General features: G+C 72.5%; 103 protein-coding genes, 1 tRNA gene and 1 pseudogene (2 of these 105 cut by a window edge). 40 read left to right on the top strand and 65 right to left on the bottom strand.

Going from position 1 to position 111,403, the window contains the following annotated elements:
* The 3 genes in view from thrC to lysA are tightly spaced (at most 9 nt apart) and all read right to left on the bottom strand, a layout consistent with a single transcriptional unit that may run on beyond the window.
* A protein-coding gene (gene thrC / locus BQ6202_RS03295; protein WP_072313023.1) for a threonine synthase crosses the window boundary here: on the bottom strand, positions 1-153 show its beginning. The gene continues 924 nt to the left of window position 1, outside the view; the window shows 153 of its 1,077 coding nt (coding positions 1-153); its start codon is at positions 151-153; its stop codon lies off the left edge, out of view.
* Between the two features lie 9 nt (positions 154-162).
* Positions 163-1,467, bottom strand: coding sequence for a homoserine dehydrogenase (locus tag BQ6202_RS03290; RefSeq protein ID WP_072313022.1), 1,305 nt, complete (start codon positions 1,465-1,467; stop codon positions 163-165).
* Positions 1,464-2,909: a diaminopimelate decarboxylase gene (lysA, locus tag BQ6202_RS03285; protein ID WP_072313021.1), complete on the bottom strand. Its 1,446-nt coding sequence runs from the start codon at positions 2,907-2,909 to the stop codon at positions 1,464-1,466. The genes BQ6202_RS03290 and lysA overlap by 4 nt, the downstream gene beginning before the upstream one ends.
* A 102-nt stretch (positions 2,910-3,011) precedes the next feature.
* Here lysA and BQ6202_RS03280 point away from each other — a divergent pair, with 102 nt between their 5' ends.
* The gene (locus tag BQ6202_RS03280; protein WP_072313020.1) at positions 3,012-3,704 is read left to right on the top strand and encodes a DNA-3-methyladenine glycosylase; all 693 of its coding nucleotides are present in this window, start codon (positions 3,012-3,014) and stop codon (positions 3,702-3,704) included.
* A gap of 50 nt (positions 3,705-3,754) precedes the next feature.
* Here BQ6202_RS03280 and argS read toward each other — a convergent pair whose 3' ends face one another.
* Positions 3,755-5,413: an arginine--tRNA ligase gene (gene argS, locus BQ6202_RS03275; protein WP_072313019.1), complete on the bottom strand. Its 1,659-nt coding sequence runs from the start codon at positions 5,411-5,413 to the stop codon at positions 3,755-3,757.
* Positions 5,414-5,472: 59 nt separating this feature from the next.
* Here argS and BQ6202_RS03270 point away from each other — a divergent pair, with 59 nt between their 5' ends.
* Positions 5,473-6,054: a hypothetical protein gene (locus tag BQ6202_RS03270; RefSeq protein WP_072313018.1), complete on the top strand. Its 582-nt coding sequence runs from the start codon at positions 5,473-5,475 to the stop codon at positions 6,052-6,054.
* A 14-nt stretch (positions 6,055-6,068) separates the two neighbouring features.
* On the opposite strand, the gene BQ6202_RS03265 is transcribed toward BQ6202_RS03270, so the two are convergent.
* Positions 6,069-6,860 carry a transglutaminase-like domain-containing protein gene (locus tag BQ6202_RS03265; protein ID WP_072313017.1) on the bottom strand — a complete coding sequence of 264 codons (792 nt, stop codon included), beginning with the start codon at positions 6,858-6,860 and terminating at the stop codon, positions 6,069-6,071.
* A 156-nt stretch (positions 6,861-7,016) separates the two neighbouring features.
* On the opposite strand from BQ6202_RS03265, the gene BQ6202_RS03260 reads away from it, so the two are divergent.
* The 6 genes from BQ6202_RS03260 (at position 7,017) to BQ6202_RS03235 (ending at position 11,624) form a co-directional block, all read left to right on the top strand.
* Positions 7,017-7,649, top strand: coding sequence for a TetR/AcrR family transcriptional regulator (locus BQ6202_RS03260; protein ID WP_072313016.1), 633 nt, complete (start codon positions 7,017-7,019; stop codon positions 7,647-7,649).
* 63 nt (positions 7,650-7,712) lie between these two features.
* A tRNA-Arg gene (locus tag BQ6202_RS03255) sits at positions 7,713-7,788 on the top strand.
* Positions 7,789-7,953: 165 nt separating this feature from the next.
* Positions 7,954-8,547: a TetR/AcrR family transcriptional regulator gene (locus BQ6202_RS03250; protein WP_072313015.1), complete on the top strand. Its 594-nt coding sequence runs from the start codon at positions 7,954-7,956 to the stop codon at positions 8,545-8,547.
* Between the two features lie 41 nt (positions 8,548-8,588).
* The gene (locus BQ6202_RS03245; protein ID WP_072313014.1) at positions 8,589-8,903 is read left to right on the top strand and encodes a metal-sensitive transcriptional regulator; all 315 of its coding nucleotides are present in this window, start codon (positions 8,589-8,591) and stop codon (positions 8,901-8,903) included.
* Positions 8,904-8,947: 44 nt separating this feature from the next.
* Complete coding sequence (locus BQ6202_RS03240) at positions 8,948-9,283, top strand: heavy-metal-associated domain-containing protein (protein WP_072313013.1); 336 nt, start codon at positions 8,948-8,950, stop codon at positions 9,281-9,283.
* A gap of 112 nt (positions 9,284-9,395) precedes the next feature.
* A complete protein-coding gene (locus BQ6202_RS03235) occupies positions 9,396-11,624 on the top strand; it encodes a heavy metal translocating P-type ATPase (protein ID WP_072313194.1) in 2,229 nt (742 codons plus the stop codon).
* A 21-nt stretch (positions 11,625-11,645) separates the two neighbouring features.
* Here the strand turns inward: BQ6202_RS03235 and BQ6202_RS03230 are convergent, their stop codons facing one another.
* Together BQ6202_RS03230 and BQ6202_RS03225 are read right to left on the bottom strand one after the other, a co-directional pair.
* Positions 11,646-12,314 (bottom strand): arsenate-mycothiol transferase ArsC, encoded by a 669-nt coding sequence (locus BQ6202_RS03230; protein WP_072313012.1) that lies wholly within the window; start codon positions 12,312-12,314, stop codon positions 11,646-11,648.
* Between the two features lie 122 nt (positions 12,315-12,436).
* On the bottom strand, positions 12,437-13,870 hold the full coding sequence (locus BQ6202_RS03225; RefSeq protein WP_072313011.1) for a helix-turn-helix domain-containing protein: 1,434 nt from the start codon (positions 13,868-13,870) through the stop codon (positions 12,437-12,439).
* 170 nt (positions 13,871-14,040) lie between these two features.
* On the opposite strand from BQ6202_RS03225, the gene BQ6202_RS03220 reads away from it, so the two are divergent.
* Positions 14,041-15,912, top strand: a complete 1,872-nt coding sequence (locus tag BQ6202_RS03220) for a phosphoenolpyruvate carboxykinase (GTP) (protein ID WP_072313010.1) — start codon at positions 14,041-14,043, stop codon at positions 15,910-15,912.
* 111 nt (positions 15,913-16,023) lie between these two features.
* Here BQ6202_RS03220 and BQ6202_RS03215 read toward each other — a convergent pair whose 3' ends face one another.
* Positions 16,024-16,956, bottom strand: coding sequence for an endonuclease domain-containing protein (locus BQ6202_RS03215; protein WP_143143619.1), 933 nt, complete (start codon positions 16,954-16,956; stop codon positions 16,024-16,026).
* Positions 16,957-17,285: 329 nt separating this feature from the next.
* Here BQ6202_RS03215 and BQ6202_RS03210 point away from each other — a divergent pair, with 329 nt between their 5' ends.
* From BQ6202_RS03210 to BQ6202_RS03195, 4 genes are all read left to right on the top strand, one after another.
* The gene (locus tag BQ6202_RS03210; RefSeq protein WP_234946092.1) at positions 17,286-17,873 is read left to right on the top strand and encodes a sigma-70 family RNA polymerase sigma factor; all 588 of its coding nucleotides are present in this window, start codon (positions 17,286-17,288) and stop codon (positions 17,871-17,873) included.
* The gene (locus BQ6202_RS03205) at positions 17,870-18,691 is read left to right on the top strand and encodes a hypothetical protein (RefSeq protein WP_072313008.1); all 822 of its coding nucleotides are present in this window, start codon (positions 17,870-17,872) and stop codon (positions 18,689-18,691) included. The genes BQ6202_RS03210 and BQ6202_RS03205 overlap by 4 nt, the downstream gene beginning before the upstream one ends.
* Before the next feature lie 132 nt (positions 18,692-18,823).
* Positions 18,824-20,929 (top strand): TPM domain-containing protein, encoded by a 2,106-nt coding sequence (locus BQ6202_RS14990; RefSeq protein ID WP_072313007.1) that lies wholly within the window; start codon positions 18,824-18,826, stop codon positions 20,927-20,929.
* A 136-nt stretch (positions 20,930-21,065) separates the two neighbouring features.
* On the top strand, positions 21,066-21,869 hold the full coding sequence (locus BQ6202_RS03195; RefSeq protein ID WP_072313006.1) for a PspA/IM30 family protein: 804 nt from the start codon (positions 21,066-21,068) through the stop codon (positions 21,867-21,869).
* Positions 21,870-21,982: 113 nt separating this feature from the next.
* Here BQ6202_RS03195 and BQ6202_RS03190 read toward each other — a convergent pair whose 3' ends face one another.
* On the bottom strand, positions 21,983-23,242 hold the full coding sequence (locus BQ6202_RS03190; protein ID WP_072313005.1) for a glycosyltransferase: 1,260 nt from the start codon (positions 23,240-23,242) through the stop codon (positions 21,983-21,985).
* A gap of 32 nt (positions 23,243-23,274) precedes the next feature.
* Between BQ6202_RS03190 and BQ6202_RS03185 the strand changes: the two genes are divergently transcribed.
* Positions 23,275-23,775, top strand: a complete 501-nt coding sequence (locus tag BQ6202_RS03185; protein ID WP_234946091.1) for a hypothetical protein — start codon at positions 23,275-23,277, stop codon at positions 23,773-23,775.
* 59 nt (positions 23,776-23,834) lie between these two features.
* Here the strand turns inward: BQ6202_RS03185 and BQ6202_RS03180 are convergent, their stop codons facing one another.
* From BQ6202_RS03180 to BQ6202_RS03145, 8 genes are all read right to left on the bottom strand, one after another.
* Positions 23,835-25,319 carry an amidase gene (locus tag BQ6202_RS03180; RefSeq protein WP_072313004.1) on the bottom strand — a complete coding sequence of 495 codons (1,485 nt, stop codon included), beginning with the start codon at positions 25,317-25,319 and terminating at the stop codon, positions 23,835-23,837.
* On the bottom strand, positions 25,316-25,711 hold the full coding sequence (locus BQ6202_RS03175; RefSeq protein ID WP_072313003.1) for a hypothetical protein: 396 nt from the start codon (positions 25,709-25,711) through the stop codon (positions 25,316-25,318). Before BQ6202_RS03175 ends, BQ6202_RS03180 begins: the two co-directional genes overlap by 4 nt.
* A complete protein-coding gene (locus BQ6202_RS03170) occupies positions 25,708-26,442 on the bottom strand; it encodes a uracil-DNA glycosylase (protein ID WP_072313002.1) in 735 nt (244 codons plus the stop codon). Before BQ6202_RS03170 ends, BQ6202_RS03175 begins: the two co-directional genes overlap by 4 nt.
* Positions 26,439-27,149, bottom strand: coding sequence for a Type 1 glutamine amidotransferase-like domain-containing protein (locus tag BQ6202_RS03165; protein ID WP_072313001.1), 711 nt, complete (start codon positions 27,147-27,149; stop codon positions 26,439-26,441). The genes BQ6202_RS03170 and BQ6202_RS03165 overlap by 4 nt, the downstream gene beginning before the upstream one ends.
* 206 nt (positions 27,150-27,355) lie before the next feature.
* The gene (locus BQ6202_RS03160; RefSeq protein WP_072313000.1) at positions 27,356-28,666 is read right to left on the bottom strand and encodes an aspartate aminotransferase family protein; all 1,311 of its coding nucleotides are present in this window, start codon (positions 28,664-28,666) and stop codon (positions 27,356-27,358) included.
* Between the two features lie 21 nt (positions 28,667-28,687).
* The gene (locus BQ6202_RS03155) at positions 28,688-29,722 is read right to left on the bottom strand and encodes a TIGR03842 family LLM class F420-dependent oxidoreductase (RefSeq protein ID WP_072312999.1); all 1,035 of its coding nucleotides are present in this window, start codon (positions 29,720-29,722) and stop codon (positions 28,688-28,690) included.
* Between the two features lie 14 nt (positions 29,723-29,736).
* Positions 29,737-31,173 (bottom strand): dihydropyrimidinase, encoded by a 1,437-nt coding sequence (gene hydA / locus BQ6202_RS03150; RefSeq protein WP_072312998.1) that lies wholly within the window; start codon positions 31,171-31,173, stop codon positions 29,737-29,739.
* Positions 31,174-31,182: 9 nt separating this feature from the next.
* Positions 31,183-32,031, bottom strand: coding sequence for a nitrilase-related carbon-nitrogen hydrolase (locus tag BQ6202_RS03145; protein WP_072312997.1), 849 nt, complete (start codon positions 32,029-32,031; stop codon positions 31,183-31,185).
* A gap of 178 nt (positions 32,032-32,209) precedes the next feature.
* Between BQ6202_RS03145 and BQ6202_RS03140 the strand changes: the two genes are divergently transcribed.
* Genes BQ6202_RS03140 through cofD form a run of 4 tightly spaced genes read left to right on the top strand, consistent with a single transcriptional unit; the run spans position 32,210 to position 35,686 of the window.
* Entirely contained in the window at positions 32,210-32,812 is a 603-nt protein-coding gene (locus BQ6202_RS03140) for an ABC transporter substrate-binding protein (RefSeq protein WP_072312996.1), read from the top strand.
* Positions 32,809-33,882, top strand: coding sequence for an iron chelate uptake ABC transporter family permease subunit (locus BQ6202_RS03135; RefSeq protein ID WP_083586884.1), 1,074 nt, complete (start codon positions 32,809-32,811; stop codon positions 33,880-33,882). Before BQ6202_RS03140 ends, BQ6202_RS03135 begins: the two co-directional genes overlap by 4 nt.
* On the top strand, positions 33,879-34,712 hold the full coding sequence (locus BQ6202_RS03130; protein WP_083586881.1) for an ABC transporter ATP-binding protein: 834 nt from the start codon (positions 33,879-33,881) through the stop codon (positions 34,710-34,712). Before BQ6202_RS03135 ends, BQ6202_RS03130 begins: the two co-directional genes overlap by 4 nt.
* The gene (gene cofD / locus BQ6202_RS03125; RefSeq protein WP_072312995.1) at positions 34,709-35,686 is read left to right on the top strand and encodes a 2-phospho-L-lactate transferase; all 978 of its coding nucleotides are present in this window, start codon (positions 34,709-34,711) and stop codon (positions 35,684-35,686) included. Before BQ6202_RS03130 ends, cofD begins: the two co-directional genes overlap by 4 nt.
* A 30-nt stretch (positions 35,687-35,716) precedes the next feature.
* Here cofD and cofC read toward each other — a convergent pair whose 3' ends face one another.
* The 7 genes from cofC to BQ6202_RS03090 all read right to left on the bottom strand — a co-directional run bounded on the left by cofC (position 35,717) and on the right by BQ6202_RS03090 (position 44,435).
* The gene (gene cofC, locus BQ6202_RS03120; protein ID WP_072312994.1) at positions 35,717-36,322 is read right to left on the bottom strand and encodes a 2-phospho-L-lactate guanylyltransferase; all 606 of its coding nucleotides are present in this window, start codon (positions 36,320-36,322) and stop codon (positions 35,717-35,719) included.
* Between the two features lie 88 nt (positions 36,323-36,410).
* Positions 36,411-38,657: a transglutaminase-like domain-containing protein gene (locus BQ6202_RS03115; protein WP_072312993.1), complete on the bottom strand. Its 2,247-nt coding sequence runs from the start codon at positions 38,655-38,657 to the stop codon at positions 36,411-36,413.
* Positions 38,654-39,829, bottom strand: a complete 1,176-nt coding sequence (locus tag BQ6202_RS03110; protein WP_072312992.1) for a DUF58 domain-containing protein — start codon at positions 39,827-39,829, stop codon at positions 38,654-38,656. The genes BQ6202_RS03115 and BQ6202_RS03110 overlap by 4 nt, the downstream gene beginning before the upstream one ends.
* Complete coding sequence (locus BQ6202_RS03105) at positions 39,829-40,827, bottom strand: AAA family ATPase (RefSeq protein WP_083586878.1); 999 nt, start codon at positions 40,825-40,827, stop codon at positions 39,829-39,831. Before BQ6202_RS03105 ends, BQ6202_RS03110 begins: the two co-directional genes overlap by 1 nt.
* On the bottom strand, positions 40,824-41,636 hold the full coding sequence (gene cofE / locus BQ6202_RS03100) for a coenzyme F420-0:L-glutamate ligase (RefSeq protein ID WP_072312991.1): 813 nt from the start codon (positions 41,634-41,636) through the stop codon (positions 40,824-40,826). The genes BQ6202_RS03105 and cofE overlap by 4 nt, the downstream gene beginning before the upstream one ends.
* Positions 41,633-42,115, bottom strand: coding sequence for a pantetheine-phosphate adenylyltransferase (coaD, locus tag BQ6202_RS03095; RefSeq protein WP_072312990.1), 483 nt, complete (start codon positions 42,113-42,115; stop codon positions 41,633-41,635). Before coaD ends, cofE begins: the two co-directional genes overlap by 4 nt.
* Positions 42,116-42,176: 61 nt before the next feature.
* Positions 42,177-44,435: an ATP-dependent DNA helicase RecG gene (locus BQ6202_RS03090; RefSeq protein ID WP_234946090.1), complete on the bottom strand. Its 2,259-nt coding sequence runs from the start codon at positions 44,433-44,435 to the stop codon at positions 42,177-42,179.
* Positions 44,436-44,535: 100 nt separating this feature from the next.
* Between BQ6202_RS03090 and rsmD the strand changes: the two genes are divergently transcribed.
* The gene (rsmD, locus tag BQ6202_RS03085; RefSeq protein WP_072312989.1) at positions 44,536-45,135 is read left to right on the top strand and encodes a 16S rRNA (guanine(966)-N(2))-methyltransferase RsmD; all 600 of its coding nucleotides are present in this window, start codon (positions 44,536-44,538) and stop codon (positions 45,133-45,135) included.
* Positions 45,132-45,644 (top strand): GNAT family N-acetyltransferase, encoded by a 513-nt coding sequence (locus tag BQ6202_RS03080; protein WP_083586875.1) that lies wholly within the window; start codon positions 45,132-45,134, stop codon positions 45,642-45,644. Before rsmD ends, BQ6202_RS03080 begins: the two co-directional genes overlap by 4 nt.
* Position 45,645: 1 nt before the next feature.
* Here the strand turns inward: BQ6202_RS03080 and thiL are convergent, their stop codons facing one another.
* Positions 45,646-46,650, bottom strand: a complete 1,005-nt coding sequence (gene thiL, locus BQ6202_RS03075; protein WP_072312988.1) for a thiamine-phosphate kinase — start codon at positions 46,648-46,650, stop codon at positions 45,646-45,648.
* 87 nt (positions 46,651-46,737) lie between these two features.
* On the opposite strand from thiL, the gene BQ6202_RS03070 reads away from it, so the two are divergent.
* Positions 46,738-47,211, top strand: coding sequence for a DUF3515 family protein (locus tag BQ6202_RS03070; protein WP_072312987.1), 474 nt, complete (start codon positions 46,738-46,740; stop codon positions 47,209-47,211).
* Between the two features lie 70 nt (positions 47,212-47,281).
* On the opposite strand, the gene BQ6202_RS03065 is transcribed toward BQ6202_RS03070, so the two are convergent.
* Complete coding sequence (locus BQ6202_RS03065; RefSeq protein WP_072312986.1) at positions 47,282-47,653, bottom strand: SseB family protein; 372 nt, start codon at positions 47,651-47,653, stop codon at positions 47,282-47,284.
* Positions 47,654-47,723: 70 nt separating this feature from the next.
* Between BQ6202_RS03065 and BQ6202_RS03060 the strand changes: the two genes are divergently transcribed.
* The 6 genes from BQ6202_RS03060 to BQ6202_RS03035 all read left to right on the top strand — a co-directional run bounded on the left by BQ6202_RS03060 (position 47,724) and on the right by BQ6202_RS03035 (position 55,663).
* The gene (locus tag BQ6202_RS03060; protein ID WP_072312985.1) at positions 47,724-48,362 is read left to right on the top strand and encodes an exonuclease domain-containing protein; all 639 of its coding nucleotides are present in this window, start codon (positions 47,724-47,726) and stop codon (positions 48,360-48,362) included.
* A gap of 342 nt (positions 48,363-48,704) precedes the next feature.
* Positions 48,705-50,021, top strand: coding sequence for a quaternary amine ABC transporter ATP-binding protein (locus tag BQ6202_RS03055; protein WP_072312984.1), 1,317 nt, complete (start codon positions 48,705-48,707; stop codon positions 50,019-50,021).
* The gene (locus BQ6202_RS03050) at positions 50,011-50,979 is read left to right on the top strand and encodes an ABC transporter permease (RefSeq protein ID WP_072312983.1); all 969 of its coding nucleotides are present in this window, start codon (positions 50,011-50,013) and stop codon (positions 50,977-50,979) included. Before BQ6202_RS03055 ends, BQ6202_RS03050 begins: the two co-directional genes overlap by 11 nt.
* 34 nt (positions 50,980-51,013) lie before the next feature.
* Positions 51,014-51,931, top strand: coding sequence for a glycine betaine ABC transporter substrate-binding protein (locus tag BQ6202_RS03045; protein WP_083586873.1), 918 nt, complete (start codon positions 51,014-51,016; stop codon positions 51,929-51,931).
* A 206-nt stretch (positions 51,932-52,137) separates the two neighbouring features.
* Positions 52,138-53,610, top strand: a complete 1,473-nt coding sequence (locus BQ6202_RS03040) for an HNH endonuclease (protein WP_072312981.1) — start codon at positions 52,138-52,140, stop codon at positions 53,608-53,610.
* A gap of 1,384 nt (positions 53,611-54,994) precedes the next feature.
* On the top strand, positions 54,995-55,663 hold the full coding sequence (locus BQ6202_RS03035; protein WP_234946089.1) for a rolling circle replication-associated protein: 669 nt from the start codon (positions 54,995-54,997) through the stop codon (positions 55,661-55,663).
* A gap of 173 nt (positions 55,664-55,836) precedes the next feature.
* Here the strand turns inward: BQ6202_RS03035 and BQ6202_RS03030 are convergent, their stop codons facing one another.
* The 7 genes from BQ6202_RS03030 to BQ6202_RS03000 form a co-directional block, all read right to left on the bottom strand.
* Positions 55,837-57,135: a recombinase family protein gene (locus tag BQ6202_RS03030; protein ID WP_200792186.1), complete on the bottom strand. Its 1,299-nt coding sequence runs from the start codon at positions 57,133-57,135 to the stop codon at positions 55,837-55,839.
* 757 nt (positions 57,136-57,892) lie between these two features.
* Complete coding sequence (locus BQ6202_RS03025; RefSeq protein ID WP_072312980.1) at positions 57,893-58,969, bottom strand: alpha/beta hydrolase; 1,077 nt, start codon at positions 58,967-58,969, stop codon at positions 57,893-57,895.
* Positions 58,966-59,595 carry a CoA transferase subunit B gene (locus BQ6202_RS03020; RefSeq protein WP_200792184.1) on the bottom strand — a complete coding sequence of 210 codons (630 nt, stop codon included), beginning with the start codon at positions 59,593-59,595 and terminating at the stop codon, positions 58,966-58,968. The genes BQ6202_RS03025 and BQ6202_RS03020 overlap by 4 nt, the downstream gene beginning before the upstream one ends.
* Before the next feature lies 1 nt (position 59,596).
* Complete coding sequence (locus BQ6202_RS03015; protein ID WP_072312979.1) at positions 59,597-60,367, bottom strand: CoA transferase subunit A; 771 nt, start codon at positions 60,365-60,367, stop codon at positions 59,597-59,599.
* Positions 60,367-61,308 (bottom strand): alpha/beta fold hydrolase, encoded by a 942-nt coding sequence (locus tag BQ6202_RS03010; RefSeq protein ID WP_234946088.1) that lies wholly within the window; start codon positions 61,306-61,308, stop codon positions 60,367-60,369. Before BQ6202_RS03010 ends, BQ6202_RS03015 begins: the two co-directional genes overlap by 1 nt.
* The gene (locus BQ6202_RS03005) at positions 61,293-62,039 is read right to left on the bottom strand and encodes a 3-hydroxybutyrate dehydrogenase (RefSeq protein WP_072312978.1); all 747 of its coding nucleotides are present in this window, start codon (positions 62,037-62,039) and stop codon (positions 61,293-61,295) included. Before BQ6202_RS03005 ends, BQ6202_RS03010 begins: the two co-directional genes overlap by 16 nt.
* The gene (locus tag BQ6202_RS03000) at positions 62,036-62,674 is read right to left on the bottom strand and encodes a TetR/AcrR family transcriptional regulator (protein ID WP_072312977.1); all 639 of its coding nucleotides are present in this window, start codon (positions 62,672-62,674) and stop codon (positions 62,036-62,038) included. Before BQ6202_RS03000 ends, BQ6202_RS03005 begins: the two co-directional genes overlap by 4 nt.
* A 365-nt stretch (positions 62,675-63,039) precedes the next feature.
* On the opposite strand from BQ6202_RS03000, the gene BQ6202_RS02995 reads away from it, so the two are divergent.
* Both BQ6202_RS02995 and BQ6202_RS02990 read left to right on the top strand, forming a co-directional pair.
* Positions 63,040-64,161: a hypothetical protein gene (locus BQ6202_RS02995; protein ID WP_083586868.1), complete on the top strand. Its 1,122-nt coding sequence runs from the start codon at positions 63,040-63,042 to the stop codon at positions 64,159-64,161.
* On the top strand, positions 64,158-65,903 hold the full coding sequence (locus BQ6202_RS02990) for an ABC transporter ATP-binding protein (protein ID WP_072312976.1): 1,746 nt from the start codon (positions 64,158-64,160) through the stop codon (positions 65,901-65,903). Before BQ6202_RS02995 ends, BQ6202_RS02990 begins: the two co-directional genes overlap by 4 nt.
* Here the strand turns inward: BQ6202_RS02990 and BQ6202_RS02985 are convergent.
* From BQ6202_RS02985 to BQ6202_RS02925, 13 genes and pseudogenes are all read right to left on the bottom strand, one after another.
* Positions 65,873-66,349, bottom strand: a complete 477-nt coding sequence (locus BQ6202_RS02985) for an SRPBCC domain-containing protein (protein WP_072312975.1) — start codon at positions 66,347-66,349, stop codon at positions 65,873-65,875. The two genes, BQ6202_RS02990 and BQ6202_RS02985, sit on opposite strands and share 31 nt — an antisense overlap.
* A complete protein-coding gene (locus BQ6202_RS02980; protein ID WP_072312974.1) occupies positions 66,346-66,753 on the bottom strand; it encodes an ArsR/SmtB family transcription factor in 408 nt (135 codons plus the stop codon). The genes BQ6202_RS02985 and BQ6202_RS02980 overlap by 4 nt, the downstream gene beginning before the upstream one ends.
* 100 nt (positions 66,754-66,853) lie before the next feature.
* Positions 66,854-68,023 (bottom strand): heparan-alpha-glucosaminide N-acetyltransferase domain-containing protein, encoded by a 1,170-nt coding sequence (locus BQ6202_RS02975; RefSeq protein WP_072312973.1) that lies wholly within the window; start codon positions 68,021-68,023, stop codon positions 66,854-66,856.
* Between the two features lie 39 nt (positions 68,024-68,062).
* Positions 68,063-69,001: a class II fructose-bisphosphatase gene (gene glpX / locus BQ6202_RS02970; protein ID WP_072313183.1), complete on the bottom strand. Its 939-nt coding sequence runs from the start codon at positions 68,999-69,001 to the stop codon at positions 68,063-68,065.
* Positions 69,002-69,169: 168 nt separating this feature from the next.
* Complete coding sequence (locus tag BQ6202_RS02965; protein ID WP_072312972.1) at positions 69,170-69,778, bottom strand: DAK2 domain-containing protein; 609 nt, start codon at positions 69,776-69,778, stop codon at positions 69,170-69,172.
* A gap of 194 nt (positions 69,779-69,972) precedes the next feature.
* A pseudogene (locus tag BQ6202_RS02960) lies at positions 69,973-71,356 on the bottom strand (MFS transporter).
* Between the two features lie 151 nt (positions 71,357-71,507).
* Positions 71,508-72,278, bottom strand: coding sequence for an SDR family NAD(P)-dependent oxidoreductase (locus BQ6202_RS02955; protein WP_072312971.1), 771 nt, complete (start codon positions 72,276-72,278; stop codon positions 71,508-71,510).
* Positions 72,279-72,304: 26 nt separating this feature from the next.
* Positions 72,305-73,261: a 3-hydroxyacyl-CoA dehydrogenase family protein gene (locus BQ6202_RS02950; protein ID WP_072312970.1), complete on the bottom strand. Its 957-nt coding sequence runs from the start codon at positions 73,259-73,261 to the stop codon at positions 72,305-72,307.
* A 2-nt stretch (positions 73,262-73,263) separates the two neighbouring features.
* Positions 73,264-74,199: a sugar phosphate isomerase/epimerase family protein gene (locus BQ6202_RS02945; protein ID WP_072312969.1), complete on the bottom strand. Its 936-nt coding sequence runs from the start codon at positions 74,197-74,199 to the stop codon at positions 73,264-73,266.
* Positions 74,200-74,348: 149 nt separating this feature from the next.
* Complete coding sequence (locus tag BQ6202_RS02940) at positions 74,349-75,107, bottom strand: GntR family transcriptional regulator (protein ID WP_083586865.1); 759 nt, start codon at positions 75,105-75,107, stop codon at positions 74,349-74,351.
* Positions 75,104-75,862, bottom strand: a complete 759-nt coding sequence (locus BQ6202_RS02935) for a triose-phosphate isomerase family protein (protein WP_072312968.1) — start codon at positions 75,860-75,862, stop codon at positions 75,104-75,106. The genes BQ6202_RS02940 and BQ6202_RS02935 overlap by 4 nt, the downstream gene beginning before the upstream one ends.
* 3 nt (positions 75,863-75,865) lie before the next feature.
* Positions 75,866-76,321: a ribose-5-phosphate isomerase gene (locus BQ6202_RS02930; RefSeq protein WP_072312967.1), complete on the bottom strand. Its 456-nt coding sequence runs from the start codon at positions 76,319-76,321 to the stop codon at positions 75,866-75,868.
* Positions 76,322-76,323: 2 nt separating this feature from the next.
* Positions 76,324-78,051: a dihydroxyacetone kinase family protein gene (locus tag BQ6202_RS02925; protein ID WP_072312966.1), complete on the bottom strand. Its 1,728-nt coding sequence runs from the start codon at positions 78,049-78,051 to the stop codon at positions 76,324-76,326.
* Positions 78,052-78,834: 783 nt separating this feature from the next.
* Here BQ6202_RS02925 and fbaA point away from each other — a divergent pair.
* Entirely contained in the window at positions 78,835-79,860 is a 1,026-nt protein-coding gene (gene fbaA / locus BQ6202_RS02920; protein ID WP_072312965.1) for a class II fructose-bisphosphate aldolase, read from the top strand.
* A 76-nt stretch (positions 79,861-79,936) separates the two neighbouring features.
* Here the strand turns inward: fbaA and BQ6202_RS02915 are convergent, their stop codons facing one another.
* On the bottom strand, positions 79,937-80,275 hold the full coding sequence (locus BQ6202_RS02915) for a hypothetical protein (RefSeq protein WP_072312964.1): 339 nt from the start codon (positions 80,273-80,275) through the stop codon (positions 79,937-79,939).
* A 39-nt stretch (positions 80,276-80,314) separates the two neighbouring features.
* Positions 80,315-81,310: a 4-hydroxy-3-methylbut-2-enyl diphosphate reductase gene (locus BQ6202_RS02910; RefSeq protein WP_072313181.1), complete on the bottom strand. Its 996-nt coding sequence runs from the start codon at positions 81,308-81,310 to the stop codon at positions 80,315-80,317.
* Positions 81,311-81,423: 113 nt separating this feature from the next.
* Here BQ6202_RS02910 and xseA point away from each other — a divergent pair, with 113 nt between their 5' ends.
* Entirely contained in the window at positions 81,424-82,647 is a 1,224-nt protein-coding gene (gene xseA, locus BQ6202_RS02905; RefSeq protein ID WP_072312963.1) for an exodeoxyribonuclease VII large subunit, read from the top strand.
* A 43-nt stretch (positions 82,648-82,690) separates the two neighbouring features.
* Here xseA and BQ6202_RS02900 read toward each other — a convergent pair whose 3' ends face one another.
* Together BQ6202_RS02900 and argE are read right to left on the bottom strand one after the other, a co-directional pair.
* On the bottom strand, positions 82,691-83,965 hold the full coding sequence (locus tag BQ6202_RS02900; protein ID WP_072312962.1) for an MFS transporter: 1,275 nt from the start codon (positions 83,963-83,965) through the stop codon (positions 82,691-82,693).
* A 26-nt stretch (positions 83,966-83,991) separates the two neighbouring features.
* On the bottom strand, positions 83,992-85,167 hold the full coding sequence (gene argE / locus BQ6202_RS02895; RefSeq protein WP_234946087.1) for an acetylornithine deacetylase: 1,176 nt from the start codon (positions 85,165-85,167) through the stop codon (positions 83,992-83,994).
* A gap of 96 nt (positions 85,168-85,263) precedes the next feature.
* Between argE and BQ6202_RS02890 the strand changes: the two genes are divergently transcribed.
* The 7 genes from BQ6202_RS02890 (at position 85,264) to BQ6202_RS02860 (ending at position 91,698) form a co-directional block, all read left to right on the top strand.
* Positions 85,264-85,512 (top strand): exodeoxyribonuclease VII small subunit, encoded by a 249-nt coding sequence (locus tag BQ6202_RS02890; RefSeq protein ID WP_072312961.1) that lies wholly within the window; start codon positions 85,264-85,266, stop codon positions 85,510-85,512.
* A complete protein-coding gene (locus BQ6202_RS02885; protein WP_072312960.1) occupies positions 85,509-86,156 on the top strand; it encodes a DUF4245 family protein in 648 nt (215 codons plus the stop codon). The genes BQ6202_RS02890 and BQ6202_RS02885 overlap by 4 nt, the downstream gene beginning before the upstream one ends.
* Before the next feature lie 43 nt (positions 86,157-86,199).
* A complete protein-coding gene (locus BQ6202_RS02880; RefSeq protein WP_072312959.1) occupies positions 86,200-87,603 on the top strand; it encodes a class II fumarate hydratase in 1,404 nt (467 codons plus the stop codon).
* A gap of 214 nt (positions 87,604-87,817) precedes the next feature.
* On the top strand, positions 87,818-88,522 hold the full coding sequence (locus BQ6202_RS02875) for a hypothetical protein (RefSeq protein ID WP_143143618.1): 705 nt from the start codon (positions 87,818-87,820) through the stop codon (positions 88,520-88,522).
* Entirely contained in the window at positions 88,519-89,043 is a 525-nt protein-coding gene (locus BQ6202_RS02870; protein ID WP_072312957.1) for an RNA polymerase sigma factor, read from the top strand. Before BQ6202_RS02875 ends, BQ6202_RS02870 begins: the two co-directional genes overlap by 4 nt.
* A 44-nt stretch (positions 89,044-89,087) precedes the next feature.
* Complete coding sequence (locus tag BQ6202_RS02865) at positions 89,088-91,151, top strand: prolyl oligopeptidase family serine peptidase (RefSeq protein ID WP_072312956.1); 2,064 nt, start codon at positions 89,088-89,090, stop codon at positions 91,149-91,151.
* 46 nt (positions 91,152-91,197) lie between these two features.
* Positions 91,198-91,698, top strand: coding sequence for a tetratricopeptide repeat protein (locus tag BQ6202_RS02860; RefSeq protein ID WP_072312955.1), 501 nt, complete (start codon positions 91,198-91,200; stop codon positions 91,696-91,698).
* A 51-nt stretch (positions 91,699-91,749) separates the two neighbouring features.
* Here BQ6202_RS02860 and BQ6202_RS02855 read toward each other — a convergent pair whose 3' ends face one another.
* The 12 genes from BQ6202_RS02855 to uppS form a co-directional block, all read right to left on the bottom strand.
* Positions 91,750-92,085, bottom strand: a complete 336-nt coding sequence (locus BQ6202_RS02855; RefSeq protein ID WP_072312954.1) for a DUF3140 domain-containing protein — start codon at positions 92,083-92,085, stop codon at positions 91,750-91,752.
* Positions 92,086-92,131: 46 nt separating this feature from the next.
* Positions 92,132-93,229, bottom strand: a complete 1,098-nt coding sequence (locus BQ6202_RS14850; RefSeq protein WP_083586863.1) for a hypothetical protein — start codon at positions 93,227-93,229, stop codon at positions 92,132-92,134.
* 115 nt (positions 93,230-93,344) lie between these two features.
* Positions 93,345-93,578 carry a YbdD/YjiX family protein gene (locus BQ6202_RS02845; RefSeq protein WP_234946086.1) on the bottom strand — a complete coding sequence of 78 codons (234 nt, stop codon included), beginning with the start codon at positions 93,576-93,578 and terminating at the stop codon, positions 93,345-93,347.
* Complete coding sequence (locus tag BQ6202_RS02840) at positions 93,578-95,812, bottom strand: carbon starvation CstA family protein (protein ID WP_072312953.1); 2,235 nt, start codon at positions 95,810-95,812, stop codon at positions 93,578-93,580. The genes BQ6202_RS02845 and BQ6202_RS02840 overlap by 1 nt, the downstream gene beginning before the upstream one ends.
* A gap of 98 nt (positions 95,813-95,910) precedes the next feature.
* Positions 95,911-96,741 carry a nucleotidyltransferase domain-containing protein gene (locus BQ6202_RS02835; RefSeq protein WP_200792181.1) on the bottom strand — a complete coding sequence of 277 codons (831 nt, stop codon included), beginning with the start codon at positions 96,739-96,741 and terminating at the stop codon, positions 95,911-95,913.
* 45 nt (positions 96,742-96,786) lie between these two features.
* Entirely contained in the window at positions 96,787-97,446 is a 660-nt protein-coding gene (locus tag BQ6202_RS02830) for a methionine ABC transporter permease (protein ID WP_072312952.1), read from the bottom strand.
* A complete protein-coding gene (locus tag BQ6202_RS02825; protein WP_072312951.1) occupies positions 97,443-98,471 on the bottom strand; it encodes a methionine ABC transporter ATP-binding protein in 1,029 nt (342 codons plus the stop codon). The genes BQ6202_RS02830 and BQ6202_RS02825 overlap by 4 nt, the downstream gene beginning before the upstream one ends.
* Before the next feature lie 116 nt (positions 98,472-98,587).
* A complete protein-coding gene (locus BQ6202_RS02820) occupies positions 98,588-99,544 on the bottom strand; it encodes a MetQ/NlpA family ABC transporter substrate-binding protein (protein WP_072312950.1) in 957 nt (318 codons plus the stop codon).
* Between the two features lie 104 nt (positions 99,545-99,648).
* Positions 99,649-100,239: a prepilin peptidase gene (locus BQ6202_RS02815; RefSeq protein WP_083586861.1), complete on the bottom strand. Its 591-nt coding sequence runs from the start codon at positions 100,237-100,239 to the stop codon at positions 99,649-99,651.
* A gap of 65 nt (positions 100,240-100,304) precedes the next feature.
* Positions 100,305-101,390: a DNA glycosylase AlkZ-like family protein gene (locus BQ6202_RS02810; RefSeq protein ID WP_072312949.1), complete on the bottom strand. Its 1,086-nt coding sequence runs from the start codon at positions 101,388-101,390 to the stop codon at positions 100,305-100,307.
* Positions 101,391-101,458: 68 nt separating this feature from the next.
* Complete coding sequence (locus tag BQ6202_RS02805; RefSeq protein WP_200792179.1) at positions 101,459-102,796, bottom strand: PhoH family protein; 1,338 nt, start codon at positions 102,794-102,796, stop codon at positions 101,459-101,461.
* 255 nt (positions 102,797-103,051) lie between these two features.
* Positions 103,052-103,828 (bottom strand): polyprenyl diphosphate synthase, encoded by a 777-nt coding sequence (uppS, locus tag BQ6202_RS02800; protein ID WP_072312948.1) that lies wholly within the window; start codon positions 103,826-103,828, stop codon positions 103,052-103,054.
* A gap of 71 nt (positions 103,829-103,899) precedes the next feature.
* Here uppS and trhA point away from each other — a divergent pair, with 71 nt between their 5' ends.
* The gene (gene trhA / locus BQ6202_RS02795; RefSeq protein WP_083586859.1) at positions 103,900-104,670 is read left to right on the top strand and encodes a PAQR family membrane homeostasis protein TrhA; all 771 of its coding nucleotides are present in this window, start codon (positions 103,900-103,902) and stop codon (positions 104,668-104,670) included.
* A gap of 23 nt (positions 104,671-104,693) precedes the next feature.
* On the opposite strand, the gene BQ6202_RS02790 is transcribed toward trhA, so the two are convergent.
* Positions 104,694-106,628 carry a BCCT family transporter gene (locus tag BQ6202_RS02790; protein ID WP_072312947.1) on the bottom strand — a complete coding sequence of 645 codons (1,935 nt, stop codon included), beginning with the start codon at positions 106,626-106,628 and terminating at the stop codon, positions 104,694-104,696.
* 151 nt (positions 106,629-106,779) lie between these two features.
* Between BQ6202_RS02790 and BQ6202_RS02785 the strand changes: the two genes are divergently transcribed.
* Entirely contained in the window at positions 106,780-107,886 is a 1,107-nt protein-coding gene (locus tag BQ6202_RS02785) for a trypsin-like serine peptidase (RefSeq protein WP_143143617.1), read from the top strand.
* A 30-nt stretch (positions 107,887-107,916) separates the two neighbouring features.
* Here the strand turns inward: BQ6202_RS02785 and secA are convergent, their stop codons facing one another.
* Both secA and hpf read right to left on the bottom strand, forming a co-directional pair.
* Positions 107,917-110,727 (bottom strand): preprotein translocase subunit SecA, encoded by a 2,811-nt coding sequence (secA, locus tag BQ6202_RS02780; protein WP_083586858.1) that lies wholly within the window; start codon positions 110,725-110,727, stop codon positions 107,917-107,919.
* A gap of 140 nt (positions 110,728-110,867) precedes the next feature.
* Positions 110,868-111,403 carry the 3' portion of a ribosome hibernation-promoting factor, HPF/YfiA family gene (hpf, locus tag BQ6202_RS02775; RefSeq protein WP_072312944.1) on the bottom strand. It continues 151 nt past the right edge of the window, so 536 of the gene's 687 nt are visible here — the last part of the coding sequence; its start codon lies beyond the right edge, outside the window; it ends in the stop codon at positions 110,868-110,870.

Below are 111,403 nucleotides of genomic sequence, written 5' to 3'. Positions count from 1 at the left end.
GAAGACGCGCGCGTCGGTCATCTGCGACAGCGCCCTCGACTCGATGAGCGGGGTGCCGCCCTCGCCGAGCGTCACGACCGTCGACGCATCCGTCACGTCGAGCACGTCGGCCCACTCGCGCAGCACGCCCTGCCAATGATTCCGCTTCGCCATGGTTCTCTCCTAGTCGATGAGCCGGATCACGCTGTCGATCCGCTCCACGTCGGTGTGCGCCTCGAGCGCCTCGAGCACATCTGCGATGCGCGCCTCGCTCGCGGCGTGGGTGCCGAGCACGAGCGCCGCGCTGCCGTCGGTCGGATCCTGCCGCACCGACTCGACCGACACGCCCTGCTCCGAGAAGAGGCCGGCGACCGCGGCGAGCACGCCGGGCCGGTCGCTGACCGTGAGCGCCACCTCGTGCCGCGCGACGACGTCGCCGAAGGGCGCGAGGCCGAGCTTCGCGTGCGTCGAGCCGGGCATGCCGGGGCCGCCGGCGACGTGGCGCCGGGCGATCGAGACGAGGTCGCCGAGCACCGCGGAGGCGGTCTCCGGGCCGCCGGCGCCCGCGCCGTAGAACATCAGGTCGCCGGCCGACTCCGCGGTGACGAAGATCGCGTTCATCGCCTCGTGCACGGCGGCGAGCGGATGCGTCGCAGGCAGCGAGACCGGATGCACGCGTGCGGAGACGCGATCGCGGGCGTCGCCGCCAGGCTCTCCCGGCAGCCGCTCGCAGATCGCCACGAGCTTCAGCACCCGGCCGTTGCGCTCCGCCTGCTGCACCATCGCATCCGTCACACCCGTGATGCCCTCGCGGTGCACCCGGGAGGCGGGCACCTCCGTGTGGAAGGCGAGCGAGGCGAGGATCGTCGCCTTGCTCGCCGCGTCGAAGCCCTCGATGTCGGCGGTCGGGTCGGCCTCGGCGTAGCCCAGCTCGGTCGCGATGCGCAGGGCCTCCTCGAGCGACGAGCCCTCGGTGTGCATGCGGTCGAGGATGAAGTTGGTGGTGCCGTTGACGATGCCCATGACGCGCGTCACCCGGTCGCCCGCGAGGGACTGCTCGAGCGGGCGGATGATGGGGATGGCGCCGCCGACGGCCGCCTCGTAGGCGACCTGGGCGCCGACCGTCTCCGCCGCCTGGAAGAGCTCCGGCCCGTGCGCCGCGACGAGCGCCTTGTTCGCGGTGACGACGTCGGCCCCGGCCGCGATGGCGTCGAGCAGCAGGCCGCGCGCGGGCTCGATGCCGCCGAGCAGCTCGACGACGATGTCGGCGCCGGCGACGAGCGTGCCGAGGTCGGTGGTGAGCAGCTCGCGCGGCAGGTCGACGTCGCGCGGCGCGTCGACGTCGCGCACGCCGATGCCGACGAGCTCGAGCGGCGCGCCCACCCGCGCGGCGAGCTCGTCGTGCTGCTCGAGCAGCAGCCGAGCGACCTGGGAGCCGACGCTGCCCGCGCCGAGCAGCGCGATGCGGAGGGAACGGTAGGAGTTCATGCGGATGCGGCTCCGTTGCTGGGTTCGGGGTCGGCGGCAGGAGCCGGGTCGAGACCGGCGTCGCGCGAGAGCACGTCGTCGATCGACTCCCGCCGCACGAGGGTGCGCACGAGCGCACCGCCGTCGGGCAGCACCGACACCGAGAGCACCGGCGGGCGCGGCGCCGCGTTGTAGTTCGACGCGAGCGAGTGGCAGTAGGCGCCCGTCGCGGCGACCGCGAGCAGGTCGCCGGGCGCGACGTCGGCGGGCAGCCACTCGGCGTCGACGACGATGTCGCCCGACTCGCAGTGGCGGCCGGCGACGCGCACGAGCGCGGGCTCCGCATCCGACGAGCGGGAGGCGATGCGGGCGGAGTACTGCGCGCCGTAGAGCGCCGGCCGGGCGTTGTCGGCCATGCCGCCGTCGACGGAGACGTAGGTGCGGGCGCCGTCGCCCAGCTGCACGGGCTTGATCGTGCCGACGGTGTAGACGGTGATGCCGGCGGGCCCGACGATCCAGCGGCCCGGCTCGATCGCGATCCTCGGCACCGCGACGCCGAGCTCGCCCGCAGCCTGCCGCACCGCATCCGCGAGCCTCGAGGCGATCGCCTCGATGGGCTCAGGGCTGTCGGCCGCCGTGTAGGCGATGCCGAAGCCGCCGCCGAGGTTCAGCTCGGGGAGCTGCTGGCCGTCGGCGCCGAGCTCGGCGTGCAGCGCGAGCATGCGCCGGGCGGAGGCCGCGAAGCCCTCGTGGTCGAAGATCTGCGAGCCGATGTGCGTGTGCAGGCCCACGAGCTCGAGGCTCGGCAGGGCGCGGATGCGCCGGACGACCGCCGGCGCCTCGGCCACCGGGATGCCGAACTTCTGATCCTCGTGGCTCGTCGCGAGGAACTCGTGGGTCGAGGCGTGCACGCCCACCGAGATGCGCAGCCGCACGCGCTGCACCCGGCCGGCAGCCTCCGCGGCCGCCGCGATGCGCTCGACCTCGATCGGCGAGTCGATGACGAAGGTGCCGACGCCCGCCTCGACGCCCGCCTCGATCTCGGCGACCGACTTGTTGTTGCCGTGGAACCCGATGGCCGCAGGCTCGACGCCCGCGCGCAGCGCGACCGCCAGCTCGCCGCCGGTGCACACGTCGATGCGCAGGCCCTCCGCGCGCATCCATCGCGCCAGATCGGCCGTCAGCAGCGCCTTGCCCGCGTAGTAGACGTCGACGGCGGGCTCGCCGCCCGGCACGGCGAACGCGGCCTCGAAGGCGGTGCGGATGCGACGGGCGCGCTCGCGCACGACGGTCTCGTCGACGAGCAGGAACGGGGTGCCGTGCTCTGCCGCGATGTCTGCGACGGAGGCGCCCCGCACGTGCAGCACGCCGTCGACGCGCTCGGCGCCCGCGGGCCAGACGCCCTCGGCGAGCGCGTTCGCGTCGGCCGGATCGGTCAGCTGCGGGGCGAGCGGATGCGGCACGGGGGCTCCGTCCGTACGAGGGGTGGGGGCCTGCCTGGCAGGCGGCGTCTGCGCTTGTGGCGCTGACACCATCTTAGGGAACCGTCGGATACCGTGCCGTGCGTGCCGACACCTGACGCAACCTGGTTCGAGCGCGACCCGGTCGAGCTCGCGCCGCTGCTGCTCGGCGGCGTGCTGCGACGCGCGGATGCGGTCGGTGCCGTGGCCGTGCGCGTCACCGAGGTGGAGGCCTACCGCGGCAGCGACGACCCCGGTGCGCACACCTTCCGCGGGCAGACGGCTCGCAACGCGACCATGTTCGGACCGGGCGGGCACGTCTACTGCTACTTCACCTACGGCATGCACCACGCCGTGAACATCGTGGCCGGGCCGGCCGGCAGCGGATGGGGCGTGCTCGTGCGCGCCGGCGAGGTCGTCGAAGGACTGCCGCTCGCGCTCGAGCGCCGCGCTGCCCGGCGTCGCTCGCCCGTCGTGGGCGAGCCCGCGCGCGGGCCGGGCAACGTGGCGCAGGCGCTCGGGGCGACGCTCGCGGACGACGGGGCTCCGCTCGGGCCGCGGGACGAGGGCTCCCAGCCCGGCGCGGCGTCGGCTTTCGAGCCCGGTGCCGCGCTGGCCCCCGCGGCGCAGTGGTCGTTCGCGCCCGCCGCGGCGCCGATGCCCTTCCGCACGGGGCCGCGCGTGGGCGTCAGCGGTCCCGGTGGGGACGCATCCGCCTTCCCGTGGCGCTTCTGGATGCCGGGCGAGCCGAGCGTCTCGGTCTACCGCGCGGCGGCCCCCCGCACGCGCCCGCGCTGAGCGGCCGCTGCCGGGGAGCGTCGCGGGACGAGGACGTCGCGGCGCTGTCGCTACATGCGCTCCGGCGCCGAGACCCCGACGGTCGACAGGGCGCTGCGCAGCACCTGGCCGGCCGCGTCGTTGAGCCACAGGCGCGTGCGGTGCACCGTCGCGATGGGCTCGTCGCCGACCGGGGTGACCCGGCAGGCGTCGTACCAGCGGTGGTAGAGGCCCGCGAGCTCCTCGGCGAAGCGCGCGACGCGGTGCGGCTCGCGCAGCTCAGCGGCCTGGGTGAGCACGCGCGGGAAGTCGGCGAGCGCGCCGAGCAGCGCCGACTCGCTCGGGTGCTCCAGCAGCGAGGGATCGAACTCGCCGCGGTCGACGCCTGCAGCAGCCGCGTTGCGGGCGACCGCCGACATGCGGGCGTGCGCGTACTGCACGTAGTAGACCGGATTGTCGTTGGTGCGCTGCGTCAGCAGCGCGAGGTCGATGTCGAGCGGCGTGTCGGCGCTCGAGCGCACCAGTGCGTAGCGGGCGGCGTCCACGCCCACCGCGTCCACGAGGTCCTCCATCGTCACGATGGTGCCCGCGCGCTTCGACATCCGCACGGGGGCGCCGTCGCGGATGAGGTTGACCATCTGGCCGATCATGAGCTCGAGGTGCTCGTGCGGGGTGTCGCCGAACGCCGCGCACATCGCCATCATGCGGCCGACGTAGCCGTGGTGATCGGCGCCGAGCATGATGATGCTCTGCTGGAAGCCGCGCTCGCGCTTGTTCTGGTAGTAGCCGAGGTCGCCCGAGAAGTAGGCGGGCTCGCCGTTCGAGCGCACGACGACGCGATCCTTGTCGTCGCCGAACGTCGTGGTGCGCAGCCAGAGCGCGCCCTCCTGCTCGAAGATGTGCCCGCGCTCGCGGAGCGTCTCGATCGCGCGGTCGACCGAGCCGTCCGACTGCACCTGGTGCTCGTGGAAGAAGACGTCGAAGTCGACGCCGAACTCGTGCAGGTCCCGCTTGATCTCCTCGAACATCAGCTGCACGCCGTTGGCGCGGAACGCCTCCTGCAGCTCGGCGTCGCCCAGGTCGAGCAGGTCGCCGTCGTAGGCGTCGTCCACCTTGCGCGCGATCTCGGCGATGTAGGCGCCGCCGTAGCCGTCCTCGGGCGTCGGCTCGCCGCGGAACGCCGCGACGAGGCTGCGCGCGAAGCGGTCGATCTGGCCGCCGTGGTCGTTGAAGTAGTACTCGCGGGTGACGAGGCCGCCCTGGCGCTCGAGCACGCGGCCCAGGCTGTCGCCGACCGCTGCCCAGCGGGTGCCGCCCATGTGGATGGGGCCGGTCGGGTTCGCGGAGACGAACTCGAGGTTGATGCGCACGCCCTGCAGCGCGTCCCCCTGCCCGTAGGCCTCGCCCGCCTCGACGATCGTGCGCGCCAGCTCGCCCGCGGCGCCGGCGGCGAGCCGCAGGTTGATGAAGCCGGGGCCCGCGACGTCGGCGCCCGCGATGCCCTCGACCGCGCTGAGCGCTGCGGCGATCTCCTCCGCGAGCTCGCGCGGGTTGGCGCCAGCCTTCTTGGCGAAGCGCATCGCGGCGTTCGTGGCCCAGTCGCCGTGGTCGCGGTTGCGCGGGCGCTCGAGCACGATGTCGCCCTCGCCGACCTCGATCTCGGCGGCTCGTCGCCCGACCGCTGCCCGGACGGCGGCGAGCACGGCGACAGAGATCTCGGAGGGCTGCATCCCTCGATTCTAGTGCGCGGCTGCCGCTGCCCGTCGGCGGTCCGCCCTACGCTGGCAGCATGCCGAGCCTCCGCCACCGCATCCCTCGCCTCCTCCCCGTCGCGATCGTCGCGGCCGCGTCGGCGCTCGCGCTGACGGGCTGCGAGCCCGGCGCGCTGGCACCGACCGAGTCGCCGTCGCCCTCCACGAGCGCGCAGCCGACCCCCTCGCCGAGCGGCTCCGCCGAGCCGACCCCCTCGCCGAGCGAGCCCGCCGCCTCCGAGACGGCAGAGCCCACGACGCCGCCGATCGCGGGCGAGATCGCATGCTCCGAGGTCTTCACCGCCGACGACCTCTACGCGTTCAACCCGAACTTCGCACCGACGAGCGAGCGGGGCGAGCTGCCGGGCACCACGGCCGACGTCGCGGATGCGGGCGGCACCGTCTGCGCGTACCAGCACGTCACGGGCTCGGACCGGCTCGTGATCGCCGTACTGCCGCAGGCGCAGGGCACCACCGGCCCGGCCTTCGAGACCGTCGGCGAGATCGGCGTCGCGACGACGCTCGACGGCGAGGCGCTGCTGAGCGTCGCGTCCGAGTACTTCGTGACCGAGCAGGACGCCGCAGCGGTGCTCGAGCAGGTGGCGGCCAACGTCTCCTGACGCACCCGGCTGCGTCAGAGGATGCGGTAGCGCTGGCGAGGGTCGTCGACGGTGCCCTCCGGCAGCCCGTCGTCGGCCGCCTCGACCGAGAGGCTCGTGAGTCGCACCGGGTTGCCGGTCGTGGTCGCCCACGCGGTCTCGAGCGCATCCGCACCCGTGGCGATGCGGATGAGGCTGCCGCGCGGCGCGAGGCCGGTGGGATCGACGACCCACCAGTCCCCGTCGACGTGCACCTCGGCGACGGCGTGGAAGTCGGGCGGCGTCAGTCCCGGCGCGTAGACGCCGGCGTAGCGGGCCGGGATGCCGGCGGCGCGCGCGAGGGCGATCATGACGTGCGCGTAGTCGCGGCACATGCCGCCCGCCTTCTGCATCGTCGAGACCGCGGTGTCATCGATCGCCGAGAGCGCCGGTGAGTAGGTGAAGCCGCGGGCGATCCAGTTGCGCATCGCGTCGACGGCCTCGAAGCCGCTCGCGCGCCCGAAGCGCTCATCGACGAAGCCGCGCAGCGCACTGGCCTCGACGTAGCGGGAGTCCGCCAGGTAGCGCGCCGGGTCCGCGCCCTCCACGGGCCGCTGCAGGCTCTGGAGCGTCGACTCGACCTCGACGTCGAGTCGCCCGGCGGGCGCGGTGAACAGCAGCTGCCGGGTGTCGTGGGCGCCCTCGGCGATGCGCCACTCGACCGGTGCCCCGTCGACGACGACGCTGATGCGGTCGTCGGAGCCGTACGCCTCGGCAGGGAGCGCGAGCAGCACGAACTCGGTGTCGCCGACGAGCGACATCGAGAAGGCAGCACGCGCGGTTCGCATCGTCCTCGATCTTCCCACAGCGGCCAGGGATGCGGCGCGATCTGGCAGTGCGCCGACAGCAGACTTGCCAGACCCGATCGTGTCTTGACGCAAACACTGTTACGATACAGACTTGCCCTACCAGCCGACCCGCATCGGCGCTGAACCAGGAGCCTCATGTCCGCGATAGCGCAGCCCACCGATGAGCCGCAGCTCGGGCTCCGCGAGCGCAAGAAGCAGCTGACGCACCGCACCATCGCTGACGCCGCCTACTCGCTCGCCGCGGAGCACGGCCTCGACATCATCACGATCGATCAGATCGCCGAGCGAGCGTTCGTCTCGCCGCGCACGGTCTCCAACTACTTCGTCTCGAAGGAGGCGGCCGTCGTCGCCGCCCACGACAACAGCCCCGCCGAGTTCGTCGCCGGCATCGCGGAACGGCCGGCCGACGAGCCGCCGCTGCAGACCTTGCGCGCGGTGCTGAGCGAGGCGATGCGCGAGTGGTCGCCTGAGCGACTCCAGCTGCTGCGCGAGAAGGAGGAGCTCATCCGGCGATACCCGGTGCTCCTCCCCCATCGCATGTCGCAGTTCGACGAGCTCGAGGATGCCATCCGCGAGGCCATCGCCCTCCGCTCGGGCGAGGATCCGGAGAGCGCCGCGTACCCGCGACTGCTCGCTGGCGCAGCCGTCGCTGCCGTCAAGACCGCGATCCACATCTGGGACACGACCGAGGGCGACGCCGGCACGATCCCCGAGCTGATCGATGCCGCGTTCGCCGAGCTGAGCCACGGCCTGACGCACGAGGCGTGAACCGCCCGTCCTGAGCACCCGCTCTGGCGGTGCTAGATTGGTCGACGCTGCCTCGGCAGCCCGGCCCCCATAGCTCAGGGGATAGAGCGTCTGCCTCCGGAGCAGAAGGCCGCAGGTTCGAATCCTGCTGGGGGCACCACACCGGCTCGGCCGAGCCGACCAGCGCCGTCACCGGCCATCGCTTCGCACCGGGATGGCGCGCATCCTGCCACATCCCTCAGATTGCGTCGATGCATTCGTTGCGGTTCCTGCGACTTCGACCGCAATGCTGAGCAAACCCTAGAAACAGCGTAAGATTACGTGCATGGGACGACCTCGACTGCATGACGAGCACTTGCGACAGCGACTGCTCGAGGCCGCGACCGACCTGATGGCCGTCGACGGGCCCGACTTCTCGCTCCGCCCGCTCGTGGCATCCGTCGGCACCTCCACGTCGGCCGTGTACTCGCTCTTCGGCTCGCGCGGCGAGCTGCTCGAGGCGATCACCGTCCGCGCCGCGCGCTCCTTCGTCGACGCGCAGGCGGCAGCGCAGGTCGCAGACCCGGTGCAGCACATCGTCGCCCTCGTGCACGCGATGCGCTCCTGGGCCAACGAGCACGCCGCCATGTTCCAGGTCGTCTTCGGCCGCACCAACGACTCCCCCGCGATCGCCGAGGCGCGCGCGAGCACGACCGAGCCGCTGCTGGCCGCGGTGACCGAGTCGATCGAGGCCGGCATCCTGCACGGCGACCCCGAGACGACGACGCGCACGATCTTCGCCGGCGTCCACGGCTTCATCTCGCTCGAGCTGATCGGCCACTACCCCGCCGACGACGCCGAGCAGCTCTTCAGCGCGCTGCTCGCTGCCATCTGGCGCAGCTGGGCCACGCCCGAGCACGTCAGCGCCATCGCCGCCTGAGCCTTGGCGTTCATACCCCTTGGGGGTATGATGGGTGCACCATGAGCACCGACACGACCACTGTTGCCGCCGCACCGCACGGCTACGCCGCCGACAAGGCGGCGCTCCTCAAGCGCCTCAACCGTGCCGAGGGCCAGGTGCGCGGCATCGCGCGCATGGTGGGCGACGACGCCTACTGCATCGACGTGCTCACGCAGGTCTCTGCGGCCACGAAGGCACTCGAGACCGTCGCTCTCCAGCTCCTCGAAGACCACCTCGCCCACTGCGTCGCCGAGGCGGCAGAGCAGGGCGGGCCGGTCGCGCAGGAGAAGCTCGCCGAGGCGAGCGCCGCGATCGCGCGCCTCGTGCGCTCGTGACCGCGCGACCCACTGACTCCACCCCGACGACCGAGAGGCATCCCATGCTGCAGAACATCGAGATCACCAGCCGCGCGACCGACACCTCCAACGACGAGCAGGCCGGCGGCTGCTGCGGTGGCGGTTGCTGCTCGACCGACTCGGGCGCCGCGAGCGCGAGCGGCACCTCGCAGCGCTTCGAGGTCGAGGGCATGACCTGCGGCCACTGCGTCTCCTCCGTCACCGAGGAGCTCTCGGGCCTCGCCGGCGTCGAGGGCGTCGACATCCAGCTCGTGGCGGGTGGGCGCTCGAGCGTCACGGTCGCCTCCGACGCGCCGCTGCGACTCGACGACGTCCGCGCCGCGATCTCGGAGGCCGGCTACACGCTCGTCGAGCGCTGACCGCAGCCTCGCTCCGAGAGCGCCGATCCCGCACCGGGGTCGGCGCTCTTCGCATCGGCGGGGAGCGCGTGGAGCCTTGCACTCGATACCCCCCAGGGGTATATTGGTGCGCATGACGGACACCACGATCGACCTCGACATCGGCGGCATGACCTGCGCCTCCTGCGCGAACCGCATCGAGCGCAAGCTAGGCAAGCTGCCCGGCGTGACCGCCACCGTCAACTACGCCACCGAGGTCGCCCACGTCTCGCTCCCCGAGGGCATGACGGTGGCGGATGCGATCCGCACCGTCGAGCAGACCGGCTACACCGCCGCGGTGCCAGAGCCCGAGGCCGAGCCGACGACCACCGGGACGAGCCTCGTCACGCGACTGGTCGCATCCGCCGCCATGGGCCTGCCGGTGCTGCTGCTCTCGATGGCACCCGCGCTGCAGTTCGCGGGCTGGCAGTGGGTGGCGCTCGCGCTCACCCTGCCCATCGCGACGTGGGGCGCCTGGCCCTTCCACCGCGCCGCCGCCCTGAACCTCCGCCACGGCGCCGCGACGATGGACACGCTCGTCTCGCTCGGCGTCATCGCCGCGGTCGGCTGGTCGCTGTGGGCCCTGCTGGTCGGCGACGCCGGCCGCATCGGCATGCGCATGGAGATGCAGTGGTTCGGCAGCCACGGCGATGAGCTCTACCTCGAGGTCGCCGCGATCGTGACGGTCTTCCTGCTCGGCGGCCGGGTGATCGAGCACCGCGCCAAGCGATCGAGCCAGCAGGCGCTGCGCTCGCTCGCGCGCCTGGGCGCGAAGGAGGCCAGCGTGATCCGCGACGGCGTGGAGTCGCGCATCCCCGCGGCCGAGCTCGTCGTCGGCGACCGCTTCCGCGTCGTGCCGGGCGAGAAGGTCGCGGCCGACGGCGTCGTCGTCGAGGGCGCCTCGGCGATCGACGCGTCGCTGCTCACCGGAGAGTCGCTGCCCGTCGAGGTCCGCGTCGGCAGCGAGGTCGTCGGCGCCACGATCAACGGCCACGGTGTGCTGCTCGTGGAGGCGACGCGCGTCGGCGCCGACACCGAGCTCAGCCGCATCGCCTCGCTGCTCGAGCGCGCCCAGGAGGGCAAGGCCGAGGTGCAGCGGCTGGCCGACCGGGTCTCGCAGTTCTTCGTGCCGACGGTGCTCGTGCTCTCGCTGCTCGCGCTGGTCGGCTGGCTCGTGCTCACGGGCGACGTCACCGCCGCCTTCACCGCCGCTGTCGCGACGCTCATCATCGCCTGCCCGTGCGCGCTCGGCCTGGCGACGCCGACGGCGCTGCTCGCCGGCACCACCCGCGGCGCCGAGCTCGGCATCCTCATCCGCGACGCGCGCGTGCTCGAGACGAGTCGCGGCATCACCACGATGCTCGTCGACAAGACCGGCACGGTCACCGAGGGTCGGATGCGCGTGGAGTCCGTCGTCGCCGCGGACGGCGAGGAGGCGGCTGAGGCGCTGCGCATCGCGGCCGCCGTCGAGCGCGCGAGCGAGCACCCGATCGCGCGGGCGATCGTCGATGCGGCGGATGCGGCCGCGGTAGGCGGGGAAGACCGCGCGCTCCGAGCGGCTGACGTGCAGGCCGCGCCCGGCGCGGGCGTGGTCGGCGTGGTCGACGGCCGCGCCGTGCAGGTCGGCAAGCCCGCCTGGTTGGCCGCCGAGTGGGCGGTCGCGGCACCCGCGCGACTCGCCGAGGCCTTCGAGGCCGCGGAGGCCAAGGGCGCCACGGCACTCGCGATCGCCTGGGACGGCGAGATGCGAGCGATCGTCGCCGTGCGCGACACCGTCAAGGCGACCAGCAGGGCCGCCGTCGAGCGGCTCGACGCCCTCGGCATCGATGTCGTGATGCTCACCGGTGACCACGAGCGGGCCGCGCGCGCGGTCGCGGCCGAGGTCGGCATCCGTCGTGTCCTCGCCGGTGTGACCCCCGCGCAGAAGGTCGACGCGGTGCGCGAGGAGCAGGCTCGCGGCGACGGCCCGCGCCCGCGCCGCGTGGCGATGGCCGGTGACGGCGTGAACGACGCGGCGGCCCTCGCGGCGGCCGACCTGGGCCTCGCGATGGGCACCGGGACCGACGCCGCGCAGCAGGCGGCAGACATCACCCTGGTGCACGGCGACCTGGCTGGGGCAGCCGACGCGATCGCGCTGTCGCGGCGCACGCTGCGCACCATCCGCGGCAACCTCTTCTGGGCGTTCGGCTACAACGCCGCAGCGATCCCGCTCGCGATGGCAGGGCTGCTGAACCCCCTCATCGCGGGCGCCGCGATGGCGCTCTCGAGCGTGTTCGTCGTGCTGCACTCCCTCACGCTGCGCCGGTTCTCCCCGCGTCGCTAGCGCTCGCGAGAGGCTCGCCCCTCAGCGACCGAGCCCGTCGAGGAACGCCTGCACCCGCCGCCGCACGCGGTCGCGGATGCGTCGCACCTCGTCGGTGCCGAGCCCCGCGGGGTCGTCGAAGTCCCACGCCTCGACCCGCTGCCCTGCCTCGAGCTCGAAGGGATGCTCGATCAGCATCGTCACGATCACGTCGGCAGCTGCCGCGATGTCGTCGGTGATCGGCTTCGGATAGCTGTCGGCCAGCGGCACGCCATCCTCGTCCATCACGTCGGCGACGGTGCGCAGCACCTCGTCCGCGGGGTTCACCGCTGCCGAGAGCGCCTCGACGCGGCCCTCGCCGAGGGCGTTGAGATAGGCGGCCGCCATCTGCGAGATGCCGTCGTTGCGGATCGACTCGACGAGGATGCGCAGCGGCGCCCCCTCGCCCGCCTCGACCTCGCCGGCACGCTCGAGCGCGCGCAGGCGGTCGGCGGCGAAGTGCAGCGCGAGCGCCGGCAGGTGGGTGCGGATGCGCGCGCCGCGCGCGAGGGTCTCGTGCGACTCGAAGACGATGCGCTCCACGAGCGCCGCATCGAGCGAGGGGTGCAGCTCGGCGAGGTGCGCGGCGCCGCGTCGGAGCGCGTCCTCCGGCGAGCGCAGGCCATCGGTCGACGGGCCATCGGCGTGCGGGCCATCGGTGGTCTCGGTCATGTCGGCTCCCTCTGGCAGCGTGGCGAGATCAGGCTATGGCCGGGTCGACCGCCTGCCAAGGCCCGGTGGCGCTCGCGTCGTGCGCCGCGCATCCGCTCGCCCGCCAGCGCTGCGAGCGCGGCTCAGAGCGCCGGCGCGTGCCGCTCGAGGAACTCGTAGAGCTCGGCGTCGTCGACTCCGGGGAAGGTGCCGCTCGGCAGCGGAGCGAGCGTGTGCTGGTGCATGCGCGCGGAGGCCCACGACTTCTGGCGCCAGCGCCCGGCGAGGGCGTCGTCGGGGCGCGCGCAGCAGCGGTCGTCAGGGCACGAGGAGCTCTGCCGGAAGGCAGTCTGCGAGCCGCGGAAGAACTTCGCCGCGTCGAAGGGCACGCCGAAGGAGATCGAGAACTCGCCGTCGGCGCCCGAGCCGATCTGGGTCGAGCACCAGAAGGTGCCGCCGGGCGTGTCGGTGTACTGGTAGAACTCGGTCGTGCGCGAGGTGCGCTCGAAGGCGCTGCGGGCAGCGAACTTGCGACAGACCAGCTGACCCTCAGCGTGGCCCGAGGCGTCGACGGGCACCGGCAGGCCGTCGTTCTCGTACACCCGCGAGAGCGCGCCGTCCTCCTGCACGCGTAGGAAGTGCACGCGCAGGTCGAGGTCGCGGGTGGCGAGGTTCGTGAAGCGCATCGCGGCCGTCTCGTGGGTGACGCCGAACGCGTCGCGGAAGTCCTCGACCGCGAGGTTGCGCTCGCGCTTGGCGCGCGTGAGGTACTCGACGGCCTTCGTGCGAGGCATGAGGCTGGCCGCGGCGAAGTAGTTGATCTCGAGGCGCTGCTGCAGGAATTCGCGGTAGTCGCGGGGCTCGCGGTGCCCCAGCAGCCGGTGGGCGATGGCTTGCAGCGCCATCGAGCGCAGGCCGTGGCCGCCGGGGATGGAGGCGGGCGGCAGGTAGATGCGGCCTGTCTCGAGGTCGGTGACCGAGCGCGTCGAGTGGGGCAGGTCGGTGACGTAGACCAGCTCGAAGCCGAGCCTCGCGGCGATCTCGCTGACGGTGCGGTGGGTGAGGCTGCCGCCCTCGTAGCCGACCGCGCGCAGCTGCTCCTCCGCCAGCTCGTCGAGCTCAGGCAGCGCGTTGTCGCGGGCGCGCATCCCGTGGCGCAGGTCGGTGGCGTCGCGCCGCGCCTGCTCCGGCGTGGCGATCGCCTCCCGCGCGCGCCGGTCGAGCTCGCGATGCAGACCCACGAGCGCGCGCAGGACCTCGTCGCCCATGGAGCGGGTGGGGCGCACGGCGGGCAGACCGAGCCGGCGGTAGCTCGCGCCCTCCTGCAGCCGCGAGAGGTCGAGCTCGAGCCGCGAGCGCTCGCTCGGCGGCTCGGGATCGAGCAGCTGCGAGGTCGTCACACCGAGCACGTCGGCGATCGCCTGCAGGTGGCTGAGCTTGGGCTCGCGGTGGCCGTTCTCGATCAGCGACAGCTGACTGCCGGCGAGCCCGATGCGCTCGCCGAGCGCGTCGAGCGTGAGCTCGGCGGATGCGCGGAAGTGACGGATGCGGTGTCCCAGGACTGCGGCGTCGACCATGCCACAAGCATACGAAACTTCTCGCGAATCTTCGCACTGCTCGCACCGAACGGCGTGATGCATCCGTTCAGACTGCGCGTGATGCCGCAACTTTCGTCGATGTGAAGGATGCGCTGTTCCTTCTCCCCACCAGCGCCCCCTCGGCTGATGCGGCACTGGAGACTCGGAGCATGACGATCCTCCCCCCTGCACCCACGCGCTCTACAGCGAAGCCCGTGAAGCCGCATCGCGTCAGCGCTCCCGAGGGTGCCGACCCGGGCGTCGTCTCGTGGGTCGTCTCGATCGCAGAGCTCACGGAGCCCGCGAGCATCGTCTGGGCCGATGGCACGCCGGAGGAGTTCCAGCGGCTGCTCGACGTCATGCTCGAGGCCGGCACGATCGTGCCCGTGCCGAAGCGCCCCGGCAGCTACCTCGCCCGCTCCCACCCCGACGACGTCGCCCGCATGGAGAGCCGCACCTTCATCTGCGCGGAGGACCCGGACGACGCCGGCCCCACGAACAACTGGCGCGACCCGGCCTCGATGCGGCAGGTGCTCGGCGGCCTCTTCGACGGCGCCATGCGCGGCCGCACGATGTACGTCATCCCCTTCTCCATGGGGCCCGTCGGCGGCCCGATCTCGAAGCTCGGCATCGAGATCACCGACTCCCCCTACGTCGTCGCCTCCATGCACGCCATGACCCGCGTCGGCACTGCGGCGCTCGAGGCCATGCACGGCACGCGCGACTGGGTGCCGGCGGTGCACTCGATCGGCGCACCGCTCGCCGAGGGCGAGCAGGATGTAGCCTGGCCCTGCAACTCCACCCGCTACATCTCGCACTTCCCGGAGACGCGCGAGATCTGGTCGTTCGGCTCCGCCTACGGCGGCAACGCGCTGCTGGCGAAGAAGTGCTTCGCTCTGCGCATCGCCTCGGTGCAGGCGCGCGACGAGGGCTGGCTCGCCGAGCACATGCTGCTGCTGCGCATGCGCCACGAGGACGGCCGCGTCATGCACCTCGCCGGCGCCTTCCCCTCTGCGTGCGGCAAGACGAACCTCGCGATGCTGCAGCCGACGATCCCGGGCTGGAGCGTCGAGACGATCGGCGACGACATCGTCTGGATGCGGCCAGGTCCCGACGGGCGCCTCTGGGCGATCAACCCCGAGAACGGCTTCTTCGGCGTCGCGCCCGGCACCAGCGAGCAGACGAACGCCACCGCGATGGCGATGATGACCCACGACACGATCTTCACGAACGTGGCACTCACCTCGGACGGCGATGTCTGGTGGGAGGGCATGACGAAGGAGGCGCCCGAGGGGCTCACCGACTGGCAGGGCCGGCCGTACGACCGCGCCAACGGGCCGGCAGCGCATCCGAACGCCCGGTTCACCGTGCGCGCGGAGCAGGCCCCATCGATCGCACCCGACTGGGATGCGCCCGAGGGCGTGCCGCTCGACGCGATCATCTTCGGCGGACGCCGCCCCACGCAGGTGCCGCTCGTGATGCAGGCGCGCGACTGGGAGCACGGCGTCTACATCGGCTCGACGGTCTCGAGCCAGCAGACCGCCGCGGCGGAGGGCACCGTCGGCGACATCCGCCGCGACCCCTTCGCGATGCTGCCCTTCTGCGGCTACAACATGGGCGACTACTTCTCGCACTGGATCGACATGGGGCACCGGCTCGGTCGGCACGCGCCGAAGATCTTCTCGGTGAACTGGTTCCGCCGCGACGACGATGGCGGATTCCTGTGGCCCGGCTTCGGCGAGAACGCGCGGGTGCTCGAGTGGATCGCGGGGCGGGTCGCGGGCGATGCCGCCGGCGTCGACACCGCGATCGGCGTCATGCCCGCCGAGGGGGCGCTGAACCTCGGCGGTCTCGACCTCGACCCCTCGGTGGTCGACGAGCTCTTCGCCGTCGAGCCCAAGGCGTGGCTGCGCGAGCTCGTCGACGTCGAGGCGTTCTTCGGGCAGTTCGGCCACTCGCTGCCGACGGGCCTCGTGCGCCAGCTGAACCACGTGCGGTGGCGCCTCGAGCACGCGCAGCAGGCGCAGCCCGCGCTCGTCTGACCCTCCTCCTCTCCTCCACGCACGCTGAGCGTCGCACCCTGAGAGTTGCAGTGCGTGGCGCCAAGACCCACCGATCCGGCGCCACTCACTGCAACTCTCAGGGTGCGACGCTCAGCGTGCGTGGTCGCGCCGTGCGAGCGCAGCGCGGATGCGCTGCACGAAGTGATCGCCACGGCGCGCCATGTGCTCGCGCGTGACGCGAACGGTGATCCAGCCGGCGGCCTCGAAGCGGGCATAGCGCTCGATGTCGACATGCCACTGCTTCGCGTCGCGATGGCCGTCGCCCTCGTACTCGATCGCGATCAGCAGCTCCGGGTAGCCGAGGTCTGGGCTCGAGGCAACGCCGTCGATCACGACTGCGGGATGCACGACGGGCTCGGGCAGCCCTGCCTCCGCGATCAGCAGTCGCGTGATCGTCTCGAATCGCGAGTCCACGCCGACGCGCGCATCCGCGGCGGCCGCACGCAGGGATGCGACTCCCGCGAGGCCTCGACACGCCACGCCGAAGTCGACGAGTCGCTCGGGTGTCGTGAAGGGCTGACGTGGCTCGCGCGGCAGCCGCAGCCCCGGATACCACCGCGAAGGAGTGAGCAGGGCGTCGACGACCTGCACCATCCCTTCGTGAGGGTGCTCGCGGGCAAGCACCAGCGCGGCAGAGAGCGGCTCGAGCACGCGCAACCCATCGACCTCGACGACCGACAGTCGCTCGCCGTCGTACGCGATGTGCCGCGTGCCCGCGGTCATCCCTCGGGTCGCACCCTTGGGTCGAGCGACCACCAGCGGCTCATCCTTCGTCCAAGCCCTCGCGATGGGCAAGCCCCAGTAGCGCGCCGCCGTCAGGCCGCCGAACGAGTGCTGGGGTGCCATGAGCGGCGCGTAGGCCCGCATGAGTGCCTCCACGTCGCCGACCGAGGGTGCGCGCACTCCCCGGAACGGTGCTGCCAAGCCTCGGCCGCGCAGCCTGCCGCGGCCCAGCCCGGCTCGCAGCGCATCGCGCACCAGGAAGGGCCGTTCGTCGAACGGTGCCGGCAGCTCAGAACCCACGCGCGCAGGATGCCCGCCGCACGCTCATCCGCACCCCTCACCGCTCCCCATGTGTGGAGAGCGCGCAGGCAAGCGCCAGAGTTGCAGCGATCGGCTCGCGGAAGCGCCAAGCAGGGCCACTCGCTGCAACTCTGCAGCACGCGGCAGTTCGGGGGCGCGAGGGCGAGGGCGAGGAGCGGCGGAGGGGGCGAAGGGCGAGCGGGATGAGAGGAGAATCGGGCGCGCGGCGCATCGAGCGCGACGGATCGGGGAGGATGTGGGCATGCGGCTGCTGGCGACCCCAACGCTTCGCTGCGGTCGTTCGTCTTGGTGAGTAGAGGGGGCTGCGCGTGAGCGCCAGGTGGGAGCTGGTCGTCGCTGAGCTCGTCGCCGAGCGCGGCGAGGCGCTGGTGCGCTACGCGATGCTCCTCACCGGGGACGAGGAGGAGGCGCGCGACATGGTGCAGGATGCCCTGGCAGCGACGTTCGGCCGGCTGCGCAACGGCTTCGAGGTCGCGCAGGCAGAGGCCTACGTGCGCAAGGCGATCGCCAACCGCTTCCTCGATCGCGCCAGGCGCGGCCAGCGCTGGCGCCGCGTCGCGCCGCTCGTCGGCGAGCGGGAGCGACTCGACTCGGGCTCGACGCTCACCGGCGAGAAGCTCGACATGGCGGCCCGCCTCCAGCGTCTCTCGCCGCGCGAGCGCGCGTGCATCGTGCTGCGCTACGACGAGGATCGCACCGTCGAGCAGATCGCGAGCGAGCTCGGCATCTCCGCCGGCGCCGTCAAGCGCTACCTGTCGGATGCGCTCGGCAAGCTGCGCGGGATGCTCGCGCGGGAGCAGGAGCGCGAGGAGCGAACGCTCGGCGCGCAGCCGGCAGCACCGGGCTCGCTGGCGCCGGGGTCGGCAGCACCGCGATCGAAGGAGGCTGGCGCATGAGCGACGACGAGCTGCGGCGACGCCTGCGCGACATGCCCGCGCCGAGCGCTCGGCTCGACGCGGACGCGGCGATCGCAGCCGCCAAGCGCCGGCGGCGGCCGAAGACCATCGCGCTCTCGTCGGCGGCGACGATCGCCGGCGTGCTCATCGTGGCGCCGCTCGCGGTGACCGGCCTGCAGGGCTTCGGCCCCGGCGGCATCGCCTCGACCTCGAGCGACGGCGGCGCGCAGCCGGAGTCGGGTGGCGACTCGGGCGCGGAGTCGGCCGCGCCTGCCTCGGCAGCGCCGGAGGCGGCGCCGGAGGCCGGGAGCGAATCGTCGGAGGAGTCGGCGACGGATGCGGGTGCGGACGACACGGGAGCGGCCGGCGAGAGCAGCGAGGGCCCGTGGCTCGACTCGGAGGCGTGCCTCGCGCGCTCCGCGGGCGACGTCGGGCTGGCGCTCCGCTTCCTCGACGACCCCTCGGACGGCACTGCAGCGCTCGAGATCCGCAACGTGTCCAGCACGGCGATCGCCGTGCGGCTGATCGGCGCCGGCAGCGCGACCCTCGGGGACGATGGCGGCGCCCTCGACGCGGGGGTGGCGGCGGGGGCGCCGACGCTCATCGAGCTGGGCGCCGGCGGTGCCCACGTGACCGCCGTGGAGCTCGGGCCGCGCACCGCGTGCCCGCTGGACGCATCCGCCGCCCCGGGCGTCGACGCCGGCGACGGCGCCGCAGCGCCTGGCATCGCGCCCCTCGCGACGGTCGAGATCGTGCGCGAGCAGGGTGGGGACGCTGAGCGGCTCACCGTCGTCGGAGCGCCGTTCGACGTTCGCTGACAGCGGCAGGCAGGGCATCGATTCCAAGGTTGCCGGCCACCTGCCCTGGTTAGACTCGCGCCAAGCCGACACCCGATGCGTCGGCGGCTGGGAGCGCACATGCAGGTCCGGATCGTTCGCCCGTTGGCAGTCGTGGCACTCGGTGCCGCCGGGTTGCTGGGGCTCTCGGCCGGCGCGCTGGCGCCCGGAGGACTGGCGACCGAGGACCCGGTCGACCTGGGCGGCGAGGTCATCGTCGACCGCACGGGCGACACCATCAGCGACGTCGCGCGCGTGACCGAGCGGCTCGAGGAGAACAACGCGGAGGGCGACGCAGACCTGTACGCGGTGTTCGTCGACTCCTTCGACGGCGTCGACCGAGGGCAGTGGGCGGTGGACGCCGCGACCGCCTCCGGGCTGCCGAACGACGCGATGCTGCTCGCCATCGCCATGGAGGACGGCATCTACGGCATCGCCGTCACCGACAGCTACCCCTACTCGCTCGGCGAGGCCGAAGCGCTCGCGACCGACGCGCTCGAGCCCGACCTCAACGCCGGCCAGTTCGACGGCGCGATCATGTCCTACAGCGACGCGCTCGCCAGCGGTGTGGGCCTCGGCGGCGGGGGCACGGGCGGCACCGAGGTCAACGTCGACGGCTCCGCGGTCTGGCCGGTCGTCGCCCTCGTCGGCGGCGCGGCCGTCGTGGGCGGTGGCGGATTCCTCGCCTACCGCGGGGCGAAGCGCTCGAAGCAGAAGAAGGAGCAGCGCGAGCTCACGAAGCAGCAGCGACTGAGCCTCGAGGAGCTCAAGCAGCGCGCCGACATCGCGCTCGTGCAGCTCGACGACACCGTGCAGCAGAGCGAGCAGGAGCTCGCCTTCGCGGGTGCGCAGTTCGGCGAGGGAGCCGTGCGGCCCTACCGCGAGGCGCTCGACAAGGCGAAGGGCGGCCTGCAGGAGGCCTTCGGCCTGCAGCAGCAGCTCGACGACGCCTTCCCCGACACCGACCAGGAGGTGCACGACTGGTCGAGCCGCATCCTGCAGATCGCGCAGGGCGCGGGCGACGAGCTCGCCAGCCACGCCGAGTCGTTCGGCCAGCTGCGCGACCTCGAGCGCACCGCGCCGCAGGTGCTCGAGCAGCTCGCGCACTCGCGCCAGGCCTTCGACGGTCGCATCGCGAACGCGAAGCAGATCCTCGACCGGCTGGACGACGTGCACTCCGGCGCATCCATCGACCCGGTGCGCGAGAACATCGCCGGCGCCGAGCGGCAGCTGCCGAACATCGACCAGTCGATCGCGGCCGGACGTGCGGCCGTCGCCGCCTCCAACGGCTCCGAGGCGGCGCTCGCCGTGCACGCCGCGGAGGCGGCGCTCGCGCAGGCCTCCGGGCTGATCGCCGCGGTCGAGCGCGCCGAGGGCGACCTCGGCAACTCCGCACGCCAGCTCACCGAGCTCGTGCAGGACTCCATCGGCGACATCGCTGCCGCGAAGACCCTCAAGAGCACGTCGACGACGGATCTCGCCCCACTCATCCGCCACGTCGAGGAGCAGGTCGCGGTCGCGCAGCAGCGCCCCACCGACACGCTCACCGTGCTCGCGAACCTGCAGCGGGCCAACCAGCGGCTCGACGAGGCCGCCGGCCAGGTGCGCCAGGGCGGCGCCGAGGCGCAGCGCCACCGCTCCAACCTCGAGCGCTGGCTCGCCTCCGCTCGAGCGAACATCGATCGCGCGGAGGACTACATCGCCACGCGCCGCATCGCGGTCGGCTCGCACGCCCGCCAGCTGCTCGCGACCGCGCAGCAGGAGCTCGCGCAGGCGCTGCGCATCCAGCAGCAGGATCCCGCGCAGGCATCGCAGCTCGCGCAATCGGCCTCGCAGCACGCCGAGCAGGCGATGCAGGATGCGTCGGGCGACATCGGCGGCTGGGGCGGCATGTCGCCGAACCCCTACTACGGACGGCGTGGCCGAGGCCGCGGCGACGGGGGCGACGGAGGCGGGCGCGGGCAGGACATGCTCACCGGCGGCCTGCTCGGCTACATCCTCGGCGACATCATGAACGGCTCGGGCGGCGGCCACTCCGGCGGCGCCTACTCCGACCCCTTCGCCGGCGGCTCCGGCGGCGGAGGCGGCGGCGGGCTCGGCGACCTGTTCTCGGGCGGCGGCGGCTCCTTCGGCGGCGGCGGAGGCGGCTTCTTCGGCAGCGGCGGCTTCAGCGGAGGCGGCGGCGGCTTCGGAGGCGGCGGCGGGAGCTTCGGCGACTGAGCCGCGGCGACCGCAGCCGGGCGCTCCGCCCCACGAGCCCGACCCATCCATCTGTCCCCATCCACCCGTCCTCATCCACACATCAGGCACATCGACGGACCAGGCCGCCACGGCGGCACCCGCAGGAAGGAACACCATGTCCAAGCAGTCCATCCTCGGCCGCATCGCGCAGCTCGCGAAGGCCAACATCAACGCGCTCCTCGACCAGGCCGAGGACCCGCAGAAGATGCTCGACCAGATGGTTCGCGACTACACGAACTCGATCGCCGAGGCCGAGGCCGCCATCGCGCAGACGATCGGCAACCTGCGCCTGCAGGAGCAGGACTACCAGGAGGACGTGCGCGCCGCGGACGACTGGGGCCGCAAGGCGCTCGCCGCCTCGCAGCGCGCCGAGGAGCTGCGCACCTCTGGCTCGCCCGACGCCGCGAAGTTCGACAACCTCGCGAAGGTCGCCATCGGCAAGCAGATGCAGTCGGAGTCGGAGGCGCGGGCCGCTGAGCCGTCCATCCAGTCGCAGAACGAGGTCGTCAACAAGCTGAAGACCGGCCTCGACACGATGAAGGGCAAGCTCGACGAGCTGAAGTCGAAGCGCTCGGAGCTCATCGCGCGCTCGAAGGTCGCGCAGGCGCAGTCGCAGGTGCACGACGCCGTGAAGTCCATCGACATCCTCGACCCGACGAGCGAGATCGGCCGCTTCGAGGAGAAGATCCGTCGCGAGGAGGCGCGCGTCATGGGCCAGCAGGAGCTCGCCGCGTCGTCGCTCGACGCGCAGTTCGAGGCGCTCGAGGACGTCGGCCGCGAGACCGAGATCGAGGCTCGCCTGGCTGCGCTCAAGCACGGCGGTGCGCAGGGGCAGCTCGGAGCGAGCGCGACGGGTTCGCAGCAGGGCGCCGATCAGGGCTCGGGCGAGGCCGTCGACGCGGAGGTCGTCGACCGCTGATCGCGGCGCGCGAGCGGGAGGGGGCTGGCCTGCGGGCTGGCCCCCTCTGGCGTGGGGCTGGGTCTCGTGACGCGTGCGGCCGGGGGCCGCGCGCTCCTCGACCGGCGGGCGGGTCAGGCGCGGGCGCGGATGGCGGTGCGGTAGACCTGCTCGAGCTCGAGGGCGACGTCCTGCCAGTCGCGGCGGCAGGCCGCCCGCCTGCCCGCGAGGCCGAGCTCGACCTGCAGGTCGTCGTCGTCCAGGATCGCGCCGACGGCCACCGCCCAGTCCACCGGGTCGCGGCCGTCGACGAGGATGCCCGTCTCGCCGTCGATGACCGACTCGAGCAGACCGCCGACGCGCGCGGCCACCACCGGCGTGCCGGCCGCCGCGGCCTCGAGCGGCACGAGGCCGAACGACTCGGTGCGACTGGGCACCACCACCACGTCGGCGGCGTCGAGCAGCTGTGCCAGCGGCTCGCGCTCGAGGCTGCCGATGTGGCGCACGCGACGCTCCACGCCCAGCTCGCGCGCGAGGTCATGGAGCCCGTCGAGGTAGCGCTCGTCACCGGGGGTCGCGTCGCCGGCGAGCACGAGCACGGCTCCGGGCAGGTGCTGCAGCATGCGCACCGCGAGGTCCTGGCCCTTCAGCGGCTGGACGCGGCCGACGCACACGAGCAGGCCGTCCTCCGGGCGCACGCCCAGTCGAGCGCGCACATCCATGCGCGTGGCGAGCGGACCCGGCTGGAACAGCGTGGTGTCGACGGCGGGAGGGACGAGCCAGACCCTCTCGGCCGCCGCGCCGACCCGGTCGCACAGGACGTCGACCTCGGCGCGCGACACCGCTGCGATGGCGTCGACCTGGTTCGCGAGGTAGCGCTCGGTCAGCAGTCGCCGCTCCGGCTCAGGCCGATCACCGTCGCCGAGCCGCCGATTCTTCTCCTCGGCCAGCGTGTGGAAGGTCTGCACGATCGGCATGCCGAGCGAGAGCGACACCGGCAGGGCCGCCAGTCCCGACAGCCAGTAGTGGGCGTGGATGACGTCGTAGGGCTGGGGTGCCGCGAGCGCGAGCCGCTCGAACCGGTCGCCGAAGGCGTCCGCGAGGTTGGCGAGGTCGTGCTTGCGCACGATGCCCCCGCCGGTGTCGAGCGAGTGGAGCGTCACGCCCGGCGCGAGCGACTCGATGCGCTCGGCGCCCGCCGACCGGGTGAACAGGTCGACCCGGTTGCCGCGCGCCGCGAGCGCCATCGCGCTGGCGAGCACGAGCACGTTCAAGCCCCCGGCGTCGCCCTTGCCGGGCCGGTCCGCGGGCGAGGTGTGCATCGAGACCACGGCGATCCGCAGCGGCCGCGGTGCGTGCGCCTCGTCGGGAGTGCCGGACGACTCGGGGCGCATGGCTCAAGGATAACGGCGCTATCGTCGGCCGCATGGCAGATTCGCGACGCACCCACGCAGGATCCGGCGCCGCCCGGCCCACCGTCCCGGCCATCGCTCGGGCGGGCGCGATGATCGGCGCACTCGCGCGCACGGCCGGCGGCCCGGCGTTCCGCGCGATCACGGCGCCGCCCCTCGCGCGAGCCGGCGCACGCTTCGCCACTCGGGCCGCGAGGCTCTGGGGGCGCGCGCTCGGCGGGCAGGAGCGGCGCGTCGGGCAGCTGCACGTGATCACCGGGCTGCCGCAGTGGGCGTTCGGCCGCGGCGGCACGACCGTCGGCGCGACCTTCCTGACCCGCGCATCCGACTCGCCCGCGGTGCTCGAGCACGAGGACGTGCACCGCCAGCAGTGGGAGCGCTACGGCCTCTGGTTCATCCCGATGTACTACGCAGCCGGCATCGACGCGAAGCGCAACCGCTTCGAGATCGAGGCGGGGCTGGAGCAGGGCGGCTACCTGCCCAAGCGCGGCCCCGACGCGCAGCGCGACGCCTGATCCCCGCCGCTCGACCGGTCGACTGGTTGCCCGCGCCCCACCAGGTACTACCCGACCGATCAGCCGGTTGGGAATCGGGCGAGGGCCCGCGCCGTCCAGGGGATGCGGCGCTCGAGCTGGCGGCCGATGGCCAGCAGGGTCGCCTCCTCCCCCGGCCGCCCGATCAGCTGCGCGCCCATCGGCAGCCCCTCGACGGTCTCGTGCACGGGCAGCGTGATCGCCGGCAGCCCGGTGAGGTTGACGAACGAGGTGTGCGGCGTGTGCAGCACCTGCGCGTCGAAGTCGGCCTCGCCGTCGTCGCTCGGGTACCAGCCCAGCGGCCGCGGCGTGAGCGCGGTCGTCGGCGTCAGCACCGCATCCCACGGACCGAACGCCGCGAGCACGCGCCGCTCGTACTCCGTCGCCCACAGCTGCGCCCGCGCCAAGCCGCCTGCGGTGAGGGCGTCGCTCGTCTCCACGATCCAGCGAGCGAGCGGCTCGAGCCGATCCCGCTCCCCCAGCGGGATGGGGATCGTCGCCGCGCCACCCCGCCACAGGTCGGTGAAGGCGGCCGCATACCCGCCGACACCCGGCACGCCCAGGTCGCCCGAGGCCTCCGGCAGCGCCACCTCGCCCAGCTCGTGCCCGAAGGCCTCGAGAGCGCGCACGGTCGCCTCCACGGCGGCCGTCGCCTCCGGCGAGATGCGGATGTCGTGCGTCGCGTCCCAGGGCGTGCCACCGGTGAGCACGGCGATGCGGAAGCGGCCCTCGCCGCGCATCGCTGCCGCGAGCAGCGAGCCGTCGTCGCGCTCGGGCGCGCGCAGGACGAGCGGATGCCGCACGACGCCGTTCTGCCGCCCGATGAGCGCGTCGGTGAGGAGCGCCACGTCGATGACCGAGCGCGCGATCGCCCCCGCCGTCACGAGGCCGCCCACCGCCCCGACGCCGCCCTGCGCGGGGATGCGGCCGCGGGTGGGCTTCAGGCCCACGAGGCCGCAGGTCGCTGCGGGGATGCGGATGGAGCCGCCGCCGTCGGACCCGGGGGCGAAGGGCAGCAGCCCCTGGGCGACCGCGGCCGCGGCGCCGCCGGAGGAGCCGCCCGCGTGCAGGCCGGGGTGGCCGGGCAGCGTCGTGGCGCCGTGCAGCGCGGAGCGCGTGTAGCCCGCGAAGCCGAGCTCGGGGGCTGCCGTTCGGCCGAGCACGACGCCGCCGCCCTCGTCGAGCACCTGCGCCACCGGGTGCGTGGCCTCGGCGACGGCGCCCTCGAGCCAGCGACTGCCCATCGACGCGGGCTGCCCGGCGCGTGGCGTGAGATCCTTGTCGGCGAAGGGCAGGCCGTGGATGATGCCCGTGCGGTCCTCCGCCTCGTCTGCGGCGCGGGCGCGCGCGAGGGCGAGCTCGCCGTCGACGTGCACGAAGGCCGAAGCCGCGTCGAGCCGCTCGATGCGGTCGAGCTGGTGCTGGGCGACCTCGACGGCGCTCAGCTCGCGCGCGTGCAGCAGCCGCCACAGCTCGAGCGCCCCCAGCTCGTGGATCGCCGTCGCCTGCGCGAAGGGGTCGCTCATCCCAGGAACCGCCCGGCGCGGCGCTGCAGTCGCTTGCGCTCCGTGCGCTCGCGCATCTCGTCGCGGCTCACGTAGTTCGTGAGCTCGCGGAACGGGTCGCGCCCCACGTAGCGCGGCGGCTCGGCGACGATCGCGGCGACCGCCTTCGCGAGCTCCCAGTACTCCCCGATGCGCGTGCCCTGCCGCGGGTTCAGATGGCGCAGACGCGCGTCGTAGCGCACCTCCCCCCGCACCTCGACCTGGATCACGAAGCCGCGCGTCTGGCCGCTGACCGACACCATCCAGAACCCTGGCCCGAGGTCGGTGACCGTCGCCCCGATGTCGCCCGCGAGCGCCGCTGCCTGCACGTCTGCGCGCTCACGATCGTCGCGCCACCGGTCGAACTCCGTCATGGCGACATGGTGCCATCGGACACTGACACGCCTGCGGCCGTCACGCGCCAGTCGATCGGATGCGCGCCCTGCGCCACGAGCGCGTCATTGGCGCGGGAGAACGGGCGGGAGCCGAAGAAGCCGCGGCGAGCGCTCAGCGGCGAGGGGTGCGGCGAGGCGATGACGGATGCGCCCTCGAGCAGGGGCGTCAGGGACTGCGCCTGCGCGCCCCAGAGGATCGCGACGAGTGGTGCGGGCGAGCCGTCGGGACCGCGCCGGTCGACGAGGGCCCTGATGGCCGCCTCGGTCACCTGCTCCCAGCCCCAGCCGCGATGCGAGGCGGGCTGGCCTGCCCCGACCGTCAGCACGCGGTTGAGCAGCAGCACGCCCTGCTCGCTCCACGCGCTCAGGTCACCGTGCTCGGCCGGAGCGATGCCGAGGTCGTCGTGCAGCTCGCGGTAGATGTTCTGCAGCGAGCGCGGCAGCGGCCGCACGTGCTCCTCGACCGCGAACGACAGGCCGATCGGATGTCCAGGCGTGGGGTACGGGTCCTGGCCGACGATGAGCACCCGGACGTCCTCGAGCGGCTGCGTGAAGGCGCGCAGCACCCGCTCGCCCGCCGGCAGGTAGTGCCGACCAGCGGCGGTCTCGGCGCGCAGCCGCTCGCCCAGGTCGTGCACGACGTGCTCGACCGGTGCCAGCGCATCCGCCCAGCCCGCCTCGACGAGCTCGGCGAGCGGGCGCGCCGTCATGCGGCGAGCACTCCGACGCTGACGCGGTCGCCATCGCGATCCGCCGTCCAGACGCTGCCCTCGCCCGCGACGACGAGGCCGCCCGCCGCGACGATGAGCGAGGTGCACTCATCGATCGCGACGACGCGATCGGCGAGCCCCGCGTGCACGATCGCGACCGCACGAGAGAGCGTGCCGTACTGCGCCGCGTGCACGTCGACGACGAGGTCGACGAGGCCGAGGCCCGCGTCGAGCGTGACGTCGTCGAGCTGCTCGGAGCACGCCTCGGGGCACACGGGCACACCGCCGATGCGCCAGCCGCCCAGCAGCGCGACGTCGCCGGCGAGCATCGCGCCCGCCGAGAAGCCGGCGTACGGCACACCGGTGGAGACGAGGCCGCGGATCGTGTCTGCCGCGGGCATGACGGCCGCGTGGTAGCCGGGCGTGAGCCCGCCGCCGATGAAGATGCCGTCGGCGCTGCCGAGGTCGGTGGGCAGCAGGGTGCGCTCGGTGGTCAGCTGCACGATCCTGACCTCACCGGCGCCGAGCTTCGTCATGTCGGCGACGTAGTCGGCGTGCCACGAGGCGCCCTCGGCCTCATCGGCCGCCCACAACACGACCGCGATCACGGGCGGGCCGCCGGCGCGCTCCCGCGCCTCGTCGATGAAGCGGCCCGTCCAGGTCGACTCGTCGTCGGCCCAGCCGCCGCCCAGCAGGTGGATGCTCATGGCTCGAGTCTGCCATCCTTCGACACGCTCGGCGCCTCCGGCGCGGAGCGGCTCAGGAAGCTCCTTCGACACGCTCGGCGCCTCCGGCGCGGAGCGGCTCAGGAAGCTGCTTCGACACGCTCGGCGCCCCCGGCGCGGAGCGGCTCAGGAAGCTGCTTCGACACGCTCGGCGCCTCCGGCGCGGAGCGGCTCGGGAGCCGTCCGGCTCAGGAAGCGTGAGCCGAGAAGACCTCGTCGAGGATGGCGAGGCCGCGGCGAGCGTCGTCGTCGCTCATCACGAGCGGCGGCACGACGTGGATGCGGTTGTCGGCCGCGAAGGGCACGTAGCCGCGCTCCAGCAGCGCGGCCTTCAGCGAGGCGATGACGGATGCGTCCACCGGCGCGCGCGTCGCGCGGTCGGTCACGAGGTCGAGCGCCCAGAAGCAGCCGCGCCCTCGCACCTGGCCGATGATCGCGTGCCGCTCGGCGAGCTCGCGCAGGCCCGGTCCGAGGATGTCGGCCCCCAGGTGCGCTGCGTGCTCGACGATGCCCTCATCGGTCATCGCGTCGATCGCGGCGACGATCGACGCGGCGGCGAGCGGATGCCCGGAGTAGGTGAGGCCGCCGGGGATCGCGCGCTCCTGGAAGGTCGCGAGGATCTCGGGGCTGATGATCACGCCGCCGACGGGCACGTAGCCGGAGTTCACGCCCTTCGCGAAGGTCACGAGGTCCGGCCTCACGCCGTCGTGCTGATGCGCGAACCACTCGCCCGTGCGGCCGAAGCCCGCCATGACCTCGTCGAGGATGAGCACGATGCCGTAGCGATCGGCGAGCTCGCGCAGCCCCTGCAGGTAGCCGGCCGGCGGCACCAGGATGCCGGCGGTGCCGGGCACCGGCTCGACGAGGATGGCCGCGAACGTCGAGGGTCCCTCCGACTCGATGACGCGGCGGGCGTGCTGCAGCGCCCGCTCGCACTCCTGCTCTTCGCTCTCCGACCAGAACTCCGAGCGATAGGCGAAGGGCCCGAAGCAGTGCACGTGGCCGAGGGCGTACTCGTTGTCGACGCGCCTGGTGTCCCCCGTCGCGTTGATCGCCGCGCCGGTGTTGCCGTGGTACGAGCGGTAGTGCGAGAGCACCTTCGTGCGCCCCGTGTGCACGCGCGCCATGCGGATGGCGTTCTCCACCGCATCCGCCCCGCCGTTCGTGAAGAAGACGGCGGCCATCCCATCGATCTTCGAGAGGATGCGCTCCGCCGCCTCGCCGCGGCGCAGGTTCGTCGTCGCGGGTGCGATGGTGGCGAGCTCTGCCGCCTGCTGCTGGATGGCCGCGACGACCTTCGGGTGCGAGTGGCCGATGTTCGTGTTGACGAGCTGGCTCGAGAAGTCGAGGTACTCGCGGCCCTCGTGGTCCCAGAGCCGCACGCCCTCGCCGCGGGCGATCGCGAAGGGGTTGGTGCTGCCGTGCTTCGACCAGGAGTGCAGGATGTGCCGGTCGAGGTCGCGGGCGCGGTCACCGTCTGCAGCGTCGGGAGTCGTCATGATGGCGATGCTATCGGCGCCTCAGGACCTCGCCCTCGCGCTCTCGCGGAGCGCCGGGATGATGCGCTCCCCGTACTGCCGCAGCGTCTCCTCCTTGTCGTCGTGCATCACGTAGGCGGCGAACTGGTCGACGCCGAGCTCGCGCAGCCTCGTGAGCTTCTCGATGTGGTCGTCGACGGTGCCGAGCACGCAGAACCGGTCGACGATCGCATCCGGGACGAAGTCGACGTGGTCGTTGTCGGCCCTGCCGTGCGTGTTGTAGTCGTAGCCCTCGCGCTGCTCGATGTAGGCCGCCAGGTCGGCGGGGATCGCACCCGCGGCTCCGCCGTCGGCTCCCCGGCCGTAGCGGGCGACGATGTCGGCGACGTGGTTGCCGACCATGCCGCCGAACCACCGCGACTGGTCGCGCTGGTGCGCCAGGTCGTCGCCGACGTAGGCCGGGCCGGCGACGCAGATCTTGACGGACATCGGGTCGCGGCCGGCATCGTCGGCCGCGGTGCGCACGTGCTCGATCATCCACTTCGCGATCTCGGGGTCGGCGAGCTGCAGGATGTAGCCGTCGCCAACCTCGCCCGCGAGCTGCAGCGCGCGCGGGCCGTAGGCGGCGACCCACACCGGCACCTGCGAGCCCTCGGACCACGGCAGCCGCAGCGTGACGTCGCCCACCTCGACCGAGCGGCTGGAGCCGAGCTCGCGGATCACGTGCACCGCCTCGCGCAGCTTCCTGAGCGTCGTGGGCTCGCCCCCGCCGACGCGCACGGCCGAGTCGCCGCGCCCGATGCCGCAGATCGTGCGGTTGCCGTACATCTCGTTGAGGGTCGCGAAGGTCGAGGCCGTGACGCTCCAGTCGCGCGTCGCGGGATTCGTGACGAAGGTGCCGACGGTGACGCGCCGCGTCGCCGCGAGCGCGGCCGACATGATGACGTAGGGCTCCTGCCACAGCACGTGCGAGTCGAAGGTCCAGACGTGGCTGAAGCCGTGCGCCTCGGCGAGCTGCGAGAGCTGCACGAATCGGGAGGCGGGCGGATTGGTCTGGAAGACGGCGCCGATGTCCATGGTGCTCCCTCGTCCTACAGCAGGTACTGGCTCAGGCCGCGCTTGACGAAGCGTCCGTCGCCCGCGCTGCCGAGGTAGCGGTCGCCGTCGACGACGATGCGGCCGCGGCTCATGACGGTGTCCACGTGGCCGTCGATCTCGTAGCCCTCCCATGCGGCGTGGTCCATCTGCATGTGGTGGGTCTTGTCGAGCCCGATCGAGGTGTGGCCGCTCGGGTCGTAGATCACGATGTCGGCGTCGGCACCGGGCTGGATCACGCCCTTCTGGCCGTAGAGCCCGAACATGCGCGCCGGCGTGGTCGCGGTGATCTCCACCCAGCGCTCGAGGGTGATGTGGCCGTCGACGACGCCCTGGTAGAGCAGGTTCATGCGGTGCTCGATCGAGCCGATGCCGTTCGGGATCTTCGAGAAGTCACCGAGCCCGAGCTCCTTCTGATCCTTCATGCAGAAGGGGCAGTGGTCGGTGGAGACCATCTGCAGGTCGTTCGTGCGCAGCGCCGTCCACAGCTCGTCCTGGTGGTGCTCGTGCTTCGAGCGCAGCGGTGTCGAGCACACCCACTTCGAGCCCTCGAAGCTGCCCCACTCGTCGCTCGAGGCGCCCAGCTGGTCCTCGAGCGAGAGGTAGAGATATTGCGGGCAGGTCTCGCCGAAGACGTTCTGCCCGGCGTCGCGCGCGGCGGCGAGCTGCGCGACGGCCTGCTTGGCGCTCACGTGGACGATGTAGAGCGGCGCGCCCGTGAGGTTCGCGAGCATGATCGCGCGGTGGGTCGCCTCCTCCTCCATCTGCCAGGCGCGGGCGATGCCGTGGTAGTACGGATCGGTCTTGCCCTCGGCGAGCAGCTGCTGCACGAGCACGTCGATCGCCGGTCCGTTCTCGGCGTGCATCATGGTCATCAGGCCCGTGTCGGCCCCGACCTGCATGGCCCGCAGGATCTGCGCGTCGTCGGAGTAGAAGACGCCCGGATAGGCCATGAAGAGCTTGTAGCTCGTGACGCCCTCGGCTTCGAGCCCGCGCAGCGCGGCGAGCGAGGCGTCGTTCACGTCACCGACGATCTGGTGGAAGCCGTAGTCGATGGCACAGCTCCCCGCGGCCTTCTCGTGCCAGGCGGCGAGCGAGTCCTGCACGTGCTGACCGACCGTCTGCACGGCGAAGTCGACGATCGTGGTCGTGCCGCCCCACGCGGCAGCGCGCGTGCCGGTCTCGAAGGTGTCGCTCGCCTGCGTGCCCCCGAAGGGCATCTCCATGTGAGTGTGCGCGTCGATCCCGCCGGGGATCACGTACTTGCCCGTCGCATCCACCACCGCGTCGACGGATGCGGCGAGGTCGAGCCCGAGGAGCTGGCTGCCGGGCTCCAGGACGGCTCGGATGGTCTCGCCGTCGACGAGCACGTCGGCGAGCGAGCGGCCGGTGGCGGTCACGACGGTGCCGCCGCGGATGAGGGTGGTGGCCATGCGCGCCCCCTACGGCTTCGCGATCCGGGTGTAGGAGTCGGGGCGGCGATCCCGGTAGAACTGCCAGTCGTCGCGCATCTCGCGCACGAGGTCCATCTCCAGGTCGCGCACCATCAGCTCCTCGCCGCTCGACGAGCCGCGCTCGCCGACGAACTCGCCGCGCGGGTCGATCACCTGGCTGGTGCCGTAGAAGTCGACGGCCAGCTCGCCGTACTCGTTGTCCTCGCGGCCGACGCGGTTGGGCTGCAGCACGAAGTAGCCGTTCGCGACGGCGGCGGCGGGCCCCTCGACCTCCCACAGCCGGTTCGAGAGGCCGGGCTTCGTGGCATTGGGGTTGAAGACGATGTGCGCGCCGTTCAAGCCCAGCTCGCGCCACCCCTCGGGGAAGTGGCGGTCGTAGCAGATGTACAGACCGACCTTGCCGACGGCGGTGTCGAAGACCGGGTAGCCGAGGTTGCCGGGCCGGAAGTAGAACTTCTCCCAGAAGCGGTCGAGGTGGGGCAGGTGGTGCTTCCGGTAGGTGCCGAGGATCGACCCGTCGGCATCGACGACCACGGCGGAGTTGTAGTAGACGCCGGTCTGCTCCTCCTCGTAGATCGGCAGGATCGTGACCATGCCGAGCTCCTTCGCGAGCGCGGCGAAGCGCTGCACGATCGGCCCGTCCGCGGGCTCGGCGTAGTCGTAGTAGCGCTTGTCCTGCGTGATGCCGAAGTAGGGGCCGTAGAAGAGCTCCTGGAAGCAGATGACCTGCGCGCCCTGCGCGGCTGCCTCGCGCTGGAAGGCCTCGTGGCGGTCGAGCATCGATGCCTTGTCGCCCGTCCAGGTGGTCTGCGTGATGGCTGCGCGCACCGTCGTCATCGTGTCTCCAGCTTCGTCGTCGGGAGTCGGCAGTCGCCGAAGGGCCAGTCAACCCCACCGCGAGGCGAATGGGTAGGGGCGCGGGCCGCAGAGCGGGCGGCCGCTGCCGCCTCGCGTAGACTCGGTGCCGCGCCGGGCATCACCACCGCGCGCGAACCGCACCACCGTTCGCGTCAGCATGCCCAGCCGCGAGCAGCTGCAGGCCCTGGGCATCCAGACGTGGGTCTCCCCCGCCGCGTGCTGGTCGACGGAGGTGCCGGCGCTGACGTGGGATGCCCTGTTCGCAGAGCTGCGCGACGCGGGTACCGCGCTCGGCGTCCCGGAGGCCGGCGCCGCGCTCGCCGAGGAGCAGCGCGCCGCGCTCGAGGAGATCGAGCCGGTCGCGGTCGCGACGGCAGCTGGCGACGCGCCGACCGCGCTCTGGTACTCCTCCGGCGAGGATGCGCCCTACGTCGGCGCGGGCTCCGGCGCACCGCAGCTCGTGCTCGAGGCCGCGGGGCTGACGAACGTGGCCGCCGACGTCGACGAGACCTGGACGACCATGTCGTGGGAGGCGCTCGCCTCGAGCGACCCCGACGTGATCGTGCTCGTCGACGCGCCCTGGCACACCGCCGCCTCGAAGATCGAGCGGCTGCGCGCCAACCCGGCCACGGCCCAGCTCGAGGCGGTCCAGGCCGAGCGTTTCGTCACCATCCCCTTCCCGACGGCGGAGGCCGGGGTCGGCTCGGTCGGGGCGGTGCAGCTCGTGACGGATGCCGTGCGACCGATGGCGCTCGGATGACGCGCGCGGGGCACACCGCGCTCGCGGTGCCGCAGCGCCAGCAGCAGCGAGCGCGCGGGCAACGACCGCGTCGCGGGCGGCGCTGGGCGCTGCCACTGCTGGGCGCTGGCATGCTCGCGCTCGCGCTCGCCGCGGTGTGCTTCGGCGCCGCGGGCATCGCTCCGGCCGACGCGCTCGCAGCGCTCGCCGCCCGCGCGGGCATCGGCGCCACTCCGCTCGACCGGGTCGACGACGCGATCGTCGTCGACCTGCGCCTCCCCCGCGTGCTCGCCGCCTGCGCGGTCGGCGCCGGCCTCGCCATCGTCGGCGTCGTGATGCAGGCGCTCGTGCGCAACCCGCTCGCCGATCCCTACCTGCTCGGCGTCTCCTCCGGCGCATCCGTCGGCGCGGTGCTCGTGCTGATCGCCGGGCTCGGCGCGCTGCTGCCGGTCGCGGCCTTCGCGGGCGCGCTGCTCGCGCTGCTCGCCACGCTCGGGCTCGCGGGTGCCGCTGGCGGCGCCACGCCCACCCGCACCGTGCTCGCGGGCGTGGTCGTCGCATCCGCCGCCAGCGCCCTCGTCTCGCTCGTCATCTTCTGGAGCGCCGCCGGCGACGCCTTCCGCGAGATCCTCGCGTGGCTGCTCGGCTCGCTCGCCTCGATCACCTGGCCGAGCGCCACGATCGCGCTCGTCGGCGTCGCCCTCGCGCTGCCGCTGCTCGCGAGCGGGCGCGTGCTCGACGCGCTCGCCCTCGGCGACAGCGCTGCCGGCGCGCTCGGCGTCGACGCGCGGCGCACCCGCTGGCTGCTGCTCGTCGCCTGCGCCCTCGTGACCGGCGTGCTCGTCTCGGTCTCCGGGGCGATCGGCTTCATCGGCCTCGTCGTGCCCCACGCGGTGCGGCTCGTGGTCGGCGGCGCGCACGCGCTGCTGCTGCCGGCCTCGGGCCTCGCGGGCGCGATCGTGCTGCTCGTCGCCGACACCGCGGCGCGTGCCGCCTTCGATCCGCGCGAGCTGCCGGTCGGCATCGTCACCGCGCTGCTCGGCGCGCCCGTCTTCGCGGCGCTCATGCTGACGGGTCGGGTGCGCACGTGAGCGGCCACCTGCCCGCCGAGGGCCCGGCAGCGTCGACGACCGCCCTGCAGGTGCGCGACCTCAGCATCGCCGTGCGCGGCCGCACGCTGGTCGAGCACGCGAGCTGGAGCGCCGCGGCCGGCAGCATCACCGCCCTCGTCGGGCCGAACGGCGCGGGCAAGTCGACGATGCTCCGCGCCATCGCCGGCGTCGTGCCAGAGCGCGCGACCCGCTCCGGCAGCGTGCACCTGGGCGGCGAGCGGCTCGACACCATGCCGGCCCGTGCCCGCGCCCGCCGCGTCGCGCTCGTCGAGCAGCTCGCCGACGCCGCTCCGCAGCTCACCGCGCGCGAGACCGTGCGCCTCGGCCGCACCCCGCACCACCGCATGCTCGGCTTCTCGCTCGGCGACGAGCACGTCGTCGAGGCGGCGCTCGCCGACGCCGGCGCCGCGCCGCTCGCCGAGCGGCCCCTCGGCGAGCTCTCCGGCGGCGAGCTGCAGCGCGTGCACATCGCCCGGGCGCTCGCGCAGCAGTCCGGCGCGGTGGCCGGCAGCGCGCTGCTGCTCGACGAGCCGACGAACCACCTCGACGTCGCCTGGCAGCTCGACCTGCTCGACCTCATCCGCCGCCTCGCCGCCGACCGCCCGGTCGTGCTGACCGTGCACGACCTCGCCCTCGCGGCCACGCACGCCGACCGCATCGTGCTGGTCGACGGCGGCCGGGTCGTCGCCGAGGGCACGGCGGATGCGGTGCTGACGGCCGAGCGCATCCGCTCGGTCTACGGCGTGGAGGCGTCGATCGACGCCGACGAGGCGGGCGTCGCGATCCGCTACCGAAGGGTGCAGCCATGAGGATCACCGTGCTCGCCGGAGGCGTCGGCGGGGCGCGCTTCGCGCTCGGCCTGCGCGAGGCCGCGCAGGAGCGCTTCGGCGACGCGGCCGACATCACGATCGTCGCGAACGTCGGCGACGACCTGTGGCTCGCGGGCGTCAAGGTCTGCCCCGATCTCGACTCGCTCATGTACGCGCTCGCGGGCGTCAACGACACCGAGCGCGGCTGGGGCCGCGAGGGCGAGAGCGAGCGCGTCGCCGCCGAGCTCGCGGCCTTCGGCGTGGGCTGGCCGTGGTTCACGCTCGGCGACCTCGACCTCGGCACGCACCTGGCGCGCACCGCGCTGCTGCGCGACGGGGCGACGCTCACGGCGGCGACCGCCAGGCTCACCGCTCGCTGGCCGCTCGGCGTCACGCTGCTGCCGGTGACCGACGACGAGGTGCCCACCCACGTCGAGACCGACGAGGGCGTGCTGCACTTCGAGGAGTGGTGGGTGCGCACGCGGGCGACGGTGCGCGCGCGGCGCTTCGTGCAGCACGGCGTCGAGCGCGCCCGCATCTCGCAAGCCGCGAGCGCCGCGATCGCGAGCGCCGACGTTGTGCTCGTCGCGCCCTCGAACCCGGTCGTCTCGATCGACACGATCCTCGGCATCCCGGGGGCGCGCGAGGCGCTCGCCGCGGCGCCCGCGCCGATCGTCGGCGTCTCGCCCATCATCGGGGGGCGAGCGCTGCGCGGCATGGCGGCCGCGTGCCTCGAGACCATCGGGGTCGAAGCGGATGCGGCTGCGGTCGCCGCGCACTACTGCGCGCGGTCGGGCGGCGACGCGGGCGGGCAGGGCCTCCTCGACGGCTGGCTCGTCGCCGAGGAGGACGCGCACTCGCTGCCCGAGCTGCGGGAGCTCGGCCTGCGCGCCGAGGCACGGCCGCTGCTGCTCACGCCCGGCGGGCCGGCCGCGCAGGTCGCGCACGACGCGCTCTCCCTGGCGCTCGACTAGGCGCCGCGGCGACGACGGGCGACGACGCCCCTATGCCGCGATCGCCGCGCCCTGCAGCACGGCGTGCGTGTGCTCGCCGACGCCGAGGTCGATCGCGATGTGCAGGTCGGCGAGCTCGTCGACGTCGGTGCGCAGCCCCGACTCCGGGTCGACGGGCAGCTCGACGTGGCCGGCGAGCCGGTGCAGCCGGGCGGAGCCGGGCCCGAAGCGCGGCCGCAGCGCATCCGCTCGCCTCGCCGTGAGCAGCGTGGTGCCGGTGGCGATCGCGTCGGGCACGTAGGCGCGGTGCTCGCGGCCGGCGAGCTCGAGCGCGGCGTCGAGCGCCGCGGGCGTGAGCGCCGGCAGGTCGCCGAGCATGACGGCGCTCGGCCGGTCGCCGGGCAGCGCGGCGAGCCCCGCCCTGATCGCCGCGGCGAGCCCGGTGCCGGGGTCGGCGACGACCTCGACGCCCGTGAGCCCGCAGCACACGGCCTCGTCATTCGTGACGACGATGACGCGGTCGACGGATGCGGCCGCGCGCGCAGCCGCGATGGCGTCGCGCGCGAAGGCCACGGCGAGCGCGGCCCGCGCGTCACCCGCATCGAGGCGCGACTTGCCGATCGACCCCTTGACGGGGATCACGATCGACCACAGCATGCCCTCCAGACTACGTCTGCCGGGATGCCTCGCTCGACCGGCGACGCTCAGGAAGCCGTCAGCGGCGCCCTCGAGAGCCCTCTCGCCGTCAGGCGTCCCGCTCGCGCTCCCAAGCCTCGACCCCGAGCAGGCTGGGCGGGAGCAGCGCCGCGAGGGCCTGCCGCCAGCGCGGGGCGGATGCGCTCAGCGCGCGCCGCGCCGCGCGCACGTCGCCGTCGACCGCGCCCGGCTCGCGCGGCCCGGCGTCGAACACGGCGCGCTCGGCGGCCAGCCGCACGCGATCTGCGGCCGATGCCGCGTCTGGGCTGCGGGCCGCGATCGCCTCGTGCACCGCTCCCGGCGTCGCCGACGCCGGGAGCCGAGCGCCGAGGTCGGCGAGCGTCGCCCGCAGCTCGAGCCAGCCACCGGGTGCGCCGCGCCGCAGCCGCACGGCTCGCTGCACCGCCCGCGCGATCGCCGGCAGGGCGAGCAGCAGCAGCACGCCGAGCACGATGAGGATCGTGCGCACGACCGCGGGATCGAGCGTGAAGCCGCCCGGGGCGCCGGGCGCGGCGCTGCCAGAGGGCGCGGGCGCGGTCGGAGGCGTCGACGCGCCCGCGGAGTCCCCCGGCGAGGGCGACGGGGTCGGCGACTCGCTGGCCGGCGGGGTGGTCGGTGTCGGCTCGGGCGTGGGGCTCCGCGTCGGCACGGCGCCCTCGGGGCTCGCGGCACCGGTGCCGGCCCCGGGCGTCGTCTCCACGCGCACCCAGCCGGCGCCGTCGATCCACGCCTCGGCCCAGGCGTGCATCTCGTTCGTCGACACCGCCCATCCGCCGCTGATCTCGCTGCCGGGCAGGAAGCCCACGACCACGCGGGCCGGCACCCCGGCGCCGCGCAGCAGGCCGGCCGTGGCGCTCGCGTAGTGCACGCAGTAACCGCTGCGGGTCTCGAGGAACCCGGCGAGCGCATCCCAGCCCTCACCGCCCGTGCCGCCGAAGCCGGGCAGGTCGAGCTGCTCGGAGTAGTCCCAGAGGCCGGCGGTCATGAACTCGTGCACCGCGACGACGCGCCTCGCAGCGCTCATGCCGGGCGAGACGAGCTCGGCTCCCTGGCGCGCGATCGCCTGCGCGGCCTCCGGCATGGCGAGGTAGGCATCGTGGCCGGAGGAGCCGGCTGCCGCGGGCAGCTCGTCGAGCGACGCCGAGCGCGAGCCGGCGGCGGTGTACTCGAGGCCGGCCGTCTCGATGTCGAGGCCGATGCGGAGCGCATCGTTCGCCACGTCCCAGCTGCTGCCCTCAGGCCGCGGCACCCGCACCACGCGCTCCGGCGTCGGCAGGCTCTCGGCGCGCACGTCCGCCATCCGCACCGTCATCTGCAGCGACTGGCCGCTGTCGGCACCCTCGACGAGCACCGTGGGGCTGCCGGGCTCGATGGGCGCGGCCTCGAAGCCCGCCTCCCCCGCGAGCGGCAGCGTCATCAGGCGCGTGAGGATCGGCTCGCCGTCGGTCGTCGAGTAGGTGAAGACGGGGCGGTCGGCGGGCCTGCGCAGCTGGTCGCCCAGGTCGATGTCGGCGTCGAGCAGCGGCGTCGCGGGGCTGAAGAGCTCCTCGAGCGTCGGCAGGTCGATCGCGGTCTCGCGCGGCGCCGGCGCCACGATCGGCAGCGCGGCCGAGAGGACCGCGGCGACGCCGACGAGCGCGATCGGCGCGAGCCAGCCGCGGCCACGCGCGGCGCGCTCGTCGATCGCCGGCGCCGCGAGCACGAGCGCGCTCAGGATCACGCCCGGCATGGCGTGCCACCAGGGCACCTCGAGGCGGAAGGCGATCGGCAGCACGAGCGGCGTCGCCGCGAGCACGAGCGCGATCGCCGGCACGCGCAGCCCGTGGCCGACGACGTCGATGAGGAGCGTCAGCGCGATCGCGGCGCCCACGACGACGGCCAGCACAGGGCCGGTCGCATCCAGCGGCGTCGAGACCGCCCAGGCGATGTCGACGACGCCCTGGTTGAGCACTCGCATCGTCTCGGGCAGCGAGTCGGGCGTCGGCACGACGGCGAGCAGCGCCTCCTCCGGCGCGGTCAGCGCCGTCACCCACCCGGCGCCCACGAGCGCGGCGGCCGCCGTGCCGACCAGCGCCGGCGCCACCGAGCGCACGAGCGCCGAGCTGAGCGCGAGCGAGCCGACCGCGACGACCACGGGCCACAGCCACGCCTGACCGAGCACCGAGATCGCCGACCACAGCCATCCGATCGGCAGCAGCGCGAGCGCGACGGTCTCGACGATGCCGGCGCGGACGCGCCGCGGCACCCGGTCGGATGCGTCCGGCTCGGTACCGGGGCCGGCATCCGCGCCGCTCATGCGAGCTCCCGGACGGGACCGACGCGATCGATCCAGCGGCGGATGCGCACGCGCGACCCGGGTGGCACGCGCAGCAGGCTCGCGTCGCGCGCGGAGACGAGCCAGAGCGTCGTGCCGGGCGGCAGCGTCCAGGTCTCCGGGGCATGCTCTGCCAAGGCGATCAGGTGCGCGACGGGTGCGTCGCGGCGCCCGGGCGACTGGGCGGCCGCCCTCGCCTCCAGGGACGCGAAGGCCGCGAGGGTGGCAGGCAGGTCGCGCCAGTCGGCCGCCGGCATGCTCGGCTCGCCGGTCTCGCGCACCACCACCCTGCGGTCGCCACCCGCGAGCGCGCGCACGAGCGAGCACGCTGCCCGCGCGAGGCGATCCTGCGCCTCGCGGTCGGCGCCGACGGCGCTCGCCGTGTCGAGCACGACGACGTCGTCGTCGGTGGCGGGGTTCGCCTCCTGCCGCACCATCAGCTGGCCGCGCTTCGCGCTCTGCCGCCAGTGGACGCGCCGCTGGGGGTCACCGGGGCGCCACTCGCGGACCATCGCATCGACGCTGTCGGCGGTGCGCGACTGCGCGAGCCGGCCCTCCTCGCGGTTCGAGCGCAGCGTCGTCGATGACAGGCTCAGCACCTCCGGCCCCACGACGAGGCTCGCGCGCGCATCGACCGTGCGCGTCGAGCGCATCACCCGGAACGGGTCGAGCGCCACGATCGCGACCGGCGCGAGCCGCCAGCGCCCGCGCGGATGCGCACCGAGGTCGACCGCGGCGCGGCCCTCGTCGTCCAGCTCGCCCTCGAGCAGCAGGTAGCGCTCGGGCCCGGGCGCCCAGGTCGACCAGGTGGCACCCGCGTGCCGACGGTCGCCCGCGACGCGCAGCGACGCATCCTCGCCCTCCTGCACGACGCCCGGCACGCCCAGCCGCACCGCGCCGACGGCGCCGAGCGCCCACCAGAGCCCGAGCAGCAGCACGCCGAGGCAGAGCGCGGCCGGCACCAGCAGCACCGCCTGGCGCTCCCAGTAGGCGGCGACGAGCAGCAGCAGGCCGATCAGCAGCAGCACGGCTCCGCGAGCGGTCGGGCGCACCCTCGCCGAGTCGCCCCCGCGGCGCAGCCTCGCTCGCGCCCGGCGCGCCTCGGCACCGCTCGGCGCGACCTCGCTGTCCTCGGTGCGGGAGCCTCGGGCCATCAGCGCATGATGGGGGCGGCCGTCGACGCGAGCGCCTGCGCGACCACCGCGCGCGCCTCGTCGTGGCGCGCCTGGGGGTCGTGCATCACGAGGTGGTGCGGCAGCACGTGGGGAGCGAGGGCCTTCACGTCGTCGGGCGAGAGCCAGTCGCGGCCCAGCAGGTGGGCGTGCGCCTTCGCCGCGCGCACCAGCTGCAGCGTCGCCCGGGGGCTCGCGCCGAGCCGCACATCGGGGTGGCCGCGCGTGGCCCGCGCCAGGCGCACGGCGTAGCGCTCCACCAGCTCGTGCGCGCGCACGGCCCGTGCCTCGTCGATCTCTGCCTGGAACTGCGCCTGGCTCGTGACCGCCCGCACGGCGTCCAGCGGCTGCGCCGTCTCGCGCGCGGTGACCATGGCGTGCTCCGCGGCCTCGTCGGGGTAGCCGAGCTCGAGCCTGGCCATGAAGCGGTCGCGCTGCGCCTCCGGCAGCGCATAGGTGCCCTCCATGTCGATCGGGTTCTGCGTCGCGACCACGAGGAACGGCGTCGGCAGCACGTGCGTCACGCCGTCGACCGTCACCTGGCCCTCCGCCATGCACTCGAGCAGCGCCGCCTGCGTCTTGGGGCTCGCGCGGTTGATCTCGTCGGCGATGACGATGTTGGCGAAGACGGGGCCGGGCTGGAAGCGCAGCTCGCCGGTCTTCTGGTCGAGCACCGACATGCCCGTGATGTCGCTCGGCAGCAGATCGGGCGTGCACTGGATGCGGCGCACGCTGCCGCCGATCGCCGCGGCGAACGCGCGGGCCAGCTGGGTCTTGCCGACGCCGGGGACGTCCTCGAGCAGTACGTGCCCCTCGGCGAGCAGCACGGTCAGCATCGTGCGGATCTCGGCGTGCTTGCCCGAGATGACGCTCCCCACGGCTGCCTCGATGCGCTCGCCGGCGGTCTCGCGCCCGGGCTCTGCCTCCCGCTCCGGCTCGCGCCGATGGACATCCCGCTCCGCCATGCTCGCCTCGCTCATGCCTGCATCCTCGCCTGTCCTGCAGCCGGCGCCGCGGCGTCGCGCCTGCCCGCCTCGTAGCCCTCGCGATACGCCTCGTCGGCGCCGAGCCTGAACATGTCGTCCTCCGGCGCGCGCACGAGCCTGGTCGCGCCCGGCTCGTCCAGCGCCGCGACGTGGCGGCCCATCCCCCGCACGAGCACGACGGGCACGCCGTCGGCCTTGCCCGCGACGAGGTCGGCGGCGCCGGCGATCTCGTCGGCGATCGCCGGCGCCGTGACCACGAGCGGCCGGCCGCTCGCGTCCAGCTGGCCGCTGAGGGGCTCGAGCACGCGGATGCCGGCGGCGCCGATCGCGACGTCGGTCTGGCCGACGCGCCAGGCGCGCCCCAGCGTGTCGCTCACCACGACGCCGATCGCCGCGCAGAAGCGCGCCCGCAGCCCCCCGGCGATCGCGCGCGCCGACGCATCCGAGTCGACCGGGAGCAGCAGGATCGTGCCCTCATCGGTGTTCGAGGCGTCGATGCCCGCCGCCGCGAGCACGAGGCCCGTGCGGTGCTCGACGATGCGGGTCACGCCGCCCGGGTGCGTGCGCGAGGCGACCAGCCGCACCGACTCCTCGTCGATGGCCTGCTCGCGCTCGTCGGCGGGGCGGATGCGCCCCTCGGCCTTGGAGATGACCTTGCTGGTGACGACGACGACATCGCCGTCCTGCGGGGCGAGCGGCGCGAGCGCATCGGCGATCAGCGCGGTCAGGTCGTCGCCCGGGCGGATCTCGCCCATGCCGCGCACCGCCAGCAGCTCGAGGTCGGCGCCGTGCAGCCCCGTCATCGCTGCTGCAGGAAGGTGGCGACCGCTCGCGGCACGTAGGGGCTGATGTCGCCACCGAGCTCGGACACCTGGCGCACGAGGCTCGACGAGACGTGCGCGTTCTCGGGGTTCGGCAGCATGAAGATGGTCTCGACGCCCGCGAGGTTGCGGTTCACGATCGACATCGGCGTCTCGTAGGACAGGTCGGTCGACGAGCGGATGCCCTTGACGAGCACCTCGGCCCCCACCTGCTGGCAGTAGTCGACGAGCAGGCCCATCGACCAGTTCGCGATGCGGATGTGCCCCTCGATGCGCGCCTCGGCGATCGCGCGCTCGATCAGCTGCTCGCGCTCCGGCACCGGCAGGAACGCCGCCTTGCCGGGGTTGTGGGTGACCACGACGTGCACCTCGTCGAAGAGCTTCGCGGCGCGCGCCACGACATCCAGGTGACCCAGGGTCACGGGGTCGAACGAACCGGGCACGACGGCGATGCGGGGCATGCGCTCCAGCCTAGGTCACGACGCCATGGGCACCGCGAACGTCGGCGGCGCGGGGGCGGTGTCAGGCGGTCACGAGCGCCGCGCGCGCGTCGGGGTCGAGGCGCGCGTGCACGGCCAGGCGCAGCGTCGTGTGGTGGGCGAGCTTCGGGTCGTCGGCCAGCACCTCCTGCGCGGCGGCACGCGCGGCCTCGATGACGGCGCCGTCGCGGGCGACCCGCAGCGCTCGCAGGCCGCTGCGGCCGCCGGACTGCACGTGCCCGAGCACATCGCCCTCGCCGCGCTGCTCGAGGTCGACCTCGGCCAGCTCGAAGCCGTCGAGCGTGCTCGCCACCGCCTCGAGCCGCACCATCGCGTCGCTGAAGGGGTCGGCCGAGGTCACGAGCATGCAGAGCCCCGCGTGCTCGCCGCGCCCGACGCGGCCGCGCAGCTGGTGCAGCTGCGAGACGCCGAAGCGGTCGGCCGAGAGCACGACCATCATGGTGGCGTTCGGCACGTCGACGCCCACCTCGATGACGGTCGTCGCGACCACCACGTCGATCTCGCCGGCGCGGAAGGCCTGCATGACGGCGTCCTTCGCATCGGTCGACATCGTGCCGGTGAGCGGCTCGATCCGGCGCCCCGCGAGCGCCGGGCTCGCCTGCAGCTGCCGCAGGGTCGTCACCACGTCGTCGACGGGTGCCGCCGGCGCGGCGCTCGCCGGGGCATCCGTGCCGGTGCCACCCGGACCGGAGCCGCCGCCCGAGCGCGAGCCGTCGCCTGCCCCGCCAGCCGTGCCCCCGTCGTGCGCGCTGACCCCCTCGAGGGTGCCGGGCGAGATGGCAGGGCAGACCACGAAGGCCTGGCGGCCGCGCTCGAGCTCCTCGTGCATGCGCCCCCAGATGCGGTGGAAGACCGCGACGTCGCCCTTGTCGACCACGAAGGTCTGGATGGGGCTGCGGCCGGCGGGCAGCGAGCGGATGGTCGAGACGTCGAGGTCGCCGAAGGCCGTCATGGCGATCGTGCGAGGGATGGGCGTGGCGGTGAGCACGAGCGTGTGCGGATGGGTGCCCTTGGCGCGCAGGGCCTCGCGCTGCGCGACGCCGAAGCGGTGCTGCTCGTCGATCACGACGAGCCCGAGCTCGGCGAACGAGGTCTTCTCGCTCAGCAGCGCGTGCGTGCCGACGACGATGCGCGCCTGACCGGCGGCGATGCGCAGCATGGCCCGCTTGCGCTCAGCGGCGGGCAGCTGGCCGGTGAGCAGCGTCGGCTGCAGCTCGGCGGCGAGATCGGGCCCGAGCGCCCGCGTGATCGAGCGCAGGTGCTGCACGGCGAGCACCTCGGTCGGCGCGAGCAGCGCCGACTGACCGCCCGACTCGGCGACCGCGAGCATCGCGCGGGTCGCGACGACCGTCTTGCCGGAGCCCACCTCGCCCTGCACGAGCCGGTGCATCGCCGTGCCGCTCGCGAGGTCGGCCGCGATCGCCTCGCCGGCTGCCAGCTGGTCGTCGGTGAGCTGCCAGGGCAGCGCGGCGTCGAATCGCGCGAGCAGGGCACCCGCGTGCCGCGGCGCGGTCGGCAGCGTGTCGAGCCACGAGCGGGTGGCCAGCAGATAGGTCTGCAGCAGGAACGCCTCCTGCCACGCGAGGCTGTGGCGGGCGCGGTAGGCGTCCTGCTCGATGCGCGGCGCGTGCACCATGCGCAGCGCCTCCACGAGCGGCATGAGGCGGTTGGCCATGCGCACCGACGGCGGCACCGGATCGGGCTGGTCGCCGATCGCGTCGAGCGCCTGCTCGACGAGCGCCTGCAGCTTGGTGGTGGTGACGGATGCGGTGGCGGGGTAGATCGGCACGGGCTGGTTGGCCCACTCCTCGGCGTCGATGCCCTCCGCCTCGTCGAAGAGCTCGACGTCGGGGTGCGCGAGCTGCCAGCGATCCTTGTAGATGCCGACGGTGCCCGAGAAGAGGGCGGTGACGCCCTGGCGCAGCTGCTCCTTACGGAACGCCTGGTTGAAGAACGCCAGGTCGATGCTGCCCTCGCCGTCGGTGATCGTGATGGTCGTGAGCGAGCGGCGGCGGCCCTTCTGGTCGCGCGCGAGCTCGCGCGACTCGACCGAGCGCACCCGCGCGACGAGGGTGACGTGCTCGCCCGGCACGAGGCTCGCGAAGTCGGTGAGCTCGCCGCGCTTCGCGTAGCGGCGCGGCAGGTGCCAGACGAGGTCGCCGAGCGTCGCCATGCCGAAGGCGCGCTCGAGCTTGCCGGCGGTCGCCTTGCCGACCACGCGCTCGAGCGGTCGCCCGAACCCGTCGGGCAGGGCCGTGCCGCCCGCTTCCTCACTCGCCACCCTGCCAGGGTATGTCGGGCCGCCCACGGGCGCAGCGCATCCGCCCGCTGGTGGTGGCGGATGCGCCACCCACGTGGGCGGGATGCGTCAAGATGTGGGCATGACGCGGATCATCGGAGGCCTCGCAGGCGGCGCACGGCTGCTCGTGCCGGTGCGGGGCACCAGGCCGACCTCTGAGCGGGTGCGGGAGGCGATCTTCAGCGCGCTGGACGCGCGGAGCCTGTGCGATGGCGCGCTCGTGCTCGACCTGTTCGCGGGCTCCGGTGCGCTCGGGCTCGAGGCAGCGAGCCGGGGCGCCGAGTCGGTCGTGCTCGTGGAGCGCGACAAGGGCGCCGCGAAGATCGCGCAGCGGAACGCCGAGACGGTCGCGAAGGCGGGCGCCGTGCGGGCACTCGTCGAGCCGGCGGCCGTGCGCACCTTCCTGCAGCGCTCGGCGCGCACCTTCGACCTGGTCTTCGTCGACCCGCCCTACGACCTCGGCGACGATGAGCTCACCGCTGTGCTCGCCGAGCTGGCGCCGCTGCTGCAGCACCCAGCGACGGTCGTCGTCGAGCGGGCGCGCAAGGCCGGCGCGCTCGAGCCGCCCGGTGACCTCGAGGTCGAGCGCACCCGCGACTACGGCGACACGAGGCTGCACTACCTCGCGACCACCGGCACCGCCGCCGACGCGGCGCGCCCCGAGTCGGCGCCGGCTCCGTGACGGCGCACGCGGCGACGGCGCTGCAGATCGCGCGGGCCGACTTCGAGGACGCCGCGCTCGCAGCGTTCCTGCAGGCGCACCTCGACGACCTCGCACCGACGGCGCCCGCGTGCAGCCAGCACGCGCTCGACCTCACCGGCCTGCAGCGCGACGGCGTGCGGCTCTGGGTGGCGCGCGCACCGGACGGCGCGCTGGTCGGCACGGGCGCGCTCGCCTCGGTCGAGCCCGGGCACGAGGAGCTCAAGAGCATGCGCACCGACCCGGCGCGGCGCGGCGCGGGCATCGCGTCGACGCTGCTGCTGCACGCGCTCGCTGACGCCCGGTCGCGCTCCGTCGGCCGCGTCTCGCTCGAGACCGGCAGCCAGCCGTTCTTCGCGCCCGCGCGAGCGCTCTACGCGAAGCACGGGTTCGTCGAGTGCGAGCCGTTCGGCGCCTACCGGCCCGACCCCAACAGCACCTTCATGACGCTCGCCCTCCAGGTCGCGAGCGCGCCGCGCGCAGCGGTCTGACTCAGGCCCGGTAGGGGTCCCAGCCGCGCGCATCGAGCGGCTCGCCGTCGAGCGCCACCGACCCGATGCCGTCGGTCGCCGCCTCGACGACGCCCAGCCGGCGCACCGGCTGCCCCGCGAGCACGGCGGGAGGCTCGACGCCCGCGGGCAGGGTCACGAGCAGCGCGTGATCCTCACCGCCGTGCAGCGCCGCCGAGCGCTCGGCGCCCGGCGAGGCGGCGTCGACGGCGGCTGACTCGAGCGCGATCCGCACCCCGGATGCGCGGGCGATGCGAGCGGCATCCAGCGCGAGCCCGTCGGAGACGTCGAGCATCGCGGTGGCGCCGAGGTCGGCGAGCATCGTGCCCGCGGCGACGGGCGAGACGGGCGCGAGCTGCGCATCCACCGCACGCCCGTGCGAGCCGGCGCGCAGGCGCGCGGTCGCCTCGCTCGCCGGCTCGGCGCCCTCGCCGTGGGCCTCGGCGAAGAGCCGCCGCAGCCCCGTCGCGGCCAGTCCGAGCCCGCCGACGCACCACACCGCATCCGCCACCCGTGCCCCTGAGCGCAGCACGGGCGCGCGGCCGCCGAGGTCGCCGAAGGCCGTCACCGCGATCGTCGCGTGCGGCGCAGTGCCGAGATCGCCCCCGACGACGCCGCAGCCGGGGGCCATGGCGGCGATCGCGTCAGCGAGCCCGCGCGCGAAGGCCTCGAGGGCCGACACCCGCGTCGACGGCGCGACCGCGAGCGCCACCACGAGCGAGGTCGGGCGCGCCCCCATCGCGGCGACGTCGATGAGGTTCGTCGCGACGGCCTTCCAGCCGAGGTCGTGCCAGCTCGACCACGAGAGGCGGAAGTCGGCGCCCTCGAGCATCGTGTCGGTCGTGACGACGAAGCGGCCGTCGGGCGCGCGCACGACCGCGGCGTCGTCGCCCGGGCCCACGTCGGTGACGTCGCCGGCCGGCAGCAGCGGCAGGAAGCGTCGGAGCGCCTCGAGCTCGCCGGCCTCGTGCAGCGTGGGGTCGTCCATGCTCGCAACGCTAGCCGCCGGGCGGCGGCGCTCGCTCGGCACGGGCCGCGCGGCACTGGCCGCGCTTCGCCTCGGTAGGCTCGTCCGGTGCCCCGCCTCCGCATCCTCGCCGCCGCCGTGGCGCTGCTCGCGCTGACCGGCTGCGCGAGCACCGTGTCGCTGCCGGTGGCCGACGAGGCCGCTGACCCAGGATGCGCCGGAGTCATCGTCTCGCTGCCGCCGGTCATCGGTGACGAGAGCCTCCCAGACCCGCTCGAGCGCCGCGACACGAGCTCGCAGGGCACCGCGGCGTGGGGCGACCCGAGCGCGATGACGCTGCGCTGCGGCATGCCGGAGCCCGCGCCGTCCACCCAGCGCTGCACCGGCATCCAGGTCGGGATCGACAGCGAGGTGCACTGGCTCGAGGTTGCCCAGGAGGAGTCGGTCTGGACCTTCGTGAGCTACGGCCGCTCTCCCGCGACCGAGGTCGTCGTCGACACGAACGTCGTGAGCGCCATCACCGCGCTCGAGGCGGTCTCGAGCGCCGTCGACCGCACGGAGCTCGTCGGCGCCTGCTCGTAGTCCCGGCGGGGAGTCGCTCACTCGCCGGCGATCACCAGCCGCGGGCATCCGCACGCCGGCGCCGGATGGGTCAGGCGTCGGGCGTCTGGTCAGCTGCCGCGTCGGCGGCGATGACCTCCGGCAGGAAGACGCGCCCGTCGTCGTGGCCCGGGTCGAGCACGATCGCGTGCCCCGCGGGGATCGCGGCGGCGAGCTCCGCGCCCGTGAGCCGCAGGTGCTTGCGCGTGCGCGTCGCGAAGCCTCCGATGCGGTCGGTCGCGGTGAACGCGACGACCAGCTGCATGTCGCGATGCGGGAGCACCAGGAACTTGCCGGAGCCCGGATCGCGGGGATCCTCGACCACGGCCGGCACCACGAGCTCTGCCTCGCGCACGAGCGACCACGCACCCGCGTGATCGGTGGCGTCGATGGCGTGCAGGGCGTCGAGCGTGGGGTTTGCCATGCGTCAATGCTGGCAGACGGATGCGCCGGCGCGGCCAGGCGTGTTGGTGCGCTCTGGGAGGATGGTCGGCATGGCGCTCGACTTCACCGCGATCGATTTCGAGACCGCCAACGGCAACGCCGCATCGGCCTGCGCGGTGGGCCTGGTGAAGGTGCGCGGGGGCCTCGTCGTCGACCGCTGGTCGACGCTGATCCAGCCGCCCGCCCCCTACGACGAGTTCTGGGAGTGGAACATCCGGATCCACGGGATCCAGCCGCACCAGGTCTTCGACGCGCCCGGCTGGACCGAGGCGCAGGAGCGCATCCTCGACTTCGGTGGCGACGACGTCTACGTCGCGCACAACGCCGGCTTCGACAAGGGCGTCATGCGCGCCGCGGCGAAGGCTTCGCGCCTGCCGGTCCCCGACATGCGCTGGACCGACTCGCTCCGCATCGCCCGCAAGACCTACGCTCTCGAGTCCTACCGCCTGCCGGTCGCGGCGCTCGCGGCGGGCTTCGACGACTTCCAGCACCACGATGCCGCGGGCGACGCCGAGGCCTGCGCCGCCATCGTCATCGGTGCGGCCAGGCGGCACGAGGCCGAGGATCTGGATGCGCTCGTCAAGTGCTGCGTGTCGGCGATCCACGAGATCGGTGAGCGTCACGAGCAGATGGCCGAGCTCGAGGCGAAGCGGCGCGCAGCGCAGCGCGAGCGGCCCTGGTGGCAGTGAACTCGTCGTACTGATCCTCGACTTCTTGTCCCCCAAGCCATAACGAAGTCGTTACGATCCCCGCCGTGCGGAAGCACGGCATCCGCGTGTTCCTGCGGATCTCGAGCGGCGCGAGGCCCGGAGCAAGAATCCCTGCTTCTGGCGCTCGGTAGCCTGGGAATCACGCGGTCGACTGCCCTGGCCGACCGCGTCCACACAAGGACGCGCTCGCCGACCCTCCCGTCGGCGAGCGTATGGTGCCGCTTCGCGAACGAGGGGACTCGTGCGAGAACGGCAGACGAACACGCCCGCGCGGCTGCACCCGTCCACGACTGAGCCCCTTCCGGGGCGACAGGAGCGAACGTGAGCGGACCCCGCGCGACCGACGACCCATCCGTCGTCGATGACATCGCCGTGCGCGTCGAGCACCTCACCAAGGTGTTCGGCCGACGCGGCCGAGAGGCAGCCGAGCGGCTGGCGCAGGGCGCCACCCGCGACGAGGTCGCCAAGCTCGGCACCGCAGCGGTGATCGATGCCTCCTTCGAGGTGCGCCGCGGCGAGATCTTCGTGGTGATGGGGCTCTCGGGCTCTGGCAAGTCGACGCTGATCCGCATGCTCAACGGGCTGCTGGATGCGACGGCCGGCTCGGTCGAGATCGACGGCGAGCGCGTCACCGGCATCGAGCCGAAGCGGCTGCGCGCCGTGCGCCGCTCGCAGGTGTCGATGGTGTTCCAGCACTTCGCGCTGCTCCCCCACCGCACGGTGCTCGAGAACGTCGCCTACGGCCTCGAGATCCAGGGCGTCGACCGCGCCGAGCGACTGCGCCTCGCCCGCGACGTCGTCGAGCGCGTCGGCCTCTCCGGCTGGGAGCAGCGGCTGCCGAGCGAGCTCTCCGGCGGCATGCAGCAGCGCGTCGGCATCGCCCGCGCGCTCTGCGCCGACACGCCCGTGCTGCTCATGGACGAGGCGTTCAGCGCGCTCGACCCGCTCATCCGCCGCGAGATGCAGGAGCAGCTCGTCGAGCTGCAGGCAGAGCTCGGCAAGACGATCGTCTTCATCACGCACGACCTCAACGAGGCGATGTTCCTCGGCGACCGCATCGCCGTCATGCGCGACGGGCGCATCGTGCAGATCGGTACGCCCGAGGACATCCTCACCGACCCGGCCAACGACTACGTCGCCCAGTTCGTGCAGGACGTCGACCGCACCCGCGTGCTCACGGCATCCAGCGTGATGGAGCCGCCCGCCGCATCCGTGCCCATCACCGTGGGCCCGCGCGGCGCGCTCAAGATCATGCGCGACCTGCAGACGTCGACGCTGCTCGTGCTCGGCCCGGGCCGCACCGTGCTCGGCGCGGTCACCGATCGCGACGTCCTGCGCGCCGTGCAGCGCGGCACGCGGGACCTCACCGACCTCGTCGACGCCGAGGTGCCGCGCGTCGGCCCCGATGCGAGCCTCGCCGACCTGCCGGAGCTCGCCATCACCAGCGGCCTGCCGATCGCCGTCGTTGGCGACGACGGCCGGCTGCAGGGCGTCATCCCGCGCGTGCTGCTGCTCGCGGCTCTGGGCAACGTCTCGACCAACACCAGTGAGCTGAACGTGATCGACCTGCCGCCGGCGGTCGACTCGGCGCTCGTCACGCAGACCCTCGACGCCACGGAGGTGCGCGATGCTCGATGACCTTCGACTGCCGCTCGGCGACTGGGTCGAGGCTGGCGTCGCGTGGGTCACCGTCCACGCGGCGATCCTCTTCGACGTCATCAAGACGGTCGTGCTCGCGCTCTACGACTTCGTCGAGCTGCTGCTCGTCGAGCCGCCCGCGCTCGTCATGATCCTCATCCTGGCTGCGCTCGCGTTCGCGGTGCGAGGTTGGAAGATGGGCGTCGCGACGGTCGCCGGGCTCTTCGTGATCGTGCTCGTGAACCAGTGGGAGAACGCGATGTCGACCCTCGCACTCACGCTCGTGGCCGCGTGCTTCGCCCTCGTGATCGCGATCCCGCTCGGCATCTGGGCGGCGCGCAACGACACGGTGTCGGCGCTGCTGCGCCCGGTGCTCGACTTCCTGCAGACGATGCCGGCCTTCGTCTACCTGATCCCCGCGATCATCCTGTTCAGCGTCGGCGTCGTGCCCGGCATCATCGCGACGATCGCGTTCGCGATGGCGCCCGGCGTGCGCCTGACGGAGCTCGGCATCCGCGGGGTCGACAAGGAGATCGTCGAGGCGGGCTCCGCCTTCGGGGCCTCACCCGGCCGCATCCTGCGCCAGATCCAGCTGCCGCTCGCGCTGCCGACGATCATGACCGGCGTCAACCAGATCATCATGCTGTCGCTCTCGATGGTCGTGATCGCGGCGATGGTCGGTGCGGGAGGCCTCGGCCAGCCCATCGTGCAGGCGCTGCAGCGCATCGACGTGGGGCTCGGCGCCGAGGCGGGCCTGTCGGTCGTGATCCTGGCGATCGTGCTGGATCGCCTGACGAACTCGCTCGGAAGCCTGCAGGACCACAGCCCGATCGCCAAGTACCGAGCCCGCGCGTGGGGCGCGCGGCAGGTCAAGGGCACGGGGATGCCCTCGGTCTCGACCGCGGCGATCCCCGCTGCCGCACCACACACCGAAGCGACCGCCGCCAGCGGCCGTTGACGAACAGATGACACGAAACGAGAGAGGACACAGCATGCAGAAGCGATTCATCCGCGGAGCGGCCATCGCCGCCGTCGGCGCGCTCACCCTCGCAGGTTGCGCAGCAGCCGGCGACGACGAGGCACCCGAGGGCACCGAGGGCACCGCGACCACCGACCAGACCGATCTGACCATCGGCGTCTTCAACGGCTGGCCCGAGGGCGAGGCCGTCTCCTACCTGTGGGAGGCGATCCTCGAGGAGCAGGGCTACGACGTCGAGCTCGAGTACGCCGATGCGGGCCCCGTCTTCGCGGGCCTCGCCGGTGGCGACTACGACGTCGCGCTCGACGGCTGGCTGCCCATGACGCACGCCTCCTACATGGAGGAGTTCGGTGCAGAGCTGATCGACCTCGGCGCCTGGAACGAGGACGCCGTGCTCACGATGGCGGTCAACGAGGATGCTCCCATCACGTCGATCGAGGAGCTCGCCGACAACGCCGACGCGTTCGGGAACCGCATCGTCGGCATCGAGCCGGGCGCTGGCCTCACCGCCGCGACGCAGGACGAGGTCATCCCGACCTACGGCCTCGAGGGCATGGAGTTCGTGACCTCGTCGACGCCCGCCATGCTCGCGGAGCTGAGCTCCGCCATCGACGCCGGCGACAACGTCGTCGTGACGCTGTGGCGCCCGCACTGGGCCTACGACGAGTTCGCCATCCGCGACCTCGAGGACCCCGAGGGCACCCTCGGCGAGGCGGAGGGCATCCACTCCATCGCCCGCGCCGGCTTCGACGCCGACTTCCCGCAGCTGCAGACGTGGCTCGAGGCGTTCGCGATGGACTCCGAGCTGCTCTTCTCGCTCGAGAACGCGATGTTCAACAGCGACGTCGAGGCGAGCGACTACCCCGAGGTCGTCGAGACCTGGATCTCTGAGAACCAGGAGTACGTCGACGGGCTGACGGCGACGTCCTAGTCCTTCCCGCTCGACGCAGGGCCCCGCATCCGGTCTTCGGTGCGGGGCCCTGCTGCGTCGCGATGGGCGCGGCGGATGCGCGGCGCGCGGCGGATGCGCGGCGCGCGGCGCGCGCTCGAGCTCGGCCGGGCGCGCATCCCGGTCCTCCACAGCGCTCGAGCGATGTCAGTGGCCCCGCCTGGATCGCTCGCAACGAAGGAGCGCAGGTGACGGGGATCGAGCAGGTAGCGGCAGCAGCCGACGCCGCTCGCGCGCTGCTCGCCGGGGCCCCCTCGTTCGCCTCGATGACCGATCGCGAGGTCGTCGCGGTGCTCGGTCACGCGGCAGAGCTCTCCCGCACGCTCACCGCACTGCAGGTGCGGCTGGCCGGCGAGCTCGGGGAGCGCTCGCGCGGCCCCGCTGACCAGGCGCTCTGCCGCACGATGGGCCACAGGCACGCGCGGGCCGCGGTCGCCGCCGTGCTCGGCATCCGCGGCAGCGCGGCCCAGGCGCTGCTGCGGATGGCTGCGCTGACGACTCCGCAGCTGAGCCTCACGGGCGGCGACGTCGCCGCGAAGTACCCGAGGGTCGCTGCGGCCTTCGACGCTGCCGGGATCTCGCTGGCGCAGGCGCAGGCGATCGTCGACCACCTCGAGCCTGCCTCGCCGCGCGCCGACCTCGCGATCCTCGCGTGGGCCGAGGGCGCGCTGGTGGACGCGGCGACCGACCCCCACGCCCCGCTCGGTCCAGAGCTGCTGGTGACGCAGGCACGGGCCTACGTCGCGGTCCTCGACCCCGACGGCGTGCTCCCCTCTGCCGAGCGCCAGCGCGCGATGCGCAGTCTCAAGCTCTGGCAGCAGGAGGACGGCATGTGGCAGCTGCGCATGGTCTGCCCGCCAGAGGCCGCCGCCGCGATCAAGTCGCTGCTGGATGCCTACCTGTCACCGCGGGTGCGCGTCGCGTTCCGCGACGACGGCGAGCCCGGTTGCGACGTCGACGGCGCCGAGGTGCCTCACGCAGGCGACGGTGACCCGCTCGAGGAAGAGGCCCCGCTCGACGACCGCACGCCGGAGCAGAAGCGCCACGACGTGCTCGTCGGGCTCGTGCAGGCGCACGCGGCCTCGGGCGACGCCCCGGTCGCCGCCGGCGAGCCTCCGGTGCTGGTGCTCACCGGCACCGTCCAGGCATTCGGCGACTACCTGCACGACCGGCCCTCGACGGATCGCACGCTCACGATCGAGCACACGGGCGACCTCGTGCCGATCGAGACCATCGGCCGATTCCTCTGCCATGCGGCGCTCCAGCGAGCGGTGGTCGATGCCGAAGGTCACGTGCTCGAGCTTGGCCGCGCCGAGCGGCTCTTCACCCGCGCGCAGCGACGGGCGCTGGCCGTCCGCGATCGCGGCTGCCGCGTGCGCGGCTGCGGCATCCCCGCCGCCTGGTGCGAGGCGCACCACGTCGTCTGGTGGGAGCACGGCGGCCGCACCGACGTGAACAACGGCACAATTCTGGAAGCCGCCCCCCTAAGGCGTCTTCGGCTCCTGCTGTCCTTGCGCAGCAAACTCCGCGGCTCGTTGCTCCCTCTCCGCCTCGCGCTCTATGTCCCGGTCGTACTCCCTTCGGAGCGCCGCGTAGCGGAGTTGACCCTCTCGCACTGCCGCCTTCATCGCCTGAGTGTGCCGGTTATTCAGGATCAATAGGTTCAGGATTCGACTACGTTCGCCAGATTGCACGGTTGAATGACGCACCAGCAGGATCGTACCAGCCGCCGCAATGACGACTCCGATCCAAGGTTCAATGGTCGTCCCGATGAAGACACCCAGTGCGACCATTGGGGTTGAGACCGCGAGGCGAACCAATCGTTCGCCGCGTTCGCGATCCAAGTCGCTGTACAGTCCTTCGTCCAAGACCCTAACCACTTCGAGTGGGTCAGAGCCGAGTTCTTTATGCAAGCGTTCGGCGATCTTGGGATGCCCGCTTTCGTCGACGAAGAAGCGGAAGTAATCGTCTGGTGCCTTTTGGTCTGCGTACATTGCATCGTATAGAGCATCGACGATGAGCTGCTGGACGACGGCGGACTCAGACTCGAACGCAGACAGAGGTGGCTCCCCGATGACCTGACGCGCCTTCTTCGAGCGCGGAGTGTACAGGCGTCGTGGATTGGCGCGGCCCCCGAAGTACTTCTCAGCCTGTTCCGCCTCGGCGAGGTTCGCCTCGGCCGCTTCCCGGCGTCGCACCGAATAACCGGATTCTTCGGTCGTTGATTCTAGGACTTCCAATGCATCCACTTTAATTTTCTTGAAGTGCTTGCGCCGTATTCGGGCGTGTCGCTGCCACTGAGCAAGGGCTGCGAACTCCCTGCCGGATCGCCCAACCATTGACGTCAATGGCTCTGTAAGCGCGAGCGCGGCAACTCCGATCAAGAAGACCGCGACGCTGACGACGACTGCCAGGCCCGCACTACCGATCGAGCCCATCACGGCATAAACCTGACTGAGCCATCCCGTGGCTTCACCGGCAGCAGGAACCTCGTTGGCGATTAGTATCCACGCGAGCAAGCCCCAAAGGATGCCCGCAAATACGGGCGGGCGAAGGCTCCGGATTCCCGGCATCAACCCATCGACGAATGCAGCTAGCACAAACGGCTCCCTCATTGTTGCTCTTGAGCGTTCCCGAACCCTACCGGGCGCGGAGCGCCCCTTGACTTGAATCTGCAACATAACTCGGGAGCCGCTCACCTCATTGGTGGCAAGCGGGCGGCGCCGTAGGGGGCGGCTGCCCGGCAGCTGCGCGCGGTTGCGCCGCGCGAACTGCTTCGGCTTAGATGTGAGCAAGTCCCGACAGGTAGATCCGGCGGGCGACCCGAGACAAGAACTGCAGAGGGGCCCCGTACCCGAGTGGCCGTGCGACGCCACCGGCCGGTGCCCATCGCGCGAACATCTGTTCTGGGCGACTCCTTTGTCGACGCCTCCGAACGGTCTCCCTCGTGTCAGTCCCCTCCACGTCACCGCTGTCGACTCTGTTGCGCCCAGATGCGGGCTGGTCGTTCACACTCTGCCCGGCCGCGGGTGAGGGCGGTGGCTCGTGCCAGCGGCGCATGCGGACGGTCCCGCGTACGTCGCGCGCGGTCAGGCAGTGGACCCTGAACGGTCCGCAGCAGAGGCTGGCCGTCGCGCGCGGCCCAAGCTGCGCCGCTATTGCGCCGCAAATCGCCTGGACCGGCTCGGCACGCTCACGTATCGCGGCTCGGGCAACCACGACGCGGCCGTCCTGCGCGAGAATCTCGGCGAGTTCTCCTGTGATCTCCGCTCGTCGCTCGACGGCCAGCCCTTGCCGTATGCCTGGGTGCCCGAGTGGCACAAGAGCGGGCACGGGCTCCACGCGCACTTCGCGGTCGGCCGGTACATCAAGCGCAGCCTGATCGAGATGGCCTGGGGCCGCGGCTTTATCGATATCAGGTTGATCGGGGACCTCCCGGTGGGTGCTGGCGCGGTTTCGGAGGCGCGGATCGCGGCAACCTACCTGTCCAAGTACGTCGCGAAGACCTTCTCTGATGCGGGCGGCCGCGACCTCGGCTCACACCGATACGACGTGGCTCAGCGCTTCCAGCCGGAGCGCCTTCGCCTGCCGGGCCGATCTGCTCATGCCGTGCTCGAAGACGCATCGGGGTTGATGGGCGGGCAGCCCTTCACTCAGTGGTCGTCGCTCGAGAACCCCGAGTGGCAGGGAGCACCCGCGATTTGGGCGCAGTAGGGGCGTTGACCGTGAGCGGCGATCTCGACGCGGTGCGTGCGAGGCTCGTCGCCTCGTGTGAGGCGCAGGGCGTGCCTGTACACGTCACGGATCCCGCGCTCGTTTCGCAAGTCGGGGTTCTGCTGGGAGCGGCCGGGGGGCACCGCAGGTGCCGCGCCGCGCTCCGGGCGCTCCTAGGAGACCCAACGGGGAACGATGCGGGACGAGTCGAGGCCCCGCGCCCCCGGCTGGCCCGGCTGGCCCGGCTGGCCCGGCAGTACGGTGGCGGACTCCATCACGGCGCGCACGATGGCGTGCTGGCGGTCCAGGTTCAGCTGCGCCCACGATTCACCGAGGGCGACGCCGTCCCCGACCAGACCATCGAGCGCGTTTGCTCCGCTGATCTGGTCCAGTTGCCGCTGAGCGGCGACGATGCGCGTCTCGGCTGGCTTTCGCGCCGCGAGCCACTCGGGGCGCGTGATCTCGCGCAGGCCGAACATCTCCGCGAGTTCCGTCATCCTCGCCTGGGCGGCGGCGACCTCGGCAACAAGGCTTGCGTGACGCTCGTCCGCGGCCGCGCGGCCCGCGAGCGTGTCGGCCATGGCTGGGGTGTCGAGTCGCATCAGGACCGCGCGTGCGATCAAATCCTCGACGGGCTGCGCCACGACGGTCAGCCGCCCGCATCCGCCATCGTCTGGGCCCGCCTGGCACACGTAGCGACGGCGTTCTTGCCGCGCTGCGCTGTAGAGCCGATTCCCGCACTTTCCGCACAGCAGCAGTCCGCTGAGCAGGTAGCGGCGCGGCGTCCTCTGCCCGGTTCGCTGCTTTGAACGCATCACGGCCCGGATCTGCTCGTGCTGCTCGGCGGTGATGATCGCCGGCCACGCGGCTGGGCCGGCCGGCTCGCCCCGGTGGTCGCGGACACCAGCGATCCGCCCTCCTGTCAGGATCTGCCGCAGTGTCGGCGTGCGCCACTCCTCGGCCTTGCCGGTCGTCGGGATCTCCTGGGCGTTCATCCACGACACCAGCGAGCGCAGAGACTCGCCCGCGAGGAACCGCGACGCCAAGACCCGGATGATCTTGGCCTCTGACTCCCGCACCGTGATCCTGTCCGGCTCGTAGCCGAACGGGCGATTCGCGCCACCGTTCGGCAACCCCTGTTCGACGTTCTGCAGAACCTTGCGCTTGACGCGGGCCGACTTTCGCGCCGACTCGTTCGCGGCGACTGCAGCGGTGATCCGGGCAACGAGCATGCCGTTGTCGTTGCCGAAATCCACGTCGGACGCGACGGTCGCCAGCTGCTCGACGCCGGAGCGAAAGCACAGCGCCGTAAACTCCTCGAATTCGATCGGCCGTCGCGTCAGCCGGTCCTTGTGGTAGGCGAGCACCGCGTCGATCCGTTCAGCCTCGATGTCTGCGAGCATGCGGGCGTACTGAGGATGCGCCTTCGCGCGGTACGCCGACACGTCGTTGTCGACGTACCCCTCGGCCACGGCCAGCCGCGCGCCGACGACAATCTTCCAGCTGCCGGGGCGATCCCGAGGCCCTCGCCCGCCTGGTCCCGAGAGATGCGCGCGTAGATCTCCGCCGACCGGATGCTCCTCATGAGGTCAGACTAACGAGGTGTCGCCAACGGCATCCTGCTCTGCAACTATTACCACCTCGAGGTCCACGCCGGTCGCCTCCTGGTCGAGGCAGACGGCACCGGCCCGGGGCATTGGCGCGTTCGCGCCCAGCTGCGCCCCGCCGACCGCTCTGCCCGCGCGACGCGCAGCGGCGAGCCCACCCTCGCCGCGATGCGGGCGGCGGCTGACTCGAGCGCTGCACCGGCTGCTCGGCGAGGACCGGGCGTGCAGACCGCCCACCCGCGCTCCTCGTCGGCCGCGGACGGGCCGCGGGGCCTGGCGATCCGGGCGCCGCAGAGCACCGGCGTCGATCTCACCCACCGTCCGGAGCTCGCGCCACACCGAGCAGACCTGCTGGTGCGGCCGCCACGGCATCGCAGCAGCATCGAGGCTCGTCTGCGCCGAGTCGTCAGACGATCTGGCCCGGGCGCTCGTCGTGCCACTCTCCTCGACCTGCGTCCGCGGGTTCGAGTCGTGCTGCGCACCTGATCGCGCGCGGCTCGCCGCCGCCTCGCTCAGCGTTCCGCCCCCACCGGCTGCGCCGCCCTCGCCGCTTCGCTGCGCTGTGTGCTCGCGCCGGGTGCGGTCCCTGCTGCCGCTTCTCCTGCGCCCTGCTGCTCGCCTGCTACGCCGCCTCTGCGGCTGCGACGTGCTGCAGCAGCAGCTCGCGGAAGCGCTCGGGCTCCTCCAGGTGCGGCGAGTGGCCAGCGCCCTCGAAGACGACCTCCTCGTACGAGCCCCCGTTCGCCGCATACGCGTCGAGCACCGCTCGCGTCTGCGCCACCATCGGCTGCGGCGGCGCGATCGCCTCGCCCGGCCACCCCGGCACGACGCCGTGCTTGCCGAGGGTGTGGAGGTCGAAGAACGACTCGTCGCCGACGATCGCGTCGAGCGCGCCGCGCACCCACAGGATCGAGGGCTGCACGCGCGCCTCGACGATGCCCGTCAGGTCGAGGTGCTTGCCCGACATCGCGTTCAGGACGCCGAAGTCGCCGGCCGCGAAGCCCGGCCACGACGCCGACTCGACGCCGTCTCCCGGGTAGTTCCCGACCCCGGTCCTCGTGGTCAGCATCGACTCGACCCAGAGGTCCTCGTGCTCGTCCTGGAAGCCCGGCGCCACGTAGCTCGAGCGGTAGACGCTGCGCGGGCTCGACTGCTCGTCGGCCGAGGTGTCGCCGGCTGCGAGCCGCGCCACGAAGTCGGCGTTCGCTCCCCCGCCGCCGGTGCCCGCCGCATCCGTCGTGCACAGCGAGCCGTCCAGCCGCGTGCCGAAGCCCTGCGGCGGCACCGGCGCCTGCAGCGTCAGCGAGCGCACGAGCTCTGGCCGGTCGAGCAGCAGCTGCAGCACGACACCGCCGCCCATCGACCAGCCCACCACGTGCGCGGCGGTGATGCCGAGCGCGTCGAGCACCGAGGCGACGTCGTCGGAGAAGTCGCGCAGGCCGCGTGTCGCATCGACCGGCAGCGTCTCGCTGTCGCCGAAGCCACGCAGGTCGATCGCGATCGACGGCCGCGGCAGGGCGAGCATGAGCGGCTGGAAGAACAGCGACGACGAGACGTTGCCGTGGATCAGCACGATCGGCGCGGCGACACCGGCGCCCGCACCGGCACCGGCACCGGCACCGGCACAGCGCAGCACGGATGCGCGCAGCCGGTCGGTCTGCACGCTCTCGTGCTCGATGCCGTCGAGGAGCGTCGTCACGCGAGGATCTCGGGCTCGGTCTGCTCGCGCAGCTCCTCGATGGTGACGCCGGGTGCGAGCTCGACGAGCCGCAGGCCCTCGGCCGTCACGTCGAGCACGGCGAGGTCGGTGATGATGCGGTCGACGACGCCCTTGCCGGTCAGCGGCAGCGAGCACGCACGCACGATCTTCGGCGAGCCGTCCTTCGCGACGTGCTCCATGAGCACGATGACCCTCGCGGCGCCGTGCACGAGGTCCATCGCGCCGCCTGGGCCCTTCACCATCTTGCCCGGGATCATCCAGTTCGCGATGTCGCCGCCTGCGGAGACCTGCATGGCGCCGAGGATCGCCGCATCGATCTTGCCGCCGCGGATCATCGCGAACGACGTCGCCGAGTCGAAGAACGACGTGCCCGGCAGCGTGGTCACGGTCTCCTTGCCGGCGTTGATGAGGTCGGGGTCGACGTCGGCCTCGGTCGGGTACGGGCCGACACCGAGGATGCCGTTCTCGCTCTGGAGCACGACGGTGATGTCGTCGGGCACGTAGTTCGGCACGAGCGTCGGCAGGCCGATGCCGAGGTTGACGTACATGCCGTCCTCGAGCTCGCGGGCAGCTCGCGCGGCCATCTCGTTGCGGGTCAGTGCCATCTCAGTCGTCCTCTCGCACGGTGCGTCGCTCGATGCGCTTCTCGATGTCGGAGCCGACCTCGACGATCCGGTGCACGAACACACCCGGCAGGTGCACCGCATCCGGGTCGATCTCACCGGGCTCGACGAGCTCCTCGACCTGCGCGATGCAGATGCGGCCCGCCATCGCGGCCGGCGGGGAGAACTGCCGCGCCGCCTTGTTGAACACCAGGTTGCCGTGGCGGTCGCCGCGCAGGGCGTGCACGAGCGAGAAGTCGGTCGTGATCGCCTCCTCGAGCACGAACTCCGCAGGCTCCCCGTCGACGTCGAAGGTCGCGGTCGGCTTCGGCGCGGAGGCCTTGGCGATCGAGCCGTCGGCGTTGTAGCGCTGCGGCAGCCCGCCCTCCTGCACCTGGGTGCCGACGCCCGTGCGGGTGTAGAACGCCGCGATCCCCGAGCCGCCGGCCCGCAGCTTCTCGGCCAGCGTTCCCTGCGGCGTCAGCTCGAGCTCGAGCTCGCCCGTGAGGTAGCGGCGCTCGAACTCCTTGTTCTCGCCGACGTAGGAGGAGGTCATCTTGTCGATCTGCCCGTTGCGCAGCAGCAGGCCGAGGCCCCAGTCGTCGACGCCGCAGTTGTTCGAGACGACCCGCAGGCCGCTCACGCCGCGCTCCTCGAGCGCTCGGATCAGCGCCATCGGGTTGCCGGACAGCCCGAAGCCGCCCACGGCGAGCGTCGCGCCGTCCGAGATGTCTGCGACCGCCTCCGCCGCGGACGCATAGGTCTTGTCGATCATCAGCGTGCCTCCTTCTGCCGTGCATCGTCATCTGGTGCAGGGGCGAGGCGCGCGACTGCAGCGGCCACCGCATCCACCCCCTGACCCATCAGGATCGTGTAGTGGTTCGTGTGCTCGACGTCGGTGACGGAGAGCTCCGGCAGGCGCGACCTCCATGTCGCCAGCCACTCATCATCGTAGAGTCCCGGCGCCTGGTCGATGAGCCCGCGGGGGCTGCGCAGCAGCTCCATCGGCACCGTCAGCGCCCGCAGCGCGTCGGCGTAGCCGTCGCGGCCGTCGAGCTCGACGAGGTCGGCGACCACGGCATCGGCGATAGCGGCAGGCCGCAGCGCCCCGTCGACGTCGACGAGGTCGTGGTCGACGTACTCCTCGATCGCCGCGCTCCAGTAGGGGCCGAAGGCCGGATGCGCGCGCCAGAAGTCGCGGTACGCCGCGCCCGAGGGGAAGGTGCGCGCGAGGCGTTCGATCGCCGGGCCCAGCACGTCCTCGGCGCGCAGCCCATCGTCCGCAGGCCGCAGCGGGAGCCCGCCGTCGACGAGCAGCAGCGCGCCGACGAGCTCGGGGTGCCGCTGCGCGAGCCGCACCGCCACGAACGCGCCCATCGAGTGGCCGACGACGATGACCCGCTCGAAGCCCGCCGCCCGGATGGCCGCGGCGACGTCGTCGGCGTGCTGCACGAGGCCGAAGGGGCCGGGCAGGGCGCGCGAGCCGCCGCGCCCGCGCAGGTCGACGGCGAGCATCGGCGCCGGCGTGCGGGCTGCGAGCGGCGCGAAGGAGCGGTGGTTGGCGGTGATGCCGTGGATCGCGACGATCGGCACGCCCGGCGCTGCCGCGTCGAAGAGGGTCGCGACGAGCTCGCCCCCGTCGACGGGCACGCGCAGCGCGGTCTCGGTCGCCGCCGCCGCCGCAGGCTGCGCGGCCGGCGTCACCTGGCGCTCCACCCGCCATCCATCACGTAGGAGCTTCCCGTCACCATGCCCGCGTGCGGGCCCGCGAGCCAGGTCGCGAGAGACGCGACCTCCTCGGGCTCCACGAGGCGCTTGATCGCAGCCTCGGTCAGCATGACCTTCTCGAGCACCTCCGACTCGGGGATCCCGTGCGTCGCCGCCTGGTCGGCGATCTGCGCCTCGACGAGCGCCGTCCTCACGTAGCCAGGGTTGATGCAGTTCGAGGTGATGCCGTGCGGGGCGCCCTCGAGCGCCGTCACCTTCGACAGGCCCTCGAGGCCGTGCTTGGCCGCGACGTAGGCAGACTTGAACGCGGATGCGCGGAGGCCGTGGACGCTCGAGAGGTTCAGCACGCGGCCGAAGCCGCGCTCGCGCATCCCGGGCAGCGCGGCGCGGATCAGCAGGAACGGCGCCTCGAGCATGAGCGCGTGGATCCTGCGCCACATCTCCGGCTCGAGCTCGTCGATCGGCGCGACCCGCTGGATGCCCGCGTTGTTCACGAGGATGTCGGCGCGCAGCTCGAGCGACTCGAGCGCGGCGGTGTCGAGCAGGTCGACCGCCCACGACTCGCCGCCCAGCTCGGCCGCGAGCGCCGCTGCCGCCGCGCCGTCGCGGTCGGCGACGACCACCTCGGCGCCCTCTGCGGCGAACGAGCGGGCGATCGCGGCCCCGATCCCGGCGGCACCGCCGGTGATGACGGCCCTGCGTCCAGCGAGCGTGCTCATGGTTCCTCCTCGATCGGGGTTACTGCCGTGCCGAGCGCGCGCCGCACGAGGGCGACCATCTCGTCGAACACGTGGTCTGGCACGGGAGTCGCACCGGCGCCGGAGGGGCCCGCGTGCCCCGTCGGCCACAGCACGTAGCGCATCCCGATCATCTCGCCGATGCCCATGAGCGCCCAAGCGGCGACCTCCGGGTCGATGTCGGCGATCTCGCCGTTCGCACGCGCACGCTCGAGCTCCTCGCGGTAGCCCTCCGCGATGCGCTCGTAGTGGGACCGCATCGCGCCCGGCGAGACGAACTCGGCCTCGCGCACGACGCGATAGAGGGCCGGATGCTCGGCGGCGAAGGCGAAGAGCTCGCGGAAGCCCCCGGCCGCCACCTCCGCGCGGCCGCTGCCGCGCGCCGCGCCGTCGCTCATCGCGATGCGCACGCGCCGGTGCAGATCCTCGACGAGCTGCTCGAACAGGTCCAGCTTCGACGAGAAGTAGAGGTAGAACGTGCCCTGCGCGACGCTGGCGCGCTCGGTGATGCGCGAGATCGACGCCGTCTGGTAGCCCTGCTCGGCGAACACCTGCTCGGCGGCAGCCAGCAGCTTGGCCTTGGTCTGCTCGCCGCGCTTCGTCCTCGGCGCGTTCACGACGCATCCGCCGTCTCTGCATCGGACGACCGGCGCAGCGCGCGTGCTGCCGGAGGCTCGTCGAGCCCTCCCAGCGACCGTGCCGTGCGCATGCAGCCCTTCCAGCTCGAGCGTCGCCGAGGCGCTGGACGAGCGAGCACAGCGGTGTGGGGCGACGTGATGCCAGGACATGAACGGTGGTTCATGTCTCAGGTCCCAGGATGCGTCCCTCGCGTGCCGCGTGTCAATCGCGGCAGCGGCGGCAGGGGCGCACCGTGCGGAGCGCCGCGGCCGAGCGACGGTGAGAGCCGTCTCATCCGGCCGCAATGCTCGGCTCACGCGGCGCCGCTCGAATGGATCCCGACACGACGACGAGAGGTCACACCATGAGCATCAGCACTCCCACCCGGTCCGAGACCCAGCAGAGCCCGCGGCCTGCGCGCCAGCGCGCATCCTCGCCCGACAGCCGCGCGCTGACCCCCGCCGACCTCGTGGGCGTCAAGCGCGCCTACTCGACCCGCCGCGTCGCGCTCGACGGCGCCGCACGGCTGCGCACCGACCTCGCGCCGCAGAACGGCGACCTCGTACTCGCCCGCGTCGGCGAGATCGGCCAGCACCCGCGCATCGAGCTGCCCTCCGGCCGCCGCGCGCCGCTGCGCGAGGGCGAGCAGATCATCGTCGCCTACTCGAACCGCTACGCACCCGACCAGTTCGAGGCCGTCGTGCCCGACGACCTCGGCCCCGCGCGGCTCGTCGCCGGCGGCGGCATCGCCGGCCGGGTCGTCGCCCAGCACGCCACCATGCTCGACGCCACCGAGCTGCTGCCCGTCGGGCTGCTCGCCGACGCCGCCGGCCGCGTGCTGAACGTCGCCGACGGTGCCATCGGCGACTCGCCCGCGCACGCCCGGCCGCCGGTCATCGCAGTCGTCGGTGCCGCGATGAACTCCGGCAAGACCACCACCGTCGCGAAGCTCGCGCAGGGCCTGGCGACGGCGGGCGAGCGCGTCGGGGCCATCAAGGTCACGGGCACCGGCTCCGGCGGCGACGTCTTCTCGTTCGTCGACCACGGTGCGAGCGTCGCCTACGACTTCACGGACTTCGGCTGGGCCACGACCGCCGACATCGGCGTCGAGGCGGTCGCCGAGATCCTGCGCCGCGGCATCGCGCGGCTCACGGCCGACGGCTGCACGGCCATCGTCGTCGAGGTCGCCGACGGCGTCTTCCAGCGCGAGACCGGCGCCCTCGTCACGCATCCCGCCTTCGTCGAGCTCGTCGACGCCGTGCTGTTCGCGGCCACGGATGCGCTCTGCGGCATCGCCGGCATCGACTGGCTCGCGGCGCGCGGCCACGCACCGCTCGCGGTGTCCGGCGTGCTGACGGCCTCCCCGCTCGCGATGCGCGAGCTGGAGGGCCAGACGTCGACGCCCATCTGGGACGTGGAGGCGCTCATCGACCCGCGCCGCGCCCGTCGGGTGCTCGAGACCGCGCGCGAGGCGCGCGACCGATGAGCGAGCGCGCTGCCCGGCTGCCGCGGCCGGTCGCGCGCGGCCGCATCGGCGCGTTCGCGCTGCTCGTCGGCATCGGCGTCGGCCAGGCAGCCGGCGCGATCGGGCTCGCGATGCTCGTGCAGCTCGCCTTCGACGCGATCGTCGGTGCGTGGGCGACGCCCGAGCCGGCAGACGACCCCGACTGGCGGCGGCTCGCGGGCATCGTGGCCCTGCTCGCGGCGGCCGTGGCGCTCATGGCGCTCTGCAGATCGGCCGAGCGCAGCGTGGCGGAGCGCATGGGCCAGCACTACGTGCAGGAGGTGCGGGACCAGCTCTTCGCCCACCTCACGCGGGTGCCGGCGCGCGTGCTCGGCCGCAAGGCGAGCGGCTCGCTGCTGCTGCGATTCGCCGGCGACCTCTCCGCGCTGCGCTCGTGGGTGAGCCTCGGCCTGTCGCGCCTCGTCGTGAGCGGCGTGTCGGTCGTGCTCGTGCTCGCCGTGCTCGCGACCATCGCGCCGCGGCTCACCATCGCCGTCGCGCTCGCGCTCGTCACCGGCACCCTCTGCACCGCGGCCGTCGGCGTCAGCCTCGCCGAGGCATCCCGCCGAGCCCGCAACCGCCGCGCGAAGCTCACGGGCGAGGTCTCCGAGCGGCTGTCGAACGTCGGCGTGCTGCAGTCCTCAGGGCAGGAGCAGCGCGAGCGCCGGCGCATCGGCCGGCGCGGCGCAGCCGTGGCCGACGCGATGATCCGGCAGGCGAGGGCCGCGGGCGCCGCGCGCGGAGTGGCGGAGGCGACGGGCGGCGTCGCGACGATCGCCGTGCTGATCGCCGGAGCGCTCGACGTGCGCTCGGGCGACACCTCGCCGAGCGCGATCGTCGGTGCCATCTCGGTGGTCGGCTTCCTCGCCACCCACCTGCGCGACCTCGGCCGCGTCGCCGAGTACCACGCGCGGGCCGGCGTCGCCCGCGAGGCCGCGATCCGCTTCCTGCAGCTCGAGCCGCTGCCCGACCCCGAGGGTCTGGCGGAGCTGCCCGACGGGCCGGGCGTGCTGCGGCTGCACGAACTGGTGCTCGAACCGGGACTGCGCGGGGTGAGCGCGACGGCGGAGGCCGGCCAGACGATCGCGGTCGTCGGCGGCAACGGCGCGGGCAAGTCGACGCTCGGCAGCGTCGCGGCTCGCCTGGTCGACCCCGAGCACGGCGCCGTCGAGCTCGACGGCACCGACCTGCGCACGGCGCGGCTGCGCTCCGTGCGGCGCGCGATCGGCGTCGTCGGCCCCGACCTGCCGCTCATGCGCGGCTCGCTCGATCGCAACCTGCGCTACCGCCACCCGCGCATCGGCGACGACGAGGTGGCCGCGGTCGCCGCCCTCACCGGCGTCGACGCGCTGGCCGAGCAGCTCGACGAGGGCTGGGCGACCGATGTCGGCGAGAGCGGCCGCCGACTCTCCGCCGGGCAGCGCACGCGCGTCGCGCTCGCCCGCGCGATGCTCGGCGACCCGCGCATCCTCGTGCTCGACGAGGCCGACGCGCACCTGGACGCGCAGACGCGCGAGACCCTCCGCGCGGTGGTGCGGGCCCGCACCGGCACGACGCTCGTCATCACCCACGACGCCGACATGGTCGCATCCGCCGACGTCGTCTGGCACCTGCGCGCCGGCCGGCTCATCGAGATCGGGCCGCCGCACGCGCTGCTGCACGGCGACGGCCCGACGGCCAGGCTCTTCGGCGCTCAGCCCCAGCGGGCGGCGAGCCGCTCGTAGCTCGCGTCGACGCCGACGTCCATGCCGCTCGCGTAGGCGCCGTCGCGGACCTCGCGGGAGGCGTAGACCGAGACGGTGCGCATGGTGGTGACACCGTCGGCCTCGGTGAGCGTCACGGTGTTGGTGCTGGCCGGCAGCTCGAGGCCGCCCATGGCCGAGCCGCCCATCGTCTCGGTCGTCACCAAGCGGTGCGGCGCCTCGGCCTCGAGCACGTCGCCGGCGATGATGAGCTCGCCCGCGGCGTCGACCCACACCCAGCGGAAGGAGCCGCCCGCACGCACGTCCATCTCGCAGGTCGTGAACTCGGTGTCCTCCCCCGGGCCGAGCATCCACGTGCGCACGATCTCGGGGTCGGTGTACGCCCGCCAGACGTCGGCCGCGGGTGCGTGGAACTCGCGCTCGTAGGCGATGGAGGTGTCGTCGGGCAGGCTGAATCGGGTCTTCATGATGGGTGCTCCTCGGTGTGGGATGCGGCGGTCGCGCCGGCTTCGGTGGGTGCGGTGGTGCCCGAGCGGAGGTGCGCGTCGAGGCGGTCGAGTCGGGCGTCGACCTGGACCTCGAACTGCGAGACGAAGACCGCGGCGCGGACCAGCGGCGCGAGCTCGATCAGGCGGTGGATGCGCTGCGCATCGCGCTCGGCCCGCACGAGGCCCGCCTCGCCCAGCACCTTGAGGTGCTTCGAGACAGCGGGCTGCGACAGGCCGGCGAGCGCCGTGAGCTCGGTGACGGTCGCAGGGCCGGATCGCAGCCGCAGCAGGATGCGGCGGCGCGTGCGATCCGAGAGCGCGGCGAAGATGCGGTCGAGCGCGCTGTCGTCCGGAACGCTGTCGTCACGGTCGTTCGCCTCCACGCTGCACCCCTTTCATCACCTATAGGTTCTATAACCTATTAGCAATGTACACCGGCGCTGGACGGACGTCAACCCCAGGCTCGCGCTCGGGTGCTCGGCGTCAGCGCGGCAGGGCACGATCACGCGCTCCCGCGGCTCGGACTGCAGCTGCACCGACCAGCAGCTCGAGCGGCCCGCGAGCGCGCGACGCCGCCAGCACCCCGCCGATCGCGAGCGCGACCCCCAGCTGCAGGGCCCAGGCACCCCACCCGCCCACCAGAGCAGGGGCGGTCTGCGACAGCGTGCTGCCGAGCAGCGTGAGGAGCACGACGTGCAGGACGTAGATCGTGAGCGGCGCCGCGCCCGCTGCCCGCAGCGGCTCGAGCAGCCGCAGAGCGCGCGGCGGCAGCGCAGCAGCGAGCAGGCCGAGCGCGGCGATGACGACGAGCGCCATGCCGACGGTGCGCGCGATGTCGGCCGGCGTGCCGGTGTGCGGCGCGGCGATCAGCTGCAGCACCGGCTCGATGCCCGGTGCCGCGCCGTAGCCGTTCGCGAGCATCACGCTGCGGTCGAGGGCGAGCCCTCCGCCGGCACCCGCCGCCACCATCCGCAGCCCCAGCTCGCTCGAGAGCACGCCGGTGACGATCAGCACCGCGCCGATCGCGCCGACCGCGACGAGCGCTCGGCGCTCGCGGGCAGCGGCGCGCGCAGCGAGCAGCGCTCGGGCGACGAGCATGCCGATCGCCACGTACGTGACCCAGGTGAGCACGGGGTAGACACCGGAGAGCGTCACGTCGATGAGCGTGCCGAGCGGATCGGCCGCGAGCGACAGAATGCCGTGCGTGCCCTCGAGCCCCGGCAGGTGCAGCCGAGCGAAGGCCGCGATCCAGCCGCCGACCGTGGCGAGCACCACCGCGAGCGCGGCGAGGGCCCAGCTGGGCAGCAGGAGCAGCCCGGCGGCCAGCACGATCGCCACGCCGAAGGGCACCAGCACGACGTAGACGGCCGCGGCGAAGGGGATCACCAGCAGCCCGAGCAGTGCGACGACGGCACCGCGCCCGAGGGTCGCGCGCACGGCAGCCGACCGCTCCCCCGCTGCGAGCCGAGCGCGCGCGGCCAGCACGACGCTCACGCCTCCGAGCACCGCGAAGAGCGTGGACGGCGGACCGTCGACCAGTGCGGTCACGGCCGCAGGCTGCGGCTCGCCGACGCTGAGCGTGTGCGCGCCCATCATGCCCGCGACGGCGACGAGCCTCGCGAGGTCGATGCCGATCAGGCGCGCGCCGCTCACCCCGTCATGCTCTCGCAGCTGCGGCGCGGGGGCTCGCGGCTACTGCTCGAGCCACTTCTCGGCGCGGTGCTCGGCGATGACCCGGCGGGCGGTGCCGGTCTTCGAGCGCAGCACGAGCGACTCGGTGCGGATCAGCGGCCCCTTGCGGCGCACGCCGTCGAGCAGCATGCCGTCGGTGACGCCGGTCGCGACGAAGTAGGTGTTGTCGCTCGACACCAGGTCGTCGAGCCCGAGCACGCGCTGGAGGTCGTGGCCCGCGGCCACCACCTTGCGGTGCTCGTCGTCGCTCTGGGGCGCGAGGCGGCCCTCCATGAAGCCGCCGAGCGCCTTGATCGCGCACGCGGTGATGACGCCCTCCGGCGTGCCGCCGGCGCCCGCGCACAGGTCGATCCGGCTCTCCCAGCGGGCGGCGTTGATGCCGCCGGCCACGTCGCCGTCGCGCATGAGGCGCGTGCCGGCGCCGGCCGAGCGGATCTCGTCGATGAGCGCCGCGTGCCGCGGGCGGTCGAGCACCGCGACGACGATGTCGCCGACGTCCTTGCCCTTGGCGCGCGCGAGCTCGCGGATGTTGTCGCCCATCGACTGCTCGAGCGAGATGACGCCGCGCGCCTCCGCTCCGCCGACGAGCTTGTCCATGTAGAACGCGTCGACCGGGTCGTACATCGAGCCGCGGTCGGCGACGGCGATGACGCTGAGCGCGTTCGGGCGGCCGGTCGCCGTCAGCGAGGTGCCGTCGATCGGGTCGACCGCGATGTCGGCAGAGGGGCCGCGGCCGTTGCCGACGTGCTCGCCGTTGAAGAGCATCGGCGCCTCGTCCTTCTCACCCTCGCCGATGACGATCACGCCGTCGAAGGCGACCGTGGCGAGGAAGGTGCGCATCGCGTCGACGGCTGCCCCGTCGGCGGCGTTCTTGTCGCCGCGGCCGATGTAGGGCACCGCTCGGATCGCCGCTGCCTCCGTGGCTCGCACGAGCTCCATCGCGAGGTTGCGGTCGGGGTTGTCGAAGACGGGAGCCTTCGGCGAGTCGCTCTGCGGCACGGGTGTCCTCCATCGGGTCAGGGCTTGCTTGCGAGCCTACTCAGCGGATGTGCGGGGCTCGCGGTGCGGTGCGGCGAAAGTCCCGCGGTTCCTTCGCGCAGGTGCCGGTCAGCTGTGCTCTGCGATGACCTCGGCGATCGCCGAGAGGATCAGCGCCGAGGAGGTCGCGCCCGGGTCGGGGAACCCCAGGTCGGGCGTCGAGGCGTCGAAGCGGTCAGGGAACGCCGCCGTCTCGACCGCGGCCTCCTCTGCCACGCCGGCCGCGTGCGCCGCGGCGTCGAGCCCGGGCTCGCCGCGCTCGAGGTGCACGTGCGCGTCGCCCAGGGCGGGCGCGAGGGTGTCGACGATCGACTTGTCGCCGATGTGCGCGTCGGTGGAGGCCTCGAGCGCGCGGAGCGCGGCGTCGACCACGGCGACGGGGCCAGCGTCGAGCACCGCGGCGGCCGCAGTGCCCATGGCGCCCCAGAGCGAGTTCGCGCTGCCCTCCTCGGCGGCCCAGGCCTCGGCGGCGGCGGCGAGCGCCTGCCCTTGCCCGGCTGCTGCGGCGGCCGCACTGGCAGCGGTCGCTCCGGTCAGCACGTTCGTGCCGTGGTTGCCGTCGTCAGCGACGGCGTCGAGCTCGTCGAGCTCCTCGCGCGCCTCCTCCAGCGAGGCGACGATGCGCTCGAGCGCTGCGCGCACCAGCGTGTCGAGTGCCTGTTCGTCCTGCGGATGCATCGGTGCCTCCCTCGGCGCGCGGCGGCCCCGGCGCTCGCCAGAAGCCTAGACCGCCGACCCTGGCGGCACGTGGACGCCCGGCGGCGGGCGACTCGCGCTGCAGACGAAGCAGGCCGGATCGGGTGTCGCGGGTCCCGATCCGGCCTGTGGTGCACCCTGCGGGTGCACGCCTGTGTTCGCGGTGCCTGCCCGGCTCAGTGGCCGGGTGCCGTCGTCTCCACGTCGGCGTCCTGCTCGGCCTCGAGCAGCGCATCCGCCTTCGAGCTGAAGAACTTCGTGCAGAACAGCATGATCGCCGCGAGGAACGCGAAGACGCCGAGCGAGACGACGCCCCATGCTCCCGAGTCGGTCGGCACGGCCTCGTTGATGCCCGTGCGCATCAGCGGCGCGACGAAGCCGCCGAGGTTGCCGAGCGAGTTGATGAGGCCGATGCCCGCAGCCGCCGCGGTGCCCGTGAGGAACGCCGTCGGGTAGGACCACGTGATCGGGCCGACCGAGAGGAAGCTCGCGACCGCGATGGTGATGAACAGGATGCCGAGGATCGGCTGCCCAGCGCTGCCCGCCCACGCCGAGGCGAGGATCGCGACGCCCGTGATGATGTAGAACATCGTGCCCCAGTTGCGGCGGCGGACGATCGTGTTCGCCGCGCGACCGAAGTAGTAGCAGGCGAACAGGCCCACGAGCCACGGGATGGCGGCGACGAGGCCGACCTGCCAGCCGACGTCCTGGCCGAGCAGGTTCGCCACCTGCTGCGGGAGGTAGAAGGTCGTGCCGTAGACCGCGATCTGGAGGCAGAAGTAGATGACGGTGAAGTACCACACCTTCCAGTTGCCCATCGCGCGCCAGATGCCGGTGGGGCCGTCCGACTCGCGGACGGTGTCCTCCTTGGCCATGACGTCGATGAGGGCGCGCTTCTCCTCGTCGTTCAGCCACTTCGCGTCCTGCGGCCCGTTGATGAGCAGGAATGGCTGCGATGCCGGCGACGACGGCCATCATGCCCTCGACGAAGAACATCACCTGCCACCCGGCCCACGGCGTCAGCGTCTCGCCGAAGCTGATGAGGCCGCCAGACAGCGGAGCGCCGAGCATCTGCGAGAAGGGCTGCGCGAGGTAGAAGATCGCGAACATCTGCACGCGGTGCTTGTTCGGGAACCACTCGGAGAGGAAGAGGATGACGCCCGGGAAGAGGCCGGCCTCGGTGACGCCGAGCAGGAAGCGCAGCACGATGAACGACGTGTCGTCGGTCACGAACGCGAAGCAGGAGGCGACGATGCCCCAGGTGATCGCGATGCGCGCGAGCCAGAAGCGAGCGCCGAAGCGCTTCAGCAGCAGGTTCGAGGGGATCTCGAAGATGGCGTAGCCGATGAAGAAGATGCCGGCGCCGAGTGCGAAGGCTCCCGCCGAGATCCCGCGGTCCATCTGCAGGGCATCCTCGGCGAAGCCGACGTTGGTGCGGTCGAGGAACGCGACGAAGTACAGGACCACGAGCATCGGCATGAGATGCTTCGCGGCCTTCTTGATGGCCGAGTCGAGAGCGGGGTTGCTCGTCGACCCGGTGGTCACGGTCTTGTCGGACACGAGACTCTCCTTTGAGTGCGGTGAGGGGGTGCGCTCGGCGTCAGCCGAGCAGGGAGGGGAGGATGAGCCACAGGCCGACCCCGACCAGGACGATGCCCAGTGCGAGGAAGAGGATGCGGGACCTGGACCACGAGCCTTGGCTGCTCATGGGTCAGTGCATGTAGAGGCCGCCGTCGACGTTCAGGGTCTGCCCCGTCACGAAGCCTGCGTCCTCAGAGATCAGGTAGGCGATGGCGGCCGCGATGTCGCGCGGCGTGCCGATGCGCGGCAGCACGCCGTCGGCGGCCATCGCGGTCTTGCGCTCCTCGGTGAGCGTGCCGCCCATGATGTCGGTGTCGATCGGGCCGGGCGAGACGACGTTGACCGTCACGCCGTGCTGGCCGAGCTCGCGCGCGACCGAGCGCGAGAAGCCGATGACGCCGGCCTTCGCCGCCGAGTAGACCGTCTTCGAGAAGGTGCCGCCGCCGCGCTGGGCGGAGACGGAGGAGAGGTTGACCACGCGGCCGACGCCGTGGTCCACCATCGACTCGACGGCGCGGCGGGTCGCGTAGTGCACGCCGTTCATGTTGATGCTCATGACGCGGTCCCACTCCTCGGCCGTCACCTCGAGGTAGGGCACGGGGCTCGAGACGCCGGCGAGGTTGACGAGCGCGACGACCTGCGGCAGCGCTGCCTCGAGCTCGTCGAAGGCTGCGCGCACCTGCGCCTCATCGGCGACGTTGGCGCCCGCGCCGGCTGCCTGCACGCCGTGCTGCTCGGCGATCTCGGCGGCGACGGCCTTGGCCGCATCGGCGTCGAGGTCGATGATGCCGACGCTCCAGCCGTGCTCGGCCAGGTAGTGGGCGGATGCGCGGCCGATGCCGCGCGGGGAGGCGGCGCCGGTGAGGACGACGGTCCGGGCTTCGGGGAAGGCGGTTGCCATGGGGGTCTCCGAGTCTGCGATGCGGGTCAGTGGATGGGGGCCGGGCCGAGCTCGTCCATGAGCTGCTTGATGGCGACGTATGCCTTGTTGCGGTAGGCGACGAGCTCTGCCGTGCGATCGGCGGGCACGTCGAGGTAGCCGGCGCCCGACTTCGTGCCGAACTTGCCGGCGTCGACGAGCTCCTTGAGCGAGTCGGGCGTTGCGAAGCGCTCGGGCCAACGGGTCTGCAGCGAGGCGTAGCAGAACGAGTAGACGTCGAGCCCGGCCATGTCGGCGATCGCGAAGGGGCCGAAGACCGGCAGGCGGAAGCCGAAGGTCGTGCGCACGATGGTGTCGATGTCGTCGGGCGTCGCGACGCCCTCCTCGACGAGCTGCGTCGCCTCGTGGAAGAGCGCGTACTGCAGGCGGTTCAGCACGAAGCCCGTGGCGTCGCCGACGCGCGCGGTCTCCTTGCCGGTGGCCGCGACGAGCGCCTCGACGGGCGCGAAGACCGAGTCGTCGGTGCCCTCGTGGCCGATGAGCTCGACGCCCGGGATGAAGGGTGCCGGGTTCGAGAAGTGCACGCCGAGGAACCGCTCGGGGTGCTCGACGGCCTCCGCGAGCGTGCCGATCAGGATGGTCGAGGTGTTCGAGCCGATGATCGCGTCGGGGCGAGCGGCTGCCGAGATGCGCGCGAGCGTCGCGTGCTTGATCTCGATCTTCTCGGGGACGGCCTCCTCGATGAAGTCGGCATCGGCGACGGCCGACTCGATCGACTCCGCCGCCGTGATGCGTGCCTCGATGCGCTCGACGGCGTCCTCGGGGAAGAGCCCGTCGGCGACGAACGCCGCGGCCTCGTCGAGCAGGCGCGTGCGGTTGCTCTCGGCGATCTCGGCGCTGATGTCGGCGATCTGCACGTCATAGCCCGCGAGCGCGAGCACCTGAGCGATCCCGCCGCCCATGTAGCCGGAGCCGACGACGGCGATGTTCGTGATGGTGGTCATGATCAGCCCTTCGGGAGGAGCGAGCGCAGGTAGCGCTGGTTGGTGGAGCAGTTGCCGAGGCTGTCGCCGCCGTAGTGCTCCATGAGGAAGATGCCGTCGAAGCCGAGCTCGATCGCATCGCGCACGACCTGGCGGTAGTTGATGAGCCCGCCCTCCATCGTGCTGGGCACGCTCGTCGCCCACGACCCATCCGCCGACTCGTCGCGCGTGTAGTTCTTCACGTGCCAGTAGTTCGCGTAGGGCAGGGTCTTCGCGTGCATCTCGCGCCAGTCCTCGATCGGGCGGTGCAGGCGGATGAGGTTGGCGATGTCGGGGTTGAGGCCCACGTTGTCGAGGCCGATCTCCTCGACCAGGCGCACGGCCGAGTCGGCGGTGCCGAGGTAGGTGTCCTCGTACATCTCGAGCGACATCTTCAGGCCCACCTCTGCGGCGTGCTTCCCGAGCTCGCGCAGGCGCGTGACGGCGGCGCTCCAGACCTCGGGGTCCTCCGGGTCCTTCGGGCCCTGCGCCGTCCAGAACCAGAGCGCCTTGCGCTGCGCCTCGTTGAAGGGCTGGTGCAGGCCGGTCGAGAAGACCTCCATGCCCCACTCGGCGGCGGCGTCGATCGTGCGGTGGGCGTACTCGAGGTTGCGCTCCTCGTGGCCCGGCATGATCACGCTCTGGCGCTGCAGGTGCACGGAGGGCAGGCGCACGCCGTGCCGCTCGAGGACCGAGAACAGCTCGTCCTTGCGGCTCGCCTCGAGGTCGGCGGGGCGGATGTGGCTGTCGGGCAGCTCGGCGAGGTCGAAGCCCACGTCGGCCACCTGGGCGAAGGCGTCGTCCCACACCTGGGGATCTGCGTCGTGGAGGGCCACGCCGTCCTTCGAGACGGCGGGGATGCCGTGCAGGCACGTGGCGATGGGCCAGGTCTCTGCGGTGAATGCGGGCTGCACTGCCATGTCGTCTGCTCCATTGCAATCGTCGGGCCGAGTGCCCTGATCGAAGATCCTATAGGAAATGTAGTCGCCGGTCCCGCTCCGCGCAAGCACGGATGCGGGCGCGCCGGATCGGCGCTGGATGCGCCGGATCGCCCCGGCGCGGGGTGGCCTCAGCCCGAGGTGGACTCCTCCCCCACCGAGCGAGCGCGCACGCCCTCGATGTGCGCGCGCATCGCGGCGATCGCCGCGTCCGCGTCGCCCGCCTCGAAGGCATCGAGCACCGCCTGGTGCTCGGCGTGGGCCTCGCGCACGTCGTTCGCGCCGCGGATCACAGCCTGCCGCAGCCGGTGCGTCATGGCCCCCAGGTCATCGTGCATCGCGACGAGGTAGCGGTTGCCCGTGCCGCCGAAGATGGCGCGGTGGAAGGCTGCGTCGGCCGCGAAGTACTCCTGCGTGACCCGCAGGCTCGGCTCGCCGCGCAGCGTCTCGATCACGCGCCCGGCGCGCTCCTCGTGCAGCTCGTGCGCCGCGCGCAGCCGCGGCAGCAGCTCGGCGGCGCGCGGCAGCGCGAGGCGAGTCGCCTCGAGCTCGAGCATCAGGCGCGCGTCGAAGAGCTCATCGAGCTGCTGCGCGTCCAGCGGCGGCGCGACGCGGTAGCCCTTGAGCGCCTCGCGGGTGACGAGGCCGGTGCGCTCCAGCTGCACCATCGCCTCGCGCACGGGCGTCGGCGAGACGTCGAGCTGCTTCGCGAGCATGTCGATCGACAGCCGCGAGCCCGGCTCGACGCGCCCCTCGAGCAGCAGCTCGAGGATGCGGTCGTAGACGCGGTCGCGCAGCCCGCGGCGCTCGATCTCGCTCACGCGCAGCGAGCCGATGCCGTCCTGGTCGAGGGCGGCTGTGCCCGAGCCGCTCGGAACCGCCGCGCTCATCGCTGCGCCTCCAGCGCCAGCGCCTCGTCGAGGATCGCCGCGAAGGCGGCGGGATCGTGCGCGAAGCGACCGAGGAACATGCCGTCCACGGAGTCGGCGATGCGCGGCAGCAGGCCAGGGCCCGCACTGCCGCCATAGATCACCTGCACATCGAAGGGCAGGCTGGCGGCGTGCGCCCGCAGCGCCTGCCCGATCGCGCGGATGTGCTCGTCGTCCGCCGGCTCCGGCGCGCCGATCGCCCAGACGGGCTCGTAGGCAACGATCAGCCGTCCGCCGAGCCCCTCGTCGCGGGCGATGGCGAGGGATGCGCCGAGCTGCGCGACGCACGCGGCCGCGGCCGCGTCGTGGTCGCCGCGCGCCTCCTCGCCGATGCAGAGCACCGGCGCGAGGCCGTGCCGCAGCGCCGCAGCGACCTTCCGCGCCACCGTCTCGTCGGTCTCGCCGAACATCCGCCGCCGCTCGGCGTGACCGATCTCTGCGAGCGCCACGCCGTGCTCGGCGAGCTCGGCGGCCGAGACCTCTCCGGTGAACGCCCCGGTGTCCTCCCAGTGCAGGTCCTGCGCGCCCACCAGCATCCCCGCATCCGTCGCGATCGGGACGACATCGGGGATCGACGGGAAGCTCGGGATCACGAACGGCTCGACCAGCCCCCGCCGCACGGCCGGGTGCTCGGCGCAGATCGCGGCGACGGCCCGCGTCCACTCGAGCGTGCGGGCGCGCCCGAAGTACATCTTCAGGCTCGAGCCGATCAGCACGTCTCAGCCCTCGTAGGCGCAGATGTCGTCCACGTTCGCCTGCGAGTGGCTCGACGGGTCGAAGGTGTAGGTCAGCCACTCCCCCGCCAGGCGGCGCGCGAGCTCGATGCCGACGACGCGCTGGCCCATCGTGAGGACCTGGCAGTCGTTCGAGAGCACCGAGCGCTCGACCGAGAACGAGTCGTGCGCGACGGTGGCCCGGATGCCGGCGACCTTGTTGGCCGCGATCGCGACGCCGATGCCCGTGCCGCAGAGGAGCAGCGCGCGGTCGGCCTCGCCGCGAGCGACGCGCTCGGCGGCCTCGATGGCGATCTTGGGGTAGGAGGTGGTGCCCTCGGCGTCGTCGACGCCCACGTCGACCACGGAGTCGACGAGCTCGTTCGCCTCCATGTCGCGCTTGAGGATCTGCTTGTAGTCGAAGCCGGCCTTGTCGCTGCCGATGATGAGGCGGATGCCCATGGTCACTGCTCCTTGGATGTCGTGAGGACGTCGTGGATGGTCTTGGTGATGAGCGCGAAGGAGATCGCGCCCGGGTCGGGCGTGCCGATCGACTTGTCGCCGTGCGAGCGGGCGCGGCCGAGCGTCGCGGCGAGGTCGGCGGTCGACTGCGCCGCGGTCTGGCTGAGCGCGGCGGCGGCGGCCCATGCCTGGCGCACCCCCTCGCCGGCGCTGACGCGGCGCGCGAGCTCGTCGGCGAAGGGCACGATGGCGTCGACCATGGTCTTGTCGCCGACCTTGGCCTTGCCGAAGGCCATGACGGCGTCCTTCGCCGCAGCGACGCCCTCGGCGACGGCCCCGGCCGTCACGGGCTCGGTGTCGCCCAGGCGCTCGCCCAGCGTGCGGAGCATCTCGCCCCACAGCGCGCCGCTCGTGCCGCCGGCTCGGTCGCTCCACGCATCCGCCGCTCGCTCGAGCGTGGTCTGCGCACCGGCACCGGCCTGCGCCGCGGTCGTCGCGGCGGCGGCGCCCGCGCGGGAGCCGCGCTGCATGCCGATGCCGTGGTCGCCGTCGCCGGCGATCGAATCCATGTGCCCGAGCTCGTCGGCCGCCTCGTCGAGGGTGGCGGCGACAGCGGTCAGCGCCGCATCCACGAGCGCTGCGGCGGCGCGCGAGTCGTCGCTCGCCTCCGGGATCGCGGTGTCGGCCTCGGTCGTCACGACCGCGTCGGCGGCGCGCTGCGGGGCGACGGAGCCCTTGGTGAAGCCGGAGCTGTCGGCGGGCGCAGCCCACAGCGTCTCGAGCTCCTCGTCGAGCCACAGGAGCGTGAGCGAGACGCCCGACATGTCGAAGCTCGTGCAGAGCTCGCCCACCTCGGGCTCGACGATCGCGATGCCGCGCTCGTCGAGCAGCTGGGCGATGCGGCGGAAGACGACGAACATCTCCTCGTACTTCAGGTTGCCGAGGCCGTTGAGCAGCGGCACGACCCGAGCGCCCTCGAGCGAGACGCCCTCGGGCACCTCCTCGAGCAGCTTGTCGATGAACATCGCTGCGAGCTCGTCGGCCGTCGGCACGTCGACCTCGTCGATGCCGGGCTCGCCGTGGATGCCCAGGCCCACCGCCATCTTGCCCTCCGGCACGGTGAACAGCGGCTCGCTCGCGCCCGGCAGCGTGCAGCCCGAGAAGGCGACGCCGAACGAGCGGGTGCGGGCGTTGGCGAGCTGCGCGACGCGCTCGACGCCGTCGAGGTCGTAGCCGGCGGCAGCGGCGGCACCGGCCACCTTGAAGACGGAGAGGTCGCCGGCGATGCCGCGGCGCTTGTGCAGCTCTTCCTGCGGCGCGCTCCAGATGTCGTCGGTGACCGTGACGGTGCGCACATCGATGCCCTCGGCGCGCAGCTTCTCCTGCGCCTGGTCGAAGTGGAGGACGTCGCCGGCGTAGTTGCCGTAGCTCAGCAGCACGCCCTTGCCCTGGTCGGCGGCCTTCGCGATCGAGTAGACCTGCTGCGACGAGGGCGAGGCGAAGAGGTTGCCCATGGCGGCGCCGTGCGCGAGGCCCGGGCCGACCAGGCCGCCGAAGGCCGGGTAGTGGCCGCTGCCTCCGCCGATCACGAGGGCGACCGTGGCCTCGTCCGCCTGGGTGGATCGGACGACGCCGCCCGGGGCGGCCTGCACCCAGCGGCCTGCAGCGGCGACGAAGCCCTCGATCATCTCGTCGGCGAACCTGCTGGGATCATTGAACAGTCGCGTCATCGCGCTCTCCTCGCTTCGGATGCCCGCGGTGGCGCAGGCGTCGCCGAAATCCTATAGGAAGTTGGGTTGACTGTCACCCCGGCGCCACCCGTGGGGGCCCCGCCGCCGCAGCCGCGTCTCCCGGCATCCATTGGCGCCTCCCAGCATCCATTGGCGCCCCTCGCGATCGAGTGGCGCCTCCCGCGCTCGAGTGGCGCCTCCCGCGATCGAGTGGCGCCTCTCAGCGTCCACTGGCGCCTCCCGCGCTCGAGTGGCGCCTCCCAGCATCCACTGGGTCCGCTCGGGTCGGGCCGGAAGGCGTCGACGCGCCACTCGAGCGCGGAAGGCGCGCCTCGAGCGCAGAAAGCGCCAGTCAGATGCGGAAGGCGCCGATCAGACGCGGAAGCCTCCACTCAAGCGCGGAAGGCGCCAATCAGACGCGGAAGCCGCCACTCAAGCGCGGAAGGCGCCACTCAGGCGCAGAAGGCGCCGATCAGACGCGGAAGCCGCCACTCAAGCGCGGAAGGCGCCACTCAGACGCGGAAGGCGCCACTCAAGCGCGGAAGGCGCCATTCAGGTGCGGGAGGCGCCACTCGAGCGCGGAAGGCGCCGATCGACGGCAAGAGGCGCCGCGGGATGCTGCGAAGTACCAGTGGATGCTGGAGGGCACCGATGGCAGCGGACGCGCACGAGGCGGGGAGGTGCGACGTACGCGCGCGCCCGCACGTGCGCCGACCTAGACTGACCACGACCCGCGCGGCCGCGATCTGCGGTCCGCACCCCGGACGAGACAGGAGCTGTGCCATGCCCGTCGCAACGCCAGAAGAGTACGCAGAGATGCTCGACAAGGCGAAGAAGAACGCCTTCGCCTACCCCGCCATCAACGTCTCGTCGTCGTCGACGATCAACGCGGTGCTGCAGGGGCTCGCCGACACCGGCTCCGACGGCATCATCCAGGTGACGACGGGCGGTGCCGACTTCTTCGCCGGCCAGAGCGTCAAGAACCGCGCGGGAGGCGCCGTCGCCTTCGCCCGCTTCGCCACCGAGGTCGCGAAGGCCTACCCAATCAAGGTCGCGCTCCACACCGACCACTGCCCGAAGGACGCCCTCGACGGCTTCGTCTTCCCGCTGCTCGAGGCGAGCGAGGAGGAGGTCAGGGCCGGCCGCGCCCCGCTCTTCCAGTCGCACATGTGGGATGGCTCGGCCGTGCCGCTCGAGGAGAACCTCGAGATCGCGAAGCAGATCCTCCCCCGCACGCACGCCCTGCAGCAGATCCTCGAGGTCGAGATCGGCGTCGTCGGCGGCGAGGAGGACGGCGTCAGCCACGAGATCAACGACCAGCTCTACACGACCCTCGACGACGCCATCGCGACGGTCGAGGCGCTCGGCATGGGCGACCAGGGCCGCTACATGGCAGCGCTCACCTTCGGCAACGTGCACGGCGTGTACAAGCCCGGCAACGTCAAGCTGCGCCCAGAGCTGCTCGGGCAGATCCAGGCGGGCATCGCCGAGAAGTACGGCACCGAGGCGAAGCCGCTCGACCTCGTCTTCCACGGCGGCTCCGGCTCGACCGACGAGGAGATCGCCGAGGCGGTGCGCAGCGGCGTCATCAAGATGAACATCGACACCGACACGCAGTACGCCTACACCCGCTCGGTCGCCGGCAGCATGTTCGGCGGCTACGAGGGCGTGCTGAAGCTCGACGGCGAGGTCGGCAACAAGAAGGTCTACGACCCGCGCGCGTGGGGCAAGGCGGCGGAGACGGCCATGGCCGCCCGCGTCGCCTCGGCCACGCAGCAGCTCGGCTCGGCCGGCTGGTCCAGCAAGTAGCACCGGCAGCAGACGGAGGACGGGCACCCCTCGGGGTGCCCGTCCTCCGTCTCGCTCCTCGTCCGGCGGAGGTGCGCTACTCCCAGTCGCCCGCGTCGATGATGCGGTCGGTGCCCTCGGGCATCACGGTGTCGTCGACGCCGTTGTCGTCGGTGTCGACGCCCGCCTGCGTGCCGCCGTGCTCGTCGGGGATGTCGGCGGGGTCGTCCCCCTCCCACTCCTCGTCTCGGCCCTCCGCGCCCTCCGGGGCGTCGTCGCTGCCGATCTCGTCGAGCTGGTCGGTGGCCAGCACGCGGTCCTCATCGGTCGAGTCGCCCATCGACTCGTCGAAGTCCTCGCCGTCGGCCATCTGGTCGGCCCACTGGTCGTCCTGCTCGGTCGGGGCCTGCTCGTTCTGGGGCTGTGCGTCAGTCATGGGGCCGATCGTAGCCACGGCGCCTGAGCGCCACCAGGATCAGCGCCTGCGGGTCGGGCGCAGCTCCTTGGGCAGGGAGAAGATGAGGTCCTCCTCGGCCGTGCGGATCTCGGCGATGTCGCGGTAGCCGGCGTCGTCGAGCTCCTGCAGCACCTCGTGCACCAGGCCCTCCGGCACGCTCGCGCCGCTCGTCACGCCGATCGAGTGCACGCCCTCGAGCCACTCCTGCTGGATCTCGCTCGAGTAGTCGACGCGGTACGCGGCCTTCGCGCCGTACTCCAGCGCCACCTCGACGAGCCGCACCGAGTTCGACGAGTTCGCGCTGCCGACGACGATGACGAGATCCGCATCCGCCGCCACCTTCTTGATGGCGACCTGGCGGTTCTGGGTGGCGTAGCAGATGTCGTCGCTCGGCGGGTCCTGCAGGTTGGGGAAGCGCACGCGCAGTCGGCGCACGGTCTCCATCGTCTCGTCGACCGAGAGCGTCGTCTGGCTGAGCCAGACGAGCCGGTCGGGGTTCTGCACCTGCACGGTGTCGGCCTCGTCCGGGTTGTTCACGATCGTGACGCGATCGGGGGCGTGCCCGGCGGTGCCCTCGACCTCCTCGTGGCCCTCGTGGCCGACGAGCAGGATCTCGTAGTCGTCGCGCGCGAAGCGCACGGCCTCGCGGTGCACCTTCGTCACGAGCGGGCACGTCGCATCGATCGCGTCCAGGCCGCGATCCGCGGCGCCCTGCACGACCGCGGGGCTGACGCCGTGGGCGCTGAAGATCACGCGCTCGCCCTCGGGCACCTGGTCGACCTCGTCGACGAAGATCGCGCCCTGCTCGGTCAGCTGCGAGACGACGTGCTTGTTGTGCACGATCTCCTTGCGCACGTAGATCGGGCCCTCGTACTGCTCGAGCGCCTTCTCGACGGCGAGCACCGCGCGGTCGACGCCCGCGCAGTAGCCGCGCGGGGTCGCGAGCAGGATCCGCTTCTCGCCGCCGACCGGGAGATCCTGGAGCCGACCCCTCCGGAGCGCAGGCCGCGGCATGTCCAGCGGCACCCTTCCGTTCGTGATCGTCACCGGCCCAGTCTACCGTTGGAGCCAGCCCGCGACCCCCGCGGTCGCCAAGGGCGAACAGACCGGCACACCAGAGGAGCACGATGGCGGAGCGCATCACCGGCACCCCCGACGAGCCGTGGAGCGTCGAGCGCCTCGGCGCAGAGCTCAAGAGCTACATCGGGCGCCTCGGCCACCTCTGGGTCGAGGGCGAGATCACCCAGTGGTCGAACTCGCGGGGCAACGTGTTTGGCAAGCTCAAGGACGTCTCGGCCGACGCCACCATCTCGTTCAACGTCTGGAGCTCGACGCTCAGCCGCATCGAGGGCGACTTCGCCCAGGGCGACCGCGCGGTGCTGCTCGTGAAGCCCGACTACTGGCCGCGCGGCGGCACCCTCTCGATGGTCGCCGCCCAGATCCGCCACGTCGGCCTCGGCGAGCTGCTCGCCCGCCTCGAGGCGCTGCGACGCAGCCTCGCGCAGGAGGGCCTCTTCGACGCCTCGCGCAAGCGGCCGCTGCCGTTCCTGCCGAACCGCATCGGCCTCATCACCGGACGCGACTCCGACGCCGAGAAGGATGTGCTCCGCAACGCCCAGCTGCGCTGGCCAGGGGTCGAGTTCCGCGTCGAGCACGCCGCCGTGCAGGGCGACCAGACGGTGCCGACCGTGCTCGCGGCGCTCGCGCGGCTCGAGGCAGACCCCGAGGTCGACGTCATCGTCATCGCGCGCGGCGGCGGCGACTTCCAGAACCTGCTCGGCTTCAGCGACGAGGCGCTCGTGCGCGCGGTCGCCGCCGCCACCACGCCGATCGTCTCGGCGATCGGCCACGAGGCCGACCGCCCGCTGCTCGACGAGGTCGCCGACCTGCGCGCGTCGACGCCGACGGATGCGGCGAAGCGCATCGTGCCCGACGTCGCGGAGGAGCTCAACCGGATCACGCAGGCGCGGGCGCAGCTGCGCGCCAGGGCCACGCAGCACGTGCACCGCGAGGCGGAGCGGCTGGAGTCCTTCCGATCCCGGCCAGCGCTCGCTCGCCCCGGCACGATGCTCGAGTCGCTCTGGCAGGACCTCGCGCGGCTGACCGCGCGCAGCGACGAGCTGGCAGCCCGCAGCGTCGAGCTGCACGGCCAGCGGCTCGACCACCTGCGCCAGACGCTCCGGGCGCTCAGCCCGCAGGCGACGCTCGACCGCGGCTACGCCGTCGTGCAGACGGCCTCCGGCTCGGTCGCGCGCGACGCGGCGGCCGTCACGGCGGGCGACGCGCTGCTGGTGACCCTCGCCTCCGGCACCCTGGACGCGGACGTGCGCGCCGCGCATCCGGAGCACTGACCGCGACGCGACCCCGAGCCACAGCCCGGGGTCGCGCGAGCGATCAGCGCTGGCTGTAGCGCTTGCGCACGAAGTACAGGCCGACGAGCGAGAGCACGGCGATCGCCATGTAGTAGATGCTCGGCGCGTTGAGCGATCCGGTCACCGTCAGCAGCCACGTCAGCACGAGCGGCGCGATGCCGCCGAGCAGGGTGACGCCGACGTTGTACGCGACAGAGAGGCCGGTGCCGCGCACCTCCTTCGGGAACATGTTCGACAGCAGGCCGGGCAGCGGCGCGAAGTAGCACGTCATGATGGCGCCGAGCAGCGCGATCGCGATGATGAGCGCCGGCACGCTGCGCAGCGTCACGATGATCTGGAAGATCGGCCACGCGAGCACGAGCGCCGCGACCGCGGCGTAGGTCATGATGCGCGCGGGGCCGAAGCGGTCGGCCAGGTGCCCGACGAAGGGCGAGCCGAAGACCGTGATCGTGCCCGCCACGACGCCGCCGAGGTAGGCGGCGGTCGGCGGGATGCCCAGGTTCGAGACCGCGAAGGTGGGCATGTAGAGGATCATGTAGACCGAGATCGTCGCGACGCCGATGACGGCAGAGCCGGCGAGCACCCGGCCGAGGTGCTCGCGCAGCAGCGAGCCGAGCGGCGACTTCGTGCGCTCGGTCGCGCCGAGCTCCTCGGGCTCTGCGAGGCGCGCGCGGATGTAGAGGCCGACCGGGCCGATCAGCAGGCCGACGAAGAACGGCACGCGCCAGCCCCAGGAGTAGAGGTCCTCCTCCGACAGCCAGGTGTTGAGCGCGAAGCCGAAGCCCGACGCGAGCAGCATCGAGGCGCCCTGCGCGGCGATCTGCCACGAGGCGTAGAACATCTTCTTGTGCGGCGCGGTCTCGATCAGGAAGGTCGTCGCCGTGCCGAACTCGCCGCCGGCGGAGAAGCCCTGGATGAGGCGCGAGAGCAGGATGACCACGCCGCCCCAGACGCCGACCATCGCGTAGGTGGGCGCGATGGCCATCAGGAGCGTGCCCACCATCATGAGCAGCAGCGTGATGGTGAGCGCGTTCTTGCGGCCCTTGCGGTCGGCGAAGCTGCCGAGCACCATGCCGCCGAGGGGGCGGATGAGGTAGGTCGTCGCGAAGGTCGCGAAGGTGTAGATGAGGCCGTAGGCGCCGGCGTCGGGGAAGAACACCTCGGTGATGACCACCGCGAACGAGGCGTAGACGATGATGTCGAACCACTCGAGGGCGGCGCCGATCGAGCTGGAGATCACCGCCTTGCGGGCGGCGGCGAGCCGTTCGGGCGTGGCCTGGGGCGCGGTGGTGGTCATGGGTGCTCCTGGATGGGACGTGGTGGTCAGGCGGCGCGGAGGCCGTCGATGAGCCGGTCGACGAAGGTCTCGCACTGCGCGATCTGCTCGAGCTCGACGAACTCGTCGGGGCCGTGCGCCTGGGCGATGTCGCCAGGGCCGCACACGACGGTGGGGATCCCGGCCTCGGCGAACAGCCCCGCCTCGGTGCCGTAGGTGACCTTGGCGTCGCTGGGCTCGCCGCCCCACTCGGCGGCGAGCGCGACGATCTGGGCGTCGGCGGGCGTGTCCACGCCGGGGGCCGAGGCGGTGACCGCCAGCTCGACCCGGCACGAGTCGTCCAGCTCGCGCATGGCGGCCTCGATGCGGCGGCACTCATCGGCGAAGCGCGCGGAGAGGGCGGCGTGGTCGATGCTCGTCAGGCCCCGGAACTCGAAGTGCACCGTGCACTCGGCGGGCACGGTGTTGATGGCGATGCCACCGTCGATGCGGTTGACGCTGACGGTCGTGTACGGCACGAGGTAGCCCTCGTCGAAGGGACCCTGCTCGCGCATCTCGTCGGCGACGCCCTCGACGAAGCGCACGAGCTCGGTCGCGAAGCGGATGGCGTTGACGCCGTGCGGAGCGAGCGAGGAGTGGATCGCGACGCCCCGCACCTCGGCGCGGAAGACGTTCATCGACTTGTGCCCGCGCACGATCCGCATGCTCGTCGGCTCGCCGACGACGCAGCCGCGCGGTCGCAGCCCTCGCCGCACGATCTCGTCGACGAGGTCGACGGCGCCGACGCATCCGACCTCCTCGTCGTAGGAGAGCGCGAGGTGCACGGGCTCGGCGAGCTGCGCCTCGGCAAGGGCCGGGGCCTTCGCCAGCAGCACGCCGAGGAACGACTTCATGTCGGCGCTGCCGCGCGCGTAGAGCCTGCCGTCGCGCTCGGTGGGCTCGAAGGGCTCGCTGCTCCACCGCTGGCCGTCGACCGGCACCACATCGGTGTGCGCCGAGAGCACGATCCCGCCTTCGACCGAGCCGTCGGCGGCGGGGAAGGTCGCGAGCACGTTGGCCTTCGTGCCCTCCGCGTTCGGCACCAGCACCGGCTCGACGCCGACGGCGCGCAGCCGCTCGACGACGTGGTCGACGAGGGCGAGGTTCGACTCGCGGCTGGTGGTGTCGAGGCGGATGAGGTCGGTGATCTCAGCCATCGTGGATGCGGCTGGCGAGGCGGGCACGAGAGCTCCTGACGGTGGGTGGATGCGCAAACCGCAATCGTCGCACAGCCCCGGGACGCCGTCTCGCATGTCGGGTGCGAGCGGTAGGCTGGCGGGGTGAGCACCCCCGAGAACAGCGACGTCGCAGCGCTCTCCTACGAGGCCGCGCGCGACGAGCTGGTGCGCGTCGTGACCGCCCTCGAGTCGGGCGGTGCGACGCTCGAGGAGTCGCTCGCGCTGTGGGAGCGCGGCAACGCGCTCGCCGACCGCTGCGAGCAGTGGCTGCAGGGCGCGAAGCAGCGGCTCGACGCCGCTCGCAGCAGCGCGGCAGCAGGGTCCGCGCCTGCGGAGGCCGACGAGGCATGAGCCGCAAGGAGCCGCGCGTCGTCGCAGAGCTCGGGCGACCGGAGACGCCGGAGGAGACCGCTGCCCGCAAGGCGGAGACCTCGCGCCGTCACCGCGAGAACCGCAGCTTCATCAACCTGCTCGCCGGCGTCGCCGTCAGCCTGGGCATCGTGCTCGTGATGGTGCTCGTGGTCGTCCGTCCAGGCCTGCCCGCGCGCGAGCCGATCGACGTCGCGGCCGCAGCCGCCGCGGCGCAGGTCACCACCGACGAGCCCCTCATCGTGCCGCAGCTCGACGAGGGCTGGGCGTCGAACGCGGCCGAGATCCGCACGGGCACCGATCAGGTCTTCAGCTGGTACGCCGGCTACGTGACGCCCGAGCAGCAGTTCCTGTCCTTCCAGCAGGCGGTCGACGCGAACCCGACCTGGCTCGTCACCACGATCGAGGATGCGGTGCCGACCGGCGAGCGCGTGATCGGGGGCACCACCTGGGTCGAGCACGACCAGCGCGAGACGGAGGACCCCGGCAACCTCGAGTTCGTGCTCACGACCGAGCACGGCGCATCCACCGTCATCGTCGCCGGCACCGCCGACGACGCCGAGCTGCAGCACTTCGCCGAAGCGGTGACCGCTGCGCTCGACGCGGGCGAGCCCGCCGGCGACTAGACCGCCAGACACGACCGATACCGCCAACGAGAGGCACAGCGCAGTGAACGACGTCGACTACCGGATCGAGCACGACACGATGGGCGAGGTGCGCGTCCCCAAGCACGCGCTGTACGCCGCGCAGACGCAGCGAGCCGTCGAGAACTTCCCCATCTCGGGCTCGGGTCTCGAGCCCGCCCAGATCGTGGCGCTCGCGCGCATCAAGCGCGCGGCAGCGATCGCGAACCGCGACCTCGGCATCCTCGAGGCATCGGTCGCCGACGCGATCGTCGCCGCGGCCGACGAGATCATCGGCGGCGCCCACCACGACCAGTTCCCGGTCGACACCTACCAGACCGGCTCCGGCACCTCGTCGAACATGAACATGAACGAGGTGCTCGCGACGCTCGCGACCAAGCACCGCGGCGAGGCGGTCCACCCCAACGATCACGTGAACGCCTCGCAGTCGTCGAACGACGTCTTCCCCACCTCGGTGCACATCGCCGTCACCGGCGCCCTCATCGAGCAGGCGATCCCCGCGCTCGCGCACCTCGCGGGCGCGCTCGAGGAGAAGGCGAGCCTCTGGGCCGACGCCGTCAAGCCCGGCCGCACGCACCTGATGGACGCCACGCCCGTCACGCTCGGCCAGGAGTTCGGCGGCTATGCCGCGCAGATCCGCTACGGCATCGAGCGCATCGAGGCCGCGCTCCCCCGCGTCGCCGAGGTGCCGCAGGGCGGCACGGCCGTCGGCACCGGCATCAACACGCCGCTCGGCTTCCCCGAGCGGGTCATCGCCGAGATCGCCGCCTCGAGCGGGCTGCCGATCACCGAGGCGCGCAACCACTTCGAGGCGCAGGCCAACCGCGACGGCCTCGTCGAGGCGTCCGGTGCGCTGCGCACCATCGCGGTGTCGCTCACGAAGATCAACAACGACCTGCGCTGGATGGGCTCCGGCCCCAACACGGGCCTGGGCGAGATCGCGATCCCCGACCTGCAGCCGGGCTCGTCGATCATGCCCGGCAAGGTCAACCCGGTGGTGCCGGAGGCCGTGCTCATGGTCGCCTCGCGCGTCATCGGCAACGATGCGACGGTCGCGTGGGCCGGCGCCTCTGGCTCCTTCGAGCTCAACGTGCAGATCCCGGTGATGGGCACGGCCCTGCTCGAGTCGATCCGCCTGCTCTCGAACGCCTCGCGCGTGCTCGCCGACAAGACGGTCGCCGGGCTCGAGGCCAACGTCGAGCGCGCTGCGGCGCTCGCCGGCATGAGCCCCTCGATCGTCACGCCCCTCAACCGCCTGATCGGCTACGAGGCGGCCGCGAAGATCGCCAAGCACTCGGTCAAGCAGGGCATCACGGTGCGCGAGGCCGTCATCGACCTCGGCTACGTGGAGCGCGGTGAGCTGAGCGAGGCCGACATGGACAAGGCGCTCGACCTGCTCTCGATGACGCACCCGGGCGTCGCGAAGTAGCGACCCCGTCTCGTCGAGGCGGCGAGCTTCCGGAGGTCGAGCGCGTGCCGCGCATGCGCACGAGTCCGGGAGCTCGCCGTCGCGCATCGCGGTCGAGGTCGCGGACGTCGGTGCGGGGTCGCCACCTCGAGGTGCAACGGGCAGTGGAGGTGCGGTGTAGACGGATCCGCGGCTTCGCGCCATGTGCATGGTGAGGACCACGATGGAGGACACCATGCGAGACGACCACCGCCCCGACCAGCACGACCAGCTCGACGAGCTGCTCCGCGACGCCGCTCCCCTACCCCGGATCGCGCAGCTCACCGCCGACGCATCAGCGCTGGCCCGTGGGACGGCCGTCGGGCAGACGCCACGCCGCAGGCGCCGACCGTCCAGGCCGCTCGTGCTCGGCAGCATCGCCGCGCTGGGCCTCACTGCGGGAGCTGCCGTCGCGACCACCATCGTGCTCGGCACTCCGAGCTCACCGGATCCGACCGCCGTCGTCGCCTTCGAGTACACCGACGCCGACGCAGAGCTCCAGCGGTGCGACGGCTCGATCTGGGTGCTGCCGACCACCACGGTGCAGACGGTGGAGGATCCCGTCGGGGGGTGGCAGCGCGTCATGCCAGAGATGGGTGGCGTGACCTACCGCGCCGGCACGGACCAGGAGTTCCGTGGCTCCGGCTTCTCGCACGACACGCTGCTGGGTGGCGACCGCATGCCCGTCGAGCCGCTGGAGTACGACCAGACCGAGTTCGAGGCGGTCCGCGACCTGGTGCTCGGCCTGCCCAGCGCCGAGCTGCTCGCCGACGACATGGCGACGCTCGATGTCGAGAGCAGCGCGTGGACCGACAGCATCACCGACGCCGTCATCGCCGCGGGCTACGGCGACAGCGAGTCTGCGCGGCTGGTCGTCACCGTCGGCTGCCTCCGGCCATGACCGCAGCCTCGCAGCTCGAGACGCTCGTCGAGACGGCGGCGGGCGATCTGCTCGGCTATCTCGCACGCCGCACGCGTGAGCCCGAGGATGCCGCCGACCTCCTCGGCGATGTCTTCGCGACCCTCGCCGAGCACCCGGAGCGGATCCCCGCCGACCCCGAGCAGGCACGCATGTGGGCGTTCGGCATCGCGCGCAACCTGCTGCGCGGCCACTTCCGGCGTGCCACGAGGACGGATGCGGTGACGACGCGACTGCGGGACAGCATCCGCACCGCCGCGGCAGCGCATCCGGGTGACGACCTGCAGGCGCTGCGCGACGAGGTGCAGCTGGCGGTGCGCACCCTGCCGGAGCGTCAGCGCGAGCTCGTCTCGCTCGTGCACTGGGACGGCTTCTCCATCGAGCAGGCCGCCGCGCATCTCGGCATGCGCGCGTCCACGGCGCGCACCCACCTCTCGCGGGCGCGCACGAGGCTGCGCGGCATCCTGCGGCCGGCACTCGACTCCGCTGCCCCGATCCGCTGACCGCCCCGGGCCCATCCTCCAGCCTCCCGGCCTAGGGTGGTCGGATGCGGTATCCCGAGGTGCGGAGAGACAAGACGGTCGAGCTGGTGCACGGGGAGGCGATCGCCGATCCGTATCGCTGGCTCGAGGACGGCGACTCGGCCGAGACCCGCGCCTTCATCGAGGCTCAGAACGCGTTCGCCGAGCCGGTGCTCGCCGCCCTGCCGGCGCGCGCAGCCTTCCGCGACCGGCTGACGGCGCTGCTCGAGGCACCGACTCGCGGCTGCCCGTGGATGCGCGGCGGCCGTGTCTTCGCGTGGCACAGCGACGGCCAGAACCAGCCGGTGCTCGTGGTGGCCGACTCGGTCGATGGCCTCGAGGGCACCGGTGCCGAGCAGCCCCGGGTGCTGCTCGACCCCAACGCGCTCTCTGCCGACGGCACGGTCGCGGTCACGATGGCGAGCGTCTCCCCCGACGGGCGCCTGCTCGCCTACGGCGCGGCCGACGGCGGCTCCGACTGGCGCACCATCCGCATCCGCGACGTCGCCACCGGTGACGACCTCGCCGACGAGATCCCGTGGACGAAGTGGAACAGCGCCGTCTGGTTCGACGACGCCTCGTTCTCCTACTGGGCGTACGAGGCGCCGACGGGCGACGCCCTCACCGACGAGATGGGCGCAGGCCGCCTGCTGGCGCACCGCGTCGGCACGGACGTCGCCCAGGACACGACCCTTTGGGCGAACCCGGAGGAGCCGCGCATGTTCGCGCGCCACTGGCCCCGCGACGACACCTGGTTCGTGCTCTCCACCGACACCGGCTCGTCGAGCGGCAACGACCTGGCCGTCGGCCGCCACGGTGACGACGCGCTCACGCAGCTCGTCGAGGGCCACGAGCACGAGTGGAGCGCCATCGGCGTGCGGGAGGGCCGGCTCTACGCCGTCACTGACGCGGGCGCCGCGCGCTACCGGCTCGCGGTGCTCGACCCCGAGACGGGCGCCGAGTCGACGCTCGTGCCCGAGCACCCGGAGGACGTGCTGCTGGACGCCTCGCTCACCGCATCCGGCATCGTGCTGGAGTACTCGCACGACGCGAGCCACCGCATGCAGCTCGCGACCTTCGACGGCCTGCTCGGCGATGTCGTGCCGCTCGGCGACGGCATCTCGATCACCGGCTCCGACGCGACGAGCGCCTCGAGCACCGTGCTCGTCAGCACCCAGAGCTTCGTCGACCGCGGCACGCGGCACGTGATCGAGACGGATGGCGCCAGCCTCGTCTCGCACCGCACGCTCGCGACGCCCGGGCCGGCCGCCCCCGCCGCCACGACCCAGCGCATCCGCACCGCATCGAGCGACGGAGAGATCGTGCCCGCCTTCCTCGTGCGACCGGAGGGCGATGCGGGCGAGACGCATCGGCCGACCCTCATCTGGGGGTACGGCGGCTTCAACATCCCGATGAACCCGGGCTTCCGCGCCGTGCTCGCGGCGTGGGTCGGCGCGGGCGGCGTGCTCGTGGTGCCCAACCTGCGCGGCGGCGGCGAGTTCGGCTCCGAGTGGCACAAGGGCGGCACCAAGGAGCGCAAGCAGCAGGTCTTCGACGACCTGTTCGCGATCGCCGAGCACCTGATCGCCACCGGCGTGACGACGCCTGCGCAGCTCGCGCTGCACGGACGCTCCAACGGCGGGCTGCTCGCGGGCGCCGCGCTGACGCAGCGGCCGGAGCTCTGGGCCGCGGTGCTGCCCGGCGTCGGCGTGCTCGACATGCTGCGCTTCCACCGCTTCACGATCGGCTGGGCGTGGGCGAGCGACTACGGCGATCCCGACGACGCCGAGGCCCACCGCGCCCTGCGCGCCTACTCGCCGCTGCACGCCGTGCGGGACGACGTCGACTACCCGCCGACGCTCATCACGACGGGCGACCACGACGACCGCGTGGTGCCGGCGCACTCCTTCAAGTTCGCAGCCGAGCTCCAGCGGGCGCAGGCCGGCAGGGCTACGACGACGGATGCGCCGGTGCTGCTGAGCGTCGACACGCGGGCGGGGCACGGCATGGGCAAGCCGAAGGACGCCGCGGCGCTCGAGTTCGCCGACCAGCTGGCGTTCGCCGCGCACCACACGGGGCTCGCGCTGTGAGCCGGAGCCGCTGTGCGCCCGCACCTGCTGCGGGACGGGGACAGGCATGAGCCAGGAGTGGGAGACCGCGGCGTGGAGCGCGGCGGTGGACGAGCTCTGGGAGCGCGTCGAGCGGATGCCCGCCGACGACGCGATCGCGGCGATGCGCTCGCTCGCGGCGGCCTACCCTGGCTCGGACGGGAGGGCCGCGTTCGAGCTGGCGGGCATGCTCGACTCGCAGGGACAGGAGCACGAGGCGGAGCGCGAGTACGAGCGCGCGCTGCACCTCGGGCTCCCGCCCGAGCAGCACGCGCAGCTGGCCGTGCAGTACGGCTCGACGCTGCGCAACACCGGCCGCCTCGACGACGCGATCGCGGTGCTCGAGGCCGCGCCGGCGCATCCGAGCACGGGAGCCGCGCCGCGCGTGTTCCTCGCGCTCGCGCTGCACTCGGCCGGTCGGCACGACGAGGCGCTGCGCGTCGCCGTCGAGGCGATCGAGCCGACGCTGCCGCGGTACAACCGCTCGGTGCAGGCGTATGCCGCTGCGCTGACCGAGCCGACGGACTGAGCGGGGCGGCGGGCCGGGCGGCCCGCCGGGTGCGGGGGCGCGCCCGGAACCTCACTGCTTCGGGTCGTGGCCCCAGTTCATGAGCGAGGAGCGCCAGCGGGTGTCGGTGACGTCGCCGTCCGGCCGCTGCTCACTGTGCCGGGCGACGTAGCCGACGACCTTCCGCATGTGGGCGTAGTCGTCGTCGTTGAGCTCCGCCTGCTTCTTGCGGAGGATCCGCACGATGCGTCGCCCGGACGCGTGCCCGGTCGATTCGCCGCCGTCGTCGGCCTTCTGACCGACCTCGCGCGACTCGTCGGTCTCCAGCCACTCCTCGAGCGTCGCCGGCGTCATCGTGACGGCATCGTGGAACTCGTCGCGGACCCGCTTGCGGTCGTCGTCATCCATGCATCGATCCTGCCCCGTCAGCCCACGGAGCGCCAGGTGTTGGGCGTCAGGCGACGCTGAGTGCTGCGGCGATCTCGCGGTGCAGGTCGAGCAGCGGCGCTGTGCGCTCCGCGGGCCCGCGGCCGAAGCCGCACTCGGTCGCGATGCCGAACGCCGGCACCGCGGTGCGCGCGGCCGCCGCCCGGCGCAGCGCGCCGCTCACACCGTCCTCGTGGTGCACGAGGCCGAGGAAGACCTGCGTGCCGCCCCAGGCGACGGCCGCGAGCGGGGCGAAGTACTCGGCATCGTCGCGCTCGATCGGGACCGGGAGGTGGAGGAAGTCGACCCGGTGCCGCGCGGTCGCGAGCACGCCCTTCGCCACGGCAGCGAGGTGCCGCGCGTCCTGCGGCTGCACGAAGTGAGCCTCTTCGACGTCGCCGTAGCAGAGGTGGTAACCCAGCTCGACGCCCTCCGGCACCCAGGCGCCCGCCTCGGTGAGCCGCTCCACGATGCCCTCCAGCGCGTCGCCACGCCACCACGGCTCGAGCGCGACGGCCGGCCCGCGGTCGCGCTCGAGGATCGCGAACTCGACCGCCGCGTCGAACTGGATCGCCAGCCGCTCGTGCGGCACGGCCGCGAGGATGCGCTCGAGCTCTGCTCGGAGCGCGTCGCGGTAGACGGGCTCGAAGGCGGACCGGCTGCCGGGCTCGAGGAACGCGCCCACGATCGCGACGGGCGTCGGCAGCGAGACCTGGAAGCGCGTCTCGGGTGCGATGACGCCCTCGTCCTGCAGTGCTGCGAACCGCTCGAAGGAGTCGATCGCCGCGCTCGCGTACCCGAGGTCGGGCAGCTCGACGTCGCCCGTGACGCGGAACTGCCGCACGTCGAAGCGGTCGCGGATGCGGAAGCCGGCTTCGCCGACGCGCTCGAGGCCGGGCGTCGCGTCGAAGCGCAGGGTCTGGAACTGGATCCAGTAGAAGCGCTCACCGACCTCGCCGTCGGGGATGCGCGGCACCGCGCCGCCGGCGCCGACGTGGGCGGCACCGCCGAGGCGCTCGGCCACGAGGCGGAGCACCGACTCGGCGTCGGGCTGGTTGACGCTCCCGACCAGGTGGCTGGGGACGGTGCGGGTCAGGACGGTGTCCGTGGCTGCTGCTGCGCTCATGCGCCCATCCTGCGCCGCCGTGGCCGCATCCGCTCGACTGTGACGCACCGTGACGACGGCGCGCACGACGGAGCCCGGCCTCCGCAGAGGCCGGGCTCTGTCGAGCGTCACTGGCTCAGCAGCAGCGCCCCTCCGGGTTCGCGTCCTGGCGCGCATACTCGTCGCGCCAGAACTCGCGCTCCGACATGGGCGGGCGGTCGGGGTGCGCGCGGCGCTCGTGCGCGAGGTATGCCGCGTACTTCGACTCGCCGGTGACGCCCTTCGCCCACCACACGATCGCGCGCCAGCCACGCGCCAGGAGCGCGCCGGCCGCGACCGGGCGCTCCTCGCCCGCCTGCATGCCCGTCATCAGTGGCCGGACCGGGGCGCCTTGTGCTCGTCGGGCACCGCATCCCACTGCTTCTGGAGCTCGCGCTCCTCGGGCGTCGGGAGGAAGCCGGCGGGCGCGAAGATCGTCGACTCGCGCCGCTCGTCCTCGTGGTCGGCGATCTCGGTCGAGCGCATCGCCTTGATGACGTTCGCGACCGAGAAGCAGATCACGACGATCGTGAGCACCACGAAGATGACCGACAGCGAGCCCTGCACGAGCGTGTTGCGCACGACCGCCTCCATCGCCTGCACGGTCGAGGCCGAGCCGAAGCTCGTCTCCCCCGCGGCCAGCGCGTCGCGGAACGCGAAGTGGTTGGCCCAGTAGCCCACCTGCGGCACGGGCGAGAACACCTTGAAGGCGGATGCGGTGACGGTCACCACGGTCACGAACGCGAGCGGCAGCGCGACGATCCACAGCTGCCCGAAGCTGCGCCGCTTCGCGACGATGGCCAGCACGATCGCGAGCGCGATGGCCGCGAGCAGCTGGTTCGCGATGCCGAAGAGCGGGAACAGCGTGTTGATGCCGCCGAGCGGGTCGGTGACGCCCATCAGCAGCACCGCGCCCCACGCCGCGACCATGATCGCGGTGCAGATCCAGGCGCCCAGCGTCCAGGAGGTGTCCTTGAACTTCGGGAAGACGTTGCCGAGCGAGTCCTGCAGCATGAAGCGGGCGACGCGCGTGCCGGCGTCGACGGCGGTCAGGATGAAGAGCGCCTCGAACATGATCGCGAAGTGGTACCAGAACGACATCATCGCGGGGCCGCCGATCCAGCTCTGCATGATCTGCGCGAGGCCGAGCGCGAGCGTCGGTGCGCCGCCGGTGCGCGAGACGATCGACTCCTCGCCGACGGCGGCTGCCGTCGCCGTGAGCTGCTCGGGGGTCACGCTCACGCCCGTCAGGCCGAGCGACTGCACGAACGCCGCAGCGCCCTCGACCGTGCCCTCCGTGGCGGCGGCCGACGCGTTCATCGCGAAGTAGATGCCCTGATCGATCGAGATCGCGGCGACGAGCGCCATGACGGCGACGAACGACTCCATGAGCATGCCGCCGTAGCCGAGGAGGCGCGTCTGCTTCTCCTTCTCCACCATCTTCGGCGTCGTGCCGGAGGCGATGAGGGCGTGGAAGCCCGAGAGCGCTCCACAGGCGATCGTGACGAAGAGGAACGGGAACAGCGAACCCGGCCAGACCGGTCCGGTGTCACCCGCGGCGAACTCGGTGAACGCGGGCACCGTGATCTCGGGGCGCACGATGATGATCGCGAGCGCGAGCGCCACGATGACGCCGATCTTCATGAACGTCGACAGGTAGTCGCGCGGCGTCAGCAGGATCCAGACCGGCAGCACCGCGGCGACGAAGCCGTAGATCACGATGCCCCACGCGATGGTCACGCGGTCGAGCGAGAAGACCGCCTCGCCCCACGCCGTCCCGGCGACCATGCCGCCGCCGACGATCGCCGCCATGAGCAGCACGAAGCCGATGATCGAGATCTCGAGCACCTTGCCGGGGCGGATCCAGCGCAGGTACGCCCCCATGAAGAGCGCGATCGGGATGGTCATCGCGACCGAGAACACGCCCCACGGGCTCTCACCGAGCGCGTTGACGACGACGAGCGCGAGGATCGCGGTGATGATCACCATGATGAGCAGCGTGGCGACGATGGCCGCCGCACCGCCGACGCGACCGAACTCATCCCGCGCCATCTGGCCGAGCGAGCGGCCGCCGCGGCGCATGGAGAAGAACATCACCAGGTAGTCCTGCACCGCGCCGGCGAGCACGACGCCGACGATGATCCAGATTGTGCCGGGCAGGTACCCCATCTGCGCCGCGAGCACTGGGCCGACGAGCGGGCCGGCGCCGGCGATGGCGGCGAAGTGGTGGCCGAAGAGCACGCGGCGGTCGGTGGCGACGTAGTCGCGGCCGTTCGCGAGGTATTCGGCGGGGGTCGCCCTGGTGTCGTCGGGGCGGGTCAGCTTGCGCTCGATGAACTTGGAGTAGAAGCGGTAGAAGATCAGGTAGGTCGCGACCGAGGCGAACACGAACCAGATCGCGTTGACGGTCTCGCCCCTGACGATCGCGAGCATCACCCAGGCGAAGCCGCCGAGGAGTGCGATCGCGACCCAGAGGATGATCTTGAGCGGGGTCCAGCGCTTGCTGGAGGTCTCGGCTGCGGCGGTCGGCGGCAGCTCTGGCTTCGATGTGGCGACGTCGGCCATCGGGGGTCCTATCTGCGGGTGTCACGGCGGTCGGGCTGACCCAATGAGCGATCTTAGTCTCAGCCCAGAACAGCCTGTGCATCGCGTCTCCACGCGGCTCAGGGCCTCAGCGCCGCCTCGACCGCTTCGATCGCTCGCCGCGCACGGCCGACTGCGGCGACGAGCGCGGCAGCGGATGCGTCCCCGAGCGCGAGCGCGCCGGCCACAGCCGCATCGAACCCGGCCGGGGCGCTCGGCAGCCGCGCCGCCGCGGCGACGAGCCCCTTCTCGTTCGTGGACCATGCTCCATCGCGGCCGTGGATCGCGTGCGCGGCGATGAGCGCGGCGTGCGAGATGCAGAGCGCCACGTACGCAGCGTCGCCCCGTGGTGCCGCCTTCGCAGCCGCGTCGAGCGTCAGCCTCGCCTCCCACGTGCGGCCGGCGAGGGCATCGCCGAGCGAGGCGGGCATCTGCTGCAGCTGCGATCGCAGCGCCTCGAGCGCGCCGCTCGGGTCGGCGAGCATGCGGCCGAGCGCCAGCTCGCCGCAGTAGGCGACGTCGAGGAACCCATGGGGGTGGCCCGGCTGCGCGTGGACCGCGAGCTCGCCGCGCTGCGCACGCTCCCACTGCTCCTCGACACGCGCCAGGTCGCGACGGATCCAGTCGACCGCCGTGCCGTCGACGACGAGCCAGGCCCCGCCGTCGACCCATGGTCCCCACGCGCCCGATGCGGTCCAGCGCGCAGCCGGGGCCGACGCATCCGACCACGCCTCGGCGAGCGCCGCGATCGCCGCCTCGTCGACGGTGCCGTGCAGGTACACCCCGAGGTCGACGTCGGAGTCAGGCGCTGCCGCGCCGCGCGCGCGGGAGCCGCCGAGCACGACGCCCACCACGCCGTCGATGCGGCTGAGGTCGCCCGCCATGGCGAGCAGGGTGGCGTCGTCGAGCACGTCGGCGAGCCTAGCGGCCGGTCGGCCATCGCCGCGGCGCCAGCGTCAGCGTCGCATGATGCGGCGCGCCAGCCAGTTGCCGAGCGCCTGGATCAGCTGCACGACGATCACGACGACGACGAGCGCCGACCACGTGACCACCTCGTCGAACTGCCGGTAGCCGTAGGTCACGGCCCAGTTGCCGAGGCCCTCGCCGCCGACGAGGCCCGCGACGGCCGACATGTCGACGATCGCGATGACCGCGAAGGTGAAGCCCAGCACCAGCGGTCCCAGCGACTCGGGGATGATGACCGTGCGGATGATGCGCCACGGGCTCGCGCCCGTGGCCCTGGCCGCTTCGATCACGCCCGCCGGCAGCGCCACGAGGTTCTGCTCGACGATGCGCGCGATGCCGAAGGTCGCCGCCACGGCGATGGCGAACACCGCGTACTCCGTGCCGATGCCCTTGCCCACGACGAGCCGCCCCACCGGCTGCAGCGCCGCGAGCAGGATGATGAACGGGATGGGCCGGAACGTGTTGACGAGGATGTTGAGCACCCACCAGACCGCGCCCTGCTGCAGGATCCCGCCGCGCCTGGTGACGTAGAGCCCGGTGCCGATGATCAGGCCGCCGATGCCGCCGAGCACGAGCGAGACCGCCACCATCCACAGCATGATCCCGGTCTGCTCGAGCAGGTCGGGCACCACTCCCACGATGTCGCTCATCGCTGCTCCTCCACGCTCACGCCAGCACCGATGCCGGCCAGGGCCCGCTCGACCGCGGCCTCGTCGCCGCGCACCGCGATCGTCAGCAGGCCGTAGACCCGGCCGCGGATGTCGTCGACGCCGCCGTGCACGAGGTTGAAGTCGACACCCGCGCTCGCGAGCGCCGCGAAGACGCGCGCCTCCGAAGCACCCTCGTCCGTGAACGAGATCGTGAAGAAGCGGCCCTCGTGCTGCGCGCGCAGGAGGGCGAGCTCGTCGCCCTCGGGCAGCGCCCGCACGACCGTCTGCACGAAGCGCCGAGCGACCGCGGTCTGCGGGTTCGTGAAGACGTCGTAGGTGGGTCCGACCTCGACGACGCGTCCCGCCTCCATGACGGCGACGCGGTCGGCGATGCGCGTGATCACCTCCATCTCGTGGGTGATCACGACGATGGTGACGCCGAGCTCGCGGTTGACGCGCGCGAGCAGGTCGAGCACCTCGGCCGTCGTCTCGGGGTCGAGGGCGGAGGTGGCTTCGTCCGCAAGCAGGATCTGCGGATTCGCGGCGAGCGCGCGGGCGATGCCGACGCGCTGCTGCTGCCCGCCGGAGAGCTGCTCCGGGTAGGCGTCGGCGCGACCGCCGAGGCCGACGAAGTCGAGCAGCTCCTCGACGCGCCGCCGGCGCTCGGCCTTCGCGACGCCGGTCACCTCGAGCGGGTAGGCCACGTTGCCTGCGACGGTGCGCGAGGTCAGCAGGTTGAACCGCTGGAAGATCATGCCGATGCCGGTCTGCTGCTCGCGCAGCGCCTTGCCCCGCAGCGCGCTGATGTCGACGTCGCCGACGGTGATCGTGCCGGCCGTGACCGGCTCGAGCTGGTTGATCAGCCGCACGAGCGTCGACTTGCCGGCCCCCGAGTAGCCGATGATGCCGAAGACCTCGCCCTGCTCGATCGCGAGCGAGACGTCGTCGACGGCGACGATCTCGTCGGCGCCCCGCTTGGAGGGCGGGAACCGCTTCGAGACACGGTCGATCACGATGTGCGCCATGGGGGCTCCTGGGTCGGGGGTTGTGCTGCTGGTGTGCGGTCCGCCGCCCGGGACGGGCGTCGGCGCGGGCGTCGCGGCGGCGGCCCGAGAGGGCCGCCGCCCTCAGCTCCAGCGCGCTACTGCTGCTCGAGCGCTTCCTGCACGGAGGCGAGCGACTCCTGCAGCTCTGCCTTCGGCGTCGAGACGAACAGCCCGGTGCCGCCGGAGGACTCGAGCGCGCCCGCCTGCACCTCCTCATTCGTCTGGAAGATCTCGACCAGGCGGTTCAGCACCTCGTCGTCGGCGTTCTCGGCCGTCGTCGCGAAGATGTTGATGTAGGGCTGCGCGGCCGGGTCGGCCGGGTCGTCCTGCGCGATGGCGTCCGCCGGGTCGATGCCCGCGTCCGTCAGGAAGTCGTTGTTGACGATCGCGGCGGCGACGTCGGGCAGCGACGTGGCGGTGATGGCCGCGTCGACGGCGCTCACGGTGACGCGCGACTCCTCCTCGATGATGTCGTCGACGGTCGAGTAGGGCGTGCCGCCCTCTTCGAGCGCGACGAGGCCGGCCGACTGCAGCACGAGCAGGCCGCGCGCCTGGTTCGTGTCGTCGTTCGGCACGATGACCTCAGCGCCGTCGGGGATCTCCTCGACCGACTCGTACTGGGAGGAGTAGAGGCCGATCGGGTAGGTCGCCGTCGAACCGATCGGCTGCAGGTCGTCCCCGGCCTGCGTGTTGTAGTTCGCGAGGTAGATGATGTGCTGGAACTGGTTGATGTCGAGCTCACCCTCGCTCACGGCGGGGTTCGGCTGGTTGTAGTCGGTGAAGTCGACGATGTCGAGCTCGATGCCCTCCGCCTCGGCGGCCTCCTCGAAGGCCGTCCAGTAGGGCTCGGCGGCACCGACGACGCCGAGCTGCACCGGGTTGTCGGCCGTGCCGAGGGTCGATGCCGCGGCGTCGGCCGGTGCCGAGCCGGCGGGTGCGGATCCGGCGGGTGCCGATCCGGCAGCGCAGCCGACGAGGGCGACGGCGGTGCCGAGCGCACCGGCCACGGCGAGGGAACGGCCGAGGGAACGGCGGATGCTGCGGTTGGACATGGTGACTCCTCCAAGTGGTGCGGGACTGCCTCCACGCTAGGAACGCGCGCCGCCGCCGCAGCAATCGGGCTGTCACGGAACGTCACACGGCGCACCCGCGCTCGTCACGCGCCGCCGAAGGCGGCGACACCGACCCCGAGTGCGTGCCCGACGAGCAGCCACGGCCCGAACGCGATCGTCCGCCTCCCGGCCATGAGCGCGACGAGCCCCGCGACACCACCGACGACGACGGATGCGGCGAGCGCCACGAGCGGGACGGCCCAGCCCAGCGTCGCGGTCGCGAGCGCGAGCGCCGTGCCGAGCTTCACGTCGCCCATGCCCATCCCGCCGACGAGCGCCATCACCAGCAGCGCGGCACCCACGCCGAGCGCGGCGAGCACCGCCAGGTCGCCCGCGATCGCCCGCGCGGCGCAGGCGATCGCACCGACGAGCAGCAGCGGCACCGTGATGGCGTTCGGCAACCGCCGCTCGGCCATGTCGATGCGCGCCAGCGCAGGGGCGGCCGCGGCCGCGGCGGCAAGCGGCACGACGGCGACCGCATCGCTGCCCCACGTCGGCAGCAGCACGCCGACGACGACCGCGAGCAGCACGCCGCTGGCGTCGACGGGCAGCAGGCGCACCGGCCGAGCGAGCGGTCGCGGCGCCAGGACGAGGCGGTCGACGCTGCCCGCGGACGGAGCTGTCGGGCCGGTCATGGCCGCCACGGTAGTGCTGCGACGCGCCTGCCGGACGCCGCTCTCCACAGCTGCGGCGCGCCGGCTCAGCCGTGCTGCCAGGCGGCGACCCGCCGCTCGATCGTCGAGGCGGTCGCCGCGGGCACCGGCTCGATGAGCTCGATCTCCGGCGCGCCGCGACCGCGAGCCGCGCGCCAGCGCCCGACCGCGCGTCCGTCGACGAGCACCGCGGGCTGGAACACCCCGTTGTTGCCGGGCACGAGGGCGGCGCGCATCTCTGCACCGGCGGTGAGCGAGCGGTCTCGGTAGCCGAGGATCCACTCGTCGAAGCCGGGCACGAGCAGCACTCCGGAGCGCCGGCCGGCGACGGCCTCGTCGACCACGAGCATCGCGGCGTCACGGACCAGCACCTCGTGGATCCCCCCTGCTCCAGCGAGCGCCGCGCGCACGGTCGACCTCGGCAGTGCCAGCCACCAGGCGACGTCGGCCTCACTGATGGGAGCGCGCGCGGCGACGACGCGGCGCACCGCCTCTGCGAGCGCCGCATCCGGTGCCCGCACCGCAGGCGGCGCGCCGCCGACCAGCAGCTGTGCGGTGCCGGCGAACGGCCCGAAGCGCACGAGCCCGTCGTAGGAGTGCAGCGCGAGCAGGTGGTACCCGCGGCCACCGGAGACGTCGATCCCCGCCGCCTCCCACGCGGCCATGAGCGCCGGGCGCGGCTGCGGGGCGCCCGCGAGCATCTCGACGAGGACGGCGGCGGAGCGCTGCGCGGTCCCCTCGTCGATGCCCCGGTCGAGGCACATGCGCCACTCTCGCGCCCGCATCCGCGCAGCGACCGCCGTGTGCAGCGTCGCCAGATCGGTCGGTGTCGCGACGAAGAGCGTGCCCCGCATGGCCCATGACCGCACGAGCTCTCCCCGATCGAAGGCCGCGCGCACGTCGTCGAGCGTCGTGCCGCGGGTCGAGCGGATCGCGATCGCTTGCAGCACCTGCGCCAGATCCTGGCCCTGCATCGCGACCATGCGCCGCACGACCTGCGTCGGCGTGCGGGCGACTGCGGATGTCGCGGCACCGTCGAGGCCGCTGTCGTCCGCACCTGCGCGGCCGCGCCGGTCGAGCCCCTGCGCGACCAGGCGCATCCGCCGTGCCTCGACCGCCGTCAGCTGCTGCACGCCCACACGCTCCCCACGGGCGCCCACGGGCAGGGCACCGGAGCCGATGCCCTGCCGCGGGCCGCCGCTCAGCCCTCCAGCAGGCTCGTCACGAGCGCCGCGATCCGCGATCGCTCCGAGCGCATCAGGGTCACGTGACCGAAGAGGTCCTCGCCCTTCAGCGTCTCGATCACGCTCGCGACGCCGTCGTGCCGACCGACGCGCAGGTTGTCGCGCTGCGCCACGTCGTGCGTCAGCACCACCCGCGAGTTCTGGCCGATGCGCGACAGGACCGTCAGCAGCACGTTGCGCTCGAGCGACTGCGCCTCGTCGACGATCACGAACGCGTCGTGCAGCGAGCGGCCGCGGATGTGCGTCAGCGGCAGCACCTCGAGCATGCCGCGATCGGCGACCTCGTCCAGCACGTTGTCGCCGACGAGCGCACCGAGCGTGTCGTAGACCGCCTGCCCCCAGGGGTTCATCTTCTCGTCCTTGTCGCCCGGCAGGTAGCCGAGCTCCTGACCGCCCACCGCGTAGAGCGGCCGGAAGACGATGACCTTCTTGTGCAGTCGCCGCTCGAGCACCGCCTCCAGGCCCGCGGCGAGCGCGAGCGCCGACTTGCCGGTGCCCGCGGAGCCACCGAGCGAGACGATCCCGACCTCGTCGTCGAGCAGCAGGTCGATCGCGAGCCGCTGCTCGGCCGAGCGCCCGTGCACCCCGAAGACCTCGCGGTCGCCGCGCACGAGCGAGATCTCGCCCCTGCGCGTCACGCGACCGAGCGCAGAGCCGCGCTCGGAGGAGATCACGAGCCCGGTGTTGATCGGCATGTCGGCCACGAGCGCCGTCTCGAGCCGCTCCTCCTCGTAGAGGGCGTTGATCTGCTCGCCGGAGAGCGCGAGCTCCGCGATGCCCGTCCAGCCCGACTCGACGGCCTGCTCGGCGAGGTACTCCTCGGCCGCGAGACCGATCGACGCGGCCTTCACGCGCATCGGCATGTCCTTGGAGACGACGCAGACGTCGAGCCCGTCGCCGGCGAGGTTCGAGGCGACCGCCAGGATGCGCGAGTCGTTGTCGCCCAGCTGCAGCCCGCTCGGCAGCACGGCGAGGTTCGAGTGGTTGAGCTCGACGCGCAAGGACCCGCCGCCCTCGGTCGGCACCGGGAAGTCCAGGCGCTCGTGCACCACGCGCAGGTCGTCGAGGTTGCGCAGCGCCTTGCGGGCGAAGTAGCCGATCTCGGGGTCGTGGCGCTTCTTCTCGAGCTCGGCGATCACGATCACGGGGATCACCACCTGATGCTCGGCGAAGCGGTGGATAGCCCCCGGGTCCGACAGCAGCACGCTGGTGTCGAGCACGTAGGTGCGCTGCCGGGTCTCGAGGCGCTCGTCCTCGGTGGCTCCGGCTGCGGGGGTGGTGGCGAGTTCAGGCACGTGACGCTCCTTCCGACCGGGGTCGGATCACGCGGCCGTCGCCTCCCGTGGTGCTCGCTGGCGCGAAGGCCGCTCGCTTGCCGGGCGGAACTGCCCGACAGGGCCGAATCTACGCTCGGCGCCCACGCATCCACGACGACACACGGACGCGTCGGCACTGTTCACCTGCCGGCAATCTGCCGGGCACACGGTCGCGGGCGGCGCCTGCGCCAGTGCTCGTGCCCGTGCCAGTGCTCGTGCCCTCCCGCCGGCGCGTCACTTCCCGTAGCGGCGCTCCCGCAGCCCGTAGGCCCGCACCGCGCGCAGGAAGTCGACCTCTCGCAGGTCTGGCCCGAGCGCCTCCACGAAGTAGAACTCGCTGTGCGCGCTCTGCCACAGCATGAAGTCGCTGAGGCGCTGCTCGCCGGAGGTGCGGATCACGAGGTCGGGATCCGGCTGCCCGGCGGTCGAGAGGTGCTCGGCGATCAGCTCGGGCGTGAGCCGCTCGGCGAGCTCGGCTGGGCTGGACGTGCCGGCCTGCTCGAGGATCCGCCGCACCGCCTCGACCAGCTCGTGCCGGCCGCCGTAGCCGACCGCGAGGTTCACCTGCAGCCCGTCGTTGCCGGCCGTGCGGTCGACGGCGCCGCGCAGCGCCTCGACGAGCGGCGCCGGCAGCCCGCGCACGTCACCCACGTGGCGGATGCGGCGGCCGGGCTGGTGCGAGAGGTCGTCGGCGAGCTCCGCGATGATCTCGCACAGCTCGCCGAGCTCCTGCGAGGCGCGGCCCGTCAGGTTGTCGCGCGAGAGCAGGTACATCGTGACGACCTCGACGTCGATCTCGGCGCACCAGTCGACGAACTCGCGCAGCTTGACGGCGCCGGCGCGGTGGCCGTGGCCGGCGGTGGCGAGCTTCTGCTCGCGCGCCCACCGGCGGTTGCCGTCGATGATCATGGCGATGTGGCGAGGCACGGGTGCGCGCACCAGGTCGCGGCGGAGCCGCCGCTCGTAGTAGCGGTACACGAGCCGTGAGCCCGGGGCGCTGCGCAGTCGCATCTGCTGAATCTATCGGGCGCCCACCGCTGCGGATGCCATCTCCGGCACTGCGTACGCCCTACGCTGTAGTCATGGCAGACCGCATCGCGCCCGGAGCACCGGGCGACTCCGCCGCAGACGGCGGCACCTCGCTCGAGGAGGTCGTCGACGGCGCGCACCTCCCCTTCATCGACGCCGCAGGCGAGTCGATCGCGGAGGCGAAGGTCGAGGGCAAGCCCTCGTGGCGCGGCTGGATCCACGCCGCGACCGCGCCGCTCGCGCTCGTCGCCGGCATCGTGCTCGTGGTGCTCGCGAACGGCGCGGTGGCCACCTGGTCGACCGCGGTGTTCGCGCTCTCCGGCGTGCTGCTGTTCGGCATCTCGGCCGTCTACCACCGCTTCGCCTGGCAGGAGCGCACGCGCCTGGTGATGAAGCGCCTCGACCACGCCAACATCTTCCTGCTGATCGCGGGCTCCTACACGCCGATCGCGCTGCTGACCCTGACGTCACCGACCGACTGGATCCTGCTCTCGGTCATCTGGGGCGGCGCCCTGCTCGGCATCGCGTTCCGCGTCTTCTGGCTCACCGCGCCGCGCTGGCTCTACGTGCCGATCTACCTCGCGCTCGGCTGGGCCGCCATCGCCTTCATGGGCGACATCTGGGCCGCGAACGCCGTGACGGCAGCGCTCGTCATCGCCGGTGGCCTCGCCTACACGATCGGCGCGATCTTCTACGGCACGAAGAAGCCGAACCCCTTCCCCGGGCACTTCGGCTTCCACGAGCTCTTCCACATCTGCACCGTGATCGCCTTCGCGTGCCACTGGACGGGCATCCTGCTCGTCGCCCTCGACCCACCCGCCTAGCGACCCAGGCGCCGCTGGACCCCTCAGCGGCTCGCGGGCTCCTCCGGCGGCAGCTCCGCCTCCGCTGCGGCCTGCTCCTGCTCGTGCTCGAGACCCGCCTGCGACGCCGCGAACTCAGGAGTGTCGAACACCTCTCCTGCGATCGGGTCCTGCACCACGCGATCGTGGTCGAGCGTCGCGACGCCCTCGGCGTTCAGGTCGACCGCTTCGGTCGGCACCTCGTGCAGGGCGATCAGGAACTCGCCGCCTGCTGCGGGGCTCGCAGGCGCCGGCTGGCTCGCCGGCAGCCCGACGAAGGTCGAGGACACGTCGCGGCGTCCGCGCCATCGACGCTTCGGCTGATCCTGCGCGGTCGGCGCCTCCGCCGACTCCGGCGTCGCGGAAGCGATGCGTGCGCGCATGTACCGCGGCGCGTTCGCGACCTCGTAGTGGAAGGCTCGCAGCAGCGAGATGCATGTCAGCACCATGATGATCGAGAACGGCACAGCGGTCGCGATCGACGCCGTCTGCAGTGCCGTGAGCGATGCTGAGCCACCCACGAGCAGCAGCACGGCAGCCGCGAGGCCCTCGAGCACCGACCACATGACGCGGGTCAGCCTCGGCGTCTCGGTCGCCCCGCCGGTGGCGATGATGTCGATCACGAGCGAGCCAGAATCCGCGGAGGTCACGAAGAAGAAGACGATGATGGCGATCGCCAGCACGCTCGTGACCGCAGCGAGCGGGAAGGTCTCGAGGAGCTGGAAGAGCGAGGTGTAGGTGTTGACCTCGCCGTCGACGAGCATGTCCCCCTCGGAGAGCTGTCGGAGGATCGCCGAGTCGCCGAAGATCGTGAACCAGGCGATGCCGATCAGGGTGGGCGTGAGCAGCACGCCGAAGACGAACTGGCGGATCGTGCGACCGCGCGAGATGCGCGCGATGAACATGCCCACGAAGGGCGCCCAGCTCATCCACCAGCCCCAATAGAAGATGGTCCAGTCTCCCGCCCACGTGTCCGTGGCCAGCGGCCAGGTCTCGAGCATGATGCCCGGGAGCGATGCGAGATAGCTGCCGGTGTTGGCGACCATCGCCTGGATCAGCACCAGCGTCGGCCCGAGCGCGAGGACGAAGATCGCCAGCAGCGCCGCGAGCGACATGTTGATGTTCGAGAGCCACTTGAGCCCCTTGTCGAGGCCCGACATCACGGAGAGGGTCGCGAGGCCTGTGACGATCGCGATGACGACGACCGAGAACGTGCCGGACCCCTCGACCCATCCCAGGTACTCGAGGCCGGCAGTGATCTGCTGCACGCCGAAGCCCAGCGAAGTGGCGACGCCGAAGAGCGTGCCGACGATCGCGACGACGTCGACGGCGTGACCGATCCAGCCCTCGACCCGCTCGCGACCGAGGAGCGGCTCGAGCAGCCAGCGGATCGACAGCGGACGCCCGCGGCGGAAGGTCATGTAGGCCATGCCGAGGCCCACCACCACGTAGATCGCCCACGCGTGCAAGCCCCAGTGGTAGAGCGTGAGATCCATCGCGAGGCGGCCAGCCGTGTCGGTGCCGGCCTCGACACCCGCGCGCCCAGGCGGCGTCGTCATGTGCGACAGCGGCTCAGCGACGCCGAAGAAGACGAGGCCGATCCCCATGCCGGCGCTGAAGAGCATCGTGAACCACGACAGCGTGGAGAACTCCGGCTCCTCGTCGTCGCGGCCGAGCCTGATGCTGCCGATGCGCGAGAGTCCGCAGTACAGCGCGAACAGCACGAAGCCGGTCGCCGCGAGGATGTACCACCAGCCGACACCCTGGGTGATGGCGCTGTTCAGCACCTCGAAGGCGTTGCCGCCGGTGCCGCTGTAGATCACGGCGAAGGCGACCATCCCGACGATGATGAGCACCGCAGGGATGAAGACGGGCTTGCGCAGCCTCGCCCACACTTCGCGCGGAGCCCAATCTGCTCGCAATGCGGCTCGATCTGCCATGGCTCTCTCCCCCGTGCGCGTGCTGGACAACTCTCGAGGGTATCGAGGCGGTCGCGCGATGTCGAAGCGAGCAGCCGCCGAGGCGACGCGAGGCCGCTGCAGCAGGGCGTTCAGCCTGCCCACGCCCGGTGCCTCTAGCGTGATCCGCATCATGCACCCGCCTCGCCCTCGCCGTGTCGCACTCCGCCCCCTCGCGCTGCTCGCCGGTGCCGCCGCCGTGCTCACCATGACCGGCTGCATCCTGCCCCCGCCGCTGCCCACAGCAGCGCCGCAGCAGTCGACCACGCCGCGACCGCAGCCCGATCAGACGCAGCCCGCGACGCCCCCGGCGACGCCGCTGCCGGAGGTGACGCCGGTCGAGCCCGACGCCCCGATCACCCTGACCGACGAGACGGCGGCCGACACGGGCGAGCTCTACGCCGGCGAGCCGGGCGAGACCTCCGTCGGCTACCTGCCCGACGCGGCCTTCGACATGGTGCTGGAGCCGACGCTCGGCTCCCCCGTCGTCGCGCCAGGCATCGCCTTGCCGACGAGCGACGCCGGTGACGAGCTCTATCCCGGCAGGCCGCACACGAGCAGCGAGAGCCTGCTGCTGTCGACGACCGGGCGCATCGAGATGGATTCGGACGCCGGGGCCTTCACGTGCAGCGGCACCGTCATCAACTCCGCCAGCGGCCTGATCGTCGTCACGGCCGCGCACTGCATCTGGGATGACGACACCCGCGACTACTTCGACGCCATCCGCTTCGCCCCTGGCTACGAGCAGGGCGACGCACCCTTCGGCGTCTGGGAGGCCGAGGAGCTGTGGGTGCCGGAGCAGTACCTCGAGGCCAACACCCGTTGGCTCGACGGCGCCGACGACAACGGCTGGATGGGCTTCGACTTCGGGTTCATCCGCCTCGCGCCGCTCGACGGCGGCACGGTCGAGGATGCGGTGGGCGGCCAGGGCGTGAGCTTCACCGCCGAGACGAACGGCGTCGTGGTCGCCGGCTACCCGGGCAACGACGAGTTCGACGCCGAGGTGCTGCGCTACTGCGCGGAGGACGAGCTGAACTACGGGCTCGGCGGCGACGCCAACTACGGTGCCGCGTGCGTCATGGGCGACGGCGCCTCGGGTTCCGGATGGGTCTCCAACCTCGACGCGGACACCGGCGCCGGGCACATCACGGCCGTCTACTCGAACGGCGGCACCGCAGATGCCTACGGGCCGCCGCTCGGCGTCACCGCGTGGAACGGGCTGCAGTCGATCGACGACTGAGCCCGCTCCGCGCCCGGGGTGCTGCCTCGCTCAGCCCTTGGGCTCGGAGTCGGTCGACTGGCCGAAGGCGCCGACCTTCTTCGGCGTGGCCTGCGCCCGCTTCTCGGCGGCGCGGCGCTGCTCGCGATTGCCGGCGACGGGCTGCGCCTTCGCCTTGGCCGCGACCGCCGGGTTGCCGCTCTTCGTGCGTGCCTTCGCCGCATCCGCCTCGAGCTCTCGGCCCTTCGCGTCGTGCAGCGAGGCCTCGCCGTCCTCGTCGGGCGCCGAGTAGGTGAGCTTGGAGGTGTCCTCCTCGGGCTCCTCGAGCCCGCCGCCCTCGATGGCGGGCGCGGCGGCCGTCGTGCCCTGCTGCACCTTGACCTCGAGGTTGAACAGGAAGGTGACGGACTCCTCGCGGATGGCCGACATCATCTGCTGGTAGAGCGTGAAGCCCTCGTTCTGGTACTCGACGACGGGATCGCGCTGCGCCATGCTGCGCAGGCCGATGCCCTCGCGCAGGTAGTCCATCTCATAGAGGTGGTCGCGCCACTTGCGGTCGATGACCGAGAGCACGACCCGGCGCTCGAGCAGCCGCATCGCCGGCGAGCCGAGCTCCTCCTCGCGCTTCGCGTAGGCTATGCGCGCATCCGAGAGCAGCTGCTCGTAGACGAAGTCGCCCGTGAGGCGCGGCTGCGCCTCGGCGACGACCTCGTCGATCGTGATGCTGACGGGGTAGACCTGCTTCGCGTCGTTCCACAGCGACTCGAGGTTCCACTCGTCGCTGTCGTTGCCGACGGTGTGCTCGTCGACGATCGCCTTGATGGTGCCCTCGAGGAACCCCTGCACGCGCGCGTCGAGGTCGTCGCCGTCCAGGATGTGGCGGCGGTCGGAGTAGATCGCCTCGCGCTGCCGGTTCATGACGTCGTCGTACTTCAGCACGTTCTTGCGCATCTCGGCGTTGCGCGACTCGATCTGCGCCTGCGCAGAGCGGATCGTGCGGGAGAAGATCTTCGACTCCAGCGGGATCTCGTCCTCATCCGCATCCGCCGTCATGAAGCGCTGGGCGACCGAGCCGCCGAACAGGCGCAGCAGGTCGTCCTGCATCGAGAGGTAGAAGCGGCTCTCGCCGGGGTCGCCCTGACGGCCGGATCGGCCGCGCAGCTGGTTGTCGATGCGTCGCGACTCGTGGCGCTCGGTGCCGAGCACGTAGAGCCCGCCGGCCTCGATGACCTTCGCGGCCTCCTCGGCGACCGACGCCTTGACCTCGGCGAAGACCTCGTCCCAGCGCTCCTCGTACTCGTCGGGCGTCTCCGAGGGGCTCAGGCCGAGCTCCTGCATCTGGGTGACCGCGAGGTGCTCGGCGTTGCCGCCGAGCATGATGTCGGTGCCTCGACCCGCCATGTTCGTGGCGACCGTGACGGCGCCGACGCGGCCGGCCTGCGCGATGATCGACGCCTCGCGCGCGTGGTTCTTGGCGTTCAGCACCTCGTGCGCGACGCCGTGCTTCGCGAGCTGCGTCGAGAGGTACTCGCTCTTCTCGACGCTCGTGGTGCCGACGAGCACCGGCTGGCCCTTCGCGTGCCGCTCGACGATGTCGTCGACGACGTGCTTGAACTTGCCCTCGACGGTCGCGTAGACGAGGTCGGCGTTGTCGATGCGCTGCAGCGGCTTGTTCGTCGGGATGGGGACGACGCCGAGCTTGTAGGTCGACATGAACTCGGCCGCCTCGGTGTCGGCGGTGCCGGTCATGCCCGAGAGCTTGTCGTAGAGGCGGAAGTAGTTCTGGAGGGTGACGGTCGCGACCGTCTGGTTCTCGGCCTTGATCTGCACCCCCTCCTTCGCCTCGATCGCCTGGTGGATGCCCTCGTTGAAGCGGCGTCCCTGCATGATGCGGCCGGTGTGCTCGTCGACGATGAGCACCTCGCCGTTCATGACGACGTAGTGCGAGTCGCGCTTGAACAGCGCCTTCGCCTTGAGCGCGGTGTTGAGGAAGGAGATGAGCGGGGTGTTCGCCGACTCGTACAGGCTCTCGATCCCCAGCAGGTCCTCGACGCGCTCGATGCCGGGCTCGAGCACGCCGACGGTGCGCTTCTTCTCGTCGACCTCGTAGTCGACGTCGGCGCGCAGGCGCTTGGCGATGCGGGCGAACTCGCCGAACCAGCGGTTGGCCTCGCCGGCGGCGGGTCCGGAGATGATGAGGGGCGTGCGGGCCTCGTCGATGAGGATCGAGTCGACCTCGTCGACGATGGCGAAGCCGTGGCCGCGCTGCACCATGGCCTCCTTCTTGTGCGCCATGTTGTCGCGGAGGTAGTCGAAGCCGAACTCGTTGTTCGTGCCGTAGGTGACGTCGGCCTCGTACTGCTCGCGGCGCACCTCGGGGCTCTGGCCAGAGATGATGCAGCCGGTCGTCATGCCGAGGGCGCGGAAGACGCGGCCCATGAGCTCTGACTGGTAGCTCGCCAGGTAGTCGTTCACCGTGACGACGTGCACGCCGTGACCCGGGATGGCGTTCAGGTAGGCGGCGATCGGCGCGACGAGGGTCTTGCCCTCACCGGTCTTCATCTCGGCGATGTTGCCGAGGTGGAGCGCCGCCGCACCCATGACCTGCACCTCGTAGGGCCGCATGCCGAGGGTGCGCTTCGCGGCCTCGCGCACGGCGGCGAAGGCCTCGGGCAGCAGGTCGTCGAGGGTCTCGCCCTCGGCGTAGCGGCGGCGGAACTCCTCGGTCTCACCGGCGAGCTCGTCGTCGGTCAGGTCTTCGAACGCGTCCTCGAGCGCAGAGACGTCCTTGGCGATGCGCTCCAGCCGACGCCGCAGCCGGCCCTCGCCGGCTCGCAGCAGATTCTCGAAGATGTTGGCCACGGTGGTGTGCCTCCCGTGCTCGGGGGAAAGATAACGGTTCGGTAACCGACTGCCCATCCTAACAACGCATGACAAGAGGCGCCCCAGTCACCCCGGGACGCCCCTCCGTCAGGCCCGCGCGAGCGGACGGATCCGTCGGATCAGGATGCGGCGCGCTCCGTGCCGGCGGTCTCGGCCCCGGCCTCCGGGGCCTCGTCGTCGAGCGTGATCACACCGTAGGACCAGCCCTTGCGGCGGTAGACGACGGCGCACTCGCCGGACTCGTCGTCGATGAAGAGGTAGAAGGGGTGGCCGACGAGCTCCATCTGATCGACGGCCTCGCGCACGCCCATGCGCTTGGCGGGGAACCGCTTCTGGCGGATGACGACGGGCGACCACTCGGTCTCGCCTTCGTGCGTCTGCTCGACGATGGGGATCGCGCCGGTGCTGACGGCCTCGACGACGGCGGGGTCTGCGGGCGTGATGTCGACCTGCTCGAAGCCGCTGGCGACGGCGTCGTGGAGCGGCGTGCGCTTGCGGGCGCTGTGATCGGTGCGCTTGTCGTGGACGCGGCGCGCCCGCTCCATCACGCGGTGGAAGGCGGAGTCGAAGGCCATGTACTTGTCGGGCCCGTCGGCCTCGGCGCGGATGATGGAGCCGGGGCCGTGGACCGTGATCTCCACGCGACCGCCAGCCA

This window comes from Agrococcus sp. Marseille-P2731 (genome assembly GCF_900117395.1).
In the GTDB taxonomy this organism is placed as follows: Bacteria; Actinomycetota; Actinomycetes; order Actinomycetales; family Microbacteriaceae; genus Agrococcus.
The sequence above is the reverse complement of the archived record's forward strand: the minus strand, read 5'-3'. Positions and strand labels throughout refer to the sequence as shown.

What these genes read in the sequence shown, in the direction of transcription:
- BQ6202_RS03290 (WP_072313022.1), bottom strand. Translation starts at nt 1,467, where the DNA reads ATGAACTCCTACCGTTCCCTCCGCATCGCGCTGCTCGGCGCGGGCAGC.
- argS (WP_072313019.1), bottom strand. Translation starts at nt 5,413, where the DNA reads ATGCAGCCCTCCGAGATCTCTGTCGCCGTGCTCGCCGCCGTCCGGGCA.
- BQ6202_RS03270 (WP_072313018.1), top strand. Translation starts at nt 5,473, where the DNA reads ATGCCGAGCCTCCGCCACCGCATCCCTCGCCTCCTCCCCGTCGCGATC.
- BQ6202_RS03265 (WP_072313017.1), bottom strand. Translation starts at nt 6,860, where the DNA reads ATGCGAACCGCGCGTGCTGCCTTCTCGATGTCGCTCGTCGGCGACACC.
- BQ6202_RS03260 (WP_072313016.1), top strand. Translation starts at nt 7,017, where the DNA reads ATGTCCGCGATAGCGCAGCCCACCGATGAGCCGCAGCTCGGGCTCCGC.
- BQ6202_RS03250 (WP_072313015.1), top strand. Translation starts at nt 7,954, where the DNA reads ATGGGACGACCTCGACTGCATGACGAGCACTTGCGACAGCGACTGCTC.
- BQ6202_RS03245 (WP_072313014.1), top strand. Translation starts at nt 8,589, where the DNA reads ATGAGCACCGACACGACCACTGTTGCCGCCGCACCGCACGGCTACGCC.
- BQ6202_RS03240 (WP_072313013.1), top strand. Translation starts at nt 8,948, where the DNA reads ATGCTGCAGAACATCGAGATCACCAGCCGCGCGACCGACACCTCCAAC.
- BQ6202_RS03235 (WP_072313194.1), top strand. Translation starts at nt 9,396, where the DNA reads ATGACGGACACCACGATCGACCTCGACATCGGCGGCATGACCTGCGCC.
- BQ6202_RS03230 (WP_072313012.1), bottom strand. Translation starts at nt 12,314, where the DNA reads ATGACCGAGACCACCGATGGCCCGCACGCCGATGGCCCGTCGACCGAT.
- BQ6202_RS03225 (WP_072313011.1), bottom strand. Translation starts at nt 13,870, where the DNA reads ATGGTCGACGCCGCAGTCCTGGGACACCGCATCCGTCACTTCCGCGCA.
- BQ6202_RS03220 (WP_072313010.1), top strand. Translation starts at nt 14,041, where the DNA reads ATGACGATCCTCCCCCCTGCACCCACGCGCTCTACAGCGAAGCCCGTG.
- BQ6202_RS03205 (WP_072313008.1), top strand. Translation starts at nt 17,870, where the DNA reads ATGAGCGACGACGAGCTGCGGCGACGCCTGCGCGACATGCCCGCGCCG.
- BQ6202_RS03195 (WP_072313006.1), top strand. Translation starts at nt 21,066, where the DNA reads ATGTCCAAGCAGTCCATCCTCGGCCGCATCGCGCAGCTCGCGAAGGCC.
- BQ6202_RS03190 (WP_072313005.1), bottom strand. Translation starts at nt 23,242, where the DNA reads ATGCGCCCCGAGTCGTCCGGCACTCCCGACGAGGCGCACGCACCGCGG.
- BQ6202_RS03185 (WP_234946091.1), top strand. Translation starts at nt 23,275, where the DNA reads ATGGCAGATTCGCGACGCACCCACGCAGGATCCGGCGCCGCCCGGCCC.
- BQ6202_RS03180 (WP_072313004.1), bottom strand. Translation starts at nt 25,319, where the DNA reads ATGAGCGACCCCTTCGCGCAGGCGACGGCGATCCACGAGCTGGGGGCG.
- BQ6202_RS03175 (WP_072313003.1), bottom strand. Translation starts at nt 25,711, where the DNA reads ATGACGGAGTTCGACCGGTGGCGCGACGATCGTGAGCGCGCAGACGTG.
- BQ6202_RS03170 (WP_072313002.1), bottom strand. Translation starts at nt 26,442, where the DNA reads ATGACGGCGCGCCCGCTCGCCGAGCTCGTCGAGGCGGGCTGGGCGGAT.
- BQ6202_RS03165 (WP_072313001.1), bottom strand. Translation starts at nt 27,149, where the DNA reads ATGAGCATCCACCTGCTGGGCGGCGGCTGGGCCGACGACGAGTCGACC.
- BQ6202_RS03160 (WP_072313000.1), bottom strand. Translation starts at nt 28,666, where the DNA reads ATGACGACTCCCGACGCTGCAGACGGTGACCGCGCCCGCGACCTCGAC.
- BQ6202_RS03155 (WP_072312999.1), bottom strand. Translation starts at nt 29,722, where the DNA reads ATGGACATCGGCGCCGTCTTCCAGACCAATCCGCCCGCCTCCCGATTC.
- hydA (WP_072312998.1), bottom strand. Translation starts at nt 31,173, where the DNA reads ATGGCCACCACCCTCATCCGCGGCGGCACCGTCGTGACCGCCACCGGC.
- BQ6202_RS03145 (WP_072312997.1), bottom strand. Translation starts at nt 32,031, where the DNA reads ATGACGACGGTGCGCGCAGCCATCACGCAGACCACCTGGACGGGCGAC.
- BQ6202_RS03140 (WP_072312996.1), top strand. Translation starts at nt 32,210, where the DNA reads ATGCCCAGCCGCGAGCAGCTGCAGGCCCTGGGCATCCAGACGTGGGTC.
- BQ6202_RS03135 (WP_083586884.1), top strand. Translation starts at nt 32,809, where the DNA reads ATGACGCGCGCGGGGCACACCGCGCTCGCGGTGCCGCAGCGCCAGCAG.
- cofD (WP_072312995.1), top strand. Translation starts at nt 34,709, where the DNA reads ATGAGGATCACCGTGCTCGCCGGAGGCGTCGGCGGGGCGCGCTTCGCG.
- cofC (WP_072312994.1), bottom strand. Translation starts at nt 36,322, where the DNA reads ATGCTGTGGTCGATCGTGATCCCCGTCAAGGGGTCGATCGGCAAGTCG.
- BQ6202_RS03115 (WP_072312993.1), bottom strand. Translation starts at nt 38,657, where the DNA reads ATGAGCGGCGCGGATGCCGGCCCCGGTACCGAGCCGGACGCATCCGAC.
- BQ6202_RS03110 (WP_072312992.1), bottom strand. Translation starts at nt 39,829, where the DNA reads ATGGCCCGAGGCTCCCGCACCGAGGACAGCGAGGTCGCGCCGAGCGGT.
- BQ6202_RS03105 (WP_083586878.1), bottom strand. Translation starts at nt 40,827, where the DNA reads ATGAGCGAGGCGAGCATGGCGGAGCGGGATGTCCATCGGCGCGAGCCG.
- cofE (WP_072312991.1), bottom strand. Translation starts at nt 41,636, where the DNA reads ATGACGGGGCTGCACGGCGCCGACCTCGAGCTGCTGGCGGTGCGCGGC.
- coaD (WP_072312990.1), bottom strand. Translation starts at nt 42,115, where the DNA reads ATGCCCCGCATCGCCGTCGTGCCCGGTTCGTTCGACCCCGTGACCCTG.
- rsmD (WP_072312989.1), top strand. Translation starts at nt 44,536, where the DNA reads ATGACGCGGATCATCGGAGGCCTCGCAGGCGGCGCACGGCTGCTCGTG.
- thiL (WP_072312988.1), bottom strand. Translation starts at nt 46,650, where the DNA reads ATGGACGACCCCACGCTGCACGAGGCCGGCGAGCTCGAGGCGCTCCGA.
- BQ6202_RS03065 (WP_072312986.1), bottom strand. Translation starts at nt 47,653, where the DNA reads ATGGCAAACCCCACGCTCGACGCCCTGCACGCCATCGACGCCACCGAT.
- BQ6202_RS03060 (WP_072312985.1), top strand. Translation starts at nt 47,724, where the DNA reads ATGGCGCTCGACTTCACCGCGATCGATTTCGAGACCGCCAACGGCAAC.
- BQ6202_RS03050 (WP_072312983.1), top strand. Translation starts at nt 50,011, where the DNA reads ATGCTCGATGACCTTCGACTGCCGCTCGGCGACTGGGTCGAGGCTGGC.
- BQ6202_RS03045 (WP_083586873.1), top strand. Translation starts at nt 51,014, where the DNA reads ATGCAGAAGCGATTCATCCGCGGAGCGGCCATCGCCGCCGTCGGCGCG.
- BQ6202_RS03020 (WP_200792184.1), bottom strand. Translation starts at nt 59,595, where the DNA reads ATGGCACTGACCCGCAACGAGATGGCCGCGCGAGCTGCCCGCGAGCTC.
- BQ6202_RS03015 (WP_072312979.1), bottom strand. Translation starts at nt 60,367, where the DNA reads ATGATCGACAAGACCTATGCGTCCGCGGCGGAGGCGGTCGCAGACATC.
- BQ6202_RS03005 (WP_072312978.1), bottom strand. Translation starts at nt 62,039, where the DNA reads ATGAGCACGCTCGCTGGACGCAGGGCCGTCATCACCGGCGGTGCCGCC.
- BQ6202_RS02995 (WP_083586868.1), top strand. Translation starts at nt 63,040, where the DNA reads ATGAGCATCAGCACTCCCACCCGGTCCGAGACCCAGCAGAGCCCGCGG.
- BQ6202_RS02990 (WP_072312976.1), top strand. Translation starts at nt 64,158, where the DNA reads ATGAGCGAGCGCGCTGCCCGGCTGCCGCGGCCGGTCGCGCGCGGCCGC.
- BQ6202_RS02985 (WP_072312975.1), bottom strand. Translation starts at nt 66,349, where the DNA reads ATGAAGACCCGATTCAGCCTGCCCGACGACACCTCCATCGCCTACGAG.
- glpX (WP_072313183.1), bottom strand. Translation starts at nt 69,001, where the DNA reads ATGGAGCTCGTGCGAGCCACGGAGGCAGCGGCGATCCGAGCGGTGCCC.
- BQ6202_RS02965 (WP_072312972.1), bottom strand. Translation starts at nt 69,778, where the DNA reads ATGCATCCGCAGGACGAACAGGCACTCGACACGCTGGTGCGCGCAGCG.
- BQ6202_RS02955 (WP_072312971.1), bottom strand. Translation starts at nt 72,278, where the DNA reads ATGGCAACCGCCTTCCCCGAAGCCCGGACCGTCGTCCTCACCGGCGCC.
- BQ6202_RS02950 (WP_072312970.1), bottom strand. Translation starts at nt 73,261, where the DNA reads ATGACCACCATCACGAACATCGCCGTCGTCGGCTCCGGCTACATGGGC.
- BQ6202_RS02945 (WP_072312969.1), bottom strand. Translation starts at nt 74,199, where the DNA reads ATGGCAGTGCAGCCCGCATTCACCGCAGAGACCTGGCCCATCGCCACG.
- BQ6202_RS02940 (WP_083586865.1), bottom strand. Translation starts at nt 75,107, where the DNA reads ATGAGCGCGGCGGTTCCGAGCGGCTCGGGCACAGCCGCCCTCGACCAG.
- BQ6202_RS02930 (WP_072312967.1), bottom strand. Translation starts at nt 76,321, where the DNA reads ATGGGCATCCGCCTCATCATCGGCAGCGACAAGGCCGGCTTCGACTAC.
- BQ6202_RS02925 (WP_072312966.1), bottom strand. Translation starts at nt 78,051, where the DNA reads ATGACGCGACTGTTCAATGATCCCAGCAGGTTCGCCGACGAGATGATC.
- fbaA (WP_072312965.1), top strand. Translation starts at nt 78,835, where the DNA reads ATGCCCGTCGCAACGCCAGAAGAGTACGCAGAGATGCTCGACAAGGCG.
- BQ6202_RS02915 (WP_072312964.1), bottom strand. Translation starts at nt 80,275, where the DNA reads ATGACTGACGCACAGCCCCAGAACGAGCAGGCCCCGACCGAGCAGGAC.
- BQ6202_RS02910 (WP_072313181.1), bottom strand. Translation starts at nt 81,310, where the DNA reads ATGCCGCGGCCTGCGCTCCGGAGGGGTCGGCTCCAGGATCTCCCGGTC.
- xseA (WP_072312963.1), top strand. Translation starts at nt 81,424, where the DNA reads ATGGCGGAGCGCATCACCGGCACCCCCGACGAGCCGTGGAGCGTCGAG.
- BQ6202_RS02900 (WP_072312962.1), bottom strand. Translation starts at nt 83,965, where the DNA reads ATGACCACCACCGCGCCCCAGGCCACGCCCGAACGGCTCGCCGCCGCC.
- BQ6202_RS02885 (WP_072312960.1), top strand. Translation starts at nt 85,509, where the DNA reads ATGAGCCGCAAGGAGCCGCGCGTCGTCGCAGAGCTCGGGCGACCGGAG.
- BQ6202_RS02875 (WP_143143618.1), top strand. Translation starts at nt 87,818, where the DNA reads ATGCGAGACGACCACCGCCCCGACCAGCACGACCAGCTCGACGAGCTG.
- BQ6202_RS02870 (WP_072312957.1), top strand. Translation starts at nt 88,519, where the DNA reads ATGACCGCAGCCTCGCAGCTCGAGACGCTCGTCGAGACGGCGGCGGGC.
- BQ6202_RS02865 (WP_072312956.1), top strand. Translation starts at nt 89,088, where the DNA reads ATGCGGTATCCCGAGGTGCGGAGAGACAAGACGGTCGAGCTGGTGCAC.
- BQ6202_RS02860 (WP_072312955.1), top strand. Translation starts at nt 91,198, where the DNA reads ATGAGCCAGGAGTGGGAGACCGCGGCGTGGAGCGCGGCGGTGGACGAG.
- BQ6202_RS02855 (WP_072312954.1), bottom strand. Translation starts at nt 92,085, where the DNA reads ATGGATGACGACGACCGCAAGCGGGTCCGCGACGAGTTCCACGATGCC.
- BQ6202_RS14850 (WP_083586863.1), bottom strand. Translation starts at nt 93,229, where the DNA reads ATGAGCGCAGCAGCAGCCACGGACACCGTCCTGACCCGCACCGTCCCC.
- BQ6202_RS02845 (WP_234946086.1), bottom strand. Translation starts at nt 93,578, where the DNA reads ATGACGGGCATGCAGGCGGGCGAGGAGCGCCCGGTCGCGGCCGGCGCG.
- BQ6202_RS02840 (WP_072312953.1), bottom strand. Translation starts at nt 95,812, where the DNA reads ATGGCCGACGTCGCCACATCGAAGCCAGAGCTGCCGCCGACCGCCGCA.
- BQ6202_RS02830 (WP_072312952.1), bottom strand. Translation starts at nt 97,446, where the DNA reads ATGAGCGACATCGTGGGAGTGGTGCCCGACCTGCTCGAGCAGACCGGG.
- BQ6202_RS02825 (WP_072312951.1), bottom strand. Translation starts at nt 98,471, where the DNA reads ATGGCGCACATCGTGATCGACCGTGTCTCGAAGCGGTTCCCGCCCTCC.
- BQ6202_RS02820 (WP_072312950.1), bottom strand. Translation starts at nt 99,544, where the DNA reads ATGTCCAACCGCAGCATCCGCCGTTCCCTCGGCCGTTCCCTCGCCGTG.
- BQ6202_RS02815 (WP_083586861.1), bottom strand. Translation starts at nt 100,239, where the DNA reads ATGACCGGCCCGACAGCTCCGTCCGCGGGCAGCGTCGACCGCCTCGTC.
- uppS (WP_072312948.1), bottom strand. Translation starts at nt 103,828, where the DNA reads ATGCGACTGCGCAGCGCCCCGGGCTCACGGCTCGTGTACCGCTACTAC.
- trhA (WP_083586859.1), top strand. Translation starts at nt 103,900, where the DNA reads ATGGCAGACCGCATCGCGCCCGGAGCACCGGGCGACTCCGCCGCAGAC.
- BQ6202_RS02790 (WP_072312947.1), bottom strand. Translation starts at nt 106,628, where the DNA reads ATGGCAGATCGAGCCGCATTGCGAGCAGATTGGGCTCCGCGCGAAGTG.
- BQ6202_RS02785 (WP_143143617.1), top strand. Translation starts at nt 106,780, where the DNA reads ATGCACCCGCCTCGCCCTCGCCGTGTCGCACTCCGCCCCCTCGCGCTG.